Raw genomic sequence first — 114,590 nt, 5'->3', positions numbered from 1 at the left:
GGTGTCCGTAACAGTGCCGGACTCAAGGCAGCCATGAAATCGCTTGCCGGTGACCTTGCATCCGACGCCGAGGCGCAGATCATCTCGTTTCGGTCGCAGCCGTTTCCGATCCCGCCGGATGGACGGCCCATCGCTGTCAAGGTCATCACTCACACCGGTGCTGAGATGAACACCGTCATCCATCCCGACGCCTGGCTCGACCCTCTCATCGTCTGAAGCTGTATACGCCGTCGAAATTCGCTTGCAGCGAGCACGTCGCCGTTCTTACCGTGCCGCGCAGATGGGCAATGACGAGGATCCAGCGGCTATCACGCCGTCAGCGCGTCGCCACGGCGTGCCCGATGCCGACATCTTGCATGCCCTTCGTAACCCTCACCAGATCGACTTCGGAGACGACGGGCGCATCTTCGCCATCGGCTCCCGACGCGACGGCGCATTCCTCGAGCTCGTGATCGTGGATGACGGTGCCGGCGGGAAGCTCCGGATCATCCACGCGATGCCAGCGAGAACGACACGCCTAAGGTGAAGACATGCCTCTGAATCTCGACTTCTCGGGAATGACCGAAGAGGAAATCGACAGCTACTGCGAAGCGCATGCCGATGAGATCTGCGCGTATGCGCATTCACTGGACCCCAACCACACGACTCCGATGACCACAGCGGAACAGGAACTCTGGCGCTGTGCTCTGCGCGCCGCGAACGACGGCCAGCGCGTATGCGACCTAGTCGAGGAGGCACGCCGTACTGGCAGTTCACCGGAGCGCATCGCCAAGCTGCTCAGGCTGCCCGTCGATGAAGTGCAGGCTCTCTATAGCAGTACGGGTTGATGAGACAGTTCGAGAGCCGCATCGATACCGGCAGCAGCGAGTTCTCCAAGAACGCTGCTGCCTATGCCGACTTGCTCGTGACGTTGCGTGATCGCCAGCAGTTCGCCATCTCCGGCGGTGCGGGCCGCGAGCGCTCCATCGAGCGCCATCACAACCGGGGAAAGATCCTGCCTCGCGACCGGATCGATCTGGTGTGCGACGCCGACACGCCGTTCATGGAGCTGTCCACGCTGGCCGGCTGGGACATGTATGACAACAGCGCCCCGGGCGCCGGCATCGTCACCGGCATCGGCGTGGTCCATGGCGTGCCGTGGATGTTCATCGCCAACGACGCCACCGTGAAGGGCGGCTCGCTGCTGCCGATCAGCATCAAGAAGCACGTGCGAGCCCAGGACATCGCCGCCGAGAACGGCCTCGGCGTCATCTACTTGGTGGATTCCGGCGGGGCGTTCCTGCCGCTGCAGGACGACATCTTCCCCGACAAGGACCATTTCGGCGGCAGCTTCTACCGCCAAGCCCGGCTGTCAGCCCAGGGCTTGCCGCAGATCTCGGTGGTGCTCGGCGGCTGCACCGCCGGCGGGGCGTACGTGCCCGCGCTCAGCGACGAAGTCATCATGGTGTCGGGCATCGGGCGCATCTACCTGGGCGGTCCCCCGATCGTGAAGGCGGCCCTCGGCGAGATCATCGAGCCCGACGACCTCGGCGGGGCGGCGCTGCACACGCGCATCTCGGGCGTGTCCGACTACATGGCACCCGACGAGCGATCCGCCTACGGCAAGCTGCGCGAGCTCTGCGCCGCCGCCAACCAACGGCTGGTCGACCACCGGGAGGGCTGGCTGTCGTGGTCCGAGCCGGAAGTCCCGCATTTCGACCCGGCCGAGATCTACGGCGTGATCTCCGCCGACGACCGCATCGGCTTCGATGCCCGCGAGATCATCGCCCGGCTCGTCGACGGCTCCCGCTACGGCGAGTTCAAGCCCGAATGGGGTGAGCACATCACCTGCGGCTTCGCCCGCATCTGGGGCTTCCAGGTGGGCATCATCGCCAACAACGGGATCATCTTCTCCTCCGACGCTCTGAAGGCCACACACTTCATCGAGCTCTGCGAGCAGCGCCGGGTGCCGCTGCTGTTCCTGCAGAACACCACGGGCTACATGGTCGGCAGCGACTCGGAGGCAGCGGGCATTGCCAAGCACGGGGCGAAGATGGTTTCCGCTGTGGCCAACGCCACCGTGCCCCGCTACACGGTGCTCATCGGGGGCTCCTACGGCGCCGGCAACTACGGCATGTGCGGGCGGGGCTTCAACCCCAGACTCCTGTTTGCATGGCCGAACAGCCGCATCGCCACCATGTCGGCCGAGACTGCTCAGACAGTGCTGGTGGACATCCGCCTGGCCGGCATGCGCGGCACCGAGACCACCGACGAAGAGATCGCTGCCATGCGGGCCGAGGTGGCCGACCAGTATGAGCGCCAGAGCGACCCCTACTACGCCACTGCGCGCCTGTGGGACGACGGACTCATCGACCCCACCGACACCCGCGACACGCTTGGGCTCTGCCTCGCGCTAGCGGCACGCCAGGACGCCCCCGCTCCCGGCAGCGGCCTCGTCTACAGGATGTAGCTGGCTGTGTCTGTCACGTTCGACCCGCTTCGCTCCTCGCGCGCTCTACGGCAACGGCACCGCCGACCGCAAGCTCTACGCGTGTCTGTCACGTTCGACCCGCTTCGCTCCTCGCGCGTCTGCGGGCCGACGCACGTCGAGGCGGTGCTCGCGCCACACCGGCAGCGATGCCGCGCATCGGCGTCTGGCAAGGCAGGTCCGTCGTGAAGCTGCTGGTGGCAAACCGGGGCGAGATCGCGAGCCGTGTGTTCGCCACTGCTCGGCGGCTGGGCTGGCAGACCGTCGCGGTGTATGCCGAACCCGACCGCGATGCGCCTTTCCTGCGCGACGCCGATGAGGCAATCTGCATCGGGCCGGCGGCACTCGATCGTTCGTACCTGGACATGAGCGCCATCGTTGCCGCGGGGTGTGACAACCATGCCGATGCCGTGCATCCCGGCTACGGGTTCCTGTCCGAGAACGCGGCCTTCGCCCAGGCGGTCATCGATGCGGGCCTGGTCTGGGTGGGGCCGCATCCAGAGGCCATCGCTCAGATGGGAGCCAAGATCGAAGCACGTGCCTTGGCCGAGGCAGCCGGAGTGCCGACGATTCCGGGCGCGAGCGATGGCGACCTAGCCGCTGCTGCCGATCAGATCGGCTTCCCGGTGCTGGTCAAGGCGTCGGCCGGTGGCGGCGGCAAGGGCATCCGGATCGTGCGCTCGGCCGGCGAGTTCGACACTGCGCTGAGTGAAGCGCGCACTGAGGCGACGCGCTCGTTCGGCGATGACCGGGTGATCATGGAGCGCTACATCTCCCAGCCGCGGCACGTCGAGGTACAGCTGATCGGCGACCGGCACGGCAACGTCGTCCATCTCGGCACCCGCGACTGCTCGTCGCAGCGCCGCTACCAGAAGCTGATCGAGGAAGCCCCGGCGCCGAATCTGCCTGCAGCCACCCGCGACGGCCTGCATGATGCCGCGGTGGCGCTCGCCCGGCACATCGGGTACGACAATGCGGGCACGGTGGAGTTCATCGTCGATGCGGCATCCGGCGAGTTCTTCTTCTTGGAGATGAACACTCGCCTGCAGGTGGAGCATCCGGTGACCGAGGCGGTCACCGGCCTGGACCTGGTGGAACTCCAGTTGCGGGCGGCGACTGGCCAGCCGTTGGGCCTCGGCCAATCTGATGTGACGTTCACAGGGCACAGCATCGAGGCTCGCATCAACGCCGAGGATCCCTACGACGACTTCAGCCCGCGGGCAGGCCCGGTGCGCCACCTGTCGGTGCCTGCCGGCGTGCGTTGGGATGCCTCGGTCGCCGAAGGGTCCGAGGTCACTCCCTACTACGACCCGCTCATCGCCAAGCTGATCGTCACGCGCCCCGACCGGGCATCGGCGCTGGATGCGCTGCGCGATGCGCTCGATGGGCTCGTCGTGGGGCCCGTGCCTACCAATGCCGGTTTCCTGCGCTGGCTGACGGACATGCCCGCGCTGCGAAGCGGCGGGATGACCACCAACGTCATCGACGCACTGCAGCCCGACAGTCCCACCAGCGCACCCGGCCTCGGCGAGAAGTCTGGCGATGCGACAGAGCCACCCGGATCGGGAGCGATGCCAGCGCCACCGTTGGTGGACGATGCTGCACCAGTAGCGGCAGCGGCATGGCTGACCCGGCTGCGGTGCCAGCGGGCCGCCCAGCCAGCCGGCCCCTGGTCGGCGCTCGGGTCGTTCCGCCTGACTGAGCACCGTGCCGAGGCAGCAGTTCTGCTGCGTGACAGCGCAGGCCTGCTGCACGAGGTCAGCGCCGAAGCCATGAACGGCACCGGCAGTGACGCGCCGACCGGCCCGACGGCGAACGACCCGCGGCAAGCGCCCCCCAACCTCGCCACGGCCAGCAGCGCCAATGCCGGTTCCGTGGCGGTCAACATCGCCGGGCACACCGTCACCTTCGAGGTGCCCGACCGGTCCGACGCGTGGGCACCCACCGCAACCGACGACACCGGCTCGGTCGACGCTGTTGCAGCGCCCTTCCCCGCCGTGGTTGTCCAAGTTCCCGTCGTCATTGGCGACGTGGTGGCCGCCGGCGACGTGGTCGTGGTGGTGGAGGCGATGAAGATGCTCCACTCGTTGACAGCGCACGGGGCCGGAACGGTCGCCGAGATCCGCTGCAGCGCCGGCGACGCCGTCGAAGCCAACCAAATCCTCGTCAGCTTCGAACAGCACGGGCACGACCTGCCGCCCGATCCTGCTTGACAGCGCCGAGCACGCCTGACTCGACGGGTCCAGCCGTCTAGACGAGCCCGAGCGGGAGGGTCGTCAGCACCTCATTGCCGGTCTCGGTGATCAGCACCTGCTCTTCCAGCTTCACGCCCTCGCCGCCGGACCGCGCACCGATGAAGGCTTCGACACACATCACCATGCCCGGTTCGAGCACGCCGTCGTAGCCACCGGCGTCCCACTTGTGACGGTGGTAGATGGCCGGGTACTCGTCGCACAGCCCGACCCCGTGTGAGATGACCGTGTAGCCGCGGTAGCAGTCGGGGTCGGGGTACCACGCCTTGTCAGTGATCTCGCGCAGCGTGGCTCCGGGCTGATGCAGTTCGGAATTGCGATGGATCTGCTCGACGGCGAGCGACCAGCAGTCCTGTTGTGCCGCCGTCGGGGCGCCGCCCCCGCACCGCCATGTGCGCGACATATCGACGCACATTCCGTACGCGCCCACCAGATCAGTATCGAAACCCATGAGCTCCCCAGACTGGACCCGACGGCTGCTGGCCTCGTGATACCAGGGGTTCGTTCTGGGCCCCGATGACAGCAGCCTCGTCTCGATCCACTCCCCGTAACGGCGCAGGCTCCCGGCCCACAGTTCCGCCCACAGATCGAACTCGCTCACCCCCGGTTCGAACATGGCTTGCATCTCGTCGATGGCAGATTCGCATGCGTGGATAGCGCAGCGCATGGCGGCGAGGTCGTCGGGACCCTTCACCGCACGCGCCAGTTCCATGATCGGACCTGCGCTCACCAGTTCGACGCCGTGGGATTCCAGAGCGCGATACCCCGTCAGATCAAGCTGGTCCACCGCCAGCCGCCGTGTTCCTCGGGTCACATCAGCCAGCAGTTCGGCTATCTCCGACGCCCAGCGCCCGGCGATCTCCTCTGACCTCGGTCCCGCCTTGAAATAGATGTACGACGTCCCCGGCCGGATCTCGTCGACTGCTTCTGAGTGCGCGTCCAGGAACTCCCCATCGGAGAACTCGAACACGACCACAGGGCCCTCTGTCGCAACGAACGCATACCGGACGGCGTTGTGCATGGTCCATAGCGACATGTTCGTGGTGTCGGTGGCGTAGCGGATGTTCAGCGGGTCGTACAGCAGCGCCGCATCGCAGTCCGCGCTGCGCAGCTGCTCGCGGACCCGTTCCACGCGGTACCGGCGCAGCGCTGAGCGGTCGGGAAGCTGCAGCCCCGCAGCAACCCACTCGGCCTCCAGATCGGCACCCGGGCCGAGCGCATGCATGTTGAGGTCGGTGTGGTCCAGGAACCACTCGGGAGGCTCGGCCCGGCCGACGCCGATCTTGGGTTTGTGGTGGCGTTCGAACCCCTGCAGTGCCATGACCGCTCGCCCCTCCCAAGGTCTGCACAGCCCCGCTGTGAGGCCGAGACACTGATGCGCGGCGAGCCTAGGGTCTAGGAATGACCGCAGAAGGACATGACGGCGGGGCCGCCGGCACGCTCACCGGTATCACCATTCACCCCATCAAGGGCTGCCGCCGCGTCGAGCTCGATTCGGCTCTGGTCACGGCAACAGGGCTCGAAGGCGACCGTGCATGGCAGGTGGTGACGGCCCCCAACGACACCGAGGCACTCGGGGAAGCGGTCACCCAGCGTCGCAATGCGGCGCTTGCCACCGTCGCTCCCGTGCCGATCGACGGCGGCCTGACGATCAGCGCACCCGGCATGGGCACGATCGACGTGAAGCGGCCCGATGTCAATGACACCACGGTTCTCGCGCTGATCGGCGATGAAGTGGCGTGCGCAGATGCAGGAGACGAGGCGGCCGAGTTCCTCAGCGAGGTGCTCGGCTTCCCGGCCAGACTCGCAGCGCTGACCCCTGAGTCATCCCGTCCGATGCGACTGTTCCGGGGACGCCTCACCGGTTTCGCTGACGCGGCCCCGGTGCTGGTTGCCAACACGGCCTCGCTCGACGATCTGGTGGAGCGGGCATCGGAGCCCTTCGGCATCGAGCGTTTCCGGGCGAATCTCATCGTGACCAATGACGAACCGTGGTCGGAGGACACCTGGACGGAGTTCTCGATCGGCCCGGCCCAGCTCAGCGCTCGCGTGGTGTGGCCCCGCTGCGCCGTCCCCCAGATCGACCAGGAAACCGGCGAGCGCCACCGCGAGCCCGCCCTGGTGCTGCGCAGGCATCGCTGGTGTTCGGTCGCGGAAGGCTTCTCGCCGGGCATGCGAGGCATGCTGGAGGGCAATGCCATGTTCGGTGTCGCGTGCACCATCGACCCCGAAGGCGTTGCGGTCTCCGTAGGCGACCCGGTCACCGTCACAGCCACCGGTCCGCCCCTGCTCGACCCGCCTCAGTAAACACTCAGAGCCTCGTCTGACAATAATTTCTACCTATTTCAGTAGATTTCGTTGTAGTTTCGTCGGACGTATCAGCAGAGCGCATCAGTCGGGCCTCGCGGCCCGCCTGTCGCGCACGCCTTCACCGAGCAGAAGGACCCACGCAATGCCTAGTACAATACCTTTTGTGAAACCTCTGATGAAGCAGACCACGGTGTACCTGCCCGAAGAACTCAAGCACGACCTCAAGATGATCGCCAAGCAGGAAAATCGGACTGAGGCATCCATCATCCGCGAAGCGCTGGAGGAAGCAATCGCACGTCGCGAGAGGCGGCCGAACTTTCCGCTGTTCGAGGACGGCTGGGGCGACCCGACGCTTGCTGAACGGGTCGATGAAATCCTCGAGGAACTGCGCTTCGGTTCGTGATCGTCGACACCAGCGTTCTCCTGGCGGCACTGGTTCCCGATCAGCAACTGCATGCCTCCTGCCGGGCGCTTCTGTCGGCTGCACGGTCGATGGTGGTCTCACCGCTCGTGCTCGCCGAGATCGACTACTTCGCCGCGCGCATCGCCGGCGTCGATGCTGAACTGGCGATTCTGGACGAACTTGGATCGGGCATGTTTGAACTCGCCCCGTTCGAACGCGTCGACCTCATCCGTGCGAGAGCCGTCATTGAGCGATACCGGGACCTGCGGCTGGGCCTGACCGACGCGTCACTCGTGGTCCTCGCCCACCGCCACGGAACCCACGAGATCGCGACGCTCGACGAACGGCACTTCCGCGTCGTTCGATCGCTGACCGGTCAGGCGTTCACACTCTTGCCCGCGGACCTTCCCGAATAGCCCTGCGAGCCGGCCTGTATCAGCGGACCCGTGAGTCGGCGGATCGGAGCACCCCCCGATCGGCCAGGTCGGCTATCTCGCCGGAGGTGGCGCCGAGTTCTGCCATGACCTCGGCAGGGTTCACGACTTCGTCAAACAGGTCGCCCACCTGATCCATTACATAGGGCAGCGCCGACGCCGGGACAGACCGAGCCGTACAACGTGCAGGTCACGCCCGGCGACGGCACGCTCACCGTCAGCATGAGCTGCTTGGGAGCGGCGGACGGCGACTCAAGACCAAAGACGCTCACTGCATTCTTCGAGCCGGGCACAGCGGCAACTGCCGATCTCGCTGAACCCCCAACGAGGCTCTGAGAAGGCGACGGGCGCAGCCGGCATGTTTCTGCCCGCGATCTGCAGCATGCAGCCCTGTAGTAACGTCCGCATCCATGAACATCGAGAGGAGAGACAATGACTGCTCCAGCACGCACACCGACCCTGCCAACACGCATGTTCGGGGGGGGGGGGGGGGGGTAGACGTTCCGCCCTCAAGCTGACGCTGGCCGCAGCGGTCAGCGTGCTCATGGTCAGCACCGCGCTCATGTTGCCCGCCCAGCCGGCCGAGGCGCAGTCCCGCCTCGGCGGCGCGTTGGTGAGCAACATCGGGCAAAGTGACGTGGGGGGGATCAATTTCCTCACCTCACGCCTGCAGGCACAGGGATTCACGACCGGAGACCACGCCTCGGGCTACGGCCTCATGAGCATCGAGGTCGACACGTCAGCAGTCGGTGCTCCTGCGGGTGTGAGGGTCGAGTTGTGGTCCGCGGCCAGCGATGGAACCCCGGACGCGAAACTCGGGAATCTGACCGTCCCGTCGACCATCTCCAGCGGCGCCACGACCTTCGCCGCGCCGACGGGCACCTGGCTCAGAGCGAACACCACCTATTTCGTGGTGCTGTACCGGGCGTCGGGCAGTGGCGGGACTATGCGGACGACGGACGCCACAACTGAGGATTCAGGAGCCGCATCGGGCTGGAGCCTCCAGAATCAGTATTGGCGTGCAAGCGGAGGAGCCTGGACAAGTTCAGCCCCGAGGATCAAGATCCGCGTCAACGGCGCGATCCCGTACCCGTGGCCGGAGGGAACCCGGCATCAGAGCGAACGCCAGGTCTGGTCCACCACGATGTCGGCGAAGAACCTCGAGCCGACGAGATGGGGCACGAACTCGTCCGGCTGCAAGGCCGGTGTGTCGGGGGGCACTTGCCCCGTCGCGATGGGCAGCAACAGTTTCACTTACGCGGGCAATACCTACGCCATCACCGATTTCTATCACCGCGACGGCACTCTGTCCGCGGGCTTGCGCGCGGGCAGCGCCGCCGCCATCGACGCTGCGAAGTCGCTGATGCTGATCGTCAAGTATGCCGCTGGCGCCGAAAGGCGGTTCCCCCTGAGGAATCTGACCGCCAGTGGTATTTCGGCCACCGCCTCCTGGCCCGTCGACGACATGCGCTGGGGCTCCTACGGTAAGCCACACTCCGACCCACAACGCAATCCCGCCGTGTGGGGGGCTTACGACGCGGGTGTGACTCTGGCGGTGGTCGAGGTGCCGGAGCCTGTGACCGTGACCGTGACGAGTCCGGCGGCGCGCACGCACACGGTGACCGTGTCGGTGCCCACGGCGGTCGCCCAGCAGACCACCATATCCTTGTCCACCTACGGCAGGGTCGGCCACCGTGTGCAGACGGACCTGAGGGATCCCGACCTGATAAGCCATTGCGATCCGATCGATCCGTGGGACCCCGTCTTCCTGAATAGCGATCGCAAGTATCCGTTCGCCTACATCCAGGCGGGGCAGCGGAGCACGACGTTCAACCTGTGCATCATGGAAGTCCCCCATGACGTGGCGAACCAGACGCTGACATCGCAGGTCACCGTGTACCACCCCTGGGGGAAGTCGTCGGTGACCTACGACATCAACGTCGGCAGCGCCAACGTCGGCAGCTCCGGGGCCGCGGAGTTCCGGGGCGGCGAAGGGCCGGGCTCGGGCGAGGAGCAGCAGCGCGACCCGCTGACGGCAGCGTTCGAGGACGTGCCGGAGACACATGACGGCACGGAGTTCGCGTTCAGTGTGCGTCTGAGCGAGACGGTGGGGAGGTTCAGCCGGTCGCCGCGGCCGTCGTCGTTCGCGGTGACGGGGGGCCGGGTGATGGGCGTGGAGCAAATCGGCGCCGGGCTGTGGCGGGTGAAGGTGCGGCCGGCGTCGCCGAGCGCCGTGGTGACGGTGACGCTCGCGGGCGGGCGGAACTGCGACCACGAGCCGTCGGGCGCGGTGTGCGCGCGCGACGGGCGGGCGCTGTCGAACACGTCGCATGCGAGGGTCGCGGCGGACCCCCAGCAGCAGCAGGCGGCGCTGACCACGCCGGAACCGGCCGACGTGTCGGTGGTGCCCGGCGACGGCAGCCTGACGGTGAGATGGACGGCGGTGGCGCACCCGCGCCTCGCTGCGGAACGGGTGCAGCACGCGCTCCGCTGGAGCCAGCAGGCGGGCGTGTGGGCCAACCCGCAGGGCAACAACGGCGTCGCCGTGCAGGCCGGTGTGAACAGCTACACCATCACCGGGCTCGAGAACGGCGTGGCCACCGGGGTGTTCGTGCGCGCCTTCGTGGGCGGGCTCCGCTCCGAGCACAGCGAGCACTCGAGCGAGTGGGTCCGCGTGAAGGGCGAGCCGACGACGCCGCGGGCCGCCCAGGCCCAGACCGTGGCGGTGGCGTTCGGCAAGATCCCCGCCGAACACGACGGGCGGACGGCGTTCGCGCTGGACGTGCAGTCAGGCGCCAAGCCCGCTGCGGACGCGTTCACGGTGACGAACGGGACCATCACGGGCGTGGAATCGCTGGACCCGGTGCTGTGGCGGGTGCGCGTCAAGCCGAAGTCCTGGAAGGACGTGACGGTCGCGCTCGGCGACGCGTCAGCGAAGGTCCCGGGCCCGGCACGCATCCGGGTCGCGGACGCCCGGGCGAAGGAAGGCAAGCACGCCTCGCTCGACTTCACGGTGACGCTGAGCCGCGCAGCATCGGGGCCGGTCTCGGTGCACTACGCGACCAACGACGGCACAGCAACGACGGGGGCGGACTACACCGCCGCGTCGGGCACGCTGACCTTTGCGCCGGGCGAGACGCACAAGACGATCTCAGTGACGCTGCTCGACGACGCCATCAACGAGAGCAAAGAAACCCTCACGCTCAAGCTCTCGAACCCCCAAGGAGCGTTCCTGCGCGCAATGCACCGCAACGCAAACGGAATCATCAAAAACGACGACCCCTAGACCATGCAGCTCGCACACCCCGGGCGCACGGCCGCCGAAAATCGTCCAGCGTCCAGCCCAACCGACTGCCCGAGCCTGCCGATCAGGTGAATTCGAGGTAGCGGTCTCGCTCCCAGTCGGTGTCGTTGTCGTGGTTGTCGCGTCGGGCGTCCCCTTCGACGGGGTAGCACCATATCGCTGCAGTCCGGAGTTCCAAGAACGTCGGCAATGCCGCAGGACAGCGCTCGACCGTCGGAATCAGCCCCGGATGACGGCCTCGCTCGCCGCAGAATCGGTACCGACGTCCGACCTGCGCCGTTAGGCGGGGCGGATCGCTAGGCGAGAGTCGCCAGCACCTCATCGGTGTGCTCGCCCAGCATCGGTGCGCGCTGCCAGGCCCACCAGTCGCCGTCCGTGGTGAAGGGCGAGCCGGGAACGGTGTAGGTGCCGAGCACCGGGTGCTCCTCGGGACGCCACCAGCCCACGGCTTCGAGATGCGGGTCGTTGCGCAGATCGCCGACGGTGTTGACCGGCGTGATCGGGATGCGCCGCCGCTGGCCTTCCACGAACAGCTCCTGCTTGGTGAAGCGGGTGGTCAGCTCCTCGACCCACGCGTCCACGGCTTCCAGCGCCTCACGGCGGACCACGATGTCGACGAAGATCTCGTCGAGGATGCCCTCGTTGCCGGTCAGCTCGTTCACCCATTGCGCAACCGCATTCCAGTGAGTCGGCTGGATGGCGATGATCGCCACGTAACCATCCGACGCCGGATACATGCCCATCGGGCTCGTGACCGGACGGCGGTTGCCGGCCCGGGGGCGCGGCACCTGGTCGTCTAGATACAGCGGTACACCGGTCTCGGGCGACAGCCACAGCCCCACTTCCTGGAGCGACAGGTCGATGGTCTGGCCGAGCGCCGGCTCATCGGCCGCTGCCGCCAAGTTGCGTGCACGTACCGACATCATCGAGCCGATCACCGCATGCAGCGAAGCGCCGTGCATCAGTACGCCGATCTCGCCGGCCGGAGCCAGCGGGGGGCCATGCGGGAAGCCCACGGTGGACGCCAAGCCGCACGATGCCCAGGCAACGAGGTTCGACGACCGCCAGTGACGTCGTGGCCCGGTCATGCCGAACGGCGTGATCGAGACCCATGTCAGGTGCGGAAACCGCTCGACGATCCCGGCGACACCCAGCCCTCCTTCACCAGCGTCTGCCAGCCATGGGTAGGACTCTTGGGCGGCGGGCATCGCGTCGTCGAGCACGACATCAGCCGAGCCGATCAGCTTCACCAGCGCCGTCGCATCCTCACTGTCGGTCGGGTCCAGCACCACGCTGCGCTTCGATGCTGCGTAGTAGGCCCACCACAGGCTGGCTTCGGGGCCTTCGTGGCCCCGCGCCAGCGGAGGCATCTTCCGGATCGGATTCCCCCCAGGGGGTTCCACGCAGATCACGTCGGCGCCGAGTGCCGCCCAGACGCGGGTGCCGTACGCGCCCGACAGACCGGTCAAGTCGAGCACGCGCACGCCGCTCCATGGCCCGTGGCCTTGCTGCGCGGCGCTCATTGAGCGCCGCCCGTGACGTTGCCCTCGGCGTCGTAGAACTCTGCTATCCTGACCGATTCGTACCAGCGGTCGAACGGCCGCTCCAGCACGACTTCGGGTCGGGCATCGACGAACGCCGTCCCGTCCGCGACCATCTGCTCCACGTCGTCGCTCGCATAGCCGATCTCGGTGAGGACGTCGACGGTGTCGCCCCCCATGTTCGGCCCGGCGCGGGTGACGTATGGAGGCGTCGCGCTCAAGCGCACCGGGTTGCGAACGAACAGGTCGCGGCCCAATCGCGGACTCGGGGCGATCGAATACGGGCGGCGGTCGTGCACCTGGGGGTCAGCCAGCACGCCCGTGTGGTTGAGCACCTCGTATGCCGCGATGCCCAGCGCCTGCAGTTCCGCAGCCGCTTGCTGGGGACTGCGGCGGTTAGTCCACACCGACAGTTCGGCGTCGATCGCATCGTGGTGTGCGATTCGATCGGCCAGTGTGCCGTGCGGGTAGGTCGACAACGCAGCCTGATCAACAGCGTCGTGCGCAGGAACATCAGACCATTCGGCCAAGCCCGCCAGCGCCTGCCATGCCTCGTCATCGGGCACTTCGACGGCGATCCAGCGATCGTTTCCCGTGCATGGATAGATGCCCGCAGGTGCCGCCCACGACACGCGGTTGCCATTTCTGAACGGCTCAGGCACGCCGAGGTCTTGGCCCACCAGGTATGGCCCCAAGAACGACACGGTGGTCTCGAGCTGGCTGATGTCGAGGAACCGGCCCTCCCCGGTGCGATCCCGTTCGTGCAACGCCGTGACGATCGCCAGCATGGTGTGCAGCCCGCCCATGTAGTCCGGCGGGGCGATGGAGGGAATGCCGGCGGGTTCCTCGTGCGGGAAGCCGGTGAGCGCGTCCCATCCCACGAGCGGCGCCTGATTCGGGCCGAAGGCTCGGAAGGGGTAATACGGCTTGTCAGGGTCGACGCCGAACCCGGTCATGCCTGCATAGATGATGTCGGGGCACACCTGCTTGACGGATTCGTAGTCGAGTCCCAGCTCGGCGATGCCCGGCGCCGCGAAGTTCGTCAGGAACACGTCGCACGTGGCCAGCAGGCGTTTCGCGGCTTCGAGCGCCTCGGGGTACTTCAGCTCGAGACCAACCGAGCGCTTGCCGGCCGACATCTCGGGCACGTAGGGACCTGTGTCGCAGAAGACATCCGCCAGTTCGGGATCGCGAGCCCATGCCGACCCGAATGCTCGTGCCACATCGGGATAGCTGTGGGCCTCCACCTTGAAGACCTCGGCCCCGTGATGCGCCATCGCCTTGCCGCAGCACGGCGCCGCCACCGCAATGCTGATCTCGAAGACCCGGATTCCCGAGAGCGGTCTGCGGTCAGCGCTCGCCGTCATCGATGACACCCCATGTGCTCCGGTCCCATAGCCCGGTGACCTTAGAGGATGCGCGGATTGACGGAACCTGCCGTCGCGTCATCTGTTGTTTCCCGCTCTTGTTCGCTGCGCTCACGGGCCGCTCGGGCCACGGCTTCGCCATTGGGCTCAGCCTCTTGGTCGCAGCGCGGCGGGCGGCCCTCTCTCCGTGCTAGGACAAGATCCCGGCGGCGGGATCCGCTTGCCGCCAGGCCTAGCCGGAGGGTTGCCCCGACATGACTGATTCCGCCGATTCACCGACCGAGGTCGTCGGCAAGTTCATCGCCTGCATCGAAGCGAAGGATCTCGACGGGGCGGCCGCCCACGTCGCCGACGACGTCTATTACGACAACGTGCCGGTGGGCGACATGACTGGCCCCGACGCCATGAAGGAGTTCCTGAGCGGCCTGACGAAGGGCGACGGGCCCGTGGAGTTCGAGGTCGTCCGCCAGACGGCCACCGGCAACACCGTGATGAACGAGCGGGTCGACCGCTTCCACACCGGCTCCGGTCGCCTGATCGAGTTGCCGGTGATGGGGATCTTCGAAGTCAACGACGGCCTGATCACCTTCTGGCGGGACTACTTCGACAACGGCATGTTCATGCGCCAGATCAAGGGCTGAGACCGCGTGGCGTACCAGTACGACGGCTTTGATCTCACTGGCAAAGTCGCTGTCATCACCGGCGGCAACGGCGGCATCGGGCTGGGCTACGCCCGCGGCGTCGCAGCTGCGGGCGCCGACGTCAGCATCTGGGGCACGAATCCCGACAAGAACGCGGCGGCCGAGGCCGAGCTGCGCGGGATTAATCCGTCCGCCAGCGCCCTTTGCTGCGATGTCTCCGACGAGGAGCAGGTGGAAGAGGCCATGGCGGCAGTGGTCGAACGCTACGGGCGCGTCGATGCCTGCTTCCCGAATGCCGGCATCGGCACACAGAACCAGAAGGGCTTCCACGAGCACTCCAATGAGGACTGGTTCAGCGTCATCGACGTCAACCTGCACGGCGTGTTCTTCACCCTGCGCGCCGCCACCCGGCAGATGATCGCCCAAGGCGAAGGCGGCTCGTTGGTGCTCACGTCGAGCGGTACCGCGATCCAGGGCGCTGCCCGGGGCCAGGCCTATGCGGCCACCAAGGGCGCCATGCTGGCGATGATGATGGGCCTGTCGGTCGAGATGGCCCGCTACAAGATCAACGCCAACGCCGTCATCCCGGGCTGGATCGACACCGCCATGACCGAGCGGTTGTTCACCTGGGACAAGTTCGTCGACAACGTGATGCCGCGCATTCCGATGCGCCGGTGGGGCGTGCCAGACGACTTCGGTGCCATCGCGGTGTACCTGATGAGCAACGCAGCCCGCTGGCACACCGGCGACGTCATCAAGATCGACGGCGGTTTCAGCATCTTCTGACCCCTCGCGCGGTTCAATCAGCGCATCGCCGTGGGACAGTGGCACCGCCTCGCGGCCACTTCGACGCGCCTATCTTGGCGAGCGCGGCGGCTACAGCACCGTTCGCGCTTGCCCACGCCGTCGGAACAACCGTGACTCAGGCTTAGATGCGAGACGACTTGCTCGAAGAACGGCGAGCGCTCATGCAGGATTGGGCCGACTTCGTGGAAGGGTGCGAATAGGCCGCAGGCCAAGAACGTTGCTCTAGGAGCAACGGCGCGCGCTAGCTCGATACGGCGGGCGGCTTACTGCTGCGCCAGCTCGATGCACAGGTTGTACGACTCAGCGCTCGAGTTGGCGCCGATGCGAGAGATTTCCTCCGCATCTAGTGGTGGTCCCTGGGTTTCGCGCGGCGGTGTTGCTGGATTCTGCTGTCATGAGCTGGAGGAGGGTTCATGGCACCGAGGGGATATCCGGCGGAGTTCCGGCGGCGTGTGATCGATCTGGTCGAGGCCGGCCGTCCGGTGGCGACGGTCGCGGCTGAGCTGGGCATCAGCGGCCAGTCGATCTATACGTGGCGCCGCCAGGCGCGCATCGACGCGGGACTCGAAGCGGGCATGACGACCGCTGAACACGCCGAGCTGGTCGCGCTGCGCAAGCGGGTGCGCGAGCTTGAGACCGAGCTGGCGGTCCATCGCCGGGCGACTGAGCTGCTGAGGGGGGACGTCGACCCAAAAGGAGGTTCGCGGCCATCAAGGTGATGGCCGCGGAAGGGCTGCCCGTCGAGCGGGCATGCGCGCTGTTGGGCGTGTCGGTGTCGGGTTATTACGGCTGGTTGCGCCGCCCGCCCTCGGCGCGGTCGATCCGGCACGCCTGGCTGGAAGGCGTCATCGGCGAGATCCACGCCGGTTCGCGTCAGACTTACGGCGCCAACCGGGTCCATGCCGAGCTGGTGCTGGGCCGGGGCATCGCGGTGTGCCGCCAGACCGTTGAGACGCTGATGCGACGAGCGGGGCTGCGGGGCGTGTCGGGGCGGCCCAAGTTCCGCACGGTCCCCAACGTGGCAACCGCAGCCGATCTCGTGGACCGCGACTTCGCCCGGGCCGAGCCTGATCGGCTGTGGGTGACCGACATCACCGAGCACCCCACACGCGAGGGCAAGGTCTACTGCGCTGTGGTGCTGGACACATTCAGCCGACGTGTCGTGGGCTGGTCCATCGATTCGCGGCCCACCGCGTCGATGGTGACCAACGCGTTGGGCATGGCGATCGACAACCGCAGCCCGGTCGCCGGCGAGACCGTCATCCACAGCGACCAAGGCACCCAGTTCACCTCCTGGGCGTTCACCCAGCGGGCGGTCGACTCGGGGCTGCTGCCCTCGATGGGCTCGGTCGGGGACTGCTTCGACAACGCGATGGTCGAGTCGTTCTGGTCACGCATGCAAGTCGAGCTGCTGGACCGCAAACGCTGGCACACCCGCATCGAGCTCGCGAACGCGATCTTCGAATACCTCGAGATCTGGCACAACCGGCAACGTCGCCACACCGCGCTTGGCATGCTGACCCCGATCGAGTTCGAAGCTCGACATCAACATCAACCGGCAGCATGAATCCAGTAATCCGCCTCCACCAAACGCAGGGACCCCCACAGCCTGCGCAAAACCCAGGGTGAATCAACAGCGACGATGGCACGCGCGGTGAGCGAGCGAAGGCACAACTAGGGTCGCGCCTGACAACCGGGCAGAAGCGGTCCCCATTGAGCAACTTCGTGGCGTTTGTCGGTTGGATTGCCGCGCCGTTGATATTCGCAGCACCGTTCCTGTTGTTGAGCGCTATCGGTTGCGAGCCGCTAGGCGACGGGCAACGTGATTGCGATGTCACCTATTCGCCATGGGGCACGGAGAGTGTCGGTAACGATTGCTGACAACCGCCCCGCTCGACGGCACAACAACGCTGCTGCATGATGAGCGACGCAGCCCGCTGGCACACCAGCGATGTCATCAGGATCGACGGCGGTGTCAGCACCTCTTGGTCCTTGGGGTAAGCGGCGATCCTCGCGATATGCCGGAGACTCAAGGCTCCTTCGCCTAGCTTCGAGCCTGTGACCCAAGGCCCTCCGTCGACAACTGCCGGGCGGTTCAAGATCTCCGATCTCGTCGCGTTGGTGGCCGGCGGCAAGATCCGCATTCCGCAGTTCCAGAGACCGCTGCGCTGGGATCGCAACAACCGGTTGGAACTCTTCGACAGCATTTACCGTGGTTACCCGATCGGCACGCTGCTGTTCTGGCGCCGCCCTGCGCCCGAGGACACCGTCCGTCTCGGAACGCTGCGGATCGACGCTCCCAGCCTGCCGGATGCGCTCTGGGTCGTCGACGGCCAGCAGCGTCTGCGCACGTTGGCGTCGGCTCTCCTGCCGGCCGGGTTCCACGACGGCAAGCCCGAGGAGGAAATCCTCTTCGACGTCCCCACTCAGAAGTTCGTGACGGCGGCGCGCAGCGCGCCTTCCTCCAAGCGCTTTCCCCTCAGGGGGGCGCACGAAACGCGAGGCACTGTGCAGTGGCTGCGGGACCATGAGGTCGACGAAGCCGAATACGAGTGGATTGCCCACCTCAGCGACCGGTTGCAGAACTTCGAAGTGCCGGCGTACATCGTGGAATCGGAAGAGGAAGCCGACCTTCGCTTGATCTTCGATCGCACCAACACGGCGGGCAAGCGTCTGAAGCGGGCCGAAGTCTTCCACGCCTTGAGCACATCCAACCTTTTGGACGCCAGCGATCAGCCGAACTTGAGGCGCCTTGACCCCGTCGCGGAGGATCGCTCCTTTGGGACCATCGCTCCCGACACGCTTCTCAAGTGCGTCCTGGCGATGGGCTCACCGGACATCACCCGGGACTTTCGCGCGGAACTCGACCGGCCCTCGTCGGAACGCTCCGAGGACATCGAGCGTGCTGCATCGGCGCTGGGGCACGCAGTCCAATTCCTGCAAGAGAACGCCAAAATCCCGCACTACCGCCTGCTGCCCTACCAGTTTCTTCTGGTTTGCCTGGTTCGTTACTTCGGCTTCCATCCCGATCCTCGTCCGTTCACACGAGTCATGCTGCGACGCTGGTTCTGGCGCACTGCTGCCGCGGGGCCGCCCGGTCGACGCGGGCACACCGGCTTCATGCGTCAACTGCTCGCCGCAGTCGAGGGAGATGATGCCGATGCGTCGGTGGAACGACTTCTTGCCCTCGTGCCGATCGAGGGTCCTGCTGACTTGGGCATCGACGGACGATTCGGCCTCAACAGATCGCAGTCACGCATCGCAGCAGCGGCCCTCGCTGCTCTCGGCCCCCTTGATTTCGACCATCACCACCCCATAGACGTCAGCTCGACCCTCGAAGAGCATGGCACCAATGCACTCCTCCGAATTCACCAATCTGCTTCGTCTCGGGACGAAGGTGAGCGCGACGACGAACTGGAGCCCGAGAGTCCACCAAGCGGAGCGGGAGGCGCGACAAACAGTCGAGTAGCGCTGGGCCAGACCGTTGCGAACCGCATCTTTGTCTCATCTCAAGCGCTCACGTCGGGAATCGGCAGCGAAGAACTCGGCGATGCGCTCTCCCGAGTCGCCTCAGCAGGCACCGTCGCCTCACCCGACGATGTGCTCGGCAGTCATGCGATCCCGATTGATGCTGTGTCCCGCCTCGCCGACGAAGGAGTCGAACAGTTCCTGCAACTGCGCCACGAAGCCTTGGCCGCCGCTGTCAGCGCATTTGTGGATGGCCATGCCGAGTGGGAACACCGCCACCGCCGATCAATCGACACCCTGCTCAAAGTGCCAATCAGCCGATGAGGCGAAGTGACCGCACAGAAGCTCACATCCTGCTGCATGGCGAGGCCATTGGGCTCTTGTGGCAGAGCCAAGGCACGACGACACTCGAGCTGGCGCAGAACTACTGGGACAACCCCGACCGGGCGGTGCTCGGGCAACGCTTCGAGGAACGTGAACCGTCGTTTCTTCGTCAGGGCAGCGGGCGTCTCCCGGTGTGGTTTTCGAACCTCTTGCCCGAAGGCCGGCTGCGAAGCGTCATGGCCGACCACTACGGCTTCAACGAACGAAACGAATTCCGGCTACTGCTCGAATTGGGCGTCGATCTTCCTGGGGCGATATCCGTCGACACTGAAGGCGCGTACTTCGATAACGCGACAACCGTCGACAGCTCAACAACGCTCGACGACGAGGATGACGACGGGCTTCGCTTCTCGATCTCGGGGGTGCAGCTCAAGCTCTCGATGATGCAGGAAGGGATTCGCCTCGTCATGCCGCCGAGCGGGCAACGAGGCGGATTCATCGTCAAGTTCGCGAGTCGTGAGTATCCCGATCTAGCCGAAAACGAGTTCTCGATGATGAGGTGGGCGCATGCCGCGGGCATCGTCGTTCCGGCATGCGAACTGAGGCGAATTGCCGACCTCGGGCCGCTTCCACATGGTTTCGAGCCTCTCGCCGACACGAACGCATACGTGGTGGAACGATTCGACCGCGCTCTCGACGAATCGGGACAGACGACCGTCCACATGACCCACATGGAGGACTTCAACCAGATCGTGGGGCAGTGGCCGGAACACAAGTACCGAAGCATCAGCTTCGAGCGGCTCGGACTACTGGTGTTCGCGCTCTGCGGCCCCGAGGATTTTGACGAATTCGTACGACGCCTAATTTTCTGCATCGTCATTGGCAACGAGGACGCTCACCTCAAAAACTGGTCTCTGTGGTATCCGGATCGAGTGCAACCGAGACTGAGTCCGGCCTACGACCTCATTTCGACATGCGTGTACCCCGAACTCGTCCGCGGCATGAGCCTTCGCCTGTTTGGCGACGGCGATCCACGATCTGTCCGGATCGAGTCTCTGCGCGACTTGGCGTCATCCGTCGGCGGCTCGGCGAGCCGGATCGAAACCGTCGCACATGAGACTCTTGAGCGCATCAGAGTCGCCTGGTCGCAGATCAGCGGGGATTTGCCGCTCTCGCAGGAGTTCGTCGCCCGACTCAGCCAATACCAAGAGAGCCTGCCGCTCTGTGGCGGCTCGTCGATGCTGCTCACATGACCGGTCATGCGCCGATGGGGCGTGCCAGACGACTTCGGTGCCATCGCGGTGTACCTCATGAGCGACGCAGCCCGCTGGCACACCGGGGACGTCATCAAGATCGACGGCGGTTTCAGCATCTTCTGACGCCTCGTGCGCACCCCGTGCGACCATGAATTTACGAAGATGTGTTAGGTTTTTTCACGCGGGGATTCCGGCTCGCGCCATCCGAATGACCGCGCTGTCCCACAGCGATGCGCCCTTCGGTGCCACAGCGAGCTGGGCGCTGAGTCACGAGGGGGACATCGTGGAGGAATACGACATTCACATCAAGGACGGCACGATCGTCGACGGGACACGCGTGCCGAGCTTCCGCGGAGACCTGTGGATCTCCGACGGGCGGATCGCCCAGATCGGCGGCCGTCCCGACAAGCCTTCCAAGGAAGTCATCGATGCGGGGGGCTGCATCGTGGCCCCGGGCACGATCGACCTGCACACGCACTACGACGCGCAGATCCGCTGGGATCCGTACTGCTCGATCTCGAGCTGGCACGGGGTGACATCGGTGGTGCTCGGCAACTGCGGCTTCGGATTCGCCCCCTGCAAGCCCGACTTCCGCGAGCGGTCGATGCTCACGATGGTGCGCACCGAGGCGATCCCGCTGGCGGCCATGCAGGAGGGCATGCTGCCGAAGTGGGACTGGGAGACCATCCCGGAGTACCTCGACTCGCTGGACCGCACACCGAAGGGCGTCAACGTCCTGCAATACATGCCGACGGCGTCGCTGATGATCTACGTGATGGGCCTCGAAGCGGCAAAGACCCGTCCGGCCAACAATGCGGAGCGCAAGGAGATGCAGCGCCTGCTGCACGAGGGCATGGACGCCGGCCTGTGCGGCTTTTCCATCCAGCGTCTCGGACCCAACTCCACCCAAGCCGACTTCGACGGCTCGCCGATGGTCACCGACACCATGATCGACGACGACATCTTCGTGCTGGCCGAGGTGCTGCGCGAGCGCGACGAGGGCTTCATCCAGCTCACGCAGGCCACGAGCCCCGACGTCAACAATCCGGAGGATCTCGACTTCAAGCGGCGGCTGGCCGAGGTCAGCGGCCGACCGATCATCGACAACGTGGTGCCGGTAAGCCAGCGCAACCCGCGTGTCCACGAGGAACGGCTCGAATGGCTTGAGCAGGCCCACAACGACGGGCTGCGCATCTTCGGCCAGGGTGCCTCGATCCGCACGGGCTTCGCCTTCTCGCTCGACGAGTGGAACCTGTACGACTCCAGCCCGGCGTGGCGCGAGGCGACGACGGGCTCGATCGAGGACAAGATTCGCAAGATGTCCGACCCTGCCCTGCGGGACCGGCTGCGTGCCGAGACCGATGAGGCGGCGACGCTGTTCGCGAACACGCAGGGCGCCGTCGGCGGGCCGCCCCGCAAGCTGGTCGTGCAGGGCGTGGCGCGACGTCAGGACCTGCAGAAGTACGTGGGCAAGTCGCTGGGCGAGATCGCCGAGATGGAAGGCAAGCACTACATCGACGTGATGCTGGACCTGTCGCTCGAGACCGATCTGAAGACAGAGTTCCTGGGCGAGGGCCCCGAATTCAACGTGGACCATATGTCGGCGGTGTACACCGACTCGCCGTACACGATCCCGGGTGTTTCCGACGGCGGTGCGCACACCAAGTTCTTCACCGGGGGCGCGTGGACGACGGACTTCTTGGCATGGATCGTGCGTGACGAGCAGCGGCTGACGGTCGAGGAGGCGCACTACCGGATGTCGGCGCTCGCAGCGCACGCGGCCGGATTCCAGGACCGCGGTGTGCTGAAGGAAGGCGCCCCGGCTGACGTGCTGGTCTACGACATGGATGAGCTGGCCATCGATCCCGAGTGGATCGGCGAGGCCGTCTACGATCTGCCCGGCGGCGAGTGGCGCCGCGTGCAGCGTGCGCATGGCTACCGCCACATCCTGGTGAACGGCGTCGAGACGTTCCAGGACGGGGAGTGCACGGGCGCGACGCCCGGCAAGCTCCTGCGCCACGGCCGCGGCTAAGGCTTCTGTTTCGCCCGGCGGGGCGGGTCCTGTCAGCACCGTGTTCCCTGCACGGGCGCAAGCGCCCGCGCGCCCCGCAGTCCTCGCAAGCTGCGGGCTGCGGGGGCCCCGTTCGCTGCCACCCACCCCGCTTGCCTTGGCGCGGTGGTACTGCGCGACTAGGTCGTGGCGATGACTTGGGCGAGCGCGGCCACGCCCTCTCGGATGTCGTCGTGGGAGAGGCTGCCGAAGCAGAGGCGCATACGGCGTGCGCCCCAAGCGGGTTCTACCGACCAGGCTGCGCCTTCGTTGAACTGGATGCCTCGCTTGGCCGCTGGCGCCAGATAGCTCGACGTGTCGGTGCCGGCTGGGAACGTGAGCCATACGAAGATGCCGCCCTTGGGGTCGGTCACCTGCACCGGTCCGCCGAGCTTGATCGCCACTTGTGACAGCGCACCCATGTGGGTGTTCACGGCGTGGCGCATCACCGCGCATTTCTCTCGCAGCGTTTCCCGCAACTGGGCTACGTGGTCGTCGAAGTGCGCTGCTGCGTACTCGGCGAGCACGAGCTGTTCGATTGCGCCGGTGCCGGCGTCGTCCTTGAGGGCCATGAGCTGGCGCACGATGGGCACGTCGCCCACGATGTAGCCGACGCGGAGCGCAGGCGCGATCGACTTGGAGAACGAGCCGCAGTAGATCACTGCGCTCGGCCCTTCCGATTCGGCGCAATCCAGCGCACGCAGCGTCGGCGGGCGCTCTCCGGTCCACTGCAGGTCCGAATAGCACTCGTCCTCGAAGATCGGCACGCCGAAGTGCCGGGCGATGGCCAGGATCTCCCGCCGGCGCTCGACCGGCATCACCGAGCCCGTGGGGTTCTGGACCGTCGGGATGGTGTAGATGAACCGGGGCGGCGTGCCGGCTGCAGCCAGCTCGTCGAGCAGGCGGGCAAGCCGTTCCGGAACGATCCCGTTGTCGTCGAGCTCGACGCCGACGCATCTGGCTCCTCGCCGGGCGACCTTCGAGATCATCCCCCCGTACGTCGCCTCTTCGGCGACCACGACGTCCCCCGGGCGCAGGAACGCTGCGTTGACCAAATCAAGCGCCTGCAGCGAACCGGACACCACCAGCACCTGCTCGCTGCTCGTCGGCATGTGCGCATTCGCATCCAGCGATCCGGCGACGAACGTACGCAGCCCCTCGAAGCCCTGCGGATTGCCGCCGAGGTTGTAGGTGGCGAGTTCGGAGCCATGCTTCGCCAGCACAGACATGGCCGCCTCGGTCAGGCCGCCGACCGGCACGCTCGGCGAGTCGTTGTTCCCGCCGACGAAGCTGAAGCGCGGGATCGGCGTCCATGCCCCCGCCGGCTGCGGCAGGCCCTCGGCCATCTTGGCTGCCATGTCGAACGCGCCCGCGGGCGCGTTGCCGTTCGGTAGGCCGGTCTGCGGCACGATGTTCTCTCCAGTAGTGCTCGGCTGGTACGGCGGGCTCGGCTAGGCGTCCGAGACCACGATCCGCTGTGCGAACAGCCACTGCCCGTCGATCTTGCGCACGATGTCGTCGTAGTGCCCGACCAGCAGGATCCTGCCACCGTCAGGCAGCGGCTTGACCATCTGCAGGTGGCTGAACACGGTGGCCTCGGATCCGTCGCCGTCGGCCACGACGTTGGTCACCCAGTGCTGTGCAGAAGCGAACTCTGCATACTGCTCTTCGGTGGAATAGGCAGCGGCGAACGCCCGCAGCTCGTCCCGGCCGCTGAACGTGCCGACGATCCCGATGAACTGCCCGTCGGGAGCGAACGTATTGGCGTACCCGTCGGCATCGCCGGTGTCGATCGCCTTGTTGTAACGAGAGATGAGGTCCCGGATCTCAACTCGGTCGTCATTTGTCAGCGCCACAGCTCTCCCCCAGTGCTCTGCCGGCCTGTTGGCGTCAACCTACTGCGGCACGGGTCGCGCAGCTCCGGCCCTGCGGGTATCGGCTGGTTCTGGGCGTTAGCTATGCCTACTGAACTGCAGCAGGCATCGTCACTATTGAGCATTCGGCCATCTGGATACGTGCCGAGTCCCCTGCTTATACTTCGATTGGTGCGCACGGTCCGGGCATTTCGGTCAAAGCGAGACCGGCGGTACGCCGACCCGGCGGCGCCGGATGACTTGGCCCGGAACGGCCGAGGCCGACACTGGCCGGGAGCACGCTCGATCATCCTCGATGGCGTCACCCACTCGTACAGCCAGGCCCACGGAGTCAGTCCCCCCGAAGGCCTCGATCCCGCCGACGAAATCGCCCAGGGCAGCTATTCGGTATACCACCTGTCGCTGCGCGTCGAGCCCGGCGAGTCGGTCGCGCTGCTCGGTCCCAGCGGGTGCGGCAAGACCACGCTGCTGCGCCTGATCGCAGGGCTCGAACGTCCCCTGGCTGGCACCATTCAGCTCGGCGAGCGGTTCGTCTCGGGCCCGCCCGGCCGGGGCGGTTCCTGGGTAGCTCCCGAATCGCGCCGTGTTGGGATGGTGTTCCAAGACTGGGCGCTGTTCCCGCATCTCACCGTGGGCCGGAATGTCGGCTACGGACTCGAACGGTCTACACGAACGCCGGGCCGGATCGCCGAAGCACTCGACTTGGTGGGTCTGTCCGGCTTCGCCGAACGCATGCCCTCCACGCTGTCGGGTGGGCAGCAGCAGCGTGTCGCGCTGGCGCGAGCGCTGGCGCCACGCCCTGGTGTGCTCTTGCTGGACGAGCCCTTCTCCAATCTCGACTCATCGCTGCGCGAGGACGTTCGCAGCGAGGTCCGGCGGCTGCTCATCGAACTGGGCATCACGGCCGTCTTCGTGACCCACGACCAGGACGAGGCCTTTGTGGTCGGCGACCGCGTGGGCGTGCTGCGCGAGGGCCGCCTCGCGCAGGTCGACACGCCTGACGGCCTCTACCGCCGGCCTGCTGATCCGTTCGTGGCCGATTTCGTGGGCACCGCGTCATGGCTGCGCTGCGGCGCCTCGGATGGCTTCGCGCACACCCCGCTCGGACGCCTCCCCCTCAGCAACGCCGCCGGCGAGAGCGGCAACGGGGCGGCATCGCACGGCGCTGCGCGAACTGTCGACGTGATGCTGCGCCCGGAGCAGCTCAGCTTGGCCCAGGGCACCACAGCCGAAGTCGAACTCGTGGAGTTCTACGGGCACGACTCGATGGTCGTGGCGAATCTCGACGGCACTCAACTGCGCGTGCGCTGCGGACCCGATCCCGAAGTACGCCGCGGCGACTCGGTCGCTGTCGAGTTCACCGGCACCAGCGTCGTTGCATTCGCTTAACCGCTACCCGCACGCAGCGGGGAGATGACCTGCTCGGCGAAGCGGTGGGCTGGCTCGGCGCTGTCGGGGTTGCCGAAGTCGAGCACGAAGTGCCGGATTCCCACATCCACCAGCGAAGCCAGGAATTCGGCGTACTCGGCAGACTCGCTGTCAGTCGTGGGCAGTGCCCGCTCGACAGTGGTCGACATCTCCAGCCCTGCCGGATCGCGTCCGAGCCGCTCGAGTTCATCCAGCACGATGCCGCACTTGCGCCTCAGCGCTTCGAGATCCCGCCGCCATGTCGTGTTCCAGATGTCGGCATGGCGGGCTGCAACCTTCAAGCCGATCTGCTCTCCCGAGGCACCGATGCAGATCGGCGGCGGCACTTCAGGCAAGGGAGGCGCTGCCGCACCGTCGATGCGATAGTGCTGGCCCTTGAAGCTGGGGTCATCCTGCGTCCACATCAGCCGGCAGATCGTGACCACCTCTTCGAGCTGTGCGAATCGCACTTTCGGTGAGGGGAACTCGTAGCCGTAGGCCTCGTACTCGTCGCCCCGCCAGCCGGCCCCGATGCCCAAGATGAAACGGTTGCCCGACAGGTACTGCAGCGTCGCGGCCATCTTCGCTGTCAAGGCTGGCGGCCTGTACCCGTGTCCGAGGACGTGGTGGCACAGCTGCACATCGGGCAGGCGAGCCGCACACCAGGTGATCGTGGTCCAGGCTTCGAGAAACGGGTCGGTCTTGGCGTCGAACCCGTAGAAATGGTCGGCGATCCACAGCGAGTCGAAGTGCCCGATCACTTCGGGCAGGAGCCATTCCACCTGGTCGGCCACGATCGGCCGATGGTCACTCCACCGGTTGCCGATGCATGGCGACAGCCACCCGAACCTGAGCCCATTCCCCGAAGTCACGGAGTCACGCTAACCGTGCGCCTGGTCCGAGCTCTTCGGTCAATGTGTAGAATCGGAAGAAATATACACATCAGGATCTGGGGCGCACATCGACAAGTATCCGGGCGTCGGCATTCGGGCAACGGGAAGGCAGCGATGCGTACCAACATCGAAATCGACGACGAACTCATGGACGCAGCCATGAGCGATGGCAGCTTTCGCACCAAGCGAGCAGCTGTGGAGGCTGGACTTCGCCTGCTGATCCGAACGAGATCACAGGGACGCATACGCAGTCTGAGAGGCAAGCTGGCCTGGGAAGGCTCGCTTGACGAGATGCGAATCGACCGGTGATCGTGGTCGATTCATCCGTCTGGATCGACTACTTCAACGGCATCGAAACTTCCCAGTCCGACCTGCTGGACGAGCTGCTGGGAGCGCAGCCGGTCCTCACCGGCGACTTGATCCTGGCGGAGGTGCTCCAAGGGTTCCGAAACGATGCTCACATGCGCCGCGCCCAAGAGACCATGGACGCCCTGTTCTACGAGTCGATGGTGGGACGCCACATCGCCATCGCCAGTGCGCTCAACTACCGGAAACTGCGCGCCAGAGGCATCACTGCACGCAAGACCATCGACATGCTGATTGCCACGTTCTGCATCGAGAACGGTCACCAGTTGCTGCACGCAGACCGTGACTTCGACCCAATGGCCGAACACCTCGGACTGCAGGTGCTCTGACCAACGCCTGTGCGGCTCGTCGAGCGCCAGTGTCGAGGCCCGGCGGCGGAACCCGCGCGAACACCTGGCGGGCTGGCCCAGGGAAGACGCCAAGGAGGGCCCAGTTGTGAACGGTGCGCATTCAGGGGCGGACGGCGCGCTTGTTGGGGCGACGGGCGAGTTCCTCCAGCACCGGCTGGGCCAGCTTCACGAACGTGCACGCCAAGCGCCGGGTCTCGCGTGGATCGATGAGGTCTACGACGTCGCCGTGCATCGCAGCCTTGAACGGCGAGCGGAGCCGCAGCAGCCGCTCCTCGATCATCTCTCGATGTGCCTCTGGATCGGGTGCCGCGTCGATCTCACGCCGGTACGCCGCCGCAACGCCGCCCTCGATCGGGATGCCGCCCCACTCCCCCGCAGGCCAGCCGAACCGCAGGTTGAGCGCATGCGGAAGGCCGATGCTGTTGGGCGCATCGGCGGCCACGCCGTAGGACTTGCGCACGTTGAACTCCACCTTGGGCACGCTCGCCTCCGCTGATGCGATCAGCGCCCGCACGCCCCGACGCATGGTGGCCTTGCGCTCAGCGGCGGAGCCCAGCATGAAGCCCGGCATGTCCAGGAAGATCAGCATGGGCAGGTTGAACGCGTCGCACAGGTCAACGAAGTGGGCGTACTTGTCGGCGCCGTCGCCGTCCATGGCGCCGGCCAGCCGCATCGGATCGCTGCCGACCACACCCACGCTGTAGCCGTCGAGCCGGGCGAACCCGGTGATGATCGCTCCGGCGTAGTGGCGGCGCATCTCGAAGAACTCGCCGTTGTCGACGACGTGGCGGATGAGCGCCCGGGCGTCGTAGCCCGCTCGCCGGTTCGTGGGAATGATGTTCAGTAGCTCCTCGGGCCGACGGTCGGGCGGGTCGCCCGTGTCGACACGAGGCGCCACCCCCGAGGTGGTGTTGGGCAAGTACGAGAGGAACTGCCTGATCTGGTCGAACGCGTCCTCCTCGCTCTCGGCCACGTTGTCGACCTGGCCGCTCTCGTACACGTGCATCCGATAGCCGCCCAGTTCCTCCTTCGACAGCGTCTCGCCGGTGGCCCGCTGCACCACCGGCGGCCCGGACGGGAAGATCTGCGACTGGCCCTTCACCATCACCGTGAAGTGAGACATGAGCGCCGCAGCAGCGGGCCAGCCCGCCACGGATCCCATGATCCCTGCCGCCACCGGCACTTTGGTCAGCATCTCCACGCCTTGCCACCACATATCGCCCTCCGGCAGCGCCATCTGGCCCGACTCCTCGTCAGACCGTGAGCTGTGGCCGACGCCCTCGCGCAGCTGCACATACGGAATGCCGTAGGTGATGGCCAGCGGCTGGGCGAACTGGTGCGGGATCTTGTGGACGTTGTGGGGGCTGCCACCCGAGATCGTGAAATCGTCGCCGCCGATCGCCACCGGCCGCCCGTCGAGCTCGGCGAGGCCCATCACGTAGCCGCCGGGCGTGAACCCGATGATGTTGCCCTCGTCGTCGTACTCCGGTCCGCCCATGAGCCCACCCATCTCAATGAACGAGCCCGGGTCGGCCATCTTGGCAATGCGTTCGCGCACGGTGTACCGACCGCCCTGGTGCTGGCGGTTGATGCGTTCCGGGCCGCCCATCTCGGCAGCCAGCTCCTTGAGGTACGCGATCTCGGCGATCGCGTCCTCCCAGGACATTCCCGGTTTCCAAGTCTCCCGATCCGGATCAACTGGCATTGCGAACTCCCCGCTCGACGCCAACGAGTGATCTCGCTGCGATATGAGATCGAAGAGGAGGCTAGATGGGCACAGATGACGGGGTTCGGTGGCCGCAGTAAGTTGCGGCGGCGAGGCGCGGGCGTATTCGCGCCGCTGAGCCTGACAGGGGATCACGATGGAACTGGGACTGTTCACCATGCCGAGCCACCCGCCCGAGCGCGATCTGCGCGAGGGCTGGGAATGGGACCTGCAGGTCATCGAGTGGGCCGATGAATTCGGGTTCGGCGAGGCCTGGATCGGCGAGCACCATGCCGCCAAGTGGGAACCACATCCTGCACCGGACCTGCTGACGCTGGAGGCCCTGCGCCGCACAGAGAACATCCGCATCGGCCCCGGCGGCTTCCTGATGCCCTACTACCACCCTGCCGAGCTGGCCAATCGCATCTCGCTGCTTGACCACATCTCCGAGGGTCGGCTCAACTTCGGCGTCGCCGCCAGCGGGCTTCCCAGCGACTGGGAGATGTTCGGGGTGGACGGCATGGCCGGCGAGAACCGCGAGATGACCCAGGAATCGGTCGAGTTCATCCTGAACCTCTGGAGCCAGGAGCCCGGCTGGACCCACGACGGCAAGCACTGGAAGGGCTCGGTGCCGCACGGCATGCCCGACATGGACCTCGTGCATCACCTCCGCCCGCTGCAGCAGCCGCATCCGCCGATCGGCGTGGCAGGGCTCAACTCGCCGTCGCCGACGCTGGAGATGGCGGGCGAGAAGGGCTGGATTCCGATGAGCCTCAACCTCAACCCGCAGTACGTCAGCGGGCACTGGGACTCATACGAAGCCGGTGCTCGCCGGGCAGGGCGGGAGGCCAGCCGCAGCGACTGGCGGATGGTCCGCGAGGTCTTCGTGGCCCCGACTGACGAGGAAGCCTGGGAGCTGTCCTACGGCGGGATGATGGGCCGGATGATGACCGAGTACTTCATCCCGCTGCTCGGCGCCTTCGATTTCCACAAGTTCCTCATCGACGAGCGCAACCCGCCTGCGGATGGCGTTGTCACCGTGGAGTACTGCGCCCGCAACAACTGGTTCGTGGGATCACCCGAGACCGTCGCTGCGTCGATCGAGAAGGTCTATGCCGATGTCGGAGGGTTCGGCCACCTGCTGCTGTTCTGCTTCGACTACTCCGAGTCACCCGAGGCCTGGCGCCGCTCGATGGACCTGCTCGCCAACGACGTCATGCCGCAGGTGGCACACCTCACCGGAGACTGAACCCGCCAATACGCTGCAAGCAGCCTGAGCCCGCCGAGTCCGGCGGTTAGGGCGAATACAGTTGCGCGACATGGTGTCGGCACCGCGAGCAGCAACGTCGCCAGCACTTCGGACGGCGCGAACCGAGGCCGAAGCACTGGTTGAACTGGCTCGACGCCGCATCTCCCAGTACTCGGGCATCGGCGCGCGTCGGGCGGCGCGACGGCCGCCGATCTGGCCACCGGCGCCCGAACTGCCCAAGGGCGACCCCCGTCTCGGACTGCGGGATCGCTGGTACCTGCTGGGCGTGGCCGACCTGGTGGGCGCCCAGCCAGTGCCTACACGGCTCCTGGGCGAGGACTTGGTGACGTGGCGCGACGACGAGGGCACAGTGCGACTCATGGCCGACCTGTGCCCGCACCGGGGAGCTCGGCTGTCGGTCGGCGATGTCGTGGGCGGGCAGTTGCAGTGCGCGTATCACCACTGGCGGTTCGACGGCGAGGGCCAGTGCACGTCGGTGCCCTCGCAGGGCGGCGCCTGCTCGCTGGCGGAGCGAACCCGCGTCAGCGTGAGCTATCCCGTGCGTGAGCAGGCCGGCTATCTGTGGGCATGGATCGGCGAGAACGAGCCTGCGCCGCTCAAGCTCCCGGCCGAGTTCACCGACGAGCGCTACTCGACGTTTCCCGAAACCGTGGAATGGGGCGCGAACTGGTTGCTGGCGCTCGAGAACCTCGCGGATCTGATGCATGCGCCGTTCCTGCACGCCCGCTCGATCACCCTCAACGAGGGGATCACCAACGACCGGGTGGTGGTCGACAATCACGACGACGGCTTCGAGGTCCGCCGGCGAGACCAGGCGGGCACCAACTTCGACTGGATCGACATCCACACCGGCGAACTTGCGTACGTCCGCTTGGACATCCCGCTGCCGCCCAGCGCCGGGCCGGGTCCTCCGCTGCGGATCCTGGGATTCCTGACGCCGCGTGACAATGCAGCGACGCTCGTGCACTTTCCCCGATTCCGTGCGGTGTCGGGCCGCGAGCGTCGTATCTGGCGGACGCTGTACCGGCTGCGCCTGCGCGGAACCCACCTGCACGTGCTCAATCAGGACAAGGAGATGCTGGAGGGCCTGCGCACGGTCGAGGAAGCCCGCCGCGACGAGCATCTCGCTCAGGCAGACCGACCGGTGGTGCACCTGCGTCGGGCGCTCGAGCCGGACTTCGAGGCGCAACGGCAGCGTTTCGGCCTCGACGAGCCGACGCCCCCGGAATCTCTTGCCCTGGCTGACTGATGCCGGGCCTCACGTAACCTGCGACCGCCGACCACCACAGGACACCAACGATGAGCCAGACCGCCGCCGAAGCTGCCGAGCTGGAGGCTCGGATCGACGACATGTGCGCCATGCGCGACAGCCGGCGCGAGGACTGGGACACTTTGGCGTTTCAGACGAAAGCAGGCCCGCAGTACCGGCGCGCGCAGATCCGCTACATCGGCTCGGGCGGCACCGGCAACCACGAGGGCGACGAACGGGCGCTGGCGGCCGAGCACTTCACGTTCTCCAACATGCTGCTGCCGCCGGGCGCGGAAGGCCCTGAGCACACCCACCACGACGTGGAGGAGGCGTTCTTCGTGCTCGAAGGCGAGCTCGAGGTGACGATTCACGACGGCGATGATTCGGCCAGCCGGCTGCTCGGCTATCGCGACCTCATCAAGATCCCGGCCGGCACTGCTCGGTCGCTGCGCAATGTGGGCGAGACCGACGCACTGTTCGTCGTGATGCTGGGTGCATCGAAGCCCCAGCTACCCACCTATCCCCCGCATTCCCCCATGGCGGGGATCACGCGGGACTAAGAGGCTGAGTACCCACACGGCTGGCCCCAACATGAACCTGCACGGTCGTCGCGTCGTCGTCACCGGCGCCGGGCGCGGGCTCGGCGAGGCCATGGCGCATGCGATTGCGGCCGAGGGCGGATCGATTGTCGTGGCCGAGCTGGTACCCGAGCGCGGCGAGCAGGTCGTGAGCGACATCAGGGCCGCCGGCGGTGCTGCCGAGTTCATCCCGACCGATGTGAGCGACGAGTCGTCGGTCGCTGATCTTGCCGCTCATGTCTCGGGCAGCGGCGGGCTCTGGGGCCTCGTGAACAACGCCGGTCTGGCCGACGCCGTGGGCGGCAAGACGTTCTGGGACATCACGCCGGAAGAGTGGGACCGCATTCACAGCACCAACGCTCGGGGGCCATGGCTGGTGAGTCGGGCGCTCGCCCCGCAGATGATCGGCGCAGGCGAAGGCCGGATCATCAACATCGCCTCGGATGCGGCGCTGTACGGCTCGCCCCGGCTGGCGCACTACATCGCCTCGAAGGGGGCACTCATCGCACTCACGCGGGCCATGGCACGCGAGCTGGGCGACCACGGCATCACCGTGAACGCTGTCGCACCCGGGCTGACAGAAGGGCCGTCGGCCGAGAGGATCCCCGCGGAGCGCCATGCTCTGTACGCCGCCAACCGGGCCATCACCCGACCCCAGCAGCCGGAGGACGTGACTGGCACAGTCACGTTTCTGCTGTCCGAAGACGCCGGCTATATCACCGGTCAGACCATCGTCGTTGACGGCGGCTTCGTGATGCCATGAATGACGGACCCGCTCGCAACGGCGGCGACTTGCTCGTCGAAGTGCTGAGAGCTCTCGATGTGGAAGCTGCGTTCGGCGTGGTGAGCGTGCACAACCTGCCGCTGGTTGATGCCCTGACGCATCAGCTGCGCTGGGTGCCTACCCGCAGTGAGGCGGCAGCCGTCAACGCCGCCGACGGGTACGCCCGTGTGAACCGCACGCCCGGGTGCGCGGTGACCTCCACCGGCACCGGCGCAGCAAATGCAGCCGGTGCACTTGTCGAGGCCCTGACCGCGGGCTCGCCGGTGATGCATGTCACCGGCCAAATTCCCTGCGAATACATGGGGCGCGGCCGTGGCGTGATCCATGAGACCCGGGACCAGCTCGGGCTGCTGCAGGCCTGCTCGGTGTCGGCGGCAACTGTCGGAGCAGATGCGCATTCCGATTTCGCTGCAGCTGCCAGTCGCTTGGGCTGCCACCCGCGCGGCCCGGTCAGCCTGGAATGGCCGATCGACCTGCAGTACAGCGAAACGGTCCCGTTCGAGTCGTCTGCGGGTGGCGCGACAGCGCACTCGTCAGGTTCGGCTGAAGTGCCCGGACCTGACCATGCCGCGCTGGACCGCGCCGCCGAACTCATCGCTGCTGCGGAACGGCCGCTGGTGTGGGCAGGCGGCGGTGCGGTCGGCTGCGGGGAACAGATCGACGATCTGCTGCGACAGACCGGCGCCGGCCTGTTCACCTCCAACGCCGGTCGGGGCGTGCTGCCCGAGACCGACGACCGGGTTATCGGCAACTTCGCGGCTTCGGCGGCGGGTGCCGAGTTGCTGGCCGAGGCCGACTTGCTGGTCTCGGTCGGTACGCACTTCCGCTCCAACGAGACCTGCAGCTACCGGCTCGCCATGCCGCCGGTGCATATCCAGATCGATGTCGACTCCGCTGCGGTCGGGCGGGTGTATCCGACCGATGTCGGGATCGTGGGCGAAGCCGGCGTCGTGCTCGATGCGCTCAGTCGGCGACTGGCGGGTGGAGCGGCAGCAGCGCAGCCTGCGTGGAGCGCAGCCGTCGCCGCGGCCCGAACCCGATGCCGGGAGCAGCTGCGCCGCGACATCGGGCCCTATTCGAAGATCTGCGACATCATGACGAGCGTGCTCAGCGATGGGGCACCCCGTGTCCGCGACATCACCATCCCGAACAGCTCGTGGGGCAACCGCCTGCTGCCGATCATCGACCCCGCCACCAACGTGGTGCCCCGCGGCGGCGGTATCGGTCAGGCTGTGGGAATGTCGATCGGCGCCGCGGTCGCCCGTCCCACTGAGCCGATCATGGTGATGGTCGGCGACGGCGGTCTTGCGCCGCAGCTCGGCGAGCTGGCCACCCTCGCCCAGGAGAACCTGCCGGTCACAGTCGTGGTCTTCGACGACCGCGGCTACGGCGTGCTGCGCAACACGCAGGACCGACACCTCGGCCGGCGCTCGGGCGTCGATCTGTTGGCTCCCAATCTGGCTTCGGCAGCAACGGCATTCGACATGGGCTATTCCGATGCGTTGACGCCCGACGACTTCGCCCGTGCGTTCGAGGCAGCCATGAATGCGGGAAGCCCGCAGTTGATCCGGGTGGACTGCGAGGCACTCGGACCGATGCCGGTGCCGTTCGTGCCTCCAGTTGAGATGCCCGCGGCGGACCGATGACGACTCCTGCAACCAGCCGACATCGAGGCAGGCTGCGATGACCGTCGAGCCAGAAGCCGCGCAGGATTCGTCATCGAGCGGGCTGATCTCGCGTAGCCACCTGGGCATCGAGCCGTTCACGCTGTTTCGGCCGGAGTCGCTGGCCGACGCAGCGGCCAGCGTGGCCAACGGAGCGTGGGCACATGCAGGCGGCATCGACGTTGCCCAGCGTCTGCGGCACGGTGAATCGACCGAGTCCGTGGTACGGCTAGGCGGGCTCGAAGCTCTCACCGAGATCTCGCTGCATGACGGCGCGCTGTTCATCGGGGCGGCGGTCTCGCACGCCCGCATCGAGTCCGACGCTCTGGTGCTCGCCCATCGGCCTGACCTGGCTGCCGCGTGGCGGACGATCGGCAACGTGCGCATTCGCACCGCCGGCACCGTCGGCGGCAATCTCATGTCGCTTGACACCGGCTACGACGCGGCACCGATCCTTGCAGCGGCAGGCGCTGAGCTGATCTTCCTCGACCCCGGCGGCACCGAGCAGCGCTGCTCGGTGGCCGATCGGGCCGCGGGCAGGCTGCTGGTGGGCTGCGAGGTGCCGCTTGAAGGCCGTGTCGTGTACGACCGATCGCTCAAGCCAGTCGCTTCAGTGGCCGTTGGCGACCGGTATGCAGCCATCGGCTGCGCGTATCGCAATGTCGAGATCATCGAACTCGAGTTCGATGCCAACAGCGCTGAGGGAGCCGACGGTGCCCACGGCGCCGGTGGAAGGGTCGATCTCGACGCCGTGCGTGCCGCATTGGACTCGCTCGGCGAGCCGCTGGATGACGCCAATGCCTCATCCGGATACCGGCGCCGCGTGATCGAGGTACTCATCGAGCGCTGCGTGCAAGCGCACGCAGCAGGTGCGCCAGCGAGCCCCGGCGATGATGCCGGACAACTGTCTCCCGGCGACGATGCCCGGCGTGAGAGCGCGGCGCCGACAGGGCAACCCGGCCAAGCGACAACACGACGAGGCGACGGTCATACGGCCGGCAACGCCGGCTCAGTGGATCTTCAGATGCACTTGAACGGCAGCCCATTCGAGGCTGCTGCACCGGTCTCGGAGATGCTGGTTGACACGATCCGCTCCCGGGCCGGCCTCGGTGGCACTCGCGTCGGCTGCGATCAGGCGGTCTGCGGCGCCTGCACGGTGCTGGTCGACGGTCTGCCCACGGCGTCGTGCTCGACGTTCGCTTGGCAGGCGGCCGGGTGCGAGGTCCACACGATCGAGGCGGCCAACGAGGGCGCCGTCGTCAAGCCGACCGAGAGCCTTCCCGCCGTCGTGCGCGAGGTGCAGCAGGCGTTCGCCGAGACCAGCGCATTCCAGTGCGGCTACTGCACACCTGGCCTGATCCTCACGGCCAGCTCCTTGCTGGCGCACCATCCGGATCCCGACCGCAGCACGATGGTGGACTGGCTCGACTCGAATGTCTGCCGCTGCACCGGCTACCTGATGGTGATCGAAGCGGTCGAGGCGGCGGGGGCTGCACTGCGTGACCGGACCGACGCACACCCCGAACCGGCGACATGAACCGGTCGGACGCGTCGCTGAAGGTCACCGGCACAGCTCCGTACGCCGTTGATGTCGCGCTCGCCGGGATGCTGCACGCGAAGGTGCTCCGCTCGCCCCATGCCCATGCGCTCGTCACCCGCATCGACACCGCCGCCGCCGAGCAGGCCCCCGGTGTGCGGGCCGTGCTCACCCGCCGTGACCTGCTCGACGGCGAGCACCGTGACCGGTGGGCCGCCGCTGACCTCCAGCACCGCCCATCGGATGCGCCGCTCGTCGCCGCGCACAGCTACGGCTACTTCATCAAGGATCAGCCGATCCTTGCGCTCGACCGCGTGCGCTGCATCGGCGACCCGGTGGTCGCCATCGCCGCCGAGACCGAGCTCGATGCGACCCGGGCGCTCTCGCTGGTGCAGGTCACCTACGAGCCGCTGCCGGCGGTCACTAACTTCGACGAAGCGCTCGCAGATGGGGCGCCGGAGATTTTCCCCGAAGCGCCGCTGGGGATAACGCCCGCCTACGGCCAGGGTGCAAGCGGAGGCGCCCGGCCGCGGTCCAATGTCTGCTACCGCTTCGGTTACGAGACCGGCGATCCTGAGACATTCGACGGCTGCGACCATGTCTTCACGGACGTCTTCGCTTTCGACGGCCGCCAGCAGCATCTCCACCTCGAACCCTTCGTGGCCGTGGCCAGGTGGTCGGCGCAGGTGACCAGCGACGACAGCCGGTTGGAGCTGTGGTCGAGCTGCCAGAACCCGTTCCCGGTTCGCAAGGAGATGGCTCGCCTGCTGGGCATCGGCGAGCAGCGGGTACGCATGCACGTCGGCTTTCTCGGCGGCGGTTTCGGGGCCAAGAACGGCTGCAAGACCGAGCCCATTGCGGCACTGCTGGCGCTCAAGGCCAGCGCGCCGGTGCGCTATTGCCTGACGCTCGACGAGGGCTTCTGGACGATGCGCCAGCACAATGCCCGCCTGACGCTGCGCACCGGCGTCATGGCCGACGGCACGCTGGTGGCGCGCGATGCCGAGGTGCTGCTCGATGCCGGCGCGTATGCAGACGCCAGCCCGCTCGTGGCCGAGAAGGCCGGCTACCGGGTCGCAGGGCCATACCGCTGGCAGCACATCCACTCGGTCACCGATGCGGTGCTCACCAACACCACTCCGGCCGGCCCATTCCGGGGCTTCGGAGGCACACAAGCCAACTTCGCCTGCGAGAGCCAGATCGACATGATCGCTGAGCGGCTCGGCATGGATCCGGTGGAGCTGCGCCGCCGCAACCTGATCGGTCTGGGCGAGTCGTACGTGCCGGGTGAATCCGCCATGGACTCCGACCTCGTCGAGGGGCTCGAGCTGGTGGCGTCGCACATCGGGATGGACAGCCCTCGTCCGGCGGGGCGAGGTCGCGGTGTCGCGGTGGGCTTCAAGGACTCGGGCGGGGTGAACAAACCGGCACAGGCCCGGGTGAAGGTGGCCACTTCTGGCGACGCCTGGGTGCAGTGCGGCACCGTCGAGATGGGCCAAGGCGCACAGACCGCCCTGCGAGAGGTGGCCGCTCGCATTCTCCGACTGCCCCGGTCTCGCGTGCATTGGTCCGACATCGACACCGACCACACCCCGTTCGACCAGGGCACCAACGCATCGTCGGCGATCTCGGTGATGGGCCAGGCCGTTCAGAAAGCCGCCGAGGCCGCGCGGCTACGGGTTCTGCTCTTCGCCAAGACAGAGCTCGGCGTACCGCTGGAGCGTCTCGATTTCGCGGACGGCTTCATCCACGTGACTTCCGAGACCGGCAGCGGAGGCGAAGATCGCAACGACGACAGGAATGGGCCTGAGCCCCGTCCTCTGGCACCGATGGTGATGGGCGTCTACGGCGGCACCGGCTACGAGTTCACCGGCGAGGGATTCTTCAAGGCACCCACCGAGAGCCGGGCCCCGCTGGAGTCGCCGTGCGTGTCGTGGGAGTACGGCTGGGGCGCCGCGGAGGTGTCGGTAGACGCCGAGACCGGCGCAGTGACGGTGCACCGATTGGTTGTCTCGGGCGATGCAGGCACGGTGTTGCACGAGGGCGCCTGCCGGGGCCAGGACGAGGGCGCGGCGATCATGGGGCTCGGCGGTGCCCTGTTCGAGACCATGCGCTTCGACGGCCCCGCGCTGACCAACGGCAGGCTCGTCGACTACCGGGTGCCACGGGCCAGCGACCTTCCAGCGGAGTTCGTGTCGATCACCCAGGAGCAGGGCCACGGCCCGGGACCGTTCGGCTCGAAAGGCCTCGGCGAGGGAGCGATGCTGCCGATCGCATCGGCCATCGCGAACGCTGTCGCCGATGCCACGGGCGTCCGTGTCACCTCCATGCCGCTGACGCCCGAAACCGTGCTCGCCGCGCTGGACGAAACGAGGACTGAGCGATGAGTTCAGCGTCATGGGCGGTCACTCACCTGCGTCACATCTCGCTGCGCTGCGCGGCGTTCGACGAGAGCGTCGACTACTACTCAGGGCCTTGGGGCCTGCAGCGGCTCGCTGATTCCGATGATGGCACCGCCGTGCTGCGGGCAGCAGGCCCGGAGCATCACGTGCTCGAACTGCAGCGAACAGATCGCAATGGCATCGACCACATCGGCCTCGGACTCGCCGACGACCGGGCAGTCGACGCTGCGGCAGCCGGGCTGGCAGGACGCAGCGTGGCACTGTTGAGCGAGCCCGCCGAGTTGGATCGTGCCGGCGGCGGCTATGGATTCCGGATCGCGGACCCAGACGGGCGTGTTGTCGAGCTAGCTGCCCGCACGGAGGCAATCAGGCCGCTCGAATCCGGTGCCACGCCGGTCAAGCTCGCGCATGTCGTGCTCAACACCGCAGACATCGAAGCGCTGTGCACCTGGTGGTGCGACGTGCTGGGTTTCCGGGTGAGCGACTGGAGCGAGCGCCAGATGGTGTTCCTGCGCTGCAACGCCGACCATCACTCCATCGCGTTCAACCGGGCCGAGTGGGCCTCGCTCAATCACGTGGCGTATGAGGTCTCATCGCTGGACGCCTACATGGCATCGCTGGGGCGGCTCAATCGGGCGGGTCACACCGTGGGTTGGGGTCCCGGACGCCACGGGCCGGGCAACAACGCTTTCGGCTACTTCGTCGACCCCGCCGGCACCGTTCCCGAGATCACCGCCGAAGTCCAGCAAGTCGACGAGGCGACGTGGGTGCCGCGTACCTGGCCCCGCACGCCCGAGCTGTCCGACCGCTGGGGCACGGCTGGACCTCCCTCTCCCGAGATGCGCCAGCACATGGCCGGAGCGCCCGATTAGCCGACAGTTCTGCTGAGTTGGCTGCTCAGCTAACCGAGCTTCTGCAGGGAAGCGGCTGCATCGTCGACGGCTTCCTGGGAACTGCAGATCAGCACGATCGCCGGGTCGTGCGCGCTGGCGGCAGGCACGATGCGCCAGCTCCTGGCTACGGCCTGCACCTCGTGGCAGCCTCCGTCAGAGCTGGAGAACCAGCCTTTTGCCCGCATCAGGCCCGGCGGTGATGATTCGAACCAGCGGGCGACTTCGGCCACCTCCCACGGTCTTGCCGGCGTCACGACAGCACTTGCCACGTCGAAGGGGTGATCGCTCACGTCGGTTGGGAAGGTCGCTCCACGCAGAGCAGCGCCGAGCAACAGCCGAGGGTCGATGCGGCCGTGCACCGCGGGAACGACCATCCGGCCGGGCGCAAGCCGGCCGAGTCGGTCGGTGAGAGCCGCAACCTCGTCGCCGTCAACTTGGTCCACCTTCGACAGCACCACTAGGTGAGCCACGTCGATCTGACGACGTACGGCGGGCCCGACGCGCAAGTCGCCCAACTGCGAAGCCAGCTGCTGCGCGTCCACCACGGCAACAACACCGTCGAGCATGCAGCCCGCAGCCCCCTCGGCTGCCAGCGCCAGCGTGGCGGGATCGGCGACCCCGCTGGCTTCCACCACGATGGCATCGCTCATTCGGGCGCCAGCCAACTCTTCCAAGGTCTCAGCGAGGTCGTCTACCAGTGCACAGCAGGCGCATCCGTTGGTGAGCTCGACCCGATCAGGCGTTCGTGACGCGATCTGCAACCCCTCAATAGCTGCAGCGTCGATGTTCACGGGCCCGATGTCGTTCACCACCGCAGCGATGCGAAGCCCGGCAGGTTCGGCCAGCAGCCGGCGCAGCACCGTGGTCTTTCCGCTGCCGAGGAAGCCCGTCAGCACCGTGACGCCGACGTCTTCTGCACCGCTGTCGCCGGGCCGCCGCCGTGCCGCTGCGATCGAGCCGACGGTGGCCTGCCACGCAGCGTCGAGCTGGCTCATCAGTAGATCCGGGGCACGATGCGCCATCGCACCTCGTCGCGGTACCGCTCCCACAGCTCGTCGTACTTGACAGCGCAGCGCCGGTCGTCGTCGCGTTCACGCGGCACCAGCAGCAGCACGTAGTACAGCGGGTACAGCCACGGCCAGACCACTGCAGGCCAACCCAGCGCCAGCGCCAGCCCGGTCGCCATGGCGATCTCGCCCAAGTAGTTGACGTGCCGGGAAAGGCCCCAGAAGCCGCTGGCAAGCAGGCTGCGCTCGCCGTCGGACAGCGCCCGGGGCGCCAGTCCCAGGAATGGTCGCTCGGGGTCTCGCTTGAAGCTGTACTTCTGCATATTCGACCCGCGCGCCAGCGTCCATCCGAACAGGAACACGACTGCGGCGAGAACCGCCAGCCATGCGGGCGCGTGCGGGTTCGGTCGATCTGCCACTGCCCACAGCCCGACGGCGTAGAAGTAGGGGTACCAGCAAAGACAGCCCCACACGAGCTTGAACCCCACGCGTTCGGCGAAGAGGTCGTAGGTGTACAGGTGGACGTGCTCGAAGACCAGGTAGTCGCACACGAACCAGGTGAACAGCACCACATACAGCACGACCCCCGGTGACACGTCACCGGCGTACGTCTCGAAGTGGTGGGCGGCGAACGAGAGCAGGTTGAGCTCGAGCAGCGTCGCACCCGCCAGGTACAGGTACATCTTGGCGTCGGCGCGGCCGCCGAACGGCTGCGGGTTGGCGCGGCGTCCGAGATAGAGCTCAGCGAGCAGCCGCTTTCCCCCCGACGGCGCCCCCAGCACCACCGCGGCCGATGCCAGCAGCCCCAGCGTCATCGCACCTGCGGCCCCCGACCAGCGGTGGTGCCACAGCCAGTCCCACGCAATGACGCCGCTGGCACATGCGATGCACCACAGCCCCACGTTCACCGCAAACACCAGCAGGCCGTTGATGCGGTAGCTCAGCACCTCCCCGTTACGTTCGTGGCGCGCGTAGCCGGTCACACGTCTCGCCGGCAGCACCAGGTGCAGCACCCCGATGACGGCGAAGGCGGCCCATGGGGCGAAGAAGCCCGCCAGGAAGTCCATCACGCCACGTCTGTCGTGTTCCTGCCGATGAGGCGCACAGCGCTGCGGCGGCTCAGCAGGCGCCCCATGAGCACCGCTGTCATGCGGTTGACGCACCCCGGCACGAAGCGAGGACCCCGGCTGAGCGCGTCGAGCGTCCGGCGGGCAGCCTCCTGCGGGTTCAGCATGCCGGGCACTTTCTTGCCGAAGTTCTTCTGGTATCCCGGGGTAGGCATGGCCCCGGCGCAGCAGGCAACCACATCGATACCGCTTGTCCGCAGCTCGTACCACAGGCTCTCGGCGAGGTGCGTATTGAAGGCCTTGCTCGCCGCATACACGGCGATGTGAGGCGTCCCCTGAAGGCCCGACAGCGAGGACATCAACACCACGGCTCCCCGCCCCCGATCGCACATCGCCGGAGCCAGCGCCCGCACTGCCAGCATCGGTCCACGCACATTGACATCCACTGCTCGGGCGATCTCGGGTTCGGAATTGTCCAGAAACGGGCCCAACGGCGCGAACGCCGCGTTGTAGATCACGACTCCCACGTCCAGGCCGCTGGCTGCGCTCGCAAGCTGCTCGACGAAGGCCGGATCAGCCAGATCGGCCACCACGCAGCGAACCTCGATGCCGTAGGCGTCAGTGAGATCGTCGGCGACTTCAGCGAGCACACCGCCCCGACGTGCCACCAGCACCAAGTTCATGCCTCGGGTCGCCAGCTCGCGGGCGAACGCCGCGCCGAGTCCCTCCGAAGCGCCGGCTACCACGGCCCAAGTCCCGTACTTGTCCGGCAAATGGGAGCGCTGTCGCCTCACGAGGTCGGCTCGCCTCCCAGCACCGTGTCGACAACGCCGATGTCTCGCAGCGCCATCGGGTCGACCTCGTAGGGATCGTCGTCGAGCACGGTGAAGTCGGCCAGCTTGCCGGCCTCGATCGATCCCAGCCGGTCGTCGCGGGCCAGCACGTGAGCTGCGTCGATGGTGACCGCACGCAGCGCCCGATCCACCGAGATCCGCTCCCCCGGCGCCATCACGGTCTCGCCGTCGGCGCCCACCCGGTTGACGGCGCACCACACGGCCAGCAGCGGCGACAGCGGCGTGACGACGAGGTTGAAGTCGCTGTGCAGCGCAAACGTCGCACCGGCCCGTTCCAGCGAGCCCAGCCGGGCCGTGGCCTCGCTGCGGTCAGGACCGAACCCGTGATCAGCGTGCAGCTGAGCACGGAAGTGCACGAAGTAGATGTTCACGCTGGCCAGCCCGCCGAGCGCTGCGAGACGCTTCGCCTGCGCCGGTGTCGAGATGCAGTAGTGCTCGATCGTGAAGCGATGGTCGAAGCGCGGCTGTTCGGCCTGCAGCGCAGCGAGCGTGTCGAGCGTCATGTCGACCGTGCGGTCGCCGTTGGCGTGCGAGTGGATCTGCACCCCCGCCTGCCAGAACGGTCGCATCCGCTCCACCATGTCCTCCCACGGCACCTCGCCCGTGTGAGCGGTGTCCTCGTCGAGGTAACCGGGCGAGTTCATCACCAGCGTCATCGACGGGTACGAGCCGTCGTTCACGTACTTCACGCCGTGGGTGTTGAGGCGGTCGTCGCCCTCGGCCCGCTTCGTGGCCAGGAAGTCGAGCATCTCGGCGCCGTAGCTGCGCACCAGCTTCGGCTCGAAGGGGATCATGTAGATGCGCAGCGGGAACGTGCCCTCGGCGATCGCCGCCGCATGGTCGTCCCACTCGGGCTCGAAGCCGTCGGCCATGCCCCACACCAGATCCGCCGTGGTGGTGACCCCGGCGGCGCGGGCCACCGCTCCCATGCGGTCGATAGCAGCCCGGCCGGTGCCCGGCCCGAAGATCGACGCCGCAACGGGCCGGTTGGCCCGCGCCGTCGCCTCGGTCTCCACGAACCAGCCGTTCAGCCGGCCGTCGGGATATCGCCCCAAGCCGTGACCGATTGAGTCGTCGTCCACTCCGATCAACTCGAGCATCGGCGAGTTCGCATAGACGATGTGCGGCGCGTAAGCGCAGACCCACAGCGGCACGGTGTCGCTGATCTGGTCGAGCATGTCGCGGTCGAGGTGGCCGTCTTGGCTGGCGGGGTCGTAGCCCCATGCCGTCAGCGGCTCGCTGGGATCGGCGTGCTCGGCGGCCAGCGCCCGAAGCTGATGCAGCACGGCGTCACGGCTCGGCAGCCCCTTGCGTATGCCGGTCGGCGAGGCCGAGTCGATGGGGCCGACGTAGTGCAGCCCCATGTAGGTGCCGCTCAGCCGCAGATGGGTGTGCGGGTCGATGAAGCCGGGAAAGATGACCTTGTCGGCGTAGCGGTCGTCGACGTCGTAGGGGTAGCGCCGCAGCCACGGCTGCATCGACTCCATCGAGCCCACCGACACGATGCGCCCGTCCGCGATGGCGACGGCGCTGCCATGGGGCCTGCCGGGGTCCATCGTGTGGATCCGGGCCGCCCGGTACACCGTGATGTGTTCCATGCGCAACCCCGCTCGTGCTGTGGGCGTCCCACCCGGTTCTAGTTCAGCGCACCGACGAGATGAAGGTCTCCAGTGCGGCGATGTGCTCGGCCGTGTTCTGCAAGTTGGCAGCCGGATTGCCGCCCCACTCGCATGTCGTGCTCTGGCAGTTGATCGAGAAGTGACTGAAGCCCGCAGCCCGGGCGCCGTCGACGAGTTCTGTCCATCGCTCAGGACCGATGCCGTAGTTGGCCTCGCCCTCCAGCGCGAACCGATCCGGGTCGCGCCCTTGGTCGGCAAGCAGCTCCCGCAGCCGGTCGGCCAGTGCGATGGTGTCGGGCCCCGAGTCCCCGAAGGTGAAGCCGTCGCCCAGGCGAGCAGCGCGCCGCAGGGCCGCCGGGGTGTAACCGCCGAACCAGATCGGGATGCGCCTTGGGGGCCGGGGCTGGATGCCCGCCCGGTCGATGCGGTGAAACTCGCTCGTGTAGTCGATGACGTCGTTGTCCCACAGCGCGCGGATCACGGCGATCTGGTCGTCCAGCAGCGCACCGCGCCGGTCCCAGTCGGCGCCGAGCGACTCGTATTCGACGTAGTTCCAGCCAGAGCCCACGCCCAGCCGGAAGCGCCCGCCCGACAGCAGGTCGACTTCGGCCGCCTGCTTGGCCACAAGTGCAGCCTGACGCTGCGGCAGGATGATGATGCCGGTCTCGAACTCGATGGTGCTGGTGACGCCGGCCAGGTAGCCGAAGAGCACGAACGGCTCGTGGAAGTCGTCGCGCTCGGTGTATGGACCCCAGAAGGCCGGCTCTCGCCCGGCATGCTCGGCGCCGAGCACATGGTCGTAGGTGACGATGTGGGAGTAGCCGAGCGATTCGGCGGCCTGCGCCCAGTCGCGCAGGGCGAGCGGGTCCGAGCCGATCTCGCACGTCGGCAGGACGGCACCGAATTTCATGGGCCGAACTTCATGGACTTGTTGCTTCGCCGGGTCAGTCCAGGATCCGGATGGGCACGCTGCGGGGGCCGCGGATCGGACCCACCGACCACTTCACCTCATCGGGCTCGACGGCCAGCTCGAAGTTCGGGTAGCGCTCCAGCCAGGCAGTGAGCCCCACTCGCAGCTCCATGCGCGCCAAGTTCGAGCCCAGGCACCGGTGTACTCCCACCCCGAACGCCATGTGCCGGTTGTTCTGGCGGTCCAGGATCAACTCGTCGGGATTCTCGAAGTAGTCCGGGTCGCGATTCGCCGACGGGTACGACAGCAGCACCCGGCGGCCGCCCGATACGGGGCAACCCGCGATGTCGGCATCCTCGGTGATGTACCGGGCAATCGTGACCGGGCTGTAGTAGCGCAGGAATTCCTCGACGGCCGTGGGCATCAGCTCAGGCTCGTTCACCAGCCGCTTGAGGTCGTCCGGGTGCGAACCGAGATGGAACAACATGGAACCCAGCGTCGACCACGTCGTGTCGATGCCGCCGAGCATCAGCACGAACAGCGCGCCGATGCGCTCCTTGCGCCCGAACGGGCGGGTGCTGCCGTCGCCCAGCTCAGCTTCGGCGTTCAGCACCATGGTCACCAGGTCGTCGGGCGCGTCGTCGCCCATTGCTTCACGATCCGCCAGTTGGGCCGCGAAGAACTGCTGCACTTCGCTAGCGGCTTTGCGGGCGATGTCCAGGTCGATCTGGCCCTCCTTGAGCATCCCGTCCACCCATTGCCGGAATGTCGGACCCATCTCTGCTGAGACCCCGAACAGGTGGCCCATGACCTCGACGGGCAGCAGCTGTGCGAAGTCGAGGGCGCCGTCCACCAGCTTGCGATCGCCGACGTCGTCCAGCAGTCGTTCGGCCATGGCGACAACCGTCGGCTCCAGCTCGTCGGTGGCCTTCGGGCTGAAGGACGGCAGCAGCGGCCGGCGCACCGGGCCGTGCTCGGGCGGATCCAGCGTGATCGGAGACAGATCCAGCTTGATGTTGTCGGGATGATTGGTGTTGACCGCGGTGATGCAATTCGAGAACGTGTCGGTAGCACGGGCGGTCTCGACGATGTCGTCGTGACGGGTCACCAGGTACGCGCCGTAGAACCGCTCGGTCTGGGCGACTGGGCAGCGCTCTCGCAGGTCAGCCAGGATCTCAGGTCCCTTCGCGGCCCACTCCTCGCTGAGATGGTCAAAATCTGTCGCCCAGTCGGTGACAGGTGGTCGTTCTGACATGTCGGTCGGCGCTCCACTCCTGGCAACTGCCGCGGATTCGTGACGGTACGCACGGACGCAGCCAGCGATCCGCACGGGTATCGATGGTATTCCGCTCGCGGTTCCCTGCGCCGGAGTTCCCGGGCGACGGTCACTGCGTACAGCTCCTGCGTAAGCGCGGCACGACGCGCGGCACTGCATCGGGTCGGCACGACGCAGGGCCGCAGCGTCGATTCGGCACGGCGCGTACCGTGGAGGCGTGCCGCTCGATGTCATCGGGATGATCGGCGTGTCGCCGCCCAAGGACGACTCGACTGTGCACGTCATCGAGGGCGGGCTGTCTCGCCAGTTCCTCGAGGACTTCAGCCGTGCGCACGACGAGGCCAGCTTCGACCTAGTGCTGGTGGGCTACACCTCCACCTCGGCCGACGGATGGTCGGTCGCCACCCACGCAGCCTCGGTGACCGAGCGGCTCGGCTACCTCGTGGCACACCGGCCAGGCTTCGTGGCCCCCACGCTGGCGGCGCGCAAGGCGGCCACATTCGACCAGCTCAGTGGCGGGCGCTTCGCACTGCACATCATCGCCGGGGCCAGCGACAAGGACAATCAGCGCGACGGCGACTACCTGCCGAAGGCCGAGCGCTATGCCCGTGCCGGCGAGTACATCGACGTGATGCGCCGCACCTGGACCTCAACCGAGCCGTTCGACCACGACGGGCCGTACTACCGGTTCAGCAACGTGCGTGCAGATGTCCAGCCGCTGCAGCAGCCGTCGCCGCCCGTCTTCTTCGGGGGCTCCAGCGAAGAAGCGCTGGAGATGGGAGCGCAGCGCTGCGACGTGTACGCCATCTACGCGGAGCCACGCGCCGCGGTGGCCGAGCGGTTCGACGACTTCCGCCGCCGGGCCGCTTCCTACGGGCGCACGCCGCGTTTCTCGATCAGCGTCCGACCCATCCTCGGCGACACCGAAGGCGAGGCCTGGGACCGGGCCCATCGCATCCTGAGTGGCATCGAGGCCGCCGGCACCGACAAGCTGACGGTGGCAGGCAGTCACCGCGGCAAGCCATACGACCACGGGGGCGAGCGGATGCTGGGCTATGCCGCTGCGAGCGACGTACACGACGAGCGACTGTGGCTCAAGATCGCCGAAGCCACCGGCGCTCCCGGCAACACCTCGTGCCTCGTCGGCACGCCTGAGCAAGTGGCCGACGCAATCCTGCGCTACTACCGGCTCGGGATACCGGCTGACGGCGGCGTGAGCGATGTGGGTTACGTGCTGATCCGGGGCTTCGACCCGTTCAACGACGCCGTCGACTTCGGCCGCGAGCTCATTCCCCGGATCAAGCAGGGCGTCGCCGAACTCGATGCGGCCTCAAGCCACAGCGAGGACGCTGACAGCTCCGCCGAGACTGCCCTAGCCGCTGCCGACTGACACACTGAATCGCCCTCATTGGCGATGTCACCGATGGGAGAAGACCATGCTCGATTTGGACCTGACCGGACGTACGGCGCTGGTCACCGGCGCCAGCAAGGGCATCGGCGAGGCGTCGGTCAGGCTGCTCGCCGACCACGGTGCCACCGTGGCGTTCTGTGCCCGCGGCACCGAGGCGGTAGACGCCTTGGCTGCCTACTCGCCCCAGTCGGGTTCGGGTTCGGCCCGGGGCTACACCGCGGACATGTCCGATGCCGACGCCACGCAGGCATTTCTGGAGGCCGCCACGGCCGAGGTGGGGCCCGCGGACATCCTCGTCAACAACGTGGGTGCCTCACCGTCGCGCAACTTCCTGTACATGTCCGACGACGACTGGACTGACCTGCACCAGCTCAACCTCATGTCGGCCGTGCGCTGCACGCGGTTCTGCCTGCCACACATGCGCAAGCAGAAATGGGGCCGGGTCATCATGATCGCGACCGGCGCTGCATTCTCCCCCAACGCAGCGCTCATCGACTACGCCGCCACCAAGGCGGCCATGGTGGCCACCGCCAAGGCGCTGGCGGGCAAGTACGGCGCCGACAACGTGCTCACCAACACCGTCATCCCCGGGCTCATCCGCACCGACATGTGGGAACGGGCGGCCGCCGAGATCGCCGAAGCGAACAACACCGACGCCGAGGCGATCTTCGCCCAGAACTCCACCGGCGTGCCCCAAGGGCGATACGGCACGGCGGAGGAGGTCGCAGCCGGCGTGGTCTTCCTGGCGTCGAGTGCGGCCAACTACATCAATGGCACCTGCCTGACGATCGACGGCGGCGTCGGCACACACGTCTGAGCCGGCAGTGATCGACGGCAAGGTTCGCCACCTGCCGCGGCACTGAAACGTCGTACGTCCGCGGGCTAGCTTTCGGGGCGCAGTGGCGCCCGCTCACAGCAGGGTGCCGAGCTAGCCCCACCTCACCGACGAAATGGGAGCACCGACATGGCGCACGCCTACACCGACAAGGGCCTCGAGATGCAGGAGGCCGTCAAGTCGTTCATGGACGACCACATCTATCCCAACGAGGAGGAGTACAACGAGCAGTACGAAGAGCTCGTAGCCGCCGGGCAAGTGCACGCCACCCCGGCGATCATGGAGAAGCTCAAGGCGGCGGCACGCGAGCGTGGCCTGTGGAACCTGTTCATCCCCCACCTCGACCCGCAGGCCCCCGGCACCAAGCTCTCCAACCTCGACTACTCACCGATCTCCGAAGAGCTCGGCAAGGTGTCGTTCAGCTCCGAAGCGCTGAACTGCGCGGCGCCTGACACCGGCAACATGGAGATCCTGAACCTGTACGGCTCCGAGCGGGTCAAGCAGCAGTATCTGGCACCGCTGCTGGAGGGAGAGTTCCGCTCAACCTTTTCCATGACCGAGCCGGAGGTCGCCAGCTCGGATGCCTCCAACATCCGCCTGCGGATCGACAAGGACGGCGACGAGTACGTCCTGAACGGGCGCAAGTGGTTCTCCTCGAACGCGCTGCGGCCCGAGTGCAAGGTGCTCATCGTGATGGGCAAGAACGACCCCGACGGGCCGCGCCATCGCCAGCAGTCGATGATCGTGGTGCCCCGCGACGCCGAGGGCATCACGGTGGAGCGCGACCCGCTGGTGTTCGGCTACCACCACCGGGGCGGTCACCCCGAGCTGGTGTACGAGAACGTGCGTGTGCCCGAGGACCACATCCTGGGAGGCGAGGGCGAGGGCTTCGCCATCAGCCAGGCGCGCCTCGGCCCCGGCCGCATCCACCACTGCATGCGCTCCATCGGCGTGGCCGAACGGGCACTCGAGTACATGTGCAAGCGGGCGCTCGAACGCCATACTTTCGGCAAGTCGGTTGCCCAGCAAGGCCTCATCCAGGACTGGATCGCCGAGGCTCGCATCGAGATCGACCAGGCCCGCGAGTATGTGCTGCATGTGGCACATCTGATGGACACCATCGGCAACAAGGCCGCCGCGCAGGAGATCTCCGGCATCAAGGTGGTGGTGCCCAACATGGCGCTGAAGATCATCGATCGGGCCATCCAGGTGCACGGCGCCGGCGGCGTCACCCAGTTCTTCCCGCTGGCCGAGATGTACGCCCAGATGCGGACGCTGCGGATCGCCGACGGCCCCGACGAGGTCCACAAGATGACCATCGCCCGCCGCGAGCTCCGCCGCCACGACCCCGACTTCAGGATGTCGTAAGACATCCTGAACATCAGGCACAGCGGATGTCTTAGGACATCCTGAACATCAGATACGGCGGATGAGCTAGCTCTTGAACTGCTGAGCCAGCGCGTCGAGCGTTTGTCGCACCTCGGCCAGCGTCGCCGATGGGTCGCCGCCAGAATCGACCGGGGCGTGCAGGCGCAACCGACTGCCGCCGGGCACCTGCTCGACGTCGAAACGCCAGCGCTCGGAAGGCGTGTCGAGCGATTCGATGGCGGTCCGAACGGCGTCAGGCTTGGCCTTGAGATCGACCTCATCCACGACGCCCGGCCCGGTGGGCGTCTTGGTACGCCCATAACGGTCGAAGTAGGCGATGTCGGAGGCCGGGTAGCGCCGCGACGTCGGTTTGAATTCGGTGCCGATCGTATAGGCCACCGGGAACAGGCAGATCTGGGTCACGTGGTCTGGCAGTTCCAGCAGTTCGGCGACCGCGGGCGCCTCGTTGAGGTACATCGTGGTCCAGACGGTCCCCAGGCCCCTGCTCCGCAGCGCGACCATGAAGCTCCAGGCCGACTGGATCACCGAGTCGAACAGCCCGGGCCGTCCGCTCCCGTCATGGCACCCGAGAATCGTCGGGATGACGAGCGCCGGCGTCCTGGCGATGTTCTCGCCGAGGTGACGTGCGCCCGCCATCAGCCGTTCGTTCTGGTGACCGCTGCCTTCCAGGCGCTTCGCTGTCTCGATGACCCAATCGACGCCGGCCGACAGGTACAGCTCGGCCATCCGATCCTTGGTCTGCTGATCCCTGATGATCATCCACCGGCGGCTGCCGTTGTTGCCTCCCGTCGGTGCCTGTTCGGCCACATCGATGCAGTCGAGGATGACCTGATCATCAACTTCCCGGTCGAAGTCGAGGCGCTGACGGACGCCCCGCGTCGTCATCAGCGCGTGATCCACGATCGCCTGGTATCCGGGCGTGCCCGGTGCAAAGGCCGGCTCAGCCGTCATGTCACTTCGATCCCTTCGTGATGCGCCCTTCGAGAGTACGGCGACGTGCCGGAACTAGCTTGGGAAGATGCTCACGGCCGGCGATGTGGAGTCGTTCAACGCCGATGGCTTCGTCACGGTTGATTCGCTGATCGACCCCGAGCTGATCGAGCCGCTCAGGGAGCGGTTCGAGCGGCTGTTCTGCGGCGACTTCGAGACCGGCATTTCCCCAGATGAGGTCAACTGGCTCTCGGGCCGCGACGATCTGACGCTGACACGGCAGATCTGCAACGGTTGGAAGGCTGACCGGCTGATTGCCTCGACGGTGCTCGACGCCAGGTTCGGCGAGGCCGTGGCCACGCTGGCCGGCTGGCCTGGCGCCCGCATCATCCAGGACAACGTGCTGTGGAAGCCTCCCGGCGCCCGTTCTGTCGGTTTCCATCGAGACAACGCCTACCTGGCCTGGTACAGGCCGACCGAGATGTTCTCGTGCTGGATCGCACTCGACGACACGGTGGCCGGCGGCGGCACGATGGAGATCGCACGGGGATCGCACCGGTGGCCCAGCAGCGGCGACCAGATGGGCGAGTTCCATGCGCCCGAGGATTACCGGGCCACCGTCACGGCTGCGGCCGACACCGCGAGCGCGGAACTCGACATCGCGCCGGTGGAAGTTCCCGCCGGGGGCGGATCGTTCCATCACGGCTGGACTTGGCACGGGTCGGGGCCGAATGAGTCCGATCGGCACCGGCGTGCGCTCGTACTGCACTGCGCCTCCAGCGAGGCCCGGTTCGACCGGGCTGGCTTCGGCGAGGGCAACGGCCCGATCTACGCCCGCTATGCGCGGCTCGCCGACGACGAGATGGACGAGAACCACTTCCCCATCCTGTGGCGGCGCGACGGCTACCGCACACCCGGCATTTAGCTGGTATCAGTGGCCACTGGGCGTGAGCGCCTAGCGTTCGATGACACCGAGGGGGAACAGCGATGGCACTGACCGTGCAGAACTCGACGGCATCGAACGAATACCGATACCTCGTGCAGGACGACCGCATCCACGGCAGCCTCTACACCGATCCCACGGTGTTCGCCGACGAGATGCAGCGCATCTTCACCGACGGCTGGGTCTTCGTGGGCCACGAATCGGAGGTTCCCGAGGTCGGCGACTGGGTCTCCCGGCGCCTCGGCACTGAGCCGGTGCTCATGGTGCGCAACCGTGACGGTGCGATCAGCGTCGTGGCAAATCGCTGCGCGCACCGCGGCACCACGCTCTGCCCGCAGAACGACGGCAACAACCGCAACTTCCGCTGCGCCTATCACGGCTGGACCTACGACCTCGACGGCACGCTGCTCGGCGTTCCCGGGCCCAAGGGCTTCCACAAGGACACCGCCGATCTGGGGCTCGACCGGCCCGGCCAGGTCGACGACTACCGGGGGTTCGTGTTCGCCAATCGCAGTGGCACCGCCGGACCGCTCAGCGATCATCTCGGCGCAGGCGGCACAGATCTCATCGATCGCACCTCGAATATGTCGCCCACCGGCAGGGTCCGCCTCTCGGCCGGCTGGATCGGCCAGCGGATCGACTCGAACTGGAAGATGTGGCCCGAGAGCGACAACGACGGCTATCACCTCAACTTCACCCATGCCTCGATGGCGCGTGCGGTGCCCGACACCTACTACGACGAGATCGTGATGACTGGCGAGGATGCCTCAGCGTCGGTCACACGTGCCTACGACGGAGGCCATGTCGAGCTCGACTTCCGCCGCAGCTACTCCACCGAGCTGGCGTGGCTCGGCACCAAGCGCGACAAGGTTGCCGACTACTGCGATGCGCTCGAGCGGGCCTACGGGGCTGACCGGGCCAAGACGATCATGTGGGACGGCCCGCCGCACGCGCTCGTGTTCCCGAACCTGTTCCTGGCGGAGATGAACATCGCCCGGATCGAACCGGTCGCACCGGGGGTCACGGTGCACCATCACACTCCCCTGCTGGTCGAGGGCACCGATGAGAGCGTCAACCAGCGGCTCGTGCTGCAGTCCGAGGCGGCGATGGGCCCCGCCTCGTTCTTCCTGACCGACGACGCGGTGATCGCCGAACGGATGCACCGGGCTTTCGAAGGGGCCGCTGCCGGCGACGACGGCTGGGCGGACCTCAGCCGCGGTATCGAACGCGAGCACGTCGAGCACGGCCAGCGCTGGAGCGACATCACCGACGAGACCACCAATCGCGGCTTCTGGCACCACTACCGCGACGTCATGGCCCGCGTCGCGGTCGACAGTCCAAACGGCCACGCCTGAGCGACGGCGATGGCAACCGTCGACGAACCAACGCGTCACGACATCGAGGCGTTCGTGTATCTCGAAGCTCGGCTCGCGGACGAATCCCGCTACGACGAGTGGGAAGCACTGGTCACCGACGACATGCACTACTGGGTGCCGTTCGGCCCGGGTGACTACGAGCCCGGCACCCGGGTCAGCTACATCAACGACAACCGGGCCCGCCTGGGCACCCGTATCCGGCAGCTCGCCACCGGCGTTCATCACGCACAGGACCCGCCGTCATCGATGCGCCGAGTGGTGTCGAACATCGAGATCCTGAGCGCGGAAGGCGATGAGTTCGAGGTTGGCAGCAACTTCGTGCTCTACGAGCACGCCGTGCAGGCAACCGGGCACCTGCGCCTATGGGCGGGCCGGGCGACACACCGCCTGCGGCGCACGCCCGACGGTCTGCGCATGGCAGCCAAGAAGGTGGAGCTGGTCAACTCCACATCGCCGCTGCCCAACCTGCCCTGCATCATCTAGACCCTCGGTCGCTTCGACCCGGCCCGAGGCGACCTGTCGTCCAGCGATGTGGCCTCAGGAGGGAGCGGGGGCATCCTCGCTGACACCGGTCATGAGCAGCCCCACGCGGTCGGTGGTCGCCTCAGCGCGAGGCAAGTTGCACATGGCCCGCCCTTCGTACAGCACGACCACGCGGTCGGACATCTGGAGTGCTTCGTCGAGATCTTCGGTGATGAGCAGGATTGCGGCACCGGCAGCACGCTTGGAGAGCAGACGCTCGTGCACGTACTCGGCTGCCCCGATATCGATGCCGCGTGTGGGCTGGGCCACGATCAGCACTTCGGCATCGGACGAGAACTCACGCGCGATCACCACCTTCTGGATGTTGCCGCCCGACAGGTGCGACGTCTGGGTGGTGATCGACGGTGTCTTGACCGTGAATCGCCGCACCAAGTCTTTGCACCGCTCGGCGATAGCTCCGAACTGCAGGAGCCCGGCGCGTACATACGGCCGATGCTCGTACTCGACCAGCATCAGATTCTCCGAGACGTTGAGCTCGCCTACCGCACCGTGGCGCATGCGCTCCTCGGGCACGAAGGCCACGCCACGGCGGCGCACCGACTTGGGCGTCGGGGTCGCGATGGGTCGACCGGCGACTTCCACCCGGCCGCCCTCAATCGGCCGCAGGCCGAAGATCGCCTCGGCCAGCTCCCGCTGCCCGTTGCCCGAAACGCCGGCGATGCCCACGATCTCGCCGGCAGCCACCTGCACCGAGAAGTCCTCCAGCGCAAGATTCCCCCGATCGCCTCGCACGCGCAGTGCATCGACGGCCAGACGGTCGACACCAGTGTCCTGGTCGGGCACGTCACGACCCAGTCGCACCTCCCGTCCCACCATCATCGACGCCAGACCCTCGCGTGAAGTCTCCGACGGCGTCGTGCGACCGACTACGCGCCCGTCGCGCAGCACGGTGATCTGATCCGAGATGTCCATGACCTCGGCGAGCTTGTGGGAGATGAAGATGAGACCGCGGCCTTCGTCGGTCAGCGATCGCAGCGTCGCGAACAGGTCCTCGACTTCGGGCGGCGTGAGCACAGCGGTCGGCTCGTCGAGCACCAGCAGCTGCGCTTCGCGGTACAGGGCTTTGAGGATCTCCGCCCGCTGTCGCTCTCCTACGGCCAGCTGCCAGATGTAGGCGTCGGGATCGATCGCTAGCCCATGGCGATCGGAGACCTCCATGAGTCGTTCGCGCACCGGCCCCATGTCGGCCAGGCCCCGTCGGCTGTGCAACCCCAGGGCGACGTTCTCAGCCACGGTCAAGGTCGGCACCAGCATGAAGTGCTGGTGGATCATCCCGATGCCGTGAGTGATCGCTGCTGCCGGCGAGGCAATCTCGACCGGCTCGCCGTTGATCTTGACCTCACCCTCGTCCTGGCGGTACAAGCCGTAGAGGATCTTCACCAGCGTGCTCTTGCCGGCGCCATTCTCGCCCAGCAGCGTGTGGACCTCTCCCGGCAGCACCGTGAGATCGACATCCTCGTTTGCGACAACGCCGGGGAACCGCTTGGTGATGCCGGTCATCTCCAGCATCGGCGACGCCGGGGCCCCCGCCTGCGACTCAGCCTCGACTGAGCCCAGCGCGGTGACCCCAGCCGCCGTGATGTCTGATGGTTCGGCCATCCGCGGAATGCTGCCGATCAAACGAGCGGGAGCCGCTCGGCTGGCTCAGCTGGTCCGTGGTGGCCGTTCAAGCTGCTCGTGCTCGCTATTGGCCGGTCGAGATCGAGCCGTCCGCTATGCCGGCGATGGTTGCCTCAGCAGCCTCCTGGATCGCGGCGTCGAGGCCATAGGCATCGTTGAACTCGATCACGATGCCGCCGTTGGCAAGCGTGGCAGTCATCACCTCGCCGCCGAGCGTGCCGCTCTCGATCTTGTCGATCATCTCGTTGAGCAGCACTTCCCAGTGGTACACCTGCGAAGCCACCACGATGCTGTCGCCGAGCGCCGTCTGGTTGGCCTGGGTGCCGAACCACGCCACGCCGTGCTCGTTGGCGACACCGGTCGCACCCACGACCATCTGCGCCGAACCCGTCAGCACATCGGCATCGTTGGAGATGTGAGCCTCGGCGGCTTCGGCCGCCAGTGCCACATCGCTGAACGAGTCGGTGTACACGATGTTGGTCGTCACCGACGAGTCCTGCGCAGCTACGCCGGCTGCGAAGCCGTCGACGTAGAGCTTGGCGTCGCCGACCTCGATCGGGCCGATCACGCCGACCACCCCAGTGCCGGTGATCTGGGCGGCAACAGTGCCCGACACGTACCCGCCCTGATCGGAACGGACCGTGTAGGCAAAGACATTGTCGAGGCCCTTGAAGTCGACGGCCGTGCCCCAGGCGAATGAGGTGTCCGGGAAGTCAGGTGCAATCTCCTCAAGCGGACCGCCGTACTGGCTGCCATGGGCGATCACTAGATCGAAGCCGTCCTCGGCATAACCACGAATCGCCGCAGCGGCCTCCTCCACGATGAACGTGCCGTCGGTCACCGCGACTTCGATCTCTCGCGTCTCGCCGACCGCATTCACTGCATCGACCATGCTCTGCGTGAACGCCAGGTCGTTGCTGGCGCTCGGCGCGACGATGGCGATCCGGATCGGACCTGCCTCTTCCTCATCGGCGCCGGTGCAGCCCGCAGCGAGCAGCAGTACGACTGCAGCGACCGCTACGAGCCTGGCTACGAGCGATCTGCGTGTGGTGTGTCTGAACATGTGAACCCTCCCGGATCGGCCGTGTCGCGGGCTCTCGCCGGATCTGTTCGCTGCAGTGCGGCGCGGCTCGGCGGAGCCCCGGGCCTGCACGGGATGCTAGGCGACCCCGAATGGGCGCGATGCTCCCCGCGTGGAAATCTGCACGCGGCCCGCATGCGGGTGCGCGGCGCGTCAGTTGTCTCGTTCGAACGGAACTGTCAACGCTGACGGCGCTCCGATGCGGCGGCTGACGAGCACGAGCACCACGATGGTCAGGATCGCCGGCGCCATCGCCGCAATAGTCGAGTTGGCACCGACGATGATGCCGAGAGTCTTGAGCTGCAGCACGGTCGACGACACGACGCCGAACAGCAGCGCCCCGGCCATCACCCCGCTCGAGCGCCACGCCCCGAAGTAGACGAGCGCCACGGCGATGAATCCCTGCCCCGAGGTGAGGTTCTGCTGGAAGATGCCGACATCGAGAGCCAAGGTGCCGCCCGCGAGGCCCGCCATCACGTTGCCGATGATGATTGCCTGCGTCCGCACCACGTTGACGCGTACGCCGAGTGTGTCGGCGGCTTCGGGCGTCTCGCCCACAGCTCGCACATTGAGCCCGAAGGTCGTGCGGTTCATGGCGAACCACACCACCGGCACGAGGGCGAATGCCACGTAGGTGAGCACGCTGTGCTGGAAGAAGAGCTCCCCGACGACCGGCAGCTCGGAGAGCCCTCCCATGTCGAGGCCCCGCAGGCCGTCGATCGGCACCGGCGTGCCGACTTGGTGACGGAAGAGCAAATCGGTGAAGCCCAGGCCGAACAGGAAGATGCCGATGCCGCTGATGCCCTGGGTGGCGTGCATTACCACGGTGATGAAGGCGTACACGATGCCCATGAGCGCACCGGCGCCCATCGCCGCCAGCACACCGGCGAGGACGCTGCCGGTCCGCAGCGCCGTGATGTAGGCGGCATACGCCCCGATCAGCATCACCCCTTCGACGCCCAGATTCAGCACACCCGCTCGCTGGCCGATGGTCTCGCCCAGCGCCGACAGCAGGAACGGCGTCGCCAGCCGGATGCCTGACGCCAAGGTCGCTACGAGCACGCTCACAGTGAAGAAGTCGCTCATGCCCGGCCCCCGTAGCTCGAGATGCCGCCAGCCCAGGTCCTGAGCCGGTCCCGCAGCCGCAGGCTGCCCACCACGAACACCACGACGACGCCGTTCAGTGCCACCACCAAGGCGGCCGGCACCTGGGTCGCCCGCTGCATATCGCTGCCGCCGGTGAGCATGCCGCCAAACAGGAACGACGCCGGCACCGTGAAGATCGGGTGCAGTGCGCCGAACAGCGCCGCCACGATGCCGTTGAATCCGGCGTTCTGTGTGAATGCTGCGGCACCGCCCTCGCCGATGAGACGATGCGACTCGCTGCCGAACACCAGCACTGCGCCGGCGATGCCGCAGCAGGCCCCGCTGAATGCGAGCGCTTGGGTGATGCTCTTGCGGACAGCCATGCCGGCATATTGGGACGCATCGGGGTTGTGGCCGACTGAGCGCAGCCGCATGCCGAGCGCGCTGCGGAACAGCAGCAGGTAGCCCAGCACCGCCACCAGGATCGCTATGAGCACGCCGATGTGCAGCCGTGTTCCGCCAGGGAGCAGCGGCAAGTCGGCGTTCTCGCTGAGGCGCCGGGTCTGCTGGATCTTGATGGCGCCCGGCTCGATCAGGAGATCCTGCAGCAGGAAGCTCAGCAAATGGAACGCAACGAGGTTCATCATGATGGTGGAGAGGATCTCGTTGACACCCGCGTAGGCCTTGAGTGCCCCGGGGATCGCACCCCAGAATCCGCCGCCGATCGCTCCCGCCACGATCACCATGGGCACCAGCAGCACCCGCGGCACGTCGTCGAACGCCATCGACGTGACTGTGGCGGCGATCGCGCCCAGGATGATCTGACCCTCGCCGCCGATGTTGATCACATCGGTGCGAAATGCAATGCAGATGCCGACGCCGACGAGGGCGAGCGGCATTGCCCGCACCGCGGTGTCGGCGAGATTGTCAGCCCCGCCGAATGCGCCGGTGATGAGCTCCCGGTACGCAACGAGCGGGTTTGCGCCGAAGGCAAGGAGCATTGCCGCGCCTACCAGGAGCGCCGCGATGGCCGCTGTTGCCGGCACGGCGACGCCGACGAACGGGCGCAGCAGGCGGGCCAGCCGGCCCGCAGCTAGCTCCGGCGCAGCGTCATCGGGGTCGGCCGACAGCTGTCCGAGTGCCATTCCCCCCTCCCCGAGTGCGACTCAGGGGGTGTTTAGTCGAAATTCGGGGCGCGCTTTTCCACGAAGGCGCGTTGGGCCTCGCGAGCATCGCTGCTGTGGAACGTCTCGCCCTCCAGGCTGAGCGACAGCGGCAGGATCTGGGCGGACATCTGCCGGATCCAGTTGTTGATGGGCACCTTCGAGGCGCTGATGGCCTTTTGCGGTCCTGCGGCCAGTTGTGCTGCCTTCTCCAGCGCGGTATCGAGGATCGCGTCGTCGTCCACCAGGAAGTTGACGAGGCCCATGTCGTAGAGCATCTCACCAGTGACTCGCTCGCCGGTCATGAGGTGCCACTTCGCGCGGTTCACGCCCATCAGCAAGGGCCAGATGACCTGGCCGCCGTCGCCGGCACCGATGCCCATGTTGACGTGCGTGTCGGCGAACACCGAGCTGTGACCTGCCACCACCACATCGCACAGCAGGGCGATGTTCGCGCCCAGACCCATGGCGTAGCCCTGCACGGCGGAGATGATCGGCTTGCGCAGTTCGAGCAGGTGGTCGACGATCTGACGGCCCTCCTCGAAGCTGACTGCCGGACCGCCGGTGTCGCTGAAATCGCCTCCGGCGCAGAAAGCACGGCCCGTTCCCGCGAGCACCACGACCTTCACGTCGTCGTCGGTCTGCGCGTCGCGCGTGAACGTCGCCATCTCGTGGTGCATCTGGCCGTTCACGGCGTTGAGCCGCTCAGGACGGTTGAGCGTGACAACTGCGACGCCGTCGTCGCGCTTGTCGATCAGCATCGCCTGGTAGTTCGCTTGGTCCAGCGGCATGACGTGTCTCCCCCGTGTCCGTCTGCACGTGAGCGTTCAAGGTAGTGCCGTCAAGACCCTGCCTACTTGGGTGTGGGGGCGGCCGACGATTCGCTCGTAGTTGGGCGGGTCGGTCGCGCCCTCGGTGACCATGACGAGCACGGTTGCGCTCGCGGGGTCCTCCAGCGCCCCTCGGCCCTGCTCGTCGGCGAGCAGCGCTCGCACTCCGGCCAGTGAGGCGCTGCCGGTCTCGCCAGCGACGACTTGCGCATCGGCCAAGTCGGCCATGGCCCGACCTGCGGCGTCGCTGTCCACCGACACGCACCACTCCACGCCGCTGGCCATCATCGGCCACGCGAGCGGCGATGGCACACCGCAGTTGAGTCCCACCATGATCGAGCGGTGGGGACCTGGGGTCTCGGTGATCTCCCCGTTGATCGTGGACATCTGCACGCAGTTGGCGTCGTCGGGCTCCACAGACACCAGCACCGGCCGGTGCTCCCCGCAGCGGTAGTGGGTGACCGCCGCAGCCATGAAGGCCCCCACGCCCACGGGGACCGCGACCAGATCCGGCTGGCCGATGCCGTTGGCGGCGAGCGCATCGTCGACCTCGGCGAAGATCGTCGTGTAGCCCTCGGCGACGTTGGCGGGGATGGTCTCATAGCCGGGCCACGAAGTGTCCGACACCACCAGGCAACGATCACCGGCCATCTCGGCGCTCTGTTCGATCGCGTCGTCGTAGGTGCCGTCCACGACGGTCACGGTCGCACTCTCGCCCTCGATGGCCGCAATGCGAGCCTCCGACGTGCCGTCGGGAACCAGGATGTGGGCGTCGAAGCCCAGCAGCCGTGCCATGAATGCGACCGCTCGCCCGTGGTTGCCGTCGGTGGCAGCAGCGAGCGTCATCGGCCGCAGGTGCGCCAGGCTGGCCGCCAGCTCGTTGATGTTCGCCCACGGCTGCGGCTCGCCGCCGATGTGCTCGCAGACAGCGCGGTACGACGCCCACGACGCACCCAGGATCTTGAACGACGGCAGGCCCATGCGTTGGGTCTCTGCCTTCACCAGCACCCGTCCCACGCCGAGGCTGTCGGCCAGCCGGGGAGCATCGATGACCAGCGTCGGCGCGTACGCAGGCAGCCGGCGGTGAAACGCCATGACCTCAGGCGGCACGGCCGGCCAATTGCGCCCGTCGAACAGCGGGTTCCGGTTGACCAGTGCACCCATTGCTGACCTCTCCTGTCCAGAATCTCAATCGAGTTCGTCGAGCGCCGCGAACAGCCGCTGCGCCTGCTCGGCTGCCTTGATCCGCACCTCGCCAGGGTCGACACGCGTCGCAGTTCCGCCCGCCAGCACCTGCTCGCCGTCGATCGTGACATCGAGGGCGTGCACGCCGGGCGTGTAGGCGAGATGCCACGGATCGGCACTGGGATACGACCAGCACACCGTGTCGCTGCGAGCTTCGGGCATCAGCTCCCAGCCCTGTGCGAGCCACGCCCACGGCCCCTCAGGAGAGGCGGTGACGTCGTGCTCGCGCAGCCGGGCGTAGGCCACACGGAACTCGTCGACCATGTCGGCGCCGATGCCGTCGGTGCCGAGCGCGATGGGGTTCGTGGCGGCGAAGCGGGTGGGATCGGCGTAGCCGACCGCGTTGTTCATGTTGGAGCGCGGGTTGTGCACGAGGGTGCCCTTGAGTCCGTGGTCAGTGGGCAGGTGCACACCGTGGATGAGCAGCCAGCGCTCATCGCTGAGGCCGGCCAGCCGATCGGCGGCGTCGGCGTCGGGGGGGCCTTCCGCCACGTGAATGTGCACACCCACGTCGTGCCGGCGGGCCAGGTCGGCCGCCGCGGCCAGCGTGTCATCGGTGCAGGTGAAGGCCGCGTGGACGCCGACGTAGCCACGGCCGCCTGCGGCGAGGTAGCGCTCGTTCTCTGCGAGGCCGCGCTTGGCCCCGTCGGCGCCGTGACGGTCGGTGACGCCGTAGCAGCAGCTCACCCGCACGCCGACCTCGGCGCACGCCCGGGCAATCACGTCGAGCGAGCCCTCGATGGCGTAGGGCGACTCGTGATGATCCACGATGGCCGTGCAGCCTGATGCCAGAGCCTCCAGCGCTCCGAGCTTCGCCGACCACTCCAGCATCTCCAGGTCGAGCGCCCGGTCGAGGCGCCACCAGACCAGCTCGAGGATCTCGTCGAAGCCGCCGGGCGTGCGCGGCGGCGCCGGCATGCCGCGCGCCAGCGCCGAATACAGGTGGTGATGCGAGCACACCAGCCCCGGCGTCGTCGCACCCCCCTCGCTCACGGCTGCGAGCGTAACCCCCGGCCTCAGCGCCGAATGAGCAGCAGTCTGACGGCCCGAACCGCCTACTGACGGAGCTCGGGCAGCAGCTCGACGAGGCGATCGAGCTGGGTATCGACGTCGGGCGATGCCAGGCGGATGCAGATGTGCTCGCAGCCGGCGTCGATGTAGCTCTGCAGCCAGGCGGCAATCTCGGCAGGTGTGCCCGACGTGGTGCCCATGATGCGCCGCAGTACCTCGATCTCTACGCCGTAGTAGAGCTTCGAATGCTCGGCCACCTCGGCGGCGGCGGTTGCCGGCTCGCCGATGTTGACCGTCAGGTAGGCCGCCGCAGTGATCGATGCCGGGTCCCGGCCTGCGTCGGCGGCATGGCTGCGCACGGTCGCGAGCTGTTCGGCGAAGGTCTCCGCGACCGGTGCCGTGGGGAACCAGCCGTCGAAGTGCTGTCCTGCACGCTCGAGCCCGCGCGGGCCTGAGCCGCCCAGCCACGTGCGGGGCCCGCCATCGCTGACGCAGACTGGCTGCAGCCGCTGGCGGGAGGGTGTCTCCTCGGCTCGCCAGAGCTCACGGGCGCGGTGGACCACTTCCATCATCCGGGTGCCTCGCCGGTTGAAGTCGGCCCCGACCAGATCGAAGTCGGCGTTGACCTCCGCTCCGGGCGGACCTGCGCCGACACCCAGGATGAGCCTGCCGCCTGACAGCGCATCCACCGTGGCCGCCTGCTGGGCAAGCTGCGTGGCGCTGCGCATGGAGGCCAGCAGCACCGCCGTGCCGAGATCGATGCGTTCGGTGGCCGCCGCGACGGCTGCCAGCACCGAAAGCGGCTCGGCCCGCGGCTTCGCCAGCAGGGAGTCGCCGATCCACACCGCGTCGAAGCCAAGCTCTTCGGCTCGCACGGCCCACTCGACAAGGCGCCGGGGATCGCCGTCGTGCGGCGAATACATGGCCAGCTCTCGCGAGGGCAGCAGCAGACCGAAGGTGACTGATCCAGGTGACGTCATGGCGGGAACTCTGCCACCTGCGCGTCGCGAACGCGCCGTCGCAGCCGCGTGCTCTGAGGGGTATGCCTAGACCCAGGCGTCGGCCCGCTCGCGGTTGGACGGGTTGCGCATCGGCAGCTCGTTGTGCCACACGCCCTCGTGCTCACGCAGCGCAGCAGCCACCGCGCCGGCTGTCGGCACGAGTCCGATCTCGCCGACGCCCTTGATGCCGTAGGGCGCACCGGGCTGTGGCGACTCCACCAGGACCACATCGACATCGGGCATGTCCTTTGGCCGGATGATCGCGAGGCTGCGCAGCGTGGAATTGAGCGGTCTCCCGTCGGCGTCGGCAGGAAAGCCCTCGCTGAGCGCGTAGCCCAGGCCCATGTGCACGCTGCCCTCGATCTGGCCCTCGCACAGGATCGGATTCACGGCCCGGCCCACGTCGTGAGCCGCGATGACCCGCTCGACATTGCCCGTATCCGGGTCGAGGATCACCACTTGGGCGGCGTAGCCGAACGTGGAGTGAATCACCGGGTGCTCCAAGCCCTCTGACAGCGAATTGGTCCAGTCCACCCGGTACTCGCCCTCGTAGTCCACATCGGGTTTGCAGCCGTCGGCCATCGCAGCACGGCATGCGTCGGCCACCGCGCCCGCACCCATCAGGGTGCCCCGGCTGCCGGTGGTCTGGCCGGCGCCCAGCTCACGGGTGGAGTCCACGATCACTCGTACCGCTTCGGGGTCGACGCCGAGTTCCTCCACGGCGACCTGCAGTGCCACGGTGTGCACGCCTTGGCCCATCTCGGTCCAGCAGTGACGGACCTCCACGGTGCCGTCGGAGCAGAACCGCACGATCGCCTTGGCGATCTCCTTGAAGCCGTTGCCGAGGCCCGAGTTCTTCAGCCCGAGCCCGATCCCGACAGGCTTTCCGGCGGCGCGGGCGGCTTCGTAGGGCTCGCGCACCGCATCGAGGCACGCCTGGGCGCCGAGGCAGCCGTCATCCATGATCTGGCCTGGTCCCCACACTCCCCCAGGCACCACCACGTTGCGCTGGCGCATCTCGAACCCGCTGATGCCCACCGCTTCGGCCAGGCGGTCCATCACGCCTTCCATGGCGAACTGCGCCTGGTTGGCGCCGAAGCCCCGGAACGCCCCGCACACCGGGTTGTTGGTGCGCACTGCGACCGACTCGACGTCCACGGCCGGCACCAGGTACGGCCCGGTGGCGTGTCCCGCCGACCGTTCGAGCACCTTCATGCCCACCGAGGCATAGGGGCCTGAGTCGCCGAACATGCGCGCCCGCACTGCGGTGAGCTTGCCGCCGGCGTCGCAGCCGACCTCGTAGGTCATGCGGATGGGGTGCCGCTTGGGATGCATGAGCAGCGATTCCTCGCGCGACAGCGTGATCCGCACCGGGCGACCCGTCAGCCATGCAGCCAGCGCCGTATGGGCCTGGTTCGACATGTCCTCCTTGCCGCCGAACGCCCCGCCATTGGAGACCAGTTCGGTCGTCACCACCGATGGGTCCAGCGCCAGCACCGCTGCGATGTCGTTGCGGTCGTCCCAGATGCCCTGCCCGCCGGTGTACACGTGCAGCCCGGCGGCGACCCCGTTGGCCGGCGTGGGCACGGCAAGCGTCGACTCGGGTTCGAGATAGGCATGCTCGATGCGCTGGGTCTGGAACGTCTCGGTCACGACGTGGGCGGATGCAGCCAGTGCCCCTTCGACATCGCCGCGGGAGTAGGTGGAGCGGGACAGGATGTTGCCGTCGAGCTCCCACACGGCGTCGATGTCGCTGTCCTTCACGCGCACCGGGTCGGTCATGGGCTCGAGGACGTCGTAGGACACCTCGATCAGCTCTGCTGCACGTCGCGCCGCAGGACGGTTGTCGGCCACGACGATGGCGAGCACGTCGCCGAGGTACGACGTGCGCCCGCCGACCGGAATCATCACCGGCCAGTCCTTGTGGATAAGGCCCACTCGCAGTACCCCGGGGATGTCGCCGGCAGTGAACACCGCCTGCACGCCGGGCTCGGCCTCCGCCGCGCTCGTGTCGATCGCGAGCACGTCAGCGCGGGCATGGTCGGCGAACCGCAGCGCGCCATGCAGCATGCCGTCCGGATACATGTCATCGATGTAGGGGCGGCTGCCGAGCGTCAGCTCGCGGGCCTCGTAGCGCACGCCGGAGCTGCCGACGCCCTTGGGCGGCAGCGCCACCGGCACTTCCCCCGCTGCCAGCGACTCCACCGCGTCGAGGATCTTGGTGTAGCCGGTGCAGCGGCACAGGTGCCCGCCCAGGTGACGGCTGGCCTCCTCACGGGTCAGCGCCGAGCCCTTGCGGTCCAGCAGAGCCTTCAGCCGCACCACGATGCCCGGCGTGCAGAACCCGCACTGCAGGGCGCCGTGCGCCGCGAACGTGTTCGCCATCGCATCCAGTTCGGCTTCGTCGAAGCCCTCGACAGTGGTGATCTCGGTGCCGGCTGAGCGCTCGAGGCTGGTCTGACAGGCCACCCGGGCCTTGCCGTCCACCAGCACCGTGCAGCAGCCGCACTGACCCGACGGAGCGCAACCGTCCTTAGGCGAGATGATCCCCAGTTCATCTCGCAATGCCGCCAGCAGGTGCTCGTGATCGCTCGCGACGGTGACCGGCGTGCCGTTCAGCACGAACTCGGTGGTCATTGGAATCCTCGTCTCCGGGACCTCGTTGTCCCCTCCCCGCAGGCCATTGTCGCACCACCGCGGGGCAACTCACACCACCGGCTGTCCGTCGCGGCTATGGCGGCGGGATTACGCCCTTCTGCTGGCCGATCAGCTGGTAAGTCTCGGGTCGGCGGTAGCGGTCGAAGTTGAACAGGGTGTTCTTGTAGTGCGAGCACCAGTCGAGGTCGCACTGGGCGGTGATCAGCTCGTCGCCGTCGGTGACCGCCTGGGCCACGATCTGGCCCGACGGGGCGATCACCGCCGAGTGCGCGAGCGACTCCACGCCCTCTTCGGTTCCGCCCTTGGCGACCCCGACCACCCAGGTGCCGTTCTGGTAGGCGCCGGCCTGCATGACGAGGTGATTGTGGAAGGCCTGCAGCGGGTCCTGGGTCGGGTCGGGGGCGTAGAACAGCGGCGTGTTGTAGCCGATGAAGATCATCTCCACGCCCTGCAGGCCCATTACCCGGTAGGTCTCGGGCCAGCGACGGTCATTGCACAGGGCGATGCCCATGACACCGCCGAACGCCCGCCACACGCTGAAGCCCTCGGACGACTCCTCGAAGTAGCGGCGCTCGAGGTGCTGGAAGGGCCGTTGCGGCTCATGCTCTTCGTGCCCGGGGATGTGCACTTTGCGGTACTTGGCGACGAGACTGCCGTCGCGCTCGACGAGGATCGCTGTGTTGAAGCGATGGCCGTCGGGCGTCAGCTCGGCGTAGCCCAGGTGGAAGCCGATGCCGAGTCGCTTGGCCTCGTCGAAGAGCGGCTGGGTCTCCGCTGAGGGCATCTCGTTCTCGAAGTAGGCCAGCAACTCGGGCGAGTCGTCGGGGAAGTACCAGCGCGGGAAGAACGTGGTGAGCGCCAGCTCGGGGAACACCACCAGATCACAGCTCCGATCCGCCGCCTGATGCAGCAAGGCGATCAGCCGCTCCACGACCTTGGCGCGAGTCTCGTAGCGGGCAATGGGCCCGAGCTGCGCAGCGCCGACGTTGATCAGTCTCACGCTGATGCCCCACGAGCGGCCAGCTCGCTGTCGATGTCTCCGCTGGCCAGCCGCCACACCACGTCGGCCAGCAGATTGGCGCCGGCCTCGATGTCTTCGGGCGACGTGTATTCGGCCGGGTTGTGGCTGACCCCGTCGAAGCTGGGCACGAAGATCATCGCTGTGGGGCAGACACGAGCCAGCATCTGCGCGTCATGGCCGGCGCCCGAGGGCATGCGCCGGTGCGTGAGGCCCGCTTCGGCGGCGCAGCGCTCGACCAGGTCGATGACCGCCGGGTGGAACTCCACCGGCTCGAAGCGTGCGGTGCGCCGCATGGAAGCATCGAGGTGCTCTCCGGTGGCAATGCGGCTGACGATCTCGTCGAGGCGGGACTCCGCGTGTTGCAGCATCGCCTCGGAGGTGTTGCGCAGATCCACGGTCATCACCGCCGAGCCGGCGATGACGTTGACCAGGTTGGGCACCAGCGAGATCGCGCCGACGGTGCCGACCTGCGAGTCGCCGATGTTGTGGGCAAGTTCGCGCACCTCGCCCGCGATGCGGCACGCAGCGAGCCCGGCATCGCGACGCAGCGGCATCGGCGTGGTGCCGGCGTGGTTCGACTGGCCCTTGAGGGCGACCTCGGTCCACGAGATGCCCTGAACGCCTTCCACCACGCCGATCTGGGTCTCGTGGAACTCCAGCACCGGGCCCTGCTCGATGTGCAGCTCCATGTAGGCAAACGGCACTGTGCCGGGCACCGGGGCCGAGCCGCGGTAACCGATGCGGTCCAGTTCGTCGCCGACCGCGATGCCGTCGCGGTCGGTGATCTCCAGGGCTTCCTCGAGGGCCATGCCCCCGACATAGGCGAGGCTGCCCAGCATGTCGGGCGCAAACCGGCTGCCCTCCTCGTCGGTGAAGTAGGCCACCGACAGCGGCCGAGCCAGCGAAGCACCGCCGGCCAGCACCGACTCGATCACTTCGAGCCCGGCGAGCACGCCGAGATTGCCGTCGTAACGGCCGCCGGTGGCCACCGTGTCGATGTGGCTGCCCATCATCACCGAGTCGGCAACGCGCCCCGGCTCGGTGCAGGCCACCACGTTCCCCAACCCGTCGATGGTGATCCCCAGCCCCAGATCGGCCATCCAGGTGCACACCAGGTCACGCCCAGCGCGATCCTCGTCTGTGAGCGCCAGCCGGCAATTGCCCGTCGTGCCCTCGATGGCACCGATCTGGGCTAGCTCGTCCAGCCGGCTCATCAGGCGCTCGCCGTCGATCTGCGGTGCTCCCCCGGCCGGTCCGCTCATTGGGTCATTCTCTCATCGCCCAGTGCGGTTTCGGCATCGCCAGCCGTTCACACGAAAGTGGCGGCGACCTCGTCGTTGAGGTCGTTGATCATGTCGTCCCACAGCCGGGGCAGCCCTCTGAGCGATTCCCAGAAGGCCTGATCACGGCGAGCCTCGAAGTCCTCCAGCGGGACGCCCTGCTGCTCGACCCAGGTGTAGTAGCCGAGATTGAAGATCCGGTCGCGGCCCCGGTCCGACAGCACCTCGATGTGGGGCGCATCGTCGCTGTCGGCCTCAGGCGCGAGGTGGCGCTCGATGATGCTGCGTGCCGCCCCAGCGTCGAAGCTGCCTCCATGGCGTTCTGCGAGATGGCGTTCCCGCTCGGAGAAGTACATCTCGAAGCCGTCAGTCGCCACGGTCATGACCACGTCGTCGGGACCGAGGCCCAGCTCGTTGGCGGCGCGGGCAGCGGCGAGCGAGTTGCAGATCGACGAGTAGCCGAAATGCCCGAGGTCGTCGAGCACCCACGACGCTGCGCCGAGGTGTTCGCGCAGCGCGTCACGGCCCGCCTCGGTGTTGAACACGAGCCCGAGACCGTCAGTCGCCCGGTCACTGACGCCGACGATGACATCGGTGTTCATGACGTTGTGGATGAGCGGGATGTGCTTGTCGCCGATGCCCTGGATGTTGTGCTCGCCGTAGCCGTTGTAGAGCATGGTCGGGCATTCCAGTGCCTCGACGGCAACGATCTGGGCGTCGTGGGCGTCCTTGAGCCGGTCGCCGGCGCCGAGCGTGCCGGCCGAGCCGCTCGCGGCCACGAACGCAGCCAGATTCAGCTCGCTGTCCCCGACTGATTGCTGTTGCAGGTGCTCGAAGACCGCCAGCAGCGCTGCGCCGGTGACCTCGTAGTGGCCGATGTGGTTCGAGAACTCGCTGAACTGGTTCAGGATGAAGTTCCCCGGATCCTGTTCCAGCTCTGCGCAGGCGTCGTAGATCTCCTTGACGTTGCTTTCCGAGCCGGGAGTGCGGATCACGTCTGCGGGATCGGCCACCCAGCGCGCCAGCCATTCGAAGCGCTCGCGGCTCATGTTCTCGGGCAGCACTGCCACACCGCGGCACGCCATGATCCGGCTGATGGCCACGCCGCCGCGGGCGTAGTTGCCGGTGGACGGCCACACTGCCCGATGCCGGGTCGGGTCGAACTGGCCCGAGACCACGCGCGGCGCCAAGCAGGAGTAGGCAGCCAGCACCTTGTGTGCACCGATCATCGGGAAGCGATTCCCGAAGAGCACCACGACCTTTGCTGGCGTGCCGGTCAGCTCGCTCGGCAGCACGACATGCTCGGGGACATCGGTCCACCCGCCGGTGCCGTCGTTGAACCAGTGCACCCGGAAGAGATTCAGCGGATCGGCGAAATCGTGGTCGACGTCGGCGAGAGCGGTATCCACGTCGGGGTCGATGAGCGTCGGATCGGCAAGCTCGGCGAAGGTCGGCAGCCGGATGCCCTGCTCGCGGAATCGCTCCACCACATGTGCCCGGCCACCCGGATCGGTGACGTCGGTGGCGAGCTGGGCCGTGTAGCTGGCGGGAAATGCCTCGGCGGCGCCGGAAGCCTGCTGTGACGACGTGTGGTTGGCCATACCGAACCGAGGCTATGTTCCGCGGACGACGCCTTGATGCGCGCGGCGGCGACGCCGACCAAGGCGATCGGGAGGACGTGAACCGATGACCACTGCACCCAATGCGCTGTACCTGCAGGACGCTCACACCATCACCGAGGCGATGGGCTTCACCCAGTACGCCGAGGAGCGCGGCTTCGAAGCCGTCTGGCAGGCCGACTCACGGCTCGTGCGCGAGGCCAGCGTGCCGATGGCGGCGTTCGCCGCGACAACCTCTCGCATCAAGGTGGGCGCAGGCGTCATCGACATCTGGTCCCGCAACCCGGCTCGCCTGGCCTCGATGTTCTCCACGCTCGACGACCTGGCACCGGGTCGCATCATCTGCGGGTTGGGAGCCTGGTGGGACCCGCTGGCGGCGAAGGTCGGCATCAGCCGTGCCCGGCCGCTGGGCGCGATGCGCGAGGTCACCACCGTGGTGCGGGCGTTGCTGGCCAACGAGAACGTCACGTTCCACGGCGATCACGTTCACCTCGACGACGTCGAGCTTGACTACGTGTACCAAGAGCGGCGGCCGAAGGACGTGCCGATCTACATCGGTGCCACGGGCATGAAGATGATGGAGCTGACCGGCGAGATCGCCGACGGCGTCGTGCTCAACTATCTGGTCTCGCCCGATTACAACAGCCGGGCGATGGACGCACTGGAGCGGGGCGCAGCTTCGGCGGGACGCAGCGTCGACGACCTAGACCGGCCCCAGCTCGTGGTGTGCTCAGTGCATGAAGACCGGGCCACGGCGCTCGACATGGCCCGCAACATGGTCACCCAGTACCTGGGCCAGCAGCCGCACATCATGAAGGCGTCGGGCGTGCCCGATTCCCTGCTCGAAGAGGTCGGCAAGGTGCTCACCTGGCCTGCCACCGCCGAACAGGTCGAGGCCGCATCACGCCTGGTGCCCGACGACATCGTGCAGATGCTCACTGCCTCAGGCACGCCCGCAGAGGCCCGTGAAGCGGTCGAGGGCTACCTCGCCACCGGTGCCACCTGCCCGATCCTGTACCCGCTGGGCGACGTACACGCCATGATCGACGCATTCGCTGCCTGAGAACCGCCTTGTAGGTCTTAACAACATATTTCAGTAAATTCAGTTGATTTCATTCTGCCCATCTGTTGATGTGGCCGCATGACATCTCCAACACGGGACCTACACGCGCTGCGCACGGCCGGAGCCGGATCGTGACGGCGGACTACGCGTCGCTGCTCGCGGCAGGCATTCCCAAGCCGATCTTCTACACCTCATCGGCGTTCTTCCTCATCGTGTACACGCTGTGCCACGTTCGGAATGTGCAGCGCCTGCGGAGGCTGGCCCGGGAGACCGAGGCCAAACTGCGGCGCCTCGAACAGCGCATGGACGACTACGAACGAAGGGTCGACGCCGAGATGGCGCAGATGCGCGCCGAACTCGATGCATACGGCGCGTGGAGCGATGCCAACGACCGCTTCTTTCACCACGGCCTCGTGGCGGTCTCTCACCTGATCGGCGCGAGAGCATTGCCCGCGCGCCGCGCATGCGCCACCGTGCGAGCAGCCTCCCACGAACGACGCGTGACCAAGGCGACGTGGCGCCCGCTTGCTCGAGATCATTCGATGATCTGGGCGCAACGCCGCTCCTGTACGTGATTGCGCCAGCGCGTACTGTTGGCACATGGCTGAGCTTGCGCGTTTCAACCTGGACACACCGGACGACGAGATCGTCGAAGTCGTGCGCATCGACGGCGGCGCCATCATCGAGGACGCCATCGATGTCGACCTGCTGAACCGGCTCGAGGCCGAGCTGCGGCCGTGGATCGACCGCACCCCGGGCGGGCTCGACAACTTCTCCGGCCACAACACGACCCGCACGGGTGCGCTGGTCGCCCGTTCGCAGGCGTGCCGGGAATTGGTCATGCACCCGAAGGTCATCGACATGGCCAACCGGTTCCTCAGCCCCTACACCAACAAGATCCAGCTGCACCTGACCCAGGTCATCAACATCAAGCCCGGCCAAGGCACTCAGCCGCTGCACCGCGACCGGCTGGCGTGGGGCGGCTACATCCCTGCAGAGATCGACCCGCAGTTCAACACGATGTGGGCCCTCAGCGACTTCACGCCGGAGAACGGCGGCACCCGAATCGTGCCGGGTAGCCCCGGATGGGACGACGAGCGCAGGGCCACCGATGACGAGAAGACCCAGGCTGCGATGGGCGCCGGCTCGGTACTGCTGTACTCGGGCTCGGTAATCCACGGCGGGGGCGAGAATCGCTCCGATGCCGACCGCACCGGCATCAATATCACCTACACGCTCGGCTGGCTGCGCACCGAGGAGAACCAATTCCTGTCGTGCCCGCCCGAGGTCGCCAAGGAGCTCGATCCCGATCTGGCAGACCTGATGGGCTACTCGATGGGCAACTACGCGCTCGGCTACTACTCGGACCCCGAGGGCATGCCCGGACCGGTGGATCTGCTCACGCCCGAGATGGTGCTCGGCCGCAAGCCTGGCTCGAAGCACTCCAATTCGGGCTTGCTGGTTCCAGCAGAGTGAGCGAATCGCTCAGAGCACGCCGCGATCAAGCACTCGGCGCTGGCGCGCAGCTCTTCTACACCGAGCCCCTGCACATCGTGCGGGGAGACGGCGTCGAACTGTTCGATGCCGACGGCCGTCGCTATATCGACATGTACAACAACGTGCCCTGCGTGGGCCACGGCAACGCCCGGGTCGCCGAGGCGATGGCCGCCCAGCAGGCCACGCTGAACGTGCACAGTCGGTACCTGCACGAGGGCATCGTCAGCTTCGCCGAGCGTCTCGTGGCACTGCATCACGACGGCATCGAGAGCGCGGTCATCAGCTGCACAGGCACCGAGGCCGTCGAAGTGGCCATGAACATTGCCCGCATCGCGACCGGGCGCCGGGGCGTCATCGCCACCGACGCCACCTACCACGGCAACACCGAGGCGGTCATCGCGCTGCGGCAGGCGGCGTCGCAGCCCGACGAGCATCCCGACGTGGCAACCTTCCCGTTTCCCCAGCGGTTGCGGCCGATCCGGGACGGACTCGATGAGCAGGCGCTGGCCGACGCCTACCTCGACGAGCTGACGGCTGCCATCGGGCGACTGGAGTCCTCCGGCGCCGGCGTGGCCGGCATCATCCTGTGCTCGATCCAGGCCAACGAAGGCCTGCCGGACATCCCCGGCAAGTTCATGGCGCAGGCCGCACAGCTGGTGCGCGAGGCAGGAGGCCTCGTGATTGCCGACGAGGTGCAAGCCGGCTACTGCCGCACGGGCCGCTGGTGGGGCTATGAAGTCACCGGCTTCGAGCCGGACATCGCGGTGATGGGCAAACCCATGGGCAACGGGCTGCCACTGGCGGCCACCGTCGCCAGCAAGCAGCTAGTGGATCGATTCCGGGCCGCCACCCGCTACTTCAACACCTATGGCGCGAGCCCGCTCCAAGCCGCAGTCGGTCACGCCGTCATCGACGAGATCGAGGATCGGGAGCTGGCCGCCAGCGTCACCGAACTCGGTTACGGACTCAAGCAAGCGCTGGTCGAACGGGCTGAGCACTGCGAGTGGATGGCCGATGTCCGCGGCCACGGGCTGTTCCTCGGCGTGGAGATGGTGTCTGGAGACGACCAGGCGCCCGATAGGGCACGAGCAGTCGATTTCACCGACCGGCTCAAGCACCACGGCATCCTCGCTTCGCACGCCGGCGCCTTCGCCAACGTTCTCAAGGTCCGTCCGCCGCTCGTGCTGCAGCAGTCCCACGCAGAGGAGTTCCTGTCGGCCTTCGACGCGGTGCTGCACGAGCTCGATGGCTGACGGGGCGGGTGCCCCGTACGAGACACCCGCTCGCACAGCCCTGCAGCAGTTCGGCATCGGATCGGCACGCTTGCAGCTCATCGGCATCAGCGAGAACGTCACATTCCGAGCAGACGACGACCGCTCGGGTCAGTCCTACGTGCTGCGACTGCATCGACCCGATTACCACACTCTCGAAGAACTCAACTCCGAGCGCGTATGGCTCGAAGCACTTCGCAGCAGCGGCATCTCGGTGCCGACCCCGGTTGCGGCGCCCGACGGACGTCACTTCGTTGCGGTCAAGATCGCCGAAGACGAGACACGGCAGGTCGGCCTGAATCTCTGGGCGCCCGGCGAGATCGTCGGTGAGCTGCTCACAGCGCACGACAAGAGCCCCGATGCAACCGGACCGACCGAGATCGCCGAGCCATTCGCGCAGCTCGGCGGACTGATGGCTGCGATGCACAACCAGGCGGCTGGCTGGACGCCGCCGCCGTCATTCCGGCGCCATCGCTTGGATCTGGACGGATTGCTCGGCGATGCGCCCTTCTGGGGGCCGTTCTGGGAGAGTCCGGTACTCGATGAGCGCGAACGGGAACTGCTGATCACGGCTCGCGACCACTGCCGCGAGCGGCTCCGCCGCTACGGGGAACCACGCCAGACCTTCAGCATGATCCATGCCGATCTGCACCTGGCGAACCTGCTCACCCACCACGGGAAGCTGAGCGTGATCGACTTCGACGACGCCGGCTTCGGGTGGCACCAGTACGACATCGCAGTGGCAATGTTCCACTCGCGCGATACAGCAGACTTCCGTGCGGCGCGGCGGGCGTTCCTGCACAGCTACCGGACTGTGCGACCGATCAGCGATGACGACCTGGCGCTGGTGCCGATGTTCGAGCTCATCCGCGGCATGGCAATCCTCGGATGGCGGGCCGAGCGGCCCGAGGTTCCCTGGCCCGACGGCCAGATCGAGATGTTCCGCAGCGGCGTGGTCGCCGGTTGCGAACGCCTGCTCGACGGGGGCTAGCGTCGGCGGTTGCTGCGGGGGCGGGCCGGAGGCAGGAGGGGTGCCGTGTGGGAGATCACTGAGCCCGACCTCGCACCGATCGCCCTGGGGGCTGCGGTGCTGGGCACCGGCGGTGGTGGAAACCCGTATCTCGGGCGGCTGCGGGTGCTGCAGGTGATGCGCAACGGCGGCCGGGTGCGGGTCATCGAGCCCGACGAGATCGCCGACGACGATCTGCTGGTGGCCGTCGGCGGCATGGGCTCGCCCATGGTGAGCCACGAGAAGCTGGCCGGGGGCGACGAGGAGACCGTGGCCGCCCGCGCGCTTGAAGGCCACCTCGGGCGGAAGTTCGATGCGATCGCTCCGTTCGAGATGGGCGGCAGCAACTCGATGGTGCCGATGGTGGTCGCCGCGGCGATGGACATACCCATCGTGAACGGCGACGGCATGGGCCGGGCCTTCCCTGAGCTGCAGATGATCACGTATCTCATCTACGGCGGCACTCCCTACCCCGCCGCCATTGCCGATGAGCGCGGCAACCAGGTGATCATCTCGGACGTGCTGGATGCCAAATGGCTCGAGCGCATCGCCCGGGCTGCGACGGTCGAGATGGGCGCGCACACTGGGCTGGCGTCCGCGGTGATGGACGGTGCCTACTGCCGCCGCTCGATCATCCCCCACACGCTGCGGCTCGCGAGCGAAATCGGCCATGCGGTGCACCGAGCCCGTGACGTCAAGGAAGATCCCAGCGAGGCGATCCTTGGCGTCGCCGGCGGCATGCGGTACCTGCGCGGCAAGGTGACCGACGTGCACCGGCGCAACGCGGCAGGGTTTGCACGCGGCCAGATGACCGTGGCAGGCATCGGAGACGATGCCGGGCGCACCATCCGCATCGACTTCCAGAACGAGAACCTCGCCATCTACGAAAACGACGTGCCCCAGGTGATGGTGCCCGACCTCATCACGCTGGTCACCACCGACACCGGCGAGCCGATCACCACCGAGTTGCTGCGGTTCGGCGTGCGCGCCGACGTGCTGGTGCTGCCCGCGCCCGACCTGCTGCGCACCCCCGAAGCGCTGGCCGTCGTCGGCCCCCACGCCTTCGGCATCGACACCGAGTACCAGCCCGCCGTTTGAAGCTTCGCATCTGAACGCCGGCGAAGCCCTGGCGCCTTGTCGGGTGAGCGCCGGCGAAGCCTTGGCGCTCGCACAAGCAACTCAGACCAGCGGCAGCACTTCGCTCGCGGTGAGGTCGATGATCTCCGAGAGCCGGTCGGTCGCAAGGGGCGCCAGCGCTACCGAGTCGGCACCTCCAGCCAGCAACGCCCGGATCTTGGCGGCGCATTCTGCTGGGGTGCCTGCGACAGTCAGGTCGGCGACCCACTGGTCGGGCATGCCGTCTCGCACAGCGGCGTAACCGCCCTCGTCGATCAGCACCTGCAGCTCGTCGGAGATGCCGTACACGTCCGTCAGGGCGTTCGGCCCATGCTGGCGGTAGAAGGCCAGCGACGCCCGGGCCGAGTCCCGAGCCGCCTGGCCGTCTTCGTCCACGGCATACAGCGCGAACACCGTGATCGGGTGCGGGTCGGTGCGGCCCGCGAGCTCACGACCCTCGTTGATGCGCTCGGCGGCCCATTCCACGTAACGCAGGCTCGAGCACACCGACAGAATCGTGCCGTCGGCGATCTCGCCGCCCAGCCGCAGCATGTTCGGCCCCGACACGCCGAGACGGACCGGCATCGGCGGTCCCGTCTCGGGAAAAGTCAGCTTGACGCTGTCGAACTCGAACAGGCCGCCGTGGCGATCCAGCGTGTCGCCGCCGAGCAGCGCCTTGACCGCCGTCACGCACTCCCGCACCGCCTGCAGCGGCGAGCGGGGATGCAGACCCATCTGGCGGACCCACGCCGGCACACCCAGGCCGACGCCCGCGATCAGCCGCCCAGGCGTCGAGCGGCTCAGCGTGGCCAGCTCCATCGCCAGCACCGAAGGATGGCGCGCCACCGCCGACACCACGCCCAGGCCCACCGTGATCTCGCTCGTGGCCCCCAGCACCACCGAGGCACCGGAGATGCCGCCAGTGAAGAAGTAGTCCTCCGCCAACCAGATCTCGTCGAAGCCGCTCTCCTCGGCCTGCGTGGCAGCCCTTGCGATGTCCTCGGGGGCGATCGCGCTGCCCAGGATGAGGCCGATCTTGCCCTGCGTGCTCATGTGCCAGCCCTCCCGCTGGATGCGCCGTTGCGTGCGGCAAGGTCGCCGACCGCTTTCGCCCGGATCCGTATGGCATTCGACGGCAGGTAGGTGAGCGGGATCTCGTCGATGTCGGTGATCTCGACGGTGGCCGCGTCGGCGCCCGCGTCGATGGCACGCTGGGAGGTGACCGAACGGGCCTCGGCCATCGCCTCGTCGCGGGTCATGGATGCCATCGAGTACACCCGGTCGGTCTCGGCACCGACCTGGGCGATGGCTGCGCCGATGGCGCTGGCAACCGAGAAGTAGTCGGGCCGGATCGTCTCCGATGCTCCCGCCAGGCCGTCGCGCACCAGCACTCCCCCGCCGCCGACCACCACGACCGGCACAGGGTCGGCAGACGTCTTCATCTGCTCGACTGCGGTGGCCAGCATGTCCTGCATGCATTCGACCGCATCGCCCACCAGCCCAGCGTCCACGTCGCTGACCGGGCCCCGATCGCCGATGTCAGCCATGCCCGCAGCAGCGGCAATGTCCGTAGCGGTGAGCTCGCCGCCGCCGAACACCAGCGCCCGATCGGTGAGCTCGTAACCGACGCTGTCGGGCCCGACAGTCACGTCGCCGCCATCTCCGTCGGTGCTGTTGCCGGAGCGCACCAGACTCCCGCCGCCGAGTCCCAGCGAGAGGACGTCGGGCATCCGGAAGTTCGTGCGCACTCCCGCGACCGAGACCGCCGTCGAGGCCTCTCGGGGGAAGCCGTGCACCAGCACGCCCACATCAGACGTCGTGCCCCCCACGTCGATGACCACCCCGTCCCGGATACCGCTCAGGAATGCCGCTCCCCGCATTGAATTGGTGGGGCCTGATGCAAACGTGGCCACCGGGTAGCGGCGGGCGAAGTCGGCGCTCATCAACGTGCCGTCGTTCTGGCTGACGTGCAGCGGGCAGTCGAGGCCAAGCTCGACCAGCGCCCCGATCAGCCCGGACACGGTGCGCTCGGCGAGCGGTCGCAGGCACGCATTCACGACGGCCGCGTTCTCACGTTCGAGCAGCCCCAGCCGGCCGATCTCGCTGGACAGGCTGATGTCGAGTTCCGGTGCTTCGTCTGCCAATACGTCACGGGCCTCAGCCTCGAAGCTGGCGTCAACTGGTGAGAAGACCGAGGCCACCGCCACCGAGCCCACGCCCTTCGAGACGATGTCGTGTGCTGCAGCTCGCAGCTCGTCGTGATCGATGGGGCTGATCAGCCGACCGTCGAACTCGTGGCCGCCATGGCAGAGATAGACGTGGTCGCCGAGCACTGCCCGCAGGCGCTCGGGCCAGTCGATGAACGGCGGCAGTCCTCGCGTGGCGGGAAGCCCGAGTCGCACCACTGCGGTGGGCACGAGGCGGCGACCCTCCACCAGGGCGTTGGTGAAGTGCGTCGTGCCGATCATGACCGCACCGATCGCATCGGGCGACGCGCCGCAGTCGTCGAGCACCGCCCGGACAGCGGTCACGATGCCGTCAGTCACCTCAGGTGTCGTGACCGCCTTGGACCACCCCGCGACCTCGCTACCGGACATGGCGACCGCGTCGGTGTTGGTGCCGCCCACGTCCACGCCGATGCGCAACGTTCCAGGCGCCGCCGGCTGCGTTGAGCTCACGATGCCCGCTCCAGAGCCTCCAGCACCGCTTCGGGAGTGATCGGCAACGTGTCAAACGGCACGCCGATGGCATCGGAGACAGCATTGGCCACCGCAGCCGCCACCGGGACGATCGGGGGCTCGGCAGCGCCCTTCGCTCCGTAGGGCCCGGCAGCGTCGGCGTGTTCCATCACGATCATCTCCACCTTCGGGACATCTTCCGCCAGCGGCAAGCCGTGTGCTTTGAACGTGCGCAGGACGTAGCGACCGTGGTCCAGATCGACACGCTCGCTCAACGCGAAGCCCAAGCCCTGGGCGACTCCGCCCTGGATCTGTCCGGCGATGGCGTCGGGGTGTATGGCCCGGCCCACCTCCTGGCACACCACGTACCGGTCGACGGTGACCCTGCCGGTGACCGGGTCGACGCTCACCTCGGCCTGGTGCAGGTGGTAGGTGGGCGTCGGCCATCCCTTGATCAGCATGCCGGTGGCGCACATGGGATCGTGCGGCGGCGTCGGGGTGACATAGGAAGCCCCCGCCGTGATTGGCCCGTCGGACCAGGTGGCCGCTTGTGCGACCGCACCAAGCGTCAGGCTGGCAGCGGGCACGCCCGCAACCGTCACGACGCCGCCGGCGATCACTAGATCCTCGGGAGCCGCTTCCAGCATCTGGCTTGCCCGGTCCAGCACTTGGCTGCGAACGTCGGCTGAAGCGTCGGCGATGGCCCGGCCGACAACGTGGGTGGTCCGACTGCCCTGCGAACCGGCGTCGTACCCCGTGGCGTCTGTGTCGGGCATGGTGATCGTCACAGCGTCAGCAGCAAGACCGAGCGCCTCGGCGGCGATCTGGCGCAGGCCAGTGGCCACTGCGCCCGAGCCGTTCTCGGTCGCCGAGGTGATCACCGTGGCAGTGCCGTCCTCGTTCAGCTTGACGGTCGCGTGACCGGGCATCGGATTCGTCAGCCAGATCGCTGCTGCCTGTCCCGTGCCGCGCAGCACATCTGTGCCAGCCCCAACCGGCTGCGAACTGCGTCCGGCGGCGTCCCGCTGTCTCTGATTGCGCGACACGATGTCGCGCCAGGGCGCCAGCTCGTCCACCCGATCGAATGCTTCCCGCAGGATCGACGCCTCCACGAGCGGCTGGCCGTTGCGCATCAGATCGCCGTCGCGAGCCAACGATTCCAGCCGGAACTCCCGGCGGTCACGGCCGAGCGCGTCGGCGATCGCGTCCATGTGCCGCTCGTTGGCGAACACCAGCCACGGTCCGTTGACGCCCCGGTAGGCACCGGTCGGCGCCGTGTTCGTGTACACGTTGCGTGTCCGGATACGCGCCGTGCCGACCCGGTAGATCGACCCGAAAACGAACATGGGAATCGACGACAGCGCCGGGCCGTTGTTGGCGTAAGCACCGCTGTCGGACACGATCTCCACATCGGTTGCCAGAATGGTGCCGTCGTGCCGCACCGCCGAACGCACCGCCACGATCGCGTTGGCGCGGCACGGCGCCACCAGGCGTTCTTCGAGTGCAGTGTGCTGCATGCGCACGGGGCGTCGAAAACGGCGGGCCAGCAGCGCGGCGAACGCTTCGAGGCTCACGTCGAGCTTTGCCCCGAATCCCCCGCCTATGTGATGGCCGACCACTCGCACCGCGGACGGTGCGACACCCAAGATCTGGGCGACACGGTCACGTAGGCGGAACGGGTACTGGTGGGATACCTCGATGGTGTAGCGGCCCGATTCGTAGGTGGCGAGCGCCATCTTGGGCTCTAGGTGCGCCTGGTACTGCCGGGGCGTGCGGTAGGTGCCCTCCACCACGATGTCGGCCGCGGTGAATGCCTCATCGAGGTCGCCTGGATCGTGCACGACTTCCGCGACCACGTTGCCGTCACGCCCGATGTCGGCACCGCCCGCGACGGCGAAGCGGTTCCAATCGGGATGCACCAGGCGCGCACCGGGGGCGAGGGCCTGCTCGGGCGTGGAGACGGGCTCGGCCGTCTCGATGTCGAGTGCCACAGCCCGAGCGCCGGCCTCGGCAGCCGCTCGGCTCTCGGCAACCACGATCGCAACCGGCTCGCCCTCGTAGGCCACATAATCCGCGGCCAGCACGGGGGTGTCCGACACGATCACACCGGTTCGCCAGTCCGGCACGTCCGCCGACGTCAGGACCTCGAGTACCCCCTTGATCCTGAGTGCGGGCGCTGGGTCGATCCCCCGGATCCGACCGGCTGCAACAGGCGATCGAGCAACCGCCGCCCACAGCATCCCGGTTCTTGACAGGTCAGCTCCGAAGATTGCCTGGCCGCGCAGCTTCGTGTCGGCATCGCTGCGATCGGGGCTGGTCCCCACGACGCTCATGGCTGCACCGCACGCGCAGCATCCAGTGCTGCTTCGACTATCTGCTGGTACCCGGTGCAGCGGCAGATGTTGCCTGCGAGCGCCCGGCGGATGTCAGTCTCGGTGGGTTCGGGAACGTCGTCCAGCAGGGCAGTGAGCACCATGAGCACGCCGGGCGTGCAGTAGCCGCACTGCACTGCCGCGTGGCGTACGAATGCCTGCTGCAGCGTCGTCAGCTCGGCCGCTCCGGCAAGCCCCTCGACAGTGCGGACGACCCGACCGCTCGTCGAGCCTGCCGCCAGGATGCATGACGCCACCGGTCCGCCGTCCACCAGCACGGTGCAGGCACCGCATTCGCCTTCCCAGCAGGCTTCCTTCGGCCCCGTGAACCCCAGCCGTTCCCGCAGGGTTCCCAGGAGCGTCTCGCCCGCATCCACGTCGAGCTGGTGTGCGCGGTCATTGACCACGAGCCGGATCGTCACGTCTCGCTCTGAAGGCGACACCGGCATCAGCCGCTCGCCCCTGGGATCTGCGCAGTGCATTGTCGGGCCAGCCGGCCGAACAGACCCCGCAGCACACGCCGGCGGTACTGCGCTTCGGGGGACACTGCAGGCCCCACAGCACGGGACAACTCCTCGCCGGCAGCACCGAACAGGTCGGTATCGCCGCTGAGCTGGCTGCCCAGCAGCACCGACTCCGCTACCGGCACCCTGTGTGCTGCGCGGGCTCCGCCGCACATCGCAATCCGTGCGCCGCTGATCACCCCGCTCGGCGTCACCGACAGCCGGAGCGCCAAGCCCACCATCGCAAGATCCATGGCACTGCGACGACTCACCTTCACGTACCCCTCGGCGCCGCGTTCGGGGAGCGGCTCCACCTCGACGGCCCGCAGCAGTTCGGTCGGCCGCAGGGCCGTCGCGCCGGGGCCTTCGAGGAACTCCTCCAGCCCCATGCGTCGCCGGCCCGATTTCGACACCAGCATCAGATGCGCATCGGCGACGAGCAGGGCGGGCAGCGTGTCGGCTGTTGCCGCTGCTGAGCAGATGTTGCCGCCTAGCGTGGCCACGGTCTGGGTCTGCCACGCCCCGACCGACGCAGCCGCCTGCGCCAGCGCCGGGTGCCGCAACTGAACAAGCGAGGCCATCGCAAGCCGACGCAGGGTGACCAGCGCGCCGATGCTGGTGACACCGCCGACCTCGGAGATGCCCTGCAAGCCGTCGATCCCGCTGATGTCGATCAAGGCAGCCGGTGACAGCTCGCCACGCAGGTGCGCCGGCATCACGTCGGTTCCGCCTGCCAGGATCCGCCCCTCGGTGCCCCAGCGACTCAGCTCGTCAACCGCCTCGGCGACGCTGCGAACCCTGCAGAACTGCACCGCCGCACCTCCCGGCCTCGCCGCCTCGGGCGATGCTAGTGCTCGCCTCTCGGAGGTCTCTCCCGGGCGAAGGCACCGGAGCGTGGAGGGCAGATCACGGCGTCCAGGGTTCGCTGAGCGCTGCGTGCTGGTCGAGCAACGCAGGGATCTGGGACAACGGGCGACGCCCGAATCCGCACTCGGTGGCGAGGCCGAATCGGGACACATGCCGCGACGCGGTGGCAATGCGCTGGCGAGTTCCCTCTTCGCCGCCCGTCGCATGCACCAGCCCGAGGTACAGCTCGGTCTCGTCGGGAATCTCCACCGCTCCCAGCGCCTCGAAGTACGCGTCGTCGTCTCGCTGCCTCGGCACCGGCAGGTGGATCCAGTCGATGCGCCTGTTCACCTGCTCCAGCAGCGTCTGGGCCGCCCATGCCAAGTGTCCGGTGTCGCTCGGTTCGACGAAGTGCTGATGGCCGGCGTCGCCGTAGCACAGGTGGTAGCCCATTTCGACTTCGCCTGGCACCAGGTTGCCGAGGTGGACGATGTGCTGTGCGATGCCGTCGCGAGCCGCTGTGCCACCGCTGCCGGTGTCCTGGTAGGTCCACAGACCTTCGAGAATCCCGAACTCGATGCACACCTCCCACTGGATGGCCAGCCGATCGCTCGGGATGCCGTCGAGAATGCGCTGCAGCTGGGCTTCCATGGCAGCGGTCCACGCTTCGAGCACGGCCGGGCGGGAGTTCGGCGCGACATAGATGGTGACCACACTGAGCGGTGACGGCAGTCCCACCATGAAGCGCACGTTCTCAGGCAGCGTGCCAGCGCGCTGCGCCGCCTCGAATCGCTCCCACGAAGCGAGCGCTGCCTCGGCATACCCCAGATCGACGAGTTCGAGCGGCCCGGCACCGTCAATCACCTGGTGTTGGGGAATCTCGCGTCCCAGGTACGCCGAGTTCACCGAACGGGTCTCGAGCTGGGGGCACTGTGCCAGCTTGGGAAACTGCCAAGCGATCCAGGTGTCCCGTTCGCCGACTTCGCCGTCGGGCACGCGGCGCAGGTGGCTCGCGAGATGGTCGCGGACGAGCGCGAACAACTCGTCCGGTTCCGAAACTGGGGCGCTGCCCACCAAGTGAGCACCACGGACTTCGGCCATCAGATTCTCCCCTCCCAGGATCTCACGTGCCTCGCAGGCTCGAGTTGGTAGTTGCGTGCTTCGGGCGGCTACCCGTTGATGCGCTCCCGTGCTGCCCCGGGTGTTTCGGCCTCCTGCGACGCTGCGATGCCGGCCTCGCGGTCCAGCGGGAACGTCGTCATCCCGTCTGGGCCGGGCGGGGCCATCTCGGGCGGGAACATCGCGAAGCCCGATTCGTCTCGCGGCTTGCGCTCGAGGTTGAGGCCCCTCGTGTTCGCGCCCTTCGGCGGCTCGACCGGCGTGTCCTCGAGCACCTCGATATCCACCCACCACTTCTTGGTCGGGTTGATCTCGCCGCGGCCCAGCTTGTCGTCGAGCCGTGCAATCCAGGAGCGGGCGAACGGCAGCTTCATCGCCGCCCACTGGAACGGACGCTCCGCCAGCACTCCCTCGACGTTGTAGGGGCAGGTCTTCATGCAGCGCCCGCAGGCCGAGCCGCGCATGTTGGTGATGCGGTAGCGGGCGCAGCGGTCCACGTCGGGCTTCCACATCTCGTAGCCGTTGAACATCACCTTGTCGCCGAATCGGATGGCCCCCACAGGACACTCGCGGGCGCACTTGGTGCACTTGGTACAGAAGTCCTGCAGCCCGAAGTCGATCGGCCGGTCCGGCGTCAGCGGCATGTCGGTGGTGATGGCACCCGACTTGAAGCGAGGGCCCACGAAGGGGTTCAGCACCAGCTCGCCGATGCGCGACAGCTCCCCGATGCCCGCCGACAGCAGCAGCGGGATGTGGTTGATCTCGTCGTCGGCGGCGGTGTGTGCCTGCGCGTCGTAGCCGAGCCGGCGGATCTGCGCGGCAATCGCGTTGGCGATGATCGACGCCCGCAGGTAGGCGCGCATCGACTGCGCGCCGCTGATCCAGTCGTCGCCCGACGCGCCCTCCATGGTCTCGAAGCCCTGATCGAGCACGAACACGATGGCGTTGCGGTGCCTGGCTTCGATCGGCGAGCCGTCGGGACGGTGGGAATACCAGGCGTAGGCGGGCGCTTCGCACACGCCGGTCATGTCCGCGCCGATGAAGTGTCCCAGCGCCTTGACAGCGTCGGCATTCGTCCCGGCGTCGCCGACGCCAGGGCCGATCTCAGCGGCGGCCTCGCCCCGCTGCAGCGGAACCAGCCGACGCAGCATCTCCTGCGATGCGATGCCGTGGGGCGCCTTGCGGATGAAGCGGGCCACTTCGGTGCGCGGGCGCGGACCGAGGTCGCCGGCGCCGGCCCGCACGAAGAAGTTGTGGCGGGCCGCAGGTCGCGTGACCTCTTCGGGGATGACCAGCGTGGTCGGCTCGTCGACCCGCTTCACCTTCTCCATCGGGTAACGGCCCAGGTGCCACGGCCGGTGCCGCCCGTCCAGGCGGCTCCAACCCGGTCGGGTGCCGCCCCGACCCAGCCAGTGCTTGAGGGAGATGCGCAGGTTCTGCACGGCATTGCGCGGCGCGAGCGGGCCGTCGGGGGTGAGATCCAGATTCGTCGTCACCACTGCAATGGCGAACCCCCGCTTCAGGAAGGGATGCCCGAGCCCACGACGCCCTGCCTCGAGCACCCCGGCTTCGAGACCGACCCGGCAGCGGTCCACGTCGGAGACTGCTGCGGTGTGGGCGGTGGCCGCATATCCGAGCGTGCCCAGATAGCGGGTGAGCACGGTGGCGATCTCGGTGGCGCGCAGGTCGGCGTTGTCCTGTTCGGAACCGGCGATCCAGTCGTAGCCCGGCTCTCCGGGCCGGATGGGCCGTCCCAGGCCCACGACGATGGCGATGGCGCTGCGGTGCCCCTCGATCGGCTCTGCAGTCCAGCACTCCCGCGACGGCTCACAGATGCCCGCAAGGTCGGCGTCGAGGAAGAAGCAGTACCCGCGCATGTTGTCCACTGCGGCTTGTGCGCTCGGCATCGGCGCCGGCGCAGCCAGAACGTCCGCTGTCCGGCAGGCTGTGAAGACGTCGACGATGTCGCCGAAGACATGGGCGACGCCCCACTCGCCCGGTGAGGCCGGTGCGGGCGGCGGGCCGGGCAATTCCTTCCTCGCATCGAGCGTCCCGGGCGCGAGCCGGGGCAGCAGCTCGGTGGGCAGCGGACCCGCCGCTGCGGCTCGCTTGCGGTGTGAGAACAAGCGCATGCGGCTGCCTTACCTCGGTCAGGATTCCACTGGGTCAGGCGCGCCTGCGTCGTGCGGTGCTCAGTCGGCGGCGACCGGGGGCGTGGTCTCGCTCATCCGGTCCCACACCACCTGATCGGGCAGGCTCATCACCATGTCGTAGTGGTCTTCGGGCATCAGCCGCGGCATGCCGGTGTCCGAAGACGGCTGGGGCACTGATTCCGCGGGGCGGCTGTATTCCGCCGGGTACTTCAACTGCTCCAACTCGGAGGCCGAGATCCCGCACAGGTCCTGGACTTCAGGGTCCACCCACTGCTCGACGGGAATCGCCGACCCGCATGCCACTTCGAGGGCCAGCCCTTCCGGCCCGGCGAAATGGATCGACTGGATGAAACCGTGGTCGATCGGACCGAACACCTGCACGCCCCGGTCGCGGATGCGGTCCCTCAGCGCCATCAGGTCCTCGAAGGTGTCCACGTTGAAGGCCACGTGCTGCATGGTGCCTGCGGTCACCGGCTCGCCCGGCCCGCCGGCATGGGTGACGCCCAGCTCGATGTCCTTGGCGTTGTCCGGGTGCTGGACGAATGCCACGTAGCTGTCGGGCGCCAGCTCCACGAACCCGTGGTAGGTGCCGTCCACGCCGTGCATCCAGTAGAGCGCCTTCAGCGGCAGCCCTAGCACGTCGCACCAGAACCCCAGTTGGCCCTTCATGTCGCGGGTGGACAGGGCGAGATGGTTCACCCCGTTGGGATGCAATGCAGGCATTCGAGCGGCTCCCTCTTCGCTTGCGACTATATGCCTCGCCCAGCCCTCGCTTCGGCCCTGAGTGCGTTCAGAGACTTGGCGGTGCAGCCTTCACGACCCGGGTGAGGAGGCCTGCTCCGCGCCGGCAGCGAGCGACTCTTTGTGCCGTTCGTAGTTCCCCACCATCTCCAGGAACCGCTCGGGGTTGTAGATGTCCTCTTCGTAGCTCCACAGGCCATTGCCGGCGTACTTGAGGAGCGAGAAGTTGTACTCCCGATGGTCCGAACCGTCGCCGGGGTCGGCCATGCGGTTCCAGATCTGGCACACCACCCAGCCACGTTCCTCATCGATGATGTACCACTCGATGGGGAACTCGATCATCTCGGAGCCCGGCCACTCGCTCATCTGGGACTGGATCCACTCGTAGATCGCTTCCCGTCCAGTCATCGTGCCGAAGAAGTGCTCGACGTAGGTGGCATCCTCGGTGAAGCGGTTGGCCCAGTCGCGCCAGTCGCCAGTCTGGCCCGCCTTCTTGCTGGCCGCCTGATAGGTGGCAAGCGCTTCCTCGATCTCAGCTCGGCTCCATTGGCTCATGGTCGGTAGTCCTCAATTGTCGGGTTTCAGGTGCCGCAGAGTAGGCGCAGCAGCGCTCAGGAAGTTCAGTTCGAGAGCGGCGCCATCGCGTGCTCGGCGAAGAGATCGAATGAGCGGTCTACCTCGTAAGCGGACAGGTCGCCCCAGGCGAACACGCCGACGAAATAGTCCGTACCGGCTTCTTCGGCGAACTGCTCGCAGTGCTCACGCACGGTCTCGGGCGAACCCACGACCACGGCTTGGAAGTGCTTGGCCTTGTCGTAGTCACCGCCGAGGGTCGGGTCGTTGGGCGGGATCATCTCGTAGCGGCGGAACAGCCGGGTCAGGTGCTCAGTGAACGCGGCCCACGTCCTTCGCCCGATCTCGTCCGCCTCGGCGTCGGTGGGCGCCACGATCAGCCGGCGCAGCCCGCCGATCATGGGCTCATGGTGTCGGCCGATGCCCTCGTCGCCCAGGAGCTCGTGGTAGCGGGCAGTGCTCGCGGCCACGGCGGCGAGCGGCCCGGCGGCCATGGTGCGCACACCCATCTCGGCGGCCGTCTCAAGCTGGCCGGGACGCCACAACGGCGGGTAGGGCTTCTGGTACGGCTCGAATTCGATCGGCACGTCGCTGAAGCTGCAGTACCGCCCGTCGTAGCTGAAGTTGCCGCTGGTCTGCATGGCGGCGAGGATCAGGTCGAGCGACTCGTCTGTCTTCGCGATGGCCTCATCGGGGTCGAGGCCCCACAACAGGTGCTCGGGCACGCTGATGCCCTTTCCGAATCCGAACTCCAGCCGGCCCTCGGAGAGCTGGTCGAGCATGCACAGCTCTTCTGCCAGCCGGATCGGGTGGTAGAAGGGCAGCAGGTGCACCAGCGAGCAGATGCGGATGCTGCTTGTGCGCTCGATGGCGGCAGCCAGGAACACGTTGATGCTGGGGGCGGCGTCGAGCGGGATCAGGTGGTGCTCGGACTTGTGCCATCCCCACACGCCGGCTTGCTCGGCCCGCACCAGCAGGTCCAGGCGGTGCCGGTAGAGCTCGTGCCACGGCACATCGCCCGGCTGTTCGAGCTGGTCGAAGATGCCGAATCGCATGGGCAGCGAGAGTAGTGGTGAGACCTGATGCGCGGCCGAGGCGTCAGCCGGACCCGCTCGGACGACTCAGATGATGGCGCTCTCGACGAAAGGCTCGCCGTCGACGATGCGCTGGTAGCCCAGCGGCGTGAGGTCGAGCGTGCGGTACTCGCCGTAGGCAATCCACTCCGACACCGCCCGCCCGATGGCGGGCGACTGCTGCATGCCGTGACCCGAGAACCCGTTGGCGAAGATGAAGTTCCCGATCTGGTGGTGCGGGCCCACCACCACGTTGTGATCGAGCGTGTTGTAGGCGTAGTGGCCGGCCCACTGGCTGGTGACCTTGAGGCGCTCGAAAGCGGGCACGCGATGCGCGAGCACCGGCCACACCTTGTTCTCGAAAATATGGTGGTCCATGGCGAAGTCGTCGTAGTCGACGGCGGGGTCCACGTCGGGCGTGCAGCCGCACATGTAGGCGTCGCCGTCGCTGCGCATGTGGACACCGGTCGGGTCGATGGTCAGCGGCAGGGCCCGATCGAGCGGCTCGGCCGCATCGAAGATGAACGTGTACCGCTTGCGCGGCTCCACCGGCAGGGCGGCGCCTGCCATTCGGGCCACTTCGACGGCGCGCGGCCCGGCTGCGTTCACCAGAGTTCCGCATCGGACGGTCGTGCCTGACGCCAGCACTGCAGAGGTCACCTGTCCGGTCGCCGTGATGAGATCGACAACCTCATCGGTGACGTAGGTGACGCCGTTGTGGCGGGCCTTGCGGCGCCACCAATCGAACATCGTGCCCGAGTCGAAGTAACCCTCGTCGGTCAGGTTGTGGCTGCCGCAGATGATGTCTTCGACGTTGTAGAAGGGATAGTCGGCCTTGATCTCAGCCGGGCTCATGATGCGCGTGCCCGAACCGAGCTCAGCCTGGATGGCTTGGTTGCGGCGCAGCGTGTCGGCGAAGCGCTCATCGGCGGCGAGGTACATGTAGCCGAAGTGGTGGACGAAGATGTCGGGGATCTCGAGATCGCCGCCGAGACGTTCCCGGAAGTTGCGCACGAAGTCGGCGCTGAAGCGGGAGATCTGCACGTTCAGCGGGTTCGAGAACTGCTGGCGCATGCAGCTGTTGGTGTGGGTGGTGGATGCGTTCGCGTAGGTCGGATCGCGCTCCACCACCAGCACCGAGCCGTCGAAGCCGTCGCTGGCCGACAACGCCCATGCGATCGACGACCCCATGACGGCGCCGCCCACGATCACCACGTCATATGCATCGCGCACCGATCACCGTCCCGCCGTCAGCCCCAGCAAGGCGTGGGACCGCCCTTGTCCATGTCGAACGCCCAAGATGATGGCAGCCGCTGCTCCGGCTGCCCGGCGCTGGGAAGGGATGCGCACGGACAGCCGTGTGCTGTCGGGAACAATGGCTCGCGACAACGACGCTGGTTCACCGGGAGGTCTGGCATGAGACTGGAAGGCAAGGTGGCGTTGATCACCGGGGCCGGCAGCGGTATCGGGCGTGCCACGGCAGTGCGCTTCGCGGCGGCGGGAGCGCAGACCGTCGCTGTCGACATCGCCGACTCGGTCGACGACACCGTGGCCGAGGTGCTTGCAGCCGGCGGCGACGCCATTGCTGTGCGAGCCGATGTCGCGGTCGAGTCCGATGTCGCTGCCGCATTCGGCCGGGCCGAAGAGCACTACGGCGGGCTGGACGTGGCGTTCAACAACGCCGGCATCATGCTCGACGACGACACCGACGCTGTCGCGACCGGCGACGACACCATCGACCGCACCTTCGACGTCAACGTCAAGGGCGTGCTGTACGGCTGCAAGTACGCCGTGGAGGCGATGCGACGGCGCGGCGGGGGTTCCATCATCAACACCGCCTCGTTCGTGGCTTCGGTAGGCGCGGCCACACCGCAGATCGCCTACACCGCCTCCAAGGGCGCAGTGCTGGCGCTGACGCGTGAGCTGGCGGTCGTTCATGCCCGAGAGAACATCCGCGTCAACGCTCTCTCGCCCGGCCCGCTGCGCACCGAGATGCTGATGTCGTTTCTCGACACACCCGAGAAGCGCCAGCGACGCCTGGTGCACGTGCCGATGGGGCGCTTCGGCGAAGCAGACGAGATGGCGTCCGCAGCCCTGTTCCTCGCCTCCGATGACGCGTCCTACATGACGGGCGCCGATCTGCATGTCGACGGAGGTCTGACGGCTGCTTACGTCACACCCGAGTAGCACCGAGGCGCGCGGCGCTCGCATCGCAGCGAGCCGGCGGGATCGGCGAAAGTAGTGTCCGGGCGGAAGAGCGGCGGAACCATAGGCGCCGCACGGTCAACAGCTCGGGGGGCGGGATGCTTGGTCCGTATCGGGTGCTGGATCTGACTGACGAGCGCTGCTGGTTCGCCGGCAACCTGCTGGCCCAGCTCGGCGCCGACGTGGTGATGGCGGAACCGCCCGGCGGGTGGCCGCGCGGCTTCGCCCATGACGCCTACAACCGGGGCAAGCGCTCCCTGACAGCGGCCAGCGCCGATGAGATGGCCGCGTTGGCGGCAACGGCCGACATCGTGCTCCACAACGATGCGACGCCCTTCGACGTCGATCTGAACACATTGCGGGATGCGAATGAGCGGCTCATCACGGTGCACATCACCCCGTGGGGTGAAACCGGCCCGAAAGCCGACTGGAGCGCCACAGATCTCACCCTGTTCGCCTCCAGCGGCCAGCTGGCGGTGACCGGCGACAGCGACCGGCCTCCGGTGCGCATCAGCATTCCCCAGGCGTGGTTGCACGCCAGCGCGCAAGCAGCCGTCGCAGCCACCGTGGCCCTGGAGCATCGGGCCCGCACCGGTCGCGGCCAGCACGTCGACCTGTCGACGCAGCAGGCCGTCTGCGAGACGGCGCTGTCGGCCATTCTCTACGCGCCGGCCGGACTGGAGGAAGTGCAGCGGGAAGCGGGCGGGGTGCGCTTCGGCAATCTGATGCTTCGCACCATCTACCCCTGCAAGGACGGTTACATGATCGTCACCGTTGCCTTCGGTCCGATGATCGGGCCGATGGTGCAGCGGTTCCTGGCGTGGATGCACTCTGAGGGGTTCTGCGACGACGACATGCTGAACAAGGATTGGGTGAACTTCGCCCTGCTCTTGCAGAGCGGCGAGGAGAGTATCGGCGTCATCGAGCAGCTGATGGAGAACATCGCCGCCTTCTGCCTGACTAAGACGAAAGCCGAGATGATCGAACGCGGCCTGCAGGATTCGCTGCTGGTGTGCCCGGTCAACACTTTGGGTGATGTGCTCGACAGTCCGCAGCTCGCGGCTCGTGACTTCTGGGATGAGGTCGACGGCCTCCGGCATCCGGGGCGCTTCGTGCTCGCCGAGGGCACCCCGCTTACGCCGCTCGGCCCGGCGCCTGAGGCAGGTGCTCACACCGCGCAGGTAACTGACGAGTGGACCGGCGCCGAGTCGGAACTCTCACCGACCGAGGCGCTTCCTGATGGTGCCCCAGCGGATCGGCCTTTGGCCGGGCTCAAAGTCGCAGATCTGGCCTGGGTCGCGGCTGCCCCGCTCGCCACCAAGATCCTCGCCCATTGGGGCGCCACGGTGGTGCGGGTCGAGACCCAGAACCGACCGTGCCTGCTGCGGGGCGCGTTGGGCCATCGAGATGACGTACCCGATCAGGAGAACGCCATCGCATGGCACTCCACCAATGCAAACAAGAAGACGATCTCGCTCGACCTGTCCAAGCCCGAGGCCCGTGCAGTCGTGCGTGATCTGGCCGCCTGGGCCGATGTGGTCGTCGAGTCGTTCACGCCGGGCACGATGGCGGCCTGGGGCCTGGGGTACGAGGATCTCCGGGAGCTCAATCCGGATCTAGTGATGGTCTCGAGCTGCGTGATGGGCCAGACCGGGCCCTTCCGGGACTTCGCCGGATTCGGCAACATGGCCGCGTCCGTGGCCGGGTTCTTCGACATCACCGGTTGGGAGGATCGGGGGCCGGCTGGGCCGTACCTGGCCTACACCGACTACTGCTCGCCGCGGTTCACCGTGTGCGCACTGCTCGCGGCACTCGATCACCGCCGCCGCACGGGCGAGGGCCAGCATCTGGACTTCTCCCAAATGGAGGCAGCCGTGCACCTGCTGGCACCGGCGATCGCCGAGATGCAGGCCACCGGCGAGATGCGCAGCCGGCGGGGCAATGCCGATGACGAAATGGTGCCCCACGGCGTGTACCCGACGATGGGCGACGACGAGTGGATCGCCATCGCCGTGGAGGGCGACGAGCAATGGCGCTCGCTCGCGATTGAGATGCGCAGGGAGGATCTGGCCGATCTCGACAGCGCTGCCCGGCGAGAACGCCAGGCTGAGCTGGACGAGATCGTGACGGAGTTCACTGCCCGCCAGAACGGGCCGGGCCTCACGCATCGCCTGCAAGCGCACGGCATCGCCGCGCACCACGTGCAGAACTCCGGCGCCTGCCTCAACGACCCGCAGCTCGCCCATCGCGGTCACTTCCAGTGGGCACCGCACGGATACGCCCGCCGGACCGTCGTCGACGCCATCCCCTACACGCTCTCTGCCGCGCACAACGGCTTCAGTTGGGCGGGCCCCACCTACGGCGAGCACGCCATGGAGATCCTGGAGGACCTGCTGGGCTACGACGCCGACCGCATCGCAGAGCTGGCGGTGGCCGAGGCCCTCGAATGAGCAGCGATCCGCCGTCGCCGCGGCTCGAGCTGGCCGTCGGTGACATCACGGTCGAGCAGGTCGACGCAATCGTGAACGCGGCCAACGAGACACTGCTGGGAGGAGGCGGCGTCGACGGTGCCATCCACCGCGCCGCAGGGCCCGAGCTGCTCGAGCACTGCCGGACACTCGGCGGCTGCCCCACCGGTCAGGCCAAGGTCACGCCCGGCTTCAGGCTGGCTGCCCGCTGGGTCATACACACGGTCGGGCCGATCTGGCACGGCGGTGACCAAGGGGAGTCCGAACTGCTGGCGTCGTGCTACCGGCAATCGCTCGCCCTAGCCGACGAGGTCAACGCCCGCTCAGTCGCCTTTCCGGCAATCTCGACCGGCGTGTACGGCTACCCCATCGCGCCGGCCACACAGATCGCCGTCGACACGGTCCGCAGCACACCTACCACTGTCGAGCTGATCCGCTTCGTCTGTTTCAACGACGAGACGCTGAGCGCCTACCAGACGGTGCTGGCAGATTGACCGCGGAGTGGCATCGCATTCTGCGAGCATTCACAGACGACTGCCAGATTCCCGGACAAGACTCGGTCGTTGTGAGCCTGAGATCGCGCTGCTCGACAGCGCTCATGCTGGCCCTGGCCGTCAGTGCTGTGCTCATCGTGACGACAGCGGCGCCAGTAGCCGCCCATACCGGCTTGGAGTCTTCGCAACCATCTGACGGGCAGGTCGTCGTTGAGCCAGTCGCAAGCATCTCCCTGACCTTCAATCGCCCGGTCGAGCCAGCGGGCGACGGGTTCACTGTGTCCCAAGGACCAGGCCCCCAATTCCTGCCTGACTCGCTGAGCTCAGCCGACAATCGGGTGTGGCGGTTGCACTTCGATACGCCCCTGGGCAACGGCGTCTATGAGGTTTCGTGGCGAGTAGCGGCGGAGGATGGCCACGTCGTCGAGGGCACGTTCGGATTCACGGTCGATGTTCCAGTTGCCGAATCCCCCGCAGAGTCGTCCACGGACTCCGCTACAGACCCACCAGCAGAACCCCCTGACAGCAACGCTGTAACAGGCGACGTTGTCGAGGAGTCGCCGACAGGCACGAGCGCGGCGGTCGACTCCGACGACGGATCGACGACCCCGGCAACCACGCCGCAGGCAGGCGAAGAGACGCCCACGGTGGCTGCGGAAGCGCCTTCTCCGACGACGGCACCGGGTGGCACTGCTCCCGCGGAATCTGGAGCTACATCCGAGGACGGCCCACCTCGTCAGGCGCGGCGCAGCCCAGGAGCCACAGGCGCCGAACGGCTCGCTGAGGCCCTGCGAATCGTGGGCCTGCTCGCGACGCTCACCATCGTCGGCGGGTTCGCGTTTGCCACGTTCGTCGTGCGCAGTGAGCCATCGGAACGAGCCCGAGTGCACCGCGTGCTGTTCGTCAGCGGGATCGCCCTCGTCGCCGCGGCCGTAGCGACCGCGCTGACCCAAGCGGTGGTGATCGAAGACGACTGGAGTGCGGTCGTGTCGATGGACGCGATCAGCGACGCACTCGCTGCGCCCTTCGGCATCGCCGTGGGTTTGCGCGTGCTCGGAGGCCTCGTCGTGTTTGGGCTGGCTCGCCCGCGCGTTCCGCATTCCAACCGGAACCGCTTCCGCACCCTCGGGCTGATCGGCGCGGCGCTGGTGATCGTCTCGTATTCCTTCGACGGACACACGGTCACCGAGGGGCCGAGACTGCTGCACGCTGCTGCCAATGCGACGCACGTGACTGCTGCTGCTGTGTGGAGCGGAGGCCTGGTGTTGCTCGCCGACTTGCTCCGGCGCCGTCGCGGTGACGCCGGGCTGGTCGGGCCGTTGATGCGTTTCTCGCAGTTGGCGTCCGTGTCGCTCGTGCTTGCCGGTGTCGCCGGCACCGTCATGGCGCTGCTCGTGATGGATCGATTCGCCGACCTATGGTCAACGGGGTGGGGTCGTCTGCTGATCGCAAAAGTCGCCCTTGTGGCCTTGGCCGCCGTGATCGGTGGGCGCAACCGCTGGGTGCACATGCCAGCAGCGGCGCAGCACGTCAGCTTGCAAGCGCAGCCCTTGGTTCAGCAGCGCCTGTTCAGGGCCGTGAGCATCGAAGCCGCCGTCCTGGTGGCGGCTGGCGTCGTCACCGCATTCCTGGTCGGAGCGTCCGCCCTGTGACCCGACTCAGAACCTCGCTCCCATGGGTTGCAACCGTGGTCACCGTGTGCGCGATCGCCCTTGGGTGCGCCGCCGATGCCGATGATGCGGACGACGCATCGTCAGCCGAACCGGCACCCACGGCCACGTCGGGCGCACCTGCGCCTCCGACAACTGCTGCTGCTCCGGCTGTGCCCGACGGCGCTGCGGTGTACCAGCACTACTGCGCCGAATGCCATGGCGTCGACCTGCGCGGCACCGACAAGGGTCCCTCGCAGCTCTCGATCGTCTACGAGCCGAACCATCACGGCGACTACGCATACCGCGTGGCCATCCGCGAAGGAACTCGGGAACACCACTGGTGGTTCGGCGACATGCCGCCCGTGGAGGGCATCACCGATCTTGAGATCGAGAAGGTGATCAGCTACATCCGTGCCGAGCAGGAGCGCCTCGGCTTCGAACAATGAGCCGACATCACTGCTGCGGGGCCGGGACTCGACAGGCTTCGTGGGCCTAATCTCACGCCACTTGGCCGAGCCGAGTGCTCGCACGTGCGACAACGAACGGAGACAACAACATGTCCAAGCGGATCCTGCTCACCGGAGCCTCGACGGGAATCGGGAATGCAACCTTGCAGCGGCTCGTCGCCGGCGGTCACGAGGTCGTGAACCTCGACATCAAGGACGCTCCTGACGGCGCTGCCGAACACCATCACTGCGACGTGTCGGATCCAGCTTCGATCGAGAGCGTCGTGGCCGGCCTCGAGGGCACGTTCGACGGTTTGGGCAACATCGCCGGCGTGGCGGGAAGCATGGGCGCCGAGCTGGTGCTGCGGGTGAACGTGTACGGGCTGCGGCACATCACCGAAACGCTGCTGGCTGCAGGCAAGATCAACGACGGAGCGTCGATCGTGAACATCGCGTCGCTTGCCGGGATGGTGTGGAACCGCCATCTCGATCGCATCGCGGAGCTCGATGCAGCCGAGGACTTCGCTGCAGGCATCGAGGTCGCGCAGTCCTATGAGCGGGGAGGACCCGCTGCCTACACGCTGTCGAAGGAATGGGTGGTGTCGTACACCAAGCATCTGGCGGGACAGGTTCTCGACCGAGGCATCCGGGTCAACTCGGTCAGCCCCGGCCCGGTGCACACTCCCCTGTTCCCGTACTTCGAGCAGGACACGGGTGTCGAGCAGATGGCCTGGCTGAACGAACGGGTGGGCAGGCTCGGCACGCCCGAGGACGAAGCCGAGGTGGTGACCTGGCTGCTGGTCGGCGACTCGGGCTGGGTCAACGGTGTGGACCTGCCGGTGGATGGTGGCCTCTCGGCCGGCATGACCGTCGGATGGGCCAATCCCAAGGACTCGCCTGCCTCACGTTCACGCCGCAGCTGAACGCCGCCCGCCCGAACATCGCCCGACGCGACGGGCGCTACGCAGCACTTCGGGCCGTCTCGGCGCTCCCAGATGCTCCGACTTGGCTACCTAGCAGCGAGTTCGGACATGCGAGCAAGCACATCGACACCGATCTGGTCGTAGACGTGCAGCAAGTCGATGAGCACCCAGTTCTCCCGGATCTTGCGCTCGACCGAGCCATCGGGCAACTCGCGGCGCTCGACGCGCCAGAAATCCAAGCTGCGCATCGTGATCTGCTGGCCAGAAGCTGCGATGCCAAGCCAACCATCGCCCGTCAGCGTCATGGCCATGCCCGGCCATCCGGTGACACCTACATATGCACCGTCACCGAAGAAGTGCCCGTCGCCGGCATAGCCGCCACGGCGATCCGGCATCGCCCGAAGGAAGGGGATCTGGTGGAAGCGCCGGAACCCCTCGACACCGCGGCCGGTGCCGATGCCGTGCGGCCCGTACCAGTTGAACTTGGGATGCCACCAGTGCTCCAGGCGCATCACCTCAACGGGCTCACGTGGATGGCGACCCATGTCGGAGAGCATGCCGACCACATGATCGACACTGGCCTGCGATTCCGCTTCGTCACGCGGCCCTTCGGTGAGACCGTCCCCGGTCGCCGGGGATGGTACCAACCAGTCGCGCCCGAGGCTCGGCGTCATCGGCCAGACGCCCGCATGCATCATGACTTCCGGCACGTCCCAAACGGCCTGCATCTCGACAATCTGACGACCCTCGAACCGGAAGAACTCGTGGTAGCGCATCGCTACCGGCCGGCCGGTGGCCGGGATGCCCAGCCACGAACCGCTGAAGGTTCCCATGTATGAGCCGGCGCAACCAACCCAGTGCTGGCCGCCAGAGTCGGCACCCGCAATGACGATGTAATCCCGCCGTTCGAGATCCGGCCACGCTGCTGCGAGCGGCGCGAATGCCACGTTGTAAAGGCCGTCAGGGCCGTCGAGATCTTCGAAGGGATGGGTGAGGTGCACCGCCGCGCCGTCGGCGAACACACCACGCAGGGCCGCCTGCACCTTCGTCGCGTCGTAGTCGTAAAGAGCCGCTCGCAGCGGCGACAGCAACACCTGGAGGCTGCGATGCGGATCGTCGGCCGAACTCATGCGTTGATGGCGAGGTGGCTCTGGCGGTCGAAGAAATGCAGATTCTGGACATCCACATTGACCCGTATCCGGTCACCCACCCGTTCGAAGCCATTCGGATAGACCTTGCTCAGATCATTCAGTGTCACTGTTGCCATGGTCAGAACTCCTCGATGCCTAGGAGCTGGCGCATCCGTTCCAAGGGCCGCAGCCCTTGTTGGGCGAGCCAGTGCAGCAGGTCGATGAAGACCCAGTTGTCGGCCAGCTTGTCGCCCTCGCGCCGGTACACGTCCACCACGCGCATCTCCGCCGGTCCGCTGGCCGGCAGTCCCAGGTACCCGCCTCGCGGGCGGTTGGTGACATTCGCCCAGCCGAACCAGGCGGCATAGCGGCCTTCGGCTATGCGGGCCACGTGGCCGTGGAACTCCTTGTCGCCCAATCCGAACCGGAATGGGTAGGAGTGCTGCTGCTGGTAACGGTCGATGGTGTACGACGATCCGATGCCGTCAGGCCCGATCCACAGCATGTCGGGGTGCCAGCAGCGTGCGAGCACCTCACGGGGCATTCGGTCTGAGCCCTGGTCGCGTGCGATCCGGTTTGCCTCGCCAAGGTCGCCTGCCATGCGCCAGACAAGTTCCAGAGTCGCCGCGGTTTCGTCGGGGTCCTGCGGCTCGGTCAGCACACCGTCCGCGGTGCGGGGACCGAAGTAGATGCCGGGCTGCCCGGTGGTCGGCGGCAGCGGGTACTGGCCTGCTTGGCGCATGACCGCTACCAGATCCAAGAACAGAGCCGACTCAGCGATGAGGTCGCCGTCGACCCGGCTGAACTCGACATAGCGGATCGGCGTCGCGCGGCGGGTCGGGGGGATGTCGAGCCAAGCGGCGTCGAACAGGCCGAGGAAGTGCCCCATGGAGCAGACCCAGGTGGTGGCGCCCCCGTCGGCATCGTTGTCGCCGGCCAGGAACACGTCCACGCGTCGCTGCAGTGGCGCCATCGCGGCGCGCAGCGGCGCCCAGAACACGTCAGCCACCGATTCTGCGCCGTGCTGCTCATAGAAGGGGTGCATCCCCCTCCACAGGAAGCCCTCGGTCACGCTCGACGCCAGCACGTCGGTGATGTCACCTGCGGACGCGCCATCGTGACCGGGCCGACGCGCCAGCACACTGTCGAGACTTCGGTGATACTCCAGGACGACGGACTTTGCGCGCTGCAGGTGCTCGGCCATCGCTCAACCCTTCACGGCGCCGACATCGAGGCCCTTCACCAGGTGCTTCTGGAACAGGATGATAACGATCACGATCGGCAGCGTGATCGAGACCGCCGCCGCCTCGGTGATGGTTCGGCTGCTCTCGCCGCCAGTCAACGAGACGATAGCCACGCGCAGCGTCCACTCGGCAGGTGCGAGCACCTTCATGGAGTTGAGGATCTTTCCGGTCATGCGTCTCCCTGGCCCACTCAGGTCCCGAGGTCGAAGATCACCTTGCTCGCTCGGCCGGTACGGACGAGATCGAACGCTTCGTCGAAATCCTCCAGCGGCAGCACGTGGGAGATGACCGGCGAGACGTCGAGACCCGAAGTGAGCAGACCGGTTGCCTTGTACCACGTCTCGAACATCTCTCGGCCGTAGATTCCCTTCACCGTCAGACCCTTGAAGATGAGCGCGTTCATGTCGATGTTGGGCCGTCGGCCGTAGAGGCCGAGCAGTGCGACGCGCCCACCGTGGTTCATGACCGAAATCAGGTCGTCGAGTGCAGCACCGTGGCCGGACATTTCGAGACCGACATCGAATCCTTCGCGCATCCCGAGCTCAGCCATGGCCGACTCGAGCGATTCGGCCCCCGGTTCAACGGCGAGCGACGCGCCCATTCGCAGAGCATTGTTGCGCCGGTCCTCGACGGTGTCGGTGACGACCACATGGCGAGCGCCGGCGAGGCGGGCCACGCCGACCGCGAGCTGACCGATGGGTCCTGCGCCGGTGATCAGCGCGTCCTCGCCGACGAGGTCGAACGAGAGGGCGGTGTGCACGGCATTGCCGAGCGGGTCGAGAATTGCCGCGGCGTTGTCGTCGACCTCATCAGGTACGCGGTAGACGTTCGACGCCGGGATCGCAACCAGGTCCGCGAATCCGCCGTCGCGGTGGATACCCACGCCGATGGTGTTTCGGCACAGATGCCGGTTCCCTGCGCGGCAGTTGCGGCAGGTTCCGCACGTCAGATGCCCCTCACCAGCGACCCGCTCGCCGATCTCAATACCACTCACCTGGCCGCCGACGGCTTCGACGATGCCGAAGAACTCGTGCCCCACCGTCACCGGTGTCACGACTTCGCTTGCGGCCCAGTCGTCCCAATCGAAGATGTGGAGGTCGGTGCCACAGATCGCCGCTCGTTTGACAGCGATCGCGACGTCGTTTGGTCCGACCACCGGGGCCGGCCGCTCGACGAGTTCGAGACCTAGTCCCGGGCCCGATTTGATCAGTGCTCTCACCGCAGGCTCCGCTCGATGCCGAGGTCGTCTGCGGCCTGTGTGAACGCCTCGATCGCCGTATCGAGGTGATCATCGGTAAGAGCGGCGCTCATCTGGGTGCGAATGCGGGCCTGACCGTGGGGAACGACCGGAAACGAGAATGGGGTCACGTAGACGCCCAACTCCATCACCCGTTCTGCCATCGACGCGGCCACCGCCGCGTCGCCGAACATGACCGGAACGATCGGGTGGCCGGCTCCGGTCAGCTCGAACCCTGCTGCGGTCATGGCCGAACGGAATCGTTCGGCGTGGCGCATCAGGCGTTCGCGACGGTCGTCGCTGGTGGCGGCAATTCGTATCGCCTCGCGTGCACCTCCGACGTGTGCTGGTGACAGAGCGTTCGAGAAGAGATACGGGCGGCCCCGTTGGCGGAGCAGATCGACGATGGGCCGACGAGCTGCGACGAAGCCGCCCATCGCACCGCCGAGGGCCTTGCCGAGAGTGCTCGTGACGATGTCGACACGATCTGCGACCTCGAAGTGGGTCGGTGTTCCACGCCCACCCGGTCCGATGAGTCCGGTGGCGTGACAATCGTCGACCATTACCAGCGCGTCGAACGCATCTGCGAGCTCACAGACGGCGGCGAGATCGGCGAGGTAGCCGTCCATCGAGAACACCCCGTCGGTCACGATCAGGACCGCCCCGTCGCCCTCGGCGCGGGCCGCTTCGAGCTGGGTGCGCAGATCGGTCATGTCCCGAGTGGCGAAGCGGTACCGCCTCGCCTTCGACAGTCGGACACCGTCGATGATCGACGCGTGGTTCAGCGAATCGCTGACGATGGCGTCGGCGGCGCCGAGCAAAGGCTCGAATACCGCAGCGTTGGCGTCGAAGCACGCGGCGAAGGTGATGGCGGCGTCGGTTCGGAGGTAGGTCGCGATGTCGTCCTCGAGAAGACAGTGTTCCTCTGTCGTGCCACAGATGAAGCGCACGGATGCCATGCCGTGACCGAGGCGGTCCATCGTGTCCTTGGCCGCCGCCACGACATTCGGATCGTCGGCCAGGCCGAGGTAGTTGTTCGCACAGAGATTGACGCGGTTTCCCGTCGCCCCCAGCGTGATCTCTCCCGATTGTGGAGAAACCAGCTCATGTTCATGTTTCCAGAGACCGTCCCTTCGGATGCCGTCGAGCGTTCCCTCGAGTTGTTCGTAGAAATCGGTTCGGCGCATTGCTTGCCGGACCTGCTAGCCGTTCACCGAGAAGCTGCTGTTGGGGTTGATCGCACGATTCCGGCTGAAGCTCGACATGTCGATCTCGAGTCCGGTGTAGCGACCGACGTGGACCACGGGCTCGGCATCGTGATCGTGGCCGCTCTCGACCGCATCGATGAGTTCGGCCATGGCCGCGGCCGCGACGCCAGCGTTCTTGTACTGGTTGCCCGACGTACCGATCGCTACGTAGAACCCGCCCAGATCGGTTTTGTCGTAGATCGGAATCCAGTCGTCGGCGACGTCGTAGAGGTCGACGACACCGCGCTTGACATTGGGCACTCCGAGGTCGGGCATGCGCCGGGCAAGCCGGAGGACCTGGGCCTCCCATTGCGCGTGGGACACTTCGGTGTCGTAGTTGTCGGGATCCTCGATCCATTCCTGCGGGTCGCAGTCGGGGTCTTCGGAGCCGATCAGAATGTTGTCGCCGGATTCGGGACGAAAATAGATGCCGGTGTCGCCGTCCTGTACGTGACAGCCGGTTGAGCCGTAGTTGACGCCTTCGGGTGAGGCCACGTGGTGCACCTCGTGGCGGAGCGCCTTGGTGGAGATATTCATGGTGCCTTCAAGGCCGGCCATGCGGTTCACGACGAAGCTGTGGGGACCGGCAACATTCACGACAACGGGAGCCGAAATCGTCTCGCCGGTCGACAGCGTGACGCCAGTGACGCGATTGTCGGTCTGGTTGATCGCAGTGACCTCGGTGTTGAAAACGAACTCGCCGCCGACGCTCTCGCACGCGCGCTGGAGGTTGTGCGTCGAGAGTTGAGGGTCCGAGATGTACCCGGCGTCAGGGGTCCACACGGCGCCGAGCAGTTGTTCGGTTGGTTCGGCCCAGAACTCGTCGTCGTCGGGACGCTTCGGCGGGCCGAACACGGATCCGTTCAGGGCCGGGAGGCGGTCGAGAAGCGTGTCGAGGTCCCAGTCTTCGAACGGAATGTCGAGCTCGGTGAGCAGCGGCACGACCTTCTCGTGGTGCGAGTGCCCGCCGGACTTCTTGAGCAGTGCGGTGCCGCACTGAACGAAGTCGATCAGTCCACGCTCGTCGACATCGCCACCCAGGTAGTCGCGCCAATTGACCCAGTAGTGCTGCCCCTCCCACGCCATGGCCACCCCGTCGTAGGTGCTGTAGCTGAAGCGGATGATGGCGCACGAGTTGCTCGTCGATCCGTATCCGGCAGCCGGGAGCTTGTCGATGTTGAGCGTCCGGCGGCCGGCCTTCGAGAGTTCGTAGCCGATGGCGGCACCGATGACGCCCGCACCAATGATGATGGCGTCGTAGCTGTTCTCGTTGGTCATGGGTGGTTACCCCTTCCTCATTCGTTGCCCCTCGGGGTCCCAGAGACAGCCGTCGACGAGGGTCGCGGCCCTCCGAACGCCGAGAATCTCGATCTCGAACTGCCCAGGCGCATCTGCCAGGTGGGCAGGCACGTAACCCATGGCCACCGAGGTGTCCATGTAGTGCGAGTAGCCGCCCGAGGTGACCCAGCCGACGACCTCGCCGTCGTACCAGACGGGCTCGTCGCCGATGACGTCGGCGCCGTCGCGGCCGCTTTCGGTGTCGACAGACCAGGTGAGCAGCCGTCGTTCGAGGCCCGCCTCGTGGGCTACGGCCAGCGCGTCGCGGCCGACGAACTCGCCCTTGTCGAGCTTGACGAATCGTTCGAGGCCGGCCTCGAACGGGTCGTAGATGGGCCGGTACTCGCGACCCCACGTGCCGAATCCCTTGTCGAGGCGAAGGGAGTCGAGCGCGTGCAGGCCGAACAGGCGAAGCCCGAGGTCGCTCCCTTCACGTTGGAGGAGGTCGAGGGTCGCTCGCTGGCGGCTCGACGACATCCAGAACTCGTAGCCGAGGTCTCCGGAGAACGAGACTCGTCCGCACCACACGGGGATCGGGCCGAGGTCGAGCTGACGGAAGTCCATGAATCGGAACGCCTCGCCGGACACGTCGGTGGTGGTGAGCCGTTCGAGCAGGGTCCGCGATTGCGGGCCGGCGATGGCGAGACCACAGAGGTCCCAGCCGAGGGTCGTGTAGCTCACGTCGGCGCCGACCGGGATCGTCTGATCGAACCAGCGCTCGTAGAAGCGCATGGCCACGCCCGACCCGAAGACGACGAGGCGTTCCTGGTGCCCCGTGTTCTGGGTCGCGCCGCCGGTCGCTGCGGTGACCGGGCCGGCGGGTTCGCCGGCGGTCGGGCCGAGACAGGCGACGGTGAGGTCGCCGATGAGCTTGCCGTTGTGGCTCACCATCGGCGCCAGCACCATTCGGCCGGGCGCAGGAAGCCGGTTGGTGATGATCGAGTCGAGATAGCTCCGCGCATCCGCGCCGGTGAAGACGAACTTGGCGAAGCCGGTCGTCTCCATCACCCCGACGCCATTGCGAACGGCGAGGGCCTCTTCGCGCACGGAGTCCCAGGCGTTGGAACGTCCGAACGTGACTTCCTCGATCGGCTCGAGCCCAGGCTTCTGGAACCACAGAGCGCTTTCGAGCCCGTACCCGTCGCCCCACACCGCGTTCTCGGCGACGAGACGGTCGTAGATCGGCGAGGTCTCGAGCGGCCGAGCGGCGGGGAGCACCTCGTTGGGAAACTGGATGCGGAACCGACGGCTGTAGTTCTCCTGCACCTTCTCGCTCGTGTATCGGCGGGTCGCGAAGTCGCCGTAGCGGGCGACGTCCATTCCCCAGATGTCGAAGCCGGGGTCGCCATCGGTCATCCAGTTGGCGAGCGACAAACCGACGCCGCCGCCCTGGCTGAGTCCGGCCATGACCGCACAGGCACTCCAGAAACCGGGGAGGCCGCGGATCGGACCGAGCAATGGGTTGCCGTCGGGAGCGAAGGTGAACGGGCCGTTGATGACCTGCTTGATGCCCGCTTCTTCGAATACAGGGAAATGCCGGAAGCCCACGTCGAGAGATTCGGCGATGCGGTCGAGGTCGGGGCTGAGGAGCCGCATGCCGAAATCCCACGGGGTCTCCTCGACCGACCACGGCTTACCGCCCTGCTCGTAGGTCCCGAGCAAGAGCCCGCCGCCCTCCTGACGCATGTAGATCTCGCCGCCGAAGTCGATGCAGTGGAGGACCTCGCCGTGCTCGGTGTTGTACTCGGCGATCGCCGGGATGTCCTCGGTCAGGAGATACATGTGCTCCATGGCCAGAACTGGCAGTTCGACACCGGCCATCCGGCCGACCTCGCGTGCCCAGAGTCCACCGGCGTTGACGATGTGTTCGCAGCTGATGGTTCCCTGTGCCTCGCCGCTGGATGTCTCGATGACCTCGACGTTCCACCCTTCGGCTGTACGGGCCAGCGAGCGGACCCAACTGTTGCGGTGAATGGCAGCGCCGTTGTCTCGGGCGCATTGGGCGTAGGCGTGAGTCACGCCGGAGGGGTCGACGTGGCCCTCGTGGGCGTCGTACATCGCGCCCACGAAGTACTCCTCCTCGAGCAGCGGCATGAGCTTCTTGGCCTCGGCAACGCTGATGAGCTCGGTGTCCATCCCGAGGTAGCGGCCGCGAGCGTGGGCCATCCGAAGCCAGTCCATGCGCTCCTCGCTGTCGGCGAGCATCAGTCCGCCGGTCAGGTGAATACCGCAGTCCCGGCCGGAGAGTGCCTCGATCTCCTTGTACAGCTCGATCGTGTATTGCTGGAGCTTGGCGACGTTGGGATCGCCGTTGAGGGTGTGCATGCCACCGGCCGAGTGCCAGGTCGAACCGGCGGTGAGTTCGGTTCGTTCGAGTAGGACAACGTCGGTCCAGCCGTTCTTGGTCAGGTGGTAGAGCACACTGGCGCCGACGACGCCTCCGCCGACGACCACGACTCGTGCCTGGTCTCGCATCCTGGGTTCCTCGACCTTTCTCCCGGGCTAGAAGTCCGTAGCGACTCCGCCCTCGGCGACGCGACGTTCGACGAAGGCATCGATCTCTTCGAGCACGGCCTCGTCGATGGCGGGCTGGCGGTACTCGGCGAGCAGCTGGCTGGCGAGGGCTGCTGTCTTGGTGTCTGCGGTCGGTGAGCCGGCCTCGTGCCAGGACTCGAAGTTGCGCCAATCGGACACCATCGGGGTGTAGAAAGCATCTCGATAGCGGTCCTGGGTGTGCTGAACACCGAAGAAATGTCCGCCGGGTCCGACCTCGCCGATCGTCTCGACCGCGAGCGTGGCGTCGTCGACGACAAGTGGCTGGAGCCAGGTGGCGACCATGTTGATCAGGTCGGCATCAAGGACCATCTTCTCGTAGGAGGCACGCAGCCCACCTTCGAGCCATCCGGCGCCGTGAAAGACGAGGTTGGCGCCGCCCATGATCGCTCCCCACAGGGAGAAAACGGACTCGTATCCGGCTTGGGCGTCCACAGCGTTCGCGGCATTGACGTTCGAGGAGCGGTACGGGATCCCGTAGCGGCGCGCGAGCTGCCCGCCGAGCATCGCCGCCTGCATGAACTCGGGAGTGCCGAAAGCAGGCGAACCTGACTTCATGTCCACATTGGAGGTGAAGCCGCCGTACAGAACCGGGGCGCCGCGTCGCACGACCTGGGCGAGGCAGATCCCGGCCAAGGCCTCGGCGTTCTGCTGAGCCACGGCACCGGCGATCGTCACCGGAGCCATTGCCCCGGCGAGCGTGAATGGCGTGACGACAACCGCCTGATTCCGCGACGAGAACTCGATGATGCCGGTGCACATCGGCTCGTCGAGACGCAACGGCGACGACGTGTTGATCACCGAGTACACGATCGTGTGACCATCGATCTCGTCGTCGGCGAGTTGGTGCGCGATTCGCAGAATCTCGAGGGCGTCGCGGTTGCGGTCGGCTCCGAGGCTGTAGGCGTTGACGGCCTTGTCGCTGAGCTTGCACAGGTCGGCGATGGCGTGGAGGTGGCGCACCGAGGCGTGGACGTCAGCAGGCTCGACCGGGTAGCCCGCATGGACCTGGACGGCGTTGAGGTGCTGGCTGAGCCGGACAAGGTTCTGAAAGTCCTCGAGGTTCCCGGTGCGCCGCCCACCGGCGGCGTCGCTCACGTTCGGCGGGCTGGCGACGGCGCTGAACACGACGTTGTCGCCACCGATCCGGACGGTGTGGCCGGGGTTGCGCGCGTGGAGCGTGAATTCGGCCGGGGCGGAGGCGACGAAATCCACGACCATCTCGGGGTCGAACCGCACGCGGTCGTCGGAGATCGAGACCGTGCAACCCGCCGCCTCGAGCCTCGCTCGAGCGTCTGGCAGGAGCACGTCGATGCCGACATCGCGCAGGATGGCCAGCGATGCCTCGTGCACCGCTTCGAGCTCGTCGTCGGAGACGACACGCGTCGGCGCCACACAGCGGCGATGAAAGCGGAACGGCGGCTGCTCGATCGCCGGCGGTCCGTGCGCGTGTCCACGCCGCCCCTTGCGACGTCTCGTTCGTTCGGACATATGAACCCTCCACTCTGAGGGCATTGTGGCCAGCCTCTCGGCAGCACACAAGACAAGTTGTGTATATGGCAACAACTCCCTACGATGTGCGCATATGGCAGCCCGGAAGAACGCAGCTGGACTGAGCCGAGACGTCGAACTGCTCGACCACATCGTCGCCGCCGACGGCGCACCGAGTTCGGTCAGCAACTTGGCCGCACAGACCGGACGAGACAAGAGCCAGGTCTCACGGGCTCTCTCGACCTTGGCCGATGCGGGGGTTCTGGATCGCGACGCCACATCGCGGGGCTACGTGATCGGGTGGCGCATGCACACCATCGCGGCGCAGAGCCTCGAAGCGCATGTCGCTGCGGCGAGCCGCCCCTATCTCCGACAGCTCGCCTCGGCCTACGGCGAGACGGCCGAGGTCGTCGTGCTCCGAGCGGACGAGACGATCATCATCGCCTCAGAGGCATCGCGACATGCGCTCGCACCGTATGCCCGCGTCGGAGCGGCCGGCCCGGCCGCCAGCAGCTCGACCTGTCGGGCGATTCTCGCGACCGAACCGCCCGAACTCGCCGCAGCGTGGCTCACCCCCGGACGCATCGCCGAAGCTCCCGGGCTGCGATGCGCGACCCCTGCGAAGTTCGCGGCAGAAGTCGCCCGTGCCCGAGAGGCCGGCTACTCGATCGTCATCGACGAGTTCGAGGAGGGTGTCGTCGGCTGCTCCGCACCGATTCGTGGCCCTTCGGGTGTGGCAGTGGCTGCGCTCGGCATCACTGCCCCGAAGTTCCGATTCGAGGACTCACTGATCGACGCCGCTCGAACCGTCCGGCGCCTTGCGAATCTGATCTCGAACGACCTCGGATCCGCTGCGGGCAAGCGGACCTCGCTCCTGAACCCCTGAAGGTGGTGAGAGGGTCCAGCCGCCGTCGGTGGGGATGATTGCACCGAAGATGTACGAGGCATGGTCCGAAGCCAGCCACCACATGGCTGAACCAGGACAGCGGGTTGACGAGCCGCTCGAAGAGCCTGCCCGTGATGTCGTCGTTGTGGTCGGTGATCGATGAGACGGTGATCGGCGCATCGAGGTTGGCAATGACGACATCGAAGGGGCCCCTCATCGGCGACAAGGGCGCCGACATCTGCCCGAGCGCCGAGTGGAGCTGCGTGGGCGACAACCGAGTCGCCTCCGGCTCGGAAGCGCTCGACCGCGGCGGGACCCACGAAATCTTCGGCATCGGTCACCAGCACCCTTCGCGTCATCTCGCCTCCACCTTCACATCGACAAGCCGCCCGACATCCCGCCGGCGACCGCAACGGTGCTACAAACCGGCCGATGCGACGGACTCATCCGCGAATACCGAAACGCCGCCTGACCTGAGACGACGGACTTTCTGGGCACCACACCCTCCTGGATTCGCTTGGTGAAGCTCGACTGCCTTCACCAGGTCTGCTCCCCCAACGCGGCGGTCACGGTCGCAATGACCAGAGCTGCGTCGAGTGAGGCGGTCATGTGGTCGTGCCCCGGGAACTCGGCGACTGTCCATCCCAGGCGCTCGAGGTCCGAGCGCCGGCTGCGGGTGAGCTCCGCCAGCGCAAGCGGCAGGCCCAGCTCGGGCACACCGACGTCGTCGGCCCCGAAGAACGAGATCCGGACCCCACTAAGGGCGGCGACTGCGGCCTCTTCGTCCCAGTGCCCGACGATGGAGTCGTAGTAGTTGGCGATCATCTGTTGGAAGGCCCGAACGGGATCATCGGGCTCCAGTTCGGCGATCATGGTCTGCAGCTGGCCGAGTATCTCGGCGTACGGGCCGGACAACGGCGGCCACCCGCCGATGGCCACACCGGCGCATCGATCGGTTCTGCTCGCGACTTGGAGTGCTGCGTTTCCGCTCCAGGAGTATCCGAGGGCAACGAACCGGTCGACCCCTGCCGCGTCCGCGATCGCGACATAGTCCGACGCGACCGTATCCGCTCGCAGGTCGCCGTCCAGCGGCCCCTCCGAGGGAGGCAGGCCTCGGGGGTAGTCCATGTGCACGACCCTGTAGGTCTCGGCGAAACCCTCCACGAGCGCTCGATTGGCGGCCATCGTCGTGGCCACCATCTCGTCCTCGCCGGTCATCGCGCCCAACGTGTACGCCATCCCGTCGGTCCACGGATAGCCGATGAGCAGCACTGGCCGGTCGGCCGGGCCGTGAACCTCGTAGTGCAACCGGCACCCGTCAGTGGCTTCTGCGAATGGCATGGTTGGTGACCTCCTGCAGTCAAGGGGGGCTAGCGGGCGAAGAGCAGATCGTCGAGCGAATCCGGTGCCGTCGTGAGGCTGACGTTGCCGGTCTCGGTCACGAGCACCGTGTCGGAGTGGCGGAAGCCACCGAGGCCGGCGAAGTAGATGCCCGGCTCGATGCTGAAGACCATGCCCGGCTCGATCTCGTGGTCATAGGAGATGGCCAGGAAGGGGCCTTCGTGGCCCGTCACGCCGAAGCTGTGGCCGGTGCGGTGCACCACCCGGTCCAGACAGCCGTGGCGGACGAACACCTCGCGCACCGCTTGATCGACACCGGCCATGGAGGCGCCGGGAACGGTCAGGTCGAATGCGGTGCGCCGAGCCTCCATCATCACCTCAAACGGCTCATGCGCAGCGTCGGGAACCGTGTTCAAGAAGAACGTGCGCTCGATCTCGGCGCCATAGCCGTTCACGACCGAGTTGATGACGCTCACGTGGGGCCCGCCCTCCTCCATCACGGCGAAGACATCGGTGAAATTGTGCGGGTCGTCGGAGAGCATCGGCGGCTGGATCGCTGCGCCGAAACTGCTGGCCAACAGGTTGGCGTTTGGCATGTCGGCCAACGTGCGCGCCCTCATCGCACTGGAGGCGGCGCCAGCCAAGGTCGCCATCGTGTCCCCCGGCTTCACCGCGGCCATGACCGAGGCGTGCGCGTCGGACACGACCTGAGCGGCGTGGACCATGCGGCCGATCTCATAGTCGCTCTTGATCATGCGCACGTCCTCGACGATGTCGCTTCGATGGTGGTTGCCGTCGAGCTCGTCGATGACGTAGAGCGGACAGTTCGACTCGACGCCAACCGCGGTTGCGCCGTCGACGACCTCATGGAACCGATCAGTCCATTTCTCCCCGGCCGGAGCGGGGAACTCGTAGTACGAGACCAACTCGATGGCGCCCACCGAGCGCACCTCGACGTGCTGGCGCTCCAGCAACGGCACCACCATCCGAGGCGAACCCTCGAGCGGCACCACCAGAACGAACGGCCGCTCGTGTACATAGTTGGCGAAGTTCGTGAGGTAATAGACGCTGTGGGGGTCCACCACGACCAAGAGGTCCAGCCCTTCCTCGCGCATCCGTGCGCGCACGCGATCGAGGCGACCCCCGATCTCGGTCTCGTCCGGCGGAGCGGTAGTCGGTTCTGGGAGTGCCGTCGTGGTCATGGGCGCACCTCTGTGTTCTGGTCGGCAGTCAGAAGCACGCGATGGACAGTCGACGCCGGTGCGTCAGCGAGCGTCTCGAGCATCGTTTCCATCTCGACTCGCGGGAGCGACTCATACGCCGCCTGCCATGCGGCATAGTCGCCTTCGCTTTGCCACTCTGCGATCGCCACAAACGTGCTCGGATCTGCGACACAACGCATGAACTCACCTCGAAGGAAGCCCGGATTGGTCGTGGCTCGCTCGAGGAATTGACCGGCGCGGTAGGTGCGTTCGAAGCGCTCAGCCTCCCCGTCCTTGACGCGGAACTCGGTGATCGTGCGAACGGTCATCGTGAAGGCACTCCCGGGTCGGCTACCCCCAGCGGGATCTGCTGCGACAGCATTTGGGCGAGTACGGCTTTGAGCGTCTCGAGTTGGGGGCCCGTCGGCGGGGTATCGGGGTCGACACGTCGGTGCGTCAGCAGCCCGGTGATGTAGATCCGGACGAACCGCCGCACCGCCCGAAGTGCCTCCGGCCCGAGGCCCGTATCGGCTAACGCTGCTGCCCAGATCCTCTCGAGGGTGTCCCGGGCGGAGCGGTAAAGGTGCTCTTGCCTACCAACGAGCTCGGAGTCGGGGGGCGTGGTCGTGGCGATGACGAACGCGGCGTGGCACACGTCGCGTGAGTACGACTCCCACATCTTGTCAACCAAGAGATCGATACGGTCGGCAAGTGGTCCTTCGACCGGGCCGATGCTCTCGATCCGGTCGATGAGGTCCATCCACCCCGCTTCAACCACCGCGAGCCGCAGATCGACCTTCGACGCGAAGTGGTGCTGGATCGCACCCTTGGTCACGCCTGCCAGCGCAGCGACCTCGTTGAGTCGCACGTCGGCCGTGTTATCGCGCACAACCATCTCCACTGCGGCTGCGACGAGCGCCGCACGGGTCGCTGTGCGCCGTTCCGCCTGCGTTCGGCGAGGACGGGCAGGAGCAACGGTAGTCGGCATGAGATGAACTTACATTCCTTCTGGACGGAATGTCAGGTGCCACGCGGCGTGACTCCGTTTCGCCACAACTGCCGTCGGCTGGAGACCAACGTCGCGCTGAGGGGCTCAGCGACGACAGTTACCCGGTCCCCCGGGTGGGCCTCAGGCCGGTCGTAGGCGAAGGCTCACCAGGCGGCCGTGAGCCGACACGCCACGTCTCCGATCCGACGTCGGGCATTCCATCTCCCGACGCTTCGTGGAGGACGGCGATGTCACCCGACCCTCGTCACCCCCGCCCCCGCTGGGACAGGAGGTTGCCGTACCGGTGCGTCGTCTGGCTGACCGACTGTTCCCTCAGGTAGTGGAGCAGCTCGAGACGGCCGTTCGCCAGTACCGGGTCGTCGGCAACCTGGATCCCGAGGCCGTTGGCCGTGTCCCGGATGATCGGGGCGAGCGTCCCGATCACCCGCACCATGTCGGGCGGGGAACGGTCAAGCTGGGCAGCGAACTCGTCAGTTGTCTGGTCGGCCACGGTCGAGAGTGTGACGTCGACCCCGCAACGCTCAGCCGCGGCCAGCACCCGCTGAAGCGCGATTTCGCGGCACGGGTCCTCGATGCGGACCGTGACGCGTTCGAGGGCGCGGTAGCGGAAGCGGTTCGATTCGCAGAACAGGCCGGTCGGGTCGTGCTCCACGCCGAACTCTTCGGCCCAGGCAGCTGCATCGCTCTCGACTGCACCCCTCAGCCACGCTTGATCCTCCACGGCCGGGGCCATGGGAGACCATCGGCCGAGCTGTGCGACGTAGTTCGGCCCGCCAGCCTTGGCCCCGGGCCCGATGCTCGAGCGCTTCCATCCGCCGAAGGGTTGTCGCTGGACGATCGCACCGGTCGTTCCCCGGTTCACGTAGGCGTTGCCGACTTCCACGTTGTCGAGCCAGTAGTCGATCTCGGCTCGGTCCAGGCTGTGGAGACCGCCGGTGAGCCCGAATTCGGTGCCGTTTTGGATCCGGACTGCGTCTTCAAGGCTGTCGGCGTGGATGAGTCCGAGCACGGGGCCGAAGCACTCGGTTTGGTGGAACCACGAGCCGGGCTGGACGTTCTCTCTGACGCCGGGCGTCCAGCAGCCCTTCGCCGTGCGCCGCGGCTCGACCAGCCACCGCTCACCGGTGTCGAGCTTGGTGAGGGCGCGCAGCAGCTTGCCGGTGGGTTCGACGATGGTTGGTCCGACGGTGGTGGCGAGGTCGGTGGGAGGGCCGACGCGGAGGCTCGACGTCGCGTCGATCAGTTGGCGGCGGAACCGCTCGGAGTCGTAGACGTTCCCGACGCAGATGGCCAAGCTGGCCGCCGAGCACTTCTGCCCGGCATGGCCGAATGCCGAGTCGACCAGGTCAGCGACCGCGAGGTCCAGATCGGCGTTGGGCGTGATCACCATTGCGTTCTTGCCCGAGGTCTCGGCGAAGATCCGCAGGCCGGGCTTCCAGGAGCGGAACAGCTGCGCCGTCTCGTGCGCGCCCGTCAAGACAACGGCGTCGACGCTGGGGTGGGCGACCAGGTGGCGGCCTGTGTCGTTGTCGGGCACCCGCACAAACCGCAGCACATCCGCCGGGACGCCGGCGGCCCAACAGCACTCGGCCACCAGCTCTGCGCAGCGGTGGGTCTCGGGTGCCGGTTTGAGGATGACTGCGTTTCCAGCCGCCAGCGACGCCAAGACCCCACCGGCCGGGATGGCGACGGGGAAGTTCCACGGCGGGGCGACCAGCGCCACCCCGAGGGGCTCGAAGGTGACGTCGTCCTGTACGAGATCGAGGGCGCGGTCGCCGTAGTAGCGGGCAAAATCGACCGCCTCGGAGACCTCGGGGTCGGCCTGAGCGACGGTCTTGCGGGCCTCGTGCACCATGCACGACACGAGATCGCCTCGTCTGCGTTCGAGCTCGTGCGCCACCGCGTGGAGCACCGAGCGTCGTTCCTCGACACTTCGTGCGGCCCACCCACGTTGGGCGCCTCGCACGGATTCGAGGGTCGCGTCTATCTCGCCGACGTCGTCGACCAAGGGTGCCCGAGGCGCGACGTCGGACGCCGCCAGTGCCCCGCTCAACCATTGCCGGTTCACCGCCAAGGCCGGGTCCGTGTCGGGCGCGTTCAGAAAGCCGGCGTCGGCCGCGATGGCTGTGGGCGGCGCGGTCCGGTCCTGACACCGGTTGGGTGTCGCGCTGGCGGTCCAGCGATCGCGGACAGCCCGGCGAAACCGCTCGGCTTCGGACTGGGCGGCTGCGCACCCCGGCTCCATGGTGAAGAGGTGGTGGATGAAGTTCTCGTCCGACGCGTTCTCTTCGAGGCGGCGGAACAAGTAGCTGATCGCCACGTCGAGCTCAGCGGCGGCGACGGCCGGCGTGTAGAGCAACATCCCGAAGGTGTCGGCCTGCAGCAGGCGGGCATGGGTCGGGGCCATGCCCTCCAACATCTCGAACTCGACTCGGTCGGTCACTGTCCGCTGTTCGGCGAGCAACTTCGCGAAGGCGACATCGAACAGGTTGTGACTGGCGACACCGACCTTCATTGCACCCAGCCGCTTCGGGTGGAGGAGCCAGTCGAGGCAGCGCTTGTAGTTGGCGTCTGTCTCGGCCTTGGTCGTGTATGGCGCCTGCTCCCAGCCGTGCATCGCGGCGTCGACCTGCTCCATGGCCAGATTCGCGCCCTTGACAAGCCGGACCTTGACCTTCCCGCCCCGCTGACCATCGACATGTCGCCCATGCCTTTCGGTGGCCCAGGCGGAGAGCTCCCGCAGCGCGTCGAAGGAATCCGGCAGGTACGCCTGGAGCACGACACCCGCGTCGACGCTGTGGAACCGCGGCTCGCTCAAGACCTCCGTGAACGCTCGGAGCGTCAGCTCGAGGTCGTGGTACTCCTCCATGTCGAGGTTGATGAACGTCGGTGGCGACGTGGCCTGAGCCTGCTCGAACAGCGGAGCGAGCGCCTCCACCACGCGGGCCACACACCCGTCGAAGTCCCACTCGTTGAGCTGGGAAACGACCGACGAGACCTTTACCGAGACATAGTCGACGTCGGGCTCAGTCAGCAGCCGCATCGCCTCGGCGTGACGGCGGGCCGCCTCCCGGTCACCGAGCACGGCCTCACCAAGGAGGTTGACGTTGAGTCGGAATCCCTCTCGGCGACGCTGACCCAAGTGGGCCCGCATCGACCCGCTTTCGGCATCGACGATCAGATGTCCGATCAACGCCCGCATCCGGCGGCGAGCCAACGGCATCACCAGCGACGGCAGGATCGGGCCGAGCCGTGCGCCAGCCCGCAACAACAGCCGGTCAAGTCGGGACAAGAAGCCGGGAAGCTCCTCGTCATCCACCAGCTGCGCGAGTTGATTCGCCGCGACCCGATCGTCCTCGGGCCGGATCACTCGGTCGACGAACCCCATCCCGAAACGCACGCCTGCTTTGTCGGCCACCACACCGGCAAGACGTCGAGCGGTGCGGCCCTCGGCTGCGGTCTCCGCGGCAGCAGCCCGACGGAGCCATTCGTCCACGAGTGCCACAGCGCGATCCGCCAGCGCGGTCAGATCCTCGACCTCCGACGGCACGTATTCTTCGCACCTGCCCTGCTGCTCCATGACCTCAACACTCTCGGTGTCATTCGTCAGGGGGTCACACTCCTCCTCAGCCGCTCGCGCCGGGCCAAGGGCGGATGAGGAGGAGTGGCCTCCCCGGGCGGTGCCTACCTGCCCGGGGAGGCCGGGGGATCAGAGCAGACCCTGCTCGGTGGCCTCCGCGATGTACGCCGCCTGAGCCGCTGCGAGAGCGTCTTCGGGCGACACGCCGTCGAGGATTGTGAGGAGCGCTTCGCCGATCTTGGCGCGAGCGATGCCAGCCGCCGGGTGCGGCGAGTCGGCACCCCGGCCTTCGACGAGGCTCGTCGCTGCGGCCAGCGCGTTGCGCGGCGCGTTCGGGTTGGTGGCATCTGCACGGGTGACGAGACCGAACTCGGCCGCAGCGTTCATGCTCTCGAGATCGGTGGCCGCGAGGATCGCCAGGAAGATCAGCTCCGGATCGACCCGGGTGTTCATCGGGATGGCGTAGCCGTCGATGTATGCCGGAGCGCCCCGGACACCACCAGGGGTCGAGCCGAGGGCCGGGGCGTACGCGATGTCGCCGACCACAGTCGACGCCTCGGGATCGTCCATGGCACCGGCACGCGACGCCCACAGGTAGCCGAGCGGGATCTCGGCGGTCTGGAGGCCGGCCTGCACGTCATCGACGCTGTACGAACCGTTGAGCGGCGAACACTCCTCGAGGATGCGGACGAGGATGTTGACAGCCTCGAGCGCCTCGGGCGTCTCCCAGTTGGTCGTGCCGTCGGGGTTGGTCGACCG

100 protein-coding genes and 1 pseudogene (2 of these 101 only partly in view) are annotated in these 114,590 nt (G+C 67.1%); 46 read left to right on the top strand and 55 right to left on the bottom strand.

The window, feature by feature from the left end:
* Positions 1-216, top strand: the 3' portion of a protein-coding gene (locus ACOGW9_RS04320; RefSeq protein WP_419908719.1) for a DNA methyltransferase. It extends 2,574 nt beyond the left edge of the window; 216 of the gene's 2,790 nt are visible here — the last part of the coding sequence; its start codon lies beyond the left edge, outside the window; its stop codon occupies positions 214-216.
* Positions 217-316: 100 nt separating this feature from the next.
* Here the strand turns inward: ACOGW9_RS04320 and ACOGW9_RS04315 are convergent, their stop codons facing one another.
* Positions 317-493: a hypothetical protein gene (locus ACOGW9_RS04315; protein WP_419908717.1), complete on the bottom strand. Its 177-nt coding sequence runs from the start codon at positions 491-493 to the stop codon at positions 317-319.
* Positions 494-530: 37 nt separating this feature from the next.
* On the opposite strand from ACOGW9_RS04315, the gene ACOGW9_RS04310 reads away from it, so the two are divergent.
* The 3 genes from ACOGW9_RS04310 to ACOGW9_RS04300 all read left to right on the top strand — a co-directional run bounded on the left by ACOGW9_RS04310 (position 531) and on the right by ACOGW9_RS04300 (position 4,680).
* Complete coding sequence (locus tag ACOGW9_RS04310) at positions 531-827, top strand: hypothetical protein (RefSeq protein WP_419908715.1); 297 nt, start codon at positions 531-533, stop codon at positions 825-827.
* A complete protein-coding gene (locus tag ACOGW9_RS04305) occupies positions 827-2,449 on the top strand; it encodes a carboxyl transferase domain-containing protein (RefSeq protein ID WP_419853568.1) in 1,623 nt (540 codons plus the stop codon). Before ACOGW9_RS04310 ends, ACOGW9_RS04305 begins: the two co-directional genes overlap by 1 nt.
* Before the next feature lie 203 nt (positions 2,450-2,652).
* Positions 2,653-4,680, top strand: coding sequence for an acetyl/propionyl/methylcrotonyl-CoA carboxylase subunit alpha (locus ACOGW9_RS04300; RefSeq protein WP_419853569.1), 2,028 nt, complete (start codon positions 2,653-2,655; stop codon positions 4,678-4,680).
* A 37-nt stretch (positions 4,681-4,717) separates the two neighbouring features.
* On the opposite strand, the gene ACOGW9_RS04295 is transcribed toward ACOGW9_RS04300, so the two are convergent.
* Positions 4,718-6,040: a M24 family metallopeptidase gene (locus ACOGW9_RS04295; protein WP_419908713.1), complete on the bottom strand. Its 1,323-nt coding sequence runs from the start codon at positions 6,038-6,040 to the stop codon at positions 4,718-4,720.
* An 80-nt stretch (positions 6,041-6,120) separates the two neighbouring features.
* On the opposite strand from ACOGW9_RS04295, the gene ACOGW9_RS04290 reads away from it, so the two are divergent.
* The 3 genes from ACOGW9_RS04290 to ACOGW9_RS04280 all read left to right on the top strand — a co-directional run bounded on the left by ACOGW9_RS04290 (position 6,121) and on the right by ACOGW9_RS04280 (position 7,848).
* On the top strand, positions 6,121-7,026 hold the full coding sequence (locus ACOGW9_RS04290) for an MOSC domain-containing protein (RefSeq protein ID WP_419908711.1): 906 nt from the start codon (positions 6,121-6,123) through the stop codon (positions 7,024-7,026).
* Between the two features lie 166 nt (positions 7,027-7,192).
* A complete protein-coding gene (locus ACOGW9_RS04285) occupies positions 7,193-7,432 on the top strand; it encodes a ribbon-helix-helix domain-containing protein (RefSeq protein WP_419908709.1) in 240 nt (79 codons plus the stop codon).
* Complete coding sequence (locus ACOGW9_RS04280; RefSeq protein WP_419853573.1) at positions 7,429-7,848, top strand: type II toxin-antitoxin system VapC family toxin; 420 nt, start codon at positions 7,429-7,431, stop codon at positions 7,846-7,848. Before ACOGW9_RS04285 ends, ACOGW9_RS04280 begins: the two co-directional genes overlap by 4 nt.
* A 19-nt stretch (positions 7,849-7,867) precedes the next feature.
* Here the strand turns inward: ACOGW9_RS04280 and ACOGW9_RS04275 are convergent, their stop codons facing one another.
* Positions 7,868-7,996 (bottom strand): hypothetical protein, encoded by a 129-nt coding sequence (locus tag ACOGW9_RS04275; RefSeq protein WP_419853574.1) that lies wholly within the window; start codon positions 7,994-7,996, stop codon positions 7,868-7,870.
* A 414-nt stretch (positions 7,997-8,410) separates the two neighbouring features.
* Here ACOGW9_RS04275 and ACOGW9_RS04270 point away from each other — a divergent pair, with 414 nt between their 5' ends.
* Positions 8,411-11,152: a choice-of-anchor R domain-containing protein gene (locus ACOGW9_RS04270; protein WP_419908707.1), complete on the top strand. Its 2,742-nt coding sequence runs from the start codon at positions 8,411-8,413 to the stop codon at positions 11,150-11,152.
* Between the two features lie 82 nt (positions 11,153-11,234).
* Here ACOGW9_RS04270 and ACOGW9_RS04265 read toward each other — a convergent pair whose 3' ends face one another.
* From ACOGW9_RS04265 to ACOGW9_RS04255, 3 genes are all read right to left on the bottom strand, one after another.
* Positions 11,235-11,360, bottom strand: coding sequence for a hypothetical protein (locus ACOGW9_RS04265; RefSeq protein ID WP_419853577.1), 126 nt, complete (start codon positions 11,358-11,360; stop codon positions 11,235-11,237).
* A 106-nt stretch (positions 11,361-11,466) separates the two neighbouring features.
* Positions 11,467-12,693: a CaiB/BaiF CoA transferase family protein gene (locus ACOGW9_RS04260; RefSeq protein ID WP_419908705.1), complete on the bottom strand. Its 1,227-nt coding sequence runs from the start codon at positions 12,691-12,693 to the stop codon at positions 11,467-11,469.
* Positions 12,690-14,078 carry a CaiB/BaiF CoA transferase family protein gene (locus ACOGW9_RS04255; RefSeq protein WP_419908703.1) on the bottom strand — a complete coding sequence of 463 codons (1,389 nt, stop codon included), beginning with the start codon at positions 14,076-14,078 and terminating at the stop codon, positions 12,690-12,692. Before ACOGW9_RS04255 ends, ACOGW9_RS04260 begins: the two co-directional genes overlap by 4 nt.
* Before the next feature lie 254 nt (positions 14,079-14,332).
* Between ACOGW9_RS04255 and ACOGW9_RS04250 the strand changes: the two genes are divergently transcribed.
* From ACOGW9_RS04250 to ACOGW9_RS04220, 7 genes and pseudogenes are all read left to right on the top strand, one after another.
* Positions 14,333-14,719 carry a limonene-1,2-epoxide hydrolase family protein gene (locus tag ACOGW9_RS04250; RefSeq protein ID WP_419908701.1) on the top strand — a complete coding sequence of 129 codons (387 nt, stop codon included), beginning with the start codon at positions 14,333-14,335 and terminating at the stop codon, positions 14,717-14,719.
* Between the two features lie 6 nt (positions 14,720-14,725).
* Positions 14,726-15,505 (top strand): SDR family NAD(P)-dependent oxidoreductase, encoded by a 780-nt coding sequence (locus tag ACOGW9_RS04245; RefSeq protein ID WP_419908699.1) that lies wholly within the window; start codon positions 14,726-14,728, stop codon positions 15,503-15,505.
* Positions 15,506-15,939: 434 nt separating this feature from the next.
* Positions 15,940-17,093, top strand: a pseudogene (locus tag ACOGW9_RS04240) (IS3 family transposase).
* Between the two features lie 491 nt (positions 17,094-17,584).
* Positions 17,585-19,318, top strand: a complete 1,734-nt coding sequence (locus ACOGW9_RS04235) for a DUF262 domain-containing protein (protein ID WP_419908697.1) — start codon at positions 17,585-17,587, stop codon at positions 19,316-19,318.
* Entirely contained in the window at positions 19,315-20,571 is a 1,257-nt protein-coding gene (locus tag ACOGW9_RS04230) for a type II toxin-antitoxin system HipA family toxin (protein WP_419908695.1), read from the top strand. The genes ACOGW9_RS04235 and ACOGW9_RS04230 overlap by 4 nt, the downstream gene beginning before the upstream one ends.
* A 6-nt stretch (positions 20,572-20,577) precedes the next feature.
* Entirely contained in the window at positions 20,578-20,697 is a 120-nt protein-coding gene (locus ACOGW9_RS04225; RefSeq protein ID WP_419908693.1) for an SDR family oxidoreductase, read from the top strand.
* An 85-nt stretch (positions 20,698-20,782) separates the two neighbouring features.
* Positions 20,783-22,606, top strand: a complete 1,824-nt coding sequence (locus ACOGW9_RS04220) for an N-acyl-D-amino-acid deacylase family protein (RefSeq protein ID WP_419908691.1) — start codon at positions 20,783-20,785, stop codon at positions 22,604-22,606.
* 158 nt (positions 22,607-22,764) lie between these two features.
* On the opposite strand, the gene ACOGW9_RS04215 is transcribed toward ACOGW9_RS04220, so the two are convergent.
* Together ACOGW9_RS04215 and ACOGW9_RS04210 are read right to left on the bottom strand one after the other, a co-directional pair.
* Entirely contained in the window at positions 22,765-24,033 is a 1,269-nt protein-coding gene (locus ACOGW9_RS04215; protein ID WP_419908689.1) for a PLP-dependent aminotransferase family protein, read from the bottom strand.
* A gap of 42 nt (positions 24,034-24,075) precedes the next feature.
* Positions 24,076-24,480, bottom strand: a complete 405-nt coding sequence (locus ACOGW9_RS04210) for a nuclear transport factor 2 family protein (protein WP_419908687.1) — start codon at positions 24,478-24,480, stop codon at positions 24,076-24,078.
* A gap of 189 nt (positions 24,481-24,669) precedes the next feature.
* On the opposite strand from ACOGW9_RS04210, the gene ACOGW9_RS04205 reads away from it, so the two are divergent.
* On the top strand, positions 24,670-25,887 hold the full coding sequence (locus ACOGW9_RS04205) for an ABC transporter ATP-binding protein (protein WP_419908685.1): 1,218 nt from the start codon (positions 24,670-24,672) through the stop codon (positions 25,885-25,887).
* Here ACOGW9_RS04205 and ACOGW9_RS04200 read toward each other — a convergent pair.
* Positions 25,884-26,777, bottom strand: a complete 894-nt coding sequence (locus ACOGW9_RS04200) for an LLM class flavin-dependent oxidoreductase (RefSeq protein WP_419908683.1) — start codon at positions 26,775-26,777, stop codon at positions 25,884-25,886. The genes ACOGW9_RS04205 and ACOGW9_RS04200 overlap by 4 nt on opposite strands.
* Positions 26,778-26,912: 135 nt before the next feature.
* On the opposite strand from ACOGW9_RS04200, the gene ACOGW9_RS04195 reads away from it, so the two are divergent.
* Both ACOGW9_RS04195 and ACOGW9_RS04190 read left to right on the top strand, forming a co-directional pair.
* The gene (locus ACOGW9_RS04195; RefSeq protein WP_419853587.1) at positions 26,913-27,107 is read left to right on the top strand and encodes a type II toxin-antitoxin system VapB family antitoxin; all 195 of its coding nucleotides are present in this window, start codon (positions 26,913-26,915) and stop codon (positions 27,105-27,107) included.
* Entirely contained in the window at positions 27,104-27,493 is a 390-nt protein-coding gene (locus ACOGW9_RS04190; protein WP_419853588.1) for a PIN domain nuclease, read from the top strand. The genes ACOGW9_RS04195 and ACOGW9_RS04190 overlap by 4 nt, the downstream gene beginning before the upstream one ends.
* 121 nt (positions 27,494-27,614) lie before the next feature.
* Here the strand turns inward: ACOGW9_RS04190 and ACOGW9_RS04185 are convergent, their stop codons facing one another.
* Positions 27,615-29,219: an acyl-CoA carboxylase subunit beta gene (locus ACOGW9_RS04185; protein ID WP_419908681.1), complete on the bottom strand. Its 1,605-nt coding sequence runs from the start codon at positions 29,217-29,219 to the stop codon at positions 27,615-27,617.
* A gap of 157 nt (positions 29,220-29,376) precedes the next feature.
* On the opposite strand from ACOGW9_RS04185, the gene ACOGW9_RS04180 reads away from it, so the two are divergent.
* The 8 genes from ACOGW9_RS04180 to ACOGW9_RS04145 all read left to right on the top strand — a co-directional run bounded on the left by ACOGW9_RS04180 (position 29,377) and on the right by ACOGW9_RS04145 (position 39,575).
* Complete coding sequence (locus tag ACOGW9_RS04180; RefSeq protein ID WP_419908679.1) at positions 29,377-30,468, top strand: LLM class flavin-dependent oxidoreductase; 1,092 nt, start codon at positions 29,377-29,379, stop codon at positions 30,466-30,468.
* Between the two features lie 70 nt (positions 30,469-30,538).
* The gene (locus tag ACOGW9_RS04175) at positions 30,539-31,738 is read left to right on the top strand and encodes a Rieske 2Fe-2S domain-containing protein (protein ID WP_419908677.1); all 1,200 of its coding nucleotides are present in this window, start codon (positions 30,539-30,541) and stop codon (positions 31,736-31,738) included.
* A 50-nt stretch (positions 31,739-31,788) separates the two neighbouring features.
* A complete protein-coding gene (locus ACOGW9_RS04170; protein ID WP_419908675.1) occupies positions 31,789-32,298 on the top strand; it encodes a cupin domain-containing protein in 510 nt (169 codons plus the stop codon).
* A gap of 31 nt (positions 32,299-32,329) precedes the next feature.
* Positions 32,330-33,079, top strand: a complete 750-nt coding sequence (locus tag ACOGW9_RS04165) for a 3-oxoacyl-ACP reductase family protein (RefSeq protein ID WP_419908673.1) — start codon at positions 32,330-32,332, stop codon at positions 33,077-33,079.
* Positions 33,076-34,746, top strand: a complete 1,671-nt coding sequence (locus ACOGW9_RS04160) for a thiamine pyrophosphate-binding protein (protein WP_419908671.1) — start codon at positions 33,076-33,078, stop codon at positions 34,744-34,746. The genes ACOGW9_RS04165 and ACOGW9_RS04160 overlap by 4 nt, the downstream gene beginning before the upstream one ends.
* A gap of 37 nt (positions 34,747-34,783) precedes the next feature.
* Entirely contained in the window at positions 34,784-36,301 is a 1,518-nt protein-coding gene (locus ACOGW9_RS04155) for an FAD binding domain-containing protein (RefSeq protein WP_419908669.1), read from the top strand.
* Positions 36,298-38,688 (top strand): xanthine dehydrogenase family protein molybdopterin-binding subunit, encoded by a 2,391-nt coding sequence (locus ACOGW9_RS04150; protein ID WP_419908667.1) that lies wholly within the window; start codon positions 36,298-36,300, stop codon positions 38,686-38,688. Before ACOGW9_RS04155 ends, ACOGW9_RS04150 begins: the two co-directional genes overlap by 4 nt.
* Positions 38,685-39,575: a VOC family protein gene (locus tag ACOGW9_RS04145; protein ID WP_419908665.1), complete on the top strand. Its 891-nt coding sequence runs from the start codon at positions 38,685-38,687 to the stop codon at positions 39,573-39,575. The genes ACOGW9_RS04150 and ACOGW9_RS04145 overlap by 4 nt, the downstream gene beginning before the upstream one ends.
* A 29-nt stretch (positions 39,576-39,604) precedes the next feature.
* Here ACOGW9_RS04145 and ACOGW9_RS04140 read toward each other — a convergent pair whose 3' ends face one another.
* The 6 genes from ACOGW9_RS04140 to ACOGW9_RS04115 are packed head-to-tail and all read right to left on the bottom strand — an operon-like array spanning position 39,605 to position 46,308.
* The gene (locus ACOGW9_RS04140) at positions 39,605-40,591 is read right to left on the bottom strand and encodes a CobW family GTP-binding protein (protein ID WP_419908663.1); all 987 of its coding nucleotides are present in this window, start codon (positions 40,589-40,591) and stop codon (positions 39,605-39,607) included.
* Complete coding sequence (locus ACOGW9_RS04135) at positions 40,591-41,670, bottom strand: DUF1295 domain-containing protein (protein WP_419908662.1); 1,080 nt, start codon at positions 41,668-41,670, stop codon at positions 40,591-40,593. The genes ACOGW9_RS04140 and ACOGW9_RS04135 overlap by 1 nt, the downstream gene beginning before the upstream one ends.
* Positions 41,670-42,416, bottom strand: a complete 747-nt coding sequence (locus ACOGW9_RS04130; RefSeq protein ID WP_419908660.1) for an SDR family NAD(P)-dependent oxidoreductase — start codon at positions 42,414-42,416, stop codon at positions 41,670-41,672. Before ACOGW9_RS04130 ends, ACOGW9_RS04135 begins: the two co-directional genes overlap by 1 nt.
* Before the next feature lie 44 nt (positions 42,417-42,460).
* Positions 42,461-44,122 (bottom strand): amidohydrolase, encoded by a 1,662-nt coding sequence (locus ACOGW9_RS04125; RefSeq protein WP_419908658.1) that lies wholly within the window; start codon positions 44,120-44,122, stop codon positions 42,461-42,463.
* A gap of 43 nt (positions 44,123-44,165) precedes the next feature.
* The gene (locus ACOGW9_RS04120) at positions 44,166-45,053 is read right to left on the bottom strand and encodes an LLM class F420-dependent oxidoreductase (protein WP_419908656.1); all 888 of its coding nucleotides are present in this window, start codon (positions 45,051-45,053) and stop codon (positions 44,166-44,168) included.
* Between the two features lie 34 nt (positions 45,054-45,087).
* Complete coding sequence (locus ACOGW9_RS04115) at positions 45,088-46,308, bottom strand: cytochrome P450 (protein WP_419908654.1); 1,221 nt, start codon at positions 46,306-46,308, stop codon at positions 45,088-45,090.
* A 238-nt stretch (positions 46,309-46,546) separates the two neighbouring features.
* Between ACOGW9_RS04115 and ACOGW9_RS04110 the strand changes: the two genes are divergently transcribed.
* The 3 genes from ACOGW9_RS04110 to ACOGW9_RS04100 all read left to right on the top strand — a co-directional run bounded on the left by ACOGW9_RS04110 (position 46,547) and on the right by ACOGW9_RS04100 (position 49,943).
* Positions 46,547-47,719, top strand: coding sequence for an LLM class flavin-dependent oxidoreductase (locus tag ACOGW9_RS04110; RefSeq protein ID WP_419908652.1), 1,173 nt, complete (start codon positions 46,547-46,549; stop codon positions 47,717-47,719).
* A 46-nt stretch (positions 47,720-47,765) separates the two neighbouring features.
* Positions 47,766-48,557, top strand: coding sequence for an SDR family NAD(P)-dependent oxidoreductase (locus ACOGW9_RS04105; RefSeq protein WP_419908650.1), 792 nt, complete (start codon positions 47,766-47,768; stop codon positions 48,555-48,557).
* Between the two features lie 147 nt (positions 48,558-48,704).
* Entirely contained in the window at positions 48,705-49,943 is a 1,239-nt protein-coding gene (locus ACOGW9_RS04100) for an acyl-CoA dehydrogenase family protein (RefSeq protein ID WP_419853607.1), read from the top strand.
* A 66-nt stretch (positions 49,944-50,009) separates the two neighbouring features.
* Here ACOGW9_RS04100 and ACOGW9_RS04095 read toward each other — a convergent pair whose 3' ends face one another.
* A complete protein-coding gene (locus ACOGW9_RS04095; RefSeq protein WP_419908648.1) occupies positions 50,010-50,915 on the bottom strand; it encodes a nitroreductase family protein in 906 nt (301 codons plus the stop codon).
* Between the two features lie 67 nt (positions 50,916-50,982).
* Between ACOGW9_RS04095 and ACOGW9_RS04090 the strand changes: the two genes are divergently transcribed.
* From ACOGW9_RS04090 to ACOGW9_RS04080, 3 genes are all read left to right on the top strand, one after another.
* Entirely contained in the window at positions 50,983-51,819 is an 837-nt protein-coding gene (locus ACOGW9_RS04090; protein ID WP_419908646.1) for a phytanoyl-CoA dioxygenase family protein, read from the top strand.
* A gap of 62 nt (positions 51,820-51,881) precedes the next feature.
* A complete protein-coding gene (locus tag ACOGW9_RS04085; RefSeq protein ID WP_419908644.1) occupies positions 51,882-53,192 on the top strand; it encodes an aromatic ring-hydroxylating oxygenase subunit alpha in 1,311 nt (436 codons plus the stop codon).
* A 9-nt stretch (positions 53,193-53,201) separates the two neighbouring features.
* On the top strand, positions 53,202-53,696 hold the full coding sequence (locus ACOGW9_RS04080; protein ID WP_419908642.1) for an aromatic-ring-hydroxylating dioxygenase subunit beta: 495 nt from the start codon (positions 53,202-53,204) through the stop codon (positions 53,694-53,696).
* Between the two features lie 54 nt (positions 53,697-53,750).
* Here the strand turns inward: ACOGW9_RS04080 and ACOGW9_RS04075 are convergent, their stop codons facing one another.
* From ACOGW9_RS04075 to ACOGW9_RS04020, 12 genes are all read right to left on the bottom strand, one after another.
* Complete coding sequence (locus ACOGW9_RS04075) at positions 53,751-55,355, bottom strand: ABC transporter ATP-binding protein (protein WP_419908640.1); 1,605 nt, start codon at positions 55,353-55,355, stop codon at positions 53,751-53,753.
* An 85-nt stretch (positions 55,356-55,440) separates the two neighbouring features.
* Positions 55,441-56,439, bottom strand: a complete 999-nt coding sequence (locus ACOGW9_RS04070; protein ID WP_419908638.1) for a BMP family protein — start codon at positions 56,437-56,439, stop codon at positions 55,441-55,443.
* Between the two features lie 171 nt (positions 56,440-56,610).
* Positions 56,611-57,543 (bottom strand): ABC transporter permease, encoded by a 933-nt coding sequence (locus ACOGW9_RS04065; protein ID WP_419908636.1) that lies wholly within the window; start codon positions 57,541-57,543, stop codon positions 56,611-56,613.
* Positions 57,540-58,688 carry an ABC transporter permease gene (locus tag ACOGW9_RS04060; protein ID WP_419908634.1) on the bottom strand — a complete coding sequence of 383 codons (1,149 nt, stop codon included), beginning with the start codon at positions 58,686-58,688 and terminating at the stop codon, positions 57,540-57,542. The genes ACOGW9_RS04065 and ACOGW9_RS04060 overlap by 4 nt, the downstream gene beginning before the upstream one ends.
* Before the next feature lie 32 nt (positions 58,689-58,720).
* Entirely contained in the window at positions 58,721-59,497 is a 777-nt protein-coding gene (locus tag ACOGW9_RS04055) for an enoyl-CoA hydratase-related protein (RefSeq protein ID WP_419908632.1), read from the bottom strand.
* 36 nt (positions 59,498-59,533) lie between these two features.
* Positions 59,534-60,700, bottom strand: a complete 1,167-nt coding sequence (locus ACOGW9_RS04050; RefSeq protein WP_419908630.1) for a diaminopropionate ammonia-lyase — start codon at positions 60,698-60,700, stop codon at positions 59,534-59,536.
* Positions 60,701-60,724: 24 nt separating this feature from the next.
* On the bottom strand, positions 60,725-61,774 hold the full coding sequence (locus ACOGW9_RS04045) for an amidohydrolase family protein (RefSeq protein ID WP_419908628.1): 1,050 nt from the start codon (positions 61,772-61,774) through the stop codon (positions 60,725-60,727).
* Between the two features lie 62 nt (positions 61,775-61,836).
* On the bottom strand, positions 61,837-62,772 hold the full coding sequence (locus ACOGW9_RS04040; protein ID WP_419908626.1) for an LLM class flavin-dependent oxidoreductase: 936 nt from the start codon (positions 62,770-62,772) through the stop codon (positions 61,837-61,839).
* Positions 62,773-62,838: 66 nt separating this feature from the next.
* Positions 62,839-65,430: a molybdopterin cofactor-binding domain-containing protein gene (locus tag ACOGW9_RS04035; protein ID WP_419908624.1), complete on the bottom strand. Its 2,592-nt coding sequence runs from the start codon at positions 65,428-65,430 to the stop codon at positions 62,839-62,841.
* 94 nt (positions 65,431-65,524) lie between these two features.
* The gene (locus ACOGW9_RS04030) at positions 65,525-66,451 is read right to left on the bottom strand and encodes an N-carbamoyl-D-amino-acid hydrolase (RefSeq protein ID WP_419908622.1); all 927 of its coding nucleotides are present in this window, start codon (positions 66,449-66,451) and stop codon (positions 65,525-65,527) included.
* The gene (locus ACOGW9_RS04025; protein ID WP_419908620.1) at positions 66,448-67,734 is read right to left on the bottom strand and encodes a Zn-dependent hydrolase; all 1,287 of its coding nucleotides are present in this window, start codon (positions 67,732-67,734) and stop codon (positions 66,448-66,450) included. The genes ACOGW9_RS04030 and ACOGW9_RS04025 overlap by 4 nt, the downstream gene beginning before the upstream one ends.
* 47 nt (positions 67,735-67,781) lie before the next feature.
* Complete coding sequence (locus tag ACOGW9_RS04020) at positions 67,782-69,353, bottom strand: pyridoxal-phosphate dependent enzyme (protein WP_419908618.1); 1,572 nt, start codon at positions 69,351-69,353, stop codon at positions 67,782-67,784.
* Positions 69,354-69,438: 85 nt separating this feature from the next.
* On the opposite strand from ACOGW9_RS04020, the gene ACOGW9_RS04015 reads away from it, so the two are divergent.
* The 6 genes from ACOGW9_RS04015 (at position 69,439) to ACOGW9_RS03990 (ending at position 75,309) form a co-directional block, all read left to right on the top strand.
* Complete coding sequence (locus ACOGW9_RS04015) at positions 69,439-70,434, top strand: LLM class flavin-dependent oxidoreductase (RefSeq protein ID WP_419908616.1); 996 nt, start codon at positions 69,439-69,441, stop codon at positions 70,432-70,434.
* A 131-nt stretch (positions 70,435-70,565) separates the two neighbouring features.
* Entirely contained in the window at positions 70,566-71,009 is a 444-nt protein-coding gene (locus ACOGW9_RS04010; RefSeq protein ID WP_419908614.1) for a hypothetical protein, read from the top strand.
* A gap of 25 nt (positions 71,010-71,034) precedes the next feature.
* Positions 71,035-71,910 (top strand): phytanoyl-CoA dioxygenase family protein, encoded by an 876-nt coding sequence (locus tag ACOGW9_RS04005; protein WP_419908612.1) that lies wholly within the window; start codon positions 71,035-71,037, stop codon positions 71,908-71,910.
* The gene (locus ACOGW9_RS04000) at positions 71,907-73,184 is read left to right on the top strand and encodes an aspartate aminotransferase family protein (protein ID WP_419908610.1); all 1,278 of its coding nucleotides are present in this window, start codon (positions 71,907-71,909) and stop codon (positions 73,182-73,184) included. Before ACOGW9_RS04005 ends, ACOGW9_RS04000 begins: the two co-directional genes overlap by 4 nt.
* A complete protein-coding gene (locus ACOGW9_RS03995; protein WP_419908608.1) occupies positions 73,177-74,193 on the top strand; it encodes a phosphotransferase enzyme family protein in 1,017 nt (338 codons plus the stop codon). The genes ACOGW9_RS04000 and ACOGW9_RS03995 overlap by 8 nt, the downstream gene beginning before the upstream one ends.
* Before the next feature lie 45 nt (positions 74,194-74,238).
* The gene (locus tag ACOGW9_RS03990; protein WP_419908606.1) at positions 74,239-75,309 is read left to right on the top strand and encodes a DUF917 domain-containing protein; all 1,071 of its coding nucleotides are present in this window, start codon (positions 74,239-74,241) and stop codon (positions 75,307-75,309) included.
* An 81-nt stretch (positions 75,310-75,390) separates the two neighbouring features.
* Here the strand turns inward: ACOGW9_RS03990 and ACOGW9_RS03985 are convergent, their stop codons facing one another.
* The 11 genes from ACOGW9_RS03985 to ACOGW9_RS03935 form a co-directional block, all read right to left on the bottom strand.
* On the bottom strand, positions 75,391-76,380 hold the full coding sequence (locus tag ACOGW9_RS03985) for an LLM class flavin-dependent oxidoreductase (RefSeq protein WP_419908604.1): 990 nt from the start codon (positions 76,378-76,380) through the stop codon (positions 75,391-75,393).
* Entirely contained in the window at positions 76,377-77,972 is a 1,596-nt protein-coding gene (locus ACOGW9_RS03980; protein ID WP_419908738.1) for a hydantoinase/oxoprolinase N-terminal domain-containing protein, read from the bottom strand. The genes ACOGW9_RS03985 and ACOGW9_RS03980 overlap by 4 nt, the downstream gene beginning before the upstream one ends.
* Before the next feature lie 29 nt (positions 77,973-78,001).
* The gene (locus ACOGW9_RS03975; RefSeq protein WP_419908602.1) at positions 78,002-80,338 is read right to left on the bottom strand and encodes a xanthine dehydrogenase family protein molybdopterin-binding subunit; all 2,337 of its coding nucleotides are present in this window, start codon (positions 80,336-80,338) and stop codon (positions 78,002-78,004) included.
* Positions 80,335-80,826, bottom strand: coding sequence for a (2Fe-2S)-binding protein (locus ACOGW9_RS03970; RefSeq protein WP_419908600.1), 492 nt, complete (start codon positions 80,824-80,826; stop codon positions 80,335-80,337). Before ACOGW9_RS03970 ends, ACOGW9_RS03975 begins: the two co-directional genes overlap by 4 nt.
* A complete protein-coding gene (locus ACOGW9_RS03965) occupies positions 80,826-81,692 on the bottom strand; it encodes an FAD binding domain-containing protein (RefSeq protein ID WP_419908598.1) in 867 nt (288 codons plus the stop codon). The genes ACOGW9_RS03970 and ACOGW9_RS03965 overlap by 1 nt, the downstream gene beginning before the upstream one ends.
* A gap of 94 nt (positions 81,693-81,786) precedes the next feature.
* Positions 81,787-82,827: a hypothetical protein gene (locus ACOGW9_RS03960; RefSeq protein WP_419908596.1), complete on the bottom strand. Its 1,041-nt coding sequence runs from the start codon at positions 82,825-82,827 to the stop codon at positions 81,787-81,789.
* Positions 82,828-82,895: 68 nt separating this feature from the next.
* Positions 82,896-84,977: a 4Fe-4S dicluster domain-containing protein gene (locus tag ACOGW9_RS03955; RefSeq protein WP_419908594.1), complete on the bottom strand. Its 2,082-nt coding sequence runs from the start codon at positions 84,975-84,977 to the stop codon at positions 82,896-82,898.
* Positions 84,978-85,037: 60 nt separating this feature from the next.
* A complete protein-coding gene (locus ACOGW9_RS03950) occupies positions 85,038-85,721 on the bottom strand; it encodes a VOC family protein (RefSeq protein WP_419908592.1) in 684 nt (227 codons plus the stop codon).
* A gap of 90 nt (positions 85,722-85,811) precedes the next feature.
* Complete coding sequence (locus ACOGW9_RS03945) at positions 85,812-86,294, bottom strand: nuclear transport factor 2 family protein (protein WP_419908590.1); 483 nt, start codon at positions 86,292-86,294, stop codon at positions 85,812-85,814.
* Between the two features lie 65 nt (positions 86,295-86,359).
* Positions 86,360-87,367 carry an LLM class flavin-dependent oxidoreductase gene (locus tag ACOGW9_RS03940; RefSeq protein ID WP_419908588.1) on the bottom strand — a complete coding sequence of 336 codons (1,008 nt, stop codon included), beginning with the start codon at positions 87,365-87,367 and terminating at the stop codon, positions 86,360-86,362.
* Between the two features lie 66 nt (positions 87,368-87,433).
* Positions 87,434-88,618, bottom strand: a complete 1,185-nt coding sequence (locus ACOGW9_RS03935; protein WP_419908586.1) for an NAD(P)/FAD-dependent oxidoreductase — start codon at positions 88,616-88,618, stop codon at positions 87,434-87,436.
* Between the two features lie 183 nt (positions 88,619-88,801).
* On the opposite strand from ACOGW9_RS03935, the gene ACOGW9_RS03930 reads away from it, so the two are divergent.
* The 6 genes from ACOGW9_RS03930 (at position 88,802) to ACOGW9_RS03905 (ending at position 95,573) form a co-directional block, all read left to right on the top strand.
* Complete coding sequence (locus tag ACOGW9_RS03930; RefSeq protein WP_419908584.1) at positions 88,802-89,572, top strand: glucose 1-dehydrogenase; 771 nt, start codon at positions 88,802-88,804, stop codon at positions 89,570-89,572.
* Between the two features lie 116 nt (positions 89,573-89,688).
* Complete coding sequence (locus ACOGW9_RS03925) at positions 89,689-92,040, top strand: CoA transferase (protein WP_419908582.1); 2,352 nt, start codon at positions 89,689-89,691, stop codon at positions 92,038-92,040.
* Positions 92,037-92,552: an O-acetyl-ADP-ribose deacetylase gene (locus ACOGW9_RS03920; protein ID WP_419908580.1), complete on the top strand. Its 516-nt coding sequence runs from the start codon at positions 92,037-92,039 to the stop codon at positions 92,550-92,552. Before ACOGW9_RS03925 ends, ACOGW9_RS03920 begins: the two co-directional genes overlap by 4 nt.
* Positions 92,553-92,623: 71 nt before the next feature.
* A complete protein-coding gene (locus ACOGW9_RS03915; RefSeq protein ID WP_419908578.1) occupies positions 92,624-94,204 on the top strand; it encodes a copper resistance protein CopC in 1,581 nt (526 codons plus the stop codon).
* Positions 94,201-94,650, top strand: a complete 450-nt coding sequence (locus ACOGW9_RS03910) for a c-type cytochrome (RefSeq protein WP_419908576.1) — start codon at positions 94,201-94,203, stop codon at positions 94,648-94,650. The genes ACOGW9_RS03915 and ACOGW9_RS03910 overlap by 4 nt, the downstream gene beginning before the upstream one ends.
* Positions 94,651-94,760: 110 nt before the next feature.
* Positions 94,761-95,573 (top strand): SDR family oxidoreductase, encoded by an 813-nt coding sequence (locus ACOGW9_RS03905; protein ID WP_419908574.1) that lies wholly within the window; start codon positions 94,761-94,763, stop codon positions 95,571-95,573.
* 86 nt (positions 95,574-95,659) lie between these two features.
* On the opposite strand, the gene ACOGW9_RS03900 is transcribed toward ACOGW9_RS03905, so the two are convergent.
* From ACOGW9_RS03900 to ACOGW9_RS03860, 9 genes are read right to left on the bottom strand one after another with little or no spacing between them, the layout of a single operon-like run.
* Positions 95,660-96,703 (bottom strand): ester cyclase, encoded by a 1,044-nt coding sequence (locus ACOGW9_RS03900; protein ID WP_419908572.1) that lies wholly within the window; start codon positions 96,701-96,703, stop codon positions 95,660-95,662.
* Positions 96,700-96,840, bottom strand: coding sequence for a hypothetical protein (locus tag ACOGW9_RS03895; RefSeq protein ID WP_419908570.1), 141 nt, complete (start codon positions 96,838-96,840; stop codon positions 96,700-96,702). The genes ACOGW9_RS03900 and ACOGW9_RS03895 overlap by 4 nt, the downstream gene beginning before the upstream one ends.
* Before the next feature lie 2 nt (positions 96,841-96,842).
* Positions 96,843-97,907, bottom strand: coding sequence for a nuclear transport factor 2 family protein (locus tag ACOGW9_RS03890; protein WP_419908568.1), 1,065 nt, complete (start codon positions 97,905-97,907; stop codon positions 96,843-96,845).
* A gap of 3 nt (positions 97,908-97,910) precedes the next feature.
* On the bottom strand, positions 97,911-98,096 hold the full coding sequence (locus ACOGW9_RS03885; protein WP_419908566.1) for a hypothetical protein: 186 nt from the start codon (positions 98,094-98,096) through the stop codon (positions 97,911-97,913).
* A gap of 41 nt (positions 98,097-98,137) precedes the next feature.
* Positions 98,138-99,166: an L-threonine 3-dehydrogenase gene (tdh, locus tag ACOGW9_RS03880; RefSeq protein ID WP_419908564.1), complete on the bottom strand. Its 1,029-nt coding sequence runs from the start codon at positions 99,164-99,166 to the stop codon at positions 98,138-98,140.
* Complete coding sequence (locus ACOGW9_RS03875; protein ID WP_419908562.1) at positions 99,163-100,371, bottom strand: glycine C-acetyltransferase; 1,209 nt, start codon at positions 100,369-100,371, stop codon at positions 99,163-99,165. Before ACOGW9_RS03875 ends, tdh begins: the two co-directional genes overlap by 4 nt.
* Positions 100,372-100,386: 15 nt before the next feature.
* A complete protein-coding gene (locus tag ACOGW9_RS03870; protein ID WP_419908560.1) occupies positions 100,387-101,709 on the bottom strand; it encodes an NAD(P)/FAD-dependent oxidoreductase in 1,323 nt (440 codons plus the stop codon).
* Between the two features lie 6 nt (positions 101,710-101,715).
* The gene (locus ACOGW9_RS03865; RefSeq protein ID WP_419908558.1) at positions 101,716-104,244 is read right to left on the bottom strand and encodes a GcvT family protein; all 2,529 of its coding nucleotides are present in this window, start codon (positions 104,242-104,244) and stop codon (positions 101,716-101,718) included.
* Between the two features lie 27 nt (positions 104,245-104,271).
* Positions 104,272-105,813 carry a trimethylamine methyltransferase family protein gene (locus ACOGW9_RS03860; protein WP_419908556.1) on the bottom strand — a complete coding sequence of 514 codons (1,542 nt, stop codon included), beginning with the start codon at positions 105,811-105,813 and terminating at the stop codon, positions 104,272-104,274.
* Positions 105,814-105,907: 94 nt separating this feature from the next.
* On the opposite strand from ACOGW9_RS03860, the gene ACOGW9_RS03855 reads away from it, so the two are divergent.
* Positions 105,908-106,699 carry an IclR family transcriptional regulator gene (locus ACOGW9_RS03855; RefSeq protein WP_419908554.1) on the top strand — a complete coding sequence of 264 codons (792 nt, stop codon included), beginning with the start codon at positions 105,908-105,910 and terminating at the stop codon, positions 106,697-106,699.
* A gap of 28 nt (positions 106,700-106,727) precedes the next feature.
* Positions 106,728-106,862, top strand: a complete 135-nt coding sequence (locus tag ACOGW9_RS03850) for a hypothetical protein (protein ID WP_419908552.1) — start codon at positions 106,728-106,730, stop codon at positions 106,860-106,862.
* 374 nt (positions 106,863-107,236) lie between these two features.
* Here the strand turns inward: ACOGW9_RS03850 and ACOGW9_RS03845 are convergent, their stop codons facing one another.
* The 6 genes from ACOGW9_RS03845 to ACOGW9_RS03820 form a co-directional block, all read right to left on the bottom strand.
* Positions 107,237-108,040, bottom strand: a complete 804-nt coding sequence (locus ACOGW9_RS03845) for an alpha/beta fold hydrolase (RefSeq protein ID WP_419908550.1) — start codon at positions 108,038-108,040, stop codon at positions 107,237-107,239.
* Positions 108,041-108,069: 29 nt separating this feature from the next.
* Entirely contained in the window at positions 108,070-109,242 is a 1,173-nt protein-coding gene (locus ACOGW9_RS03840; protein WP_419908548.1) for a M24 family metallopeptidase, read from the bottom strand.
* Positions 109,239-109,571 carry an antibiotic biosynthesis monooxygenase family protein gene (locus ACOGW9_RS03835; RefSeq protein ID WP_419908546.1) on the bottom strand — a complete coding sequence of 111 codons (333 nt, stop codon included), beginning with the start codon at positions 109,569-109,571 and terminating at the stop codon, positions 109,239-109,241. The genes ACOGW9_RS03840 and ACOGW9_RS03835 overlap by 4 nt, the downstream gene beginning before the upstream one ends.
* Positions 109,568-110,230: a TetR/AcrR family transcriptional regulator gene (locus ACOGW9_RS03830; RefSeq protein WP_419908544.1), complete on the bottom strand. Its 663-nt coding sequence runs from the start codon at positions 110,228-110,230 to the stop codon at positions 109,568-109,570. The genes ACOGW9_RS03835 and ACOGW9_RS03830 overlap by 4 nt, the downstream gene beginning before the upstream one ends.
* Positions 110,231-110,495: 265 nt before the next feature.
* Entirely contained in the window at positions 110,496-113,831 is a 3,336-nt protein-coding gene (locus ACOGW9_RS03825; RefSeq protein WP_419908542.1) for a bifunctional proline dehydrogenase/L-glutamate gamma-semialdehyde dehydrogenase, read from the bottom strand.
* 129 nt (positions 113,832-113,960) lie between these two features.
* Positions 113,961-114,590, bottom strand: partial view of an ABC transporter substrate-binding protein gene (locus tag ACOGW9_RS03820; protein ID WP_419908540.1) — the final stretch only. The gene runs 837 nt beyond the window's last position; the window shows 630 of its 1,467 coding nt (coding positions 838-1,467); its start codon lies off the right edge, out of view; the stop codon is at positions 113,961-113,963.

This window comes from Candidatus Poriferisodalis sp. (assembly GCF_965203655.1).
Taxonomy (GTDB): Bacteria; Actinomycetota; Acidimicrobiia; order Acidimicrobiales; family Poriferisodalaceae; genus Poriferisodalis.
The sequence above is the reverse complement of the archived record's forward strand: the minus strand, read 5'-3'. Positions and strand labels throughout refer to the sequence as shown.

What these genes read in the sequence shown, in the direction of transcription:
- ACOGW9_RS03875 (WP_419908562.1), bottom strand. Translation starts at nt 100,371, where the DNA reads ATGCGCCGAACCGATTTCTACGAACAACTCGAGGGAACGCTCGACGGC.
- ACOGW9_RS04080 (WP_419908642.1), top strand. Translation starts at nt 53,202, where the DNA reads ATGGCAACCGTCGACGAACCAACGCGTCACGACATCGAGGCGTTCGTG.
- ACOGW9_RS04175 (WP_419908677.1), top strand. Translation starts at nt 30,539, where the DNA reads ATGGTGTCGGCACCGCGAGCAGCAACGTCGCCAGCACTTCGGACGGCG.
- ACOGW9_RS04295 (WP_419908713.1), bottom strand. Translation starts at nt 6,040, where the DNA reads ATGGCACTGCAGGGGTTCGAACGCCACCACAAACCCAAGATCGGCGTC.
- ACOGW9_RS03905 (WP_419908574.1), top strand. Translation starts at nt 94,761, where the DNA reads ATGTCCAAGCGGATCCTGCTCACCGGAGCCTCGACGGGAATCGGGAAT.
- ACOGW9_RS04250 (WP_419908701.1), top strand. Translation starts at nt 14,333, where the DNA reads ATGACTGATTCCGCCGATTCACCGACCGAGGTCGTCGGCAAGTTCATC.
- ACOGW9_RS04170 (WP_419908675.1), top strand. Translation starts at nt 31,789, where the DNA reads ATGAGCCAGACCGCCGCCGAAGCTGCCGAGCTGGAGGCTCGGATCGAC.
- ACOGW9_RS04305 (WP_419853568.1), top strand. Translation starts at nt 827, where the DNA reads ATGAGACAGTTCGAGAGCCGCATCGATACCGGCAGCAGCGAGTTCTCC.
- ACOGW9_RS04165 (WP_419908673.1), top strand. Translation starts at nt 32,330, where the DNA reads ATGAACCTGCACGGTCGTCGCGTCGTCGTCACCGGCGCCGGGCGCGGG.
- ACOGW9_RS04290 (WP_419908711.1), top strand. Translation starts at nt 6,121, where the DNA reads ATGACCGCAGAAGGACATGACGGCGGGGCCGCCGGCACGCTCACCGGT.
- ACOGW9_RS03920 (WP_419908580.1), top strand. Translation starts at nt 92,037, where the DNA reads ATGAGCAGCGATCCGCCGTCGCCGCGGCTCGAGCTGGCCGTCGGTGAC.
- ACOGW9_RS04310 (WP_419908715.1), top strand. Translation starts at nt 531, where the DNA reads ATGCCTCTGAATCTCGACTTCTCGGGAATGACCGAAGAGGAAATCGAC.
- ACOGW9_RS03870 (WP_419908560.1), bottom strand. Translation starts at nt 101,709, where the DNA reads ATGACCAACGAGAACAGCTACGACGCCATCATCATTGGTGCGGGCGTC.
- ACOGW9_RS03855 (WP_419908554.1), top strand. Translation starts at nt 105,908, where the DNA reads ATGGCAGCCCGGAAGAACGCAGCTGGACTGAGCCGAGACGTCGAACTG.
- ACOGW9_RS03865 (WP_419908558.1), bottom strand. Translation starts at nt 104,244, where the DNA reads ATGCGAGACCAGGCACGAGTCGTGGTCGTCGGCGGAGGCGTCGTCGGC.
- ACOGW9_RS03830 (WP_419908544.1), bottom strand. Translation starts at nt 110,230, where the DNA reads ATGCCGACTACCGTTGCTCCTGCCCGTCCTCGCCGAACGCAGGCGGAA.
- ACOGW9_RS04185 (WP_419908681.1), bottom strand. Translation starts at nt 29,219, where the DNA reads ATGCCAGTTGATCCGGATCGGGAGACTTGGAAACCGGGAATGTCCTGG.
- ACOGW9_RS04060 (WP_419908634.1), bottom strand. Translation starts at nt 58,688, where the DNA reads ATGGCACTCGGACAGCTGTCGGCCGACCCCGATGACGCTGCGCCGGAG.
- ACOGW9_RS04270 (WP_419908707.1), top strand. Translation starts at nt 8,411, where the DNA reads ATGGTCAGCACCGCGCTCATGTTGCCCGCCCAGCCGGCCGAGGCGCAG.
- ACOGW9_RS04150 (WP_419908667.1), top strand. Translation starts at nt 36,298, where the DNA reads ATGAACCGGTCGGACGCGTCGCTGAAGGTCACCGGCACAGCTCCGTAC.
- ACOGW9_RS03995 (WP_419908608.1), top strand. Translation starts at nt 73,177, where the DNA reads ATGGCTGACGGGGCGGGTGCCCCGTACGAGACACCCGCTCGCACAGCC.
- ACOGW9_RS03895 (WP_419908570.1), bottom strand. Translation starts at nt 96,840, where the DNA reads ATGGCAACAGTGACACTGAATGATCTGAGCAAGGTCTATCCGAATGGC.
- ACOGW9_RS03840 (WP_419908548.1), bottom strand. Translation starts at nt 109,242, where the DNA reads ATGACCACGACGGCACTCCCAGAACCGACTACCGCTCCGCCGGACGAG.
- ACOGW9_RS03860 (WP_419908556.1), bottom strand. Translation starts at nt 105,813, where the DNA reads ATGTCCGAACGAACGAGACGTCGCAAGGGGCGGCGTGGACACGCGCAC.
- ACOGW9_RS04035 (WP_419908624.1), bottom strand. Translation starts at nt 65,430, where the DNA reads ATGACCACCGAGTTCGTGCTGAACGGCACGCCGGTCACCGTCGCGAGC.
- ACOGW9_RS04160 (WP_419908671.1), top strand. Translation starts at nt 33,076, where the DNA reads ATGAATGACGGACCCGCTCGCAACGGCGGCGACTTGCTCGTCGAAGTG.
- ACOGW9_RS04020 (WP_419908618.1), bottom strand. Translation starts at nt 69,353, where the DNA reads ATGGCCAACCACACGTCGTCACAGCAGGCTTCCGGCGCCGCCGAGGCA.
- ACOGW9_RS04040 (WP_419908626.1), bottom strand. Translation starts at nt 62,772, where the DNA reads ATGACGTCACCTGGATCAGTCACCTTCGGTCTGCTGCTGCCCTCGCGA.
- ACOGW9_RS04070 (WP_419908638.1), bottom strand. Translation starts at nt 56,439, where the DNA reads ATGTTCAGACACACCACACGCAGATCGCTCGTAGCCAGGCTCGTAGCG.
- ACOGW9_RS03970 (WP_419908600.1), bottom strand. Translation starts at nt 80,826, where the DNA reads ATGCCGGTGTCGCCTTCAGAGCGAGACGTGACGATCCGGCTCGTGGTC.
- ACOGW9_RS03890 (WP_419908568.1), bottom strand. Translation starts at nt 97,907, where the DNA reads ATGGCCGAGCACCTGCAGCGCGCAAAGTCCGTCGTCCTGGAGTATCAC.
- ACOGW9_RS04135 (WP_419908662.1), bottom strand. Translation starts at nt 41,670, where the DNA reads ATGGACTTCCTGGCGGGCTTCTTCGCCCCATGGGCCGCCTTCGCCGTC.
- ACOGW9_RS04005 (WP_419908612.1), top strand. Translation starts at nt 71,035, where the DNA reads ATGGCTGAGCTTGCGCGTTTCAACCTGGACACACCGGACGACGAGATC.
- ACOGW9_RS04050 (WP_419908630.1), bottom strand. Translation starts at nt 60,700, where the DNA reads ATGGGTGCACTGGTCAACCGGAACCCGCTGTTCGACGGGCGCAATTGG.
- ACOGW9_RS04075 (WP_419908640.1), bottom strand. Translation starts at nt 55,355, where the DNA reads ATGGCCGAACCATCAGACATCACGGCGGCTGGGGTCACCGCGCTGGGC.
- ACOGW9_RS03975 (WP_419908602.1), bottom strand. Translation starts at nt 80,338, where the DNA reads ATGAGCGTCGTGGGGACCAGCCCCGATCGCAGCGATGCCGACACGAAG.
- ACOGW9_RS04120 (WP_419908656.1), bottom strand. Translation starts at nt 45,053, where the DNA reads ATGAAATTCGGTGCCGTCCTGCCGACGTGCGAGATCGGCTCGGACCCG.
- ACOGW9_RS04015 (WP_419908616.1), top strand. Translation starts at nt 69,439, where the DNA reads ATGACCACTGCACCCAATGCGCTGTACCTGCAGGACGCTCACACCATC.
- ACOGW9_RS04230 (WP_419908695.1), top strand. Translation starts at nt 19,315, where the DNA reads ATGAGGCGAAGTGACCGCACAGAAGCTCACATCCTGCTGCATGGCGAG.
- ACOGW9_RS03835 (WP_419908546.1), bottom strand. Translation starts at nt 109,571, where the DNA reads ATGACCGTTCGCACGATCACCGAGTTCCGCGTCAAGGACGGGGAGGCT.
- ACOGW9_RS04125 (WP_419908658.1), bottom strand. Translation starts at nt 44,122, where the DNA reads ATGGAACACATCACGGTGTACCGGGCGGCCCGGATCCACACGATGGAC.
- ACOGW9_RS04065 (WP_419908636.1), bottom strand. Translation starts at nt 57,543, where the DNA reads ATGAGCGACTTCTTCACTGTGAGCGTGCTCGTAGCGACCTTGGCGTCA.
- ACOGW9_RS04225 (WP_419908693.1), top strand. Translation starts at nt 20,578, where the DNA reads ATGCGCCGATGGGGCGTGCCAGACGACTTCGGTGCCATCGCGGTGTAC.
- ACOGW9_RS03885 (WP_419908566.1), bottom strand. Translation starts at nt 98,096, where the DNA reads ATGAAGGTGCTCGCACCTGCCGAGTGGACGCTGCGCGTGGCTATCGTC.
- ACOGW9_RS03945 (WP_419908590.1), bottom strand. Translation starts at nt 86,294, where the DNA reads ATGAGCCAATGGAGCCGAGCTGAGATCGAGGAAGCGCTTGCCACCTAT.
- ACOGW9_RS04260 (WP_419908705.1), bottom strand. Translation starts at nt 12,693, where the DNA reads ATGAGCGCCGCGCAGCAAGGCCACGGGCCATGGAGCGGCGTGCGCGTG.
- ACOGW9_RS03940 (WP_419908588.1), bottom strand. Translation starts at nt 87,367, where the DNA reads ATGCGATTCGGCATCTTCGACCAGCTCGAACAGCCGGGCGATGTGCCG.
- ACOGW9_RS04025 (WP_419908620.1), bottom strand. Translation starts at nt 67,734, where the DNA reads ATGAGCGGACCGGCCGGGGGAGCACCGCAGATCGACGGCGAGCGCCTG.
- ACOGW9_RS04180 (WP_419908679.1), top strand. Translation starts at nt 29,377, where the DNA reads ATGGAACTGGGACTGTTCACCATGCCGAGCCACCCGCCCGAGCGCGAT.
- ACOGW9_RS03950 (WP_419908592.1), bottom strand. Translation starts at nt 85,721, where the DNA reads ATGCCTGCATTGCATCCCAACGGGGTGAACCATCTCGCCCTGTCCACC.
- ACOGW9_RS03955 (WP_419908594.1), bottom strand. Translation starts at nt 84,977, where the DNA reads ATGCGCTTGTTCTCACACCGCAAGCGAGCCGCAGCGGCGGGTCCGCTG.
- ACOGW9_RS03825 (WP_419908542.1), bottom strand. Translation starts at nt 113,831, where the DNA reads ATGGAGCAGCAGGGCAGGTGCGAAGAATACGTGCCGTCGGAGGTCGAG.
- ACOGW9_RS04115 (WP_419908654.1), bottom strand. Translation starts at nt 46,308, where the DNA reads ATGTCAGAACGACCACCTGTCACCGACTGGGCGACAGATTTTGACCAT.
- ACOGW9_RS03985 (WP_419908604.1), bottom strand. Translation starts at nt 76,380, where the DNA reads ATGAGCACGCAGGGCAAGATCGGCCTCATCCTGGGCAGCGCGATCGCC.
- ACOGW9_RS03845 (WP_419908550.1), bottom strand. Translation starts at nt 108,040, where the DNA reads ATGCCATTCGCAGAAGCCACTGACGGGTGCCGGTTGCACTACGAGGTT.
- ACOGW9_RS04155 (WP_419908669.1), top strand. Translation starts at nt 34,784, where the DNA reads ATGACCGTCGAGCCAGAAGCCGCGCAGGATTCGTCATCGAGCGGGCTG.
- ACOGW9_RS04095 (WP_419908648.1), bottom strand. Translation starts at nt 50,915, where the DNA reads ATGACGGCTGAGCCGGCCTTTGCACCGGGCACGCCCGGATACCAGGCG.
- ACOGW9_RS03925 (WP_419908582.1), top strand. Translation starts at nt 89,689, where the DNA reads ATGCTTGGTCCGTATCGGGTGCTGGATCTGACTGACGAGCGCTGCTGG.
- ACOGW9_RS04055 (WP_419908632.1), bottom strand. Translation starts at nt 59,497, where the DNA reads ATGCCGCTGGACCAAGCGAACTACCAGGCGATGCTGATCGACAAGCGC.
- ACOGW9_RS04145 (WP_419908665.1), top strand. Translation starts at nt 38,685, where the DNA reads ATGAGTTCAGCGTCATGGGCGGTCACTCACCTGCGTCACATCTCGCTG.
- ACOGW9_RS04105 (WP_419908650.1), top strand. Translation starts at nt 47,766, where the DNA reads ATGCTCGATTTGGACCTGACCGGACGTACGGCGCTGGTCACCGGCGCC.
- ACOGW9_RS03960 (WP_419908596.1), bottom strand. Translation starts at nt 82,827, where the DNA reads ATGGCCGAAGTCCGTGGTGCTCACTTGGTGGGCAGCGCCCCAGTTTCG.
- ACOGW9_RS04195 (WP_419853587.1), top strand. Translation starts at nt 26,913, where the DNA reads ATGCGTACCAACATCGAAATCGACGACGAACTCATGGACGCAGCCATG.
- ACOGW9_RS04140 (WP_419908663.1), bottom strand. Translation starts at nt 40,591, where the DNA reads ATGAGCCAGCTCGACGCTGCGTGGCAGGCCACCGTCGGCTCGATCGCA.
- ACOGW9_RS04220 (WP_419908691.1), top strand. Translation starts at nt 20,783, where the DNA reads ATGACCGCGCTGTCCCACAGCGATGCGCCCTTCGGTGCCACAGCGAGC.
- ACOGW9_RS04100 (WP_419853607.1), top strand. Translation starts at nt 48,705, where the DNA reads ATGGCGCACGCCTACACCGACAAGGGCCTCGAGATGCAGGAGGCCGTC.
- ACOGW9_RS04090 (WP_419908646.1), top strand. Translation starts at nt 50,983, where the DNA reads ATGCTCACGGCCGGCGATGTGGAGTCGTTCAACGCCGATGGCTTCGTC.
- ACOGW9_RS04085 (WP_419908644.1), top strand. Translation starts at nt 51,882, where the DNA reads ATGGCACTGACCGTGCAGAACTCGACGGCATCGAACGAATACCGATAC.
- ACOGW9_RS04255 (WP_419908703.1), bottom strand. Translation starts at nt 14,078, where the DNA reads ATGACGGCGAGCGCTGACCGCAGACCGCTCTCGGGAATCCGGGTCTTC.
- ACOGW9_RS03900 (WP_419908572.1), bottom strand. Translation starts at nt 96,703, where the DNA reads ATGAGTTCGGCCGACGATCCGCATCGCAGCCTCCAGGTGTTGCTGTCG.
- ACOGW9_RS03930 (WP_419908584.1), top strand. Translation starts at nt 88,802, where the DNA reads ATGAGACTGGAAGGCAAGGTGGCGTTGATCACCGGGGCCGGCAGCGGT.